Source organism: Xylocopilactobacillus apicola, from assembly GCF_033095985.1.
In the GTDB taxonomy this organism is placed as follows: domain Bacteria; phylum Bacillota; class Bacilli; order Lactobacillales; family Lactobacillaceae; genus Xylocopilactobacillus; species Xylocopilactobacillus apicola.
In genome coordinates, this window is the sequence record NZ_AP026802.1 from 168585 (window position 1) to 283927 (window position 115343).

A 115343-nucleotide genomic window follows, 5' to 3' on the forward strand; every position below is an offset into this window, starting at 1 on the left:
AAAACTACTAAAACTGAATAAATTTAAAATTAATGACTATTGAAGTTTATTAATGTTCGCTGATGGTTCGAGTTTTATAATTATAACTATAATAATTTATATAAAGGTCTCATAATGGAAAAACAAACGACAACTAAAAGTAATTTTGAATTTTTACAAAATAATTTATATACCCAAGCTTACTATGATACAGCTCACGACGCAGAGGATTTATATGCTGATGGTAAATTCAGCAATGAATTTGAATCGATTCGTAAAGTAGCCGAAAATGTTGCTTCAGAAATACTAGATCAAGAATTTGTTGAAGTGGATGACCGAAGCACCTTCAATGACCGTTTAAGACAAATAAAAGAACGAAATCTCGCAAGTAAAGAGGTATTAGATGATTTTTATTATTTAAAACAATCTGGTAACGAGGCTGCTCATACCCTGAAAAAAGCGTCAAAAGAGGATGGGTATAAGGGATTACAGAAGATGTACCATATTTTAGTTTGGTTTGTCCGTACCTATTATGATCCTGAATTAAAAGTAAATAAATTTGTCGAACCGCATCAGAGTGTTACATATCAAACCGCTGAAAGAAAACTAATCTATGTTCAAACGGCTGATAATGAAGATGGAGAATGGCCTCAATACCGAGGTTTGGAAAAAATCGGCGATGCTTCGATTCCTAGCTTTGAAATGGATAGTAGACCAAACAGTGAAGATTTAAGAAGTGCTGCTGATAAGCGAGTGGGCAGTTATATGAAGACTGCAGGGGTTCCTTACAATTTGCAGTGGGCAGAACTAGCTTATCGTCAATCTGACCATTATTGGTTTCGTGATTACGATGTACATGATGTTCTTCTTCGTTCTGGAATTGAGAAAAAAGAAGTTGGCGAAGGTAATGAATGGTTTAAAACCGACTTAGATACTGCCAAAAAAGCAATTAAGGCAGTTAAAGAAGGTCGTAGTTCAATTGAGGCGCCAAACTTAAACACACCAATTAAAATAGTTTTGAGACCAGAACAATCAGACGCTGTTAAGAAAACTGAGCAAACTTTCAAAAAACACCACAAAATGCTCTGGAATGCGAAAATGCGTTTTGGTAAAACTCTAACTGCACTTCAATTAATTAAAGATGAAAAATACAAACATGTCTTAATTATGACCCATCGACCAGTCGTAGATCAGGGTTGGTTTGATGACTTCACCAAAATCGGAATGGGTGAAGCAGGCTATATCTATGGTTCTAAAAAAGAAGGAGAAGACTTTTCTTATTTAGCCAATACAGATAAACCGTTTGTATACTTTGCAAGTTTGCAAGATCTTCGAGGTTCTGAGCTTGTTGGTGGCACCATCGATAAGAATCGTGAATTGTTCAACACGGATTGGGATTTAGTAATTATTGATGAGGCTCATGAAGGAACGCAAACTGAATTAGCCCAGCAGGTTTTAGATCAAGTGGTCCAAAAAGATCATACCAAGTTGCTGGAACTATCGGGAACACCATTTAATCTCATGGATCAGTATGAAGAAGATCAAGTTTATACTTGGGATTATGTGATGGAGCAAAAGGCAAAGTATGACTGGTCAAATGATCACCCGGATGAAAAGAATCCATATGATGGTTTGCCTAAGGTATCAATGTATACCTTTGAAATGCAGAAAAAATTTGACGATTCCCGATTTGTTACTGATGAAAGACAATCTTTTAATTTTAAAGAGTTTTTTAGAGTAGATAAGCATGATCAATTCGTTTATGAAGCAAAAGTGAAACAATTTTTAGATAATATTTCAACTCCTGATAAGAAGACCAATTATCCTTTTTCAACTGAGGATTTTCGAAATCAATTAAGACACACGTTGTGGATTATGCCAGGAGTTAAGGAAGCTAATGCTTTAGAAGATTTGATGAATAGACATCCGGTTTTTGGCATGGACTACAATATTGTGAATGTTGTCCGTAACGGTGATAATGGGATCACTTCTGAAAGTGATATTAAAAGAGTGAACGAAGCGATGAAGCCAGATCCCGCAAATACTAAGACGATTACCTTAACAGTTCGTAAACTTACAACGGGAGTGACAATTAAGCCATGGACAGGAGTTCTGTTCTTGTCTAATACTAACAGTGCAATGCAGTATTTGCAGGCAGCATTTCGAGCACAAACTCCGTATTCATCACCAACTTTTGGTCAGAAAACCAATTGTTATATTTTTGATTTTGCCCCTGATCGAGCATTGACGATTATGGCAGAATCAACGCAGTTAAAAACAGGTGTTGGAAAAGTCACTAGTTCGGTTCAAAAAGAAAAAATGAGCGAACTGATGAATTTTTTGCCGATCATCGGGGAAACTGGTCAGGGAATGAAGGCTTTCAAGGTTGATTCTCTTTTGGCAAAAATTAAAAGAGTCTATGCTGAGAAAGCGGTTCGTTCAGGGTTTGATGATGATTCTCTTTATAGCGATGAACTTTTGAAAATCCAAGATGCGGATCTTAAAGACTTTGATAATTTGAAGGCTATTGTGGGGACAACTCAAGCTGACAAGAAACCACTTAAAGTAGATATCAATCATCAAGGGCTTTCCGATGAAGAGTATGAAGCAGCAGTTCGAGCTGAAAAGAAGCCAAAAAAAGAGCGTTCTTTGGAAGAACAGGCTGCAATCGACAAAATGAATTCGTTAAAGAAACAACGTAAAACTTTGATTTCGATTTTGCGGTCAATTTCAATCCGAATTCCGTTGATGATTTATGGAATGGATGTAGAGCTCGAAGAAGATGTTGATATTAAGAAGTTTATAAAAAATGTTGATGATCAGTCTTGGATTGAATTTATGCCAAAAGGTGTGACGAAAGAACTCTTTAAGCAATTTACTAAATATTTTGATCAAGATGTATTTATTGAAGCAGGGAAAATCATCCGACGGCGGGTTAAAGCACTTGATAAATTAGATCCAATTGAACGAGTTGAACAGTTGACGGCAATATTTAGTACCTTTAAAAACCCTGATAAAGAAACAGTTTTAACCCCTTGGCGAGTTGTTAATATGCAATTAGGGATGACACTTGGAGGATATTCTTTCTTTGACGAACATTATCAGTATGAGACAATTGAGGGTAAAAGAGCTAATCATTGGATTGAAACAGAGTATACAAATCAAATTTTTAACCCTGAAAGCCATATTTTAGAAATTAATTCCAAGACCGGACTTTATCCACTCTATGCAACGATGTCGATCTATTGGCAAGAATATCAAAAGTTAAATAATGAACATGCTGGCAAGTTTGATTTTGGAGATCAACTCGATCTATGGGCAAAAATTTTAAAGAATAATATTTTTGTAATTGCTAAAACTCCGATGGCAAAGGCAATTACCCAAAGAACTTTATCTGGTTTTCGTGGATTAGATACGAATATTGAGTTCGTTAAGAATATTGTTGAAGATTCTAAAAAAGATGTTGATGAAGAAGCTAAGAAGATTAAGGGGATGCTTAATAATATGAAGTTTGACGTAGTGATCGGAAATCCGCCGTATCAGGATGAAAGTAGAGGAGATAATGATAAGTTTGCCCCACCTATTTATAATGAATTTATGGAATTATCCTATAAATTATCGGATTTAGTTATTTTAATCACTCCGGCAAGGTTTTTGTTTGGAACAGGAAGCACTCCAAAAAATTGGAATAGAAAAATGCTTTCAGATAATCATTTTAAAATTATTAAATATGTATCGGATAGTTCTTCAGTTTTTCCCAAAACTGATATAAAAGGTGGTGTAGTAATAACACTATATGATAAGGAGCATTTTTTCTCTTCTATACATGATTTATATAATCCAGCAGGAATTTTTGTGCCATATACTTCATTGGTTTCAATCATGAAAAAAGTACTAAATAAAACGACAAATATGGGGTTAGATAAAATTGTTTATGCAGCTGAAACTTATAAATTTACGGATTTAATGCATAAAGAACACCCTTCAGTAGTTAATCGTCTTAGCAATGGACATAAGTATGATTTAAAATCTAATGTATTTGATAATTTGAATGACATTTTCTTTGAATTTATTCCAAATGATAATAAAAGTTATATAAAAATTTATGGAATAGGAAATAAACATAGAACTTATAGGTACATTAGAAAAGACTATATATTAAGTGGCCCCAATTTTAACAACTGGAAAGTATATCTTCCTAATGCAAATGGAAGTGGATCTTTAGGAGAAGTCATAAGTAGTCCTTTTATAGGTAAACCAGGAACAGGGAATACACAAACATTTATTAGTATAGGCAATTTCAATTCAGAATACGAGGCAAATTCTACGCTAAAATATATAAAAACAAAATTTGCAAGAACAATGCTTGGTATCCTGAAAGTAACACAAAACGGCAATAAGGATGCTTGGAGACTTATTCCACTTCAAGATTTCACTCCTAATTCTGATATTGATTGGTCAAAATCTATAACAGAAATAGATCAGCAATTGTATAGAAAATATGATCTATCAGAAGATGAAATCAACTTTATTGAAACGAAAGTACAGGCAATGGATTAGTGGAAGAGAGGCTTATTAAATCTGCTGAACGAGTTAAGAATCATGGTGAAATATTTACACCCAAAAAAACCGTGAAGTATATGCTTGATCAGCCTGAAATAAAAGAAAAGTTGCATTCTTTAACGGCAACTTTTTTGGAACCTTCCGCAGGAGAAGGTGCTTTTTTGGTTGAAATATTGAAGCGTAAAATGATTTATGCGATTGGACAAAGTCATTCAGATAAAGAGTACGGCGAAAATTGTCTAATTTCACTTTCTAGTTTATACGGAATTGAGATTCTTGAAGATAACATTGAAATTTTGATTATGAACATGATTATGACTTTCTCTGACATTTACACGACCCATGTGAGGTCAAATTTTGATGTGAAGGCTGCTGATAAGCATGTTTTAGAAAGTGCTAAAGTTATTATTCGAGCAAATATGGTTCAAGGAGATGCACTTAAAAGAGTAAAATCTGATGGGAGTCCCATTATTTTTAGTGAGTGGAAATTAATCTCTGGGAAAATAAGGAAGGTTCAAAGAACAGAATATACTTTTGATTCGATTATCGAAGATGGTGATCCAACAGGAACTGTTAATGGATATAGCGAACAAACTAGTTTATTTGGAATTCCAGAACCTGAAGAGAAGCCAAAGAAACAATACACAGTTGTTAAATGGACTGATATTTATAAACAGAAGGTTGTTTAGATTCAAAATGTAAATTTTAGTTCAAGCTAGTTATCAATCTTACTTAATTCCTTTTTCACATCTTTAATTGACTCTTTATATCTAGATATATAGCTGTTGCTGATCCGATTATCAGTCAGAATTAATTTTTGAAATTCATTTGATTCGAATGTTTTTTCAAGTTTAGAGATATATTTCTGAGATAGGGGACGATTTTTAAGTATTGGAAGTGATTTTATTGCAACTTTCATACTTTCCAATTCTTGAATATTTTTTTGGCTTATATAATATTTTTCGAATTCCTCATTGCTGCCAGATTTTCCAATGATACTTCTTTCAATGTAACCAAAAGTAAGAGGACAACTAAGTTCTTCAAACAAGTATTCGCTCCAGTCTGTGTCAAAAGGGGGATGATATTTTATGTTAAAGAGTTTGGATAAGATACCAAAATTAATTGGGTCTGCATTGGAAGTTATATTAATAAACAAATAATCTAGTTTTAATCCTAAGGATAACCTATCTTCTGAATTTTTGGATTCTACTTCATTTACTTTGTTTAAGAAAGCGCTAATTAAATAAGATTGCGAAATTCCATTTTTGTTTGGTTCAAATAATGATTCACTATCTATTCTCCATTGTTTGTTTATAAGGTTATAATCCTGTCCTTCTCTATCTCTAAACCATAACAAATTGCAGAGGTTATTTGCTAACTCGTCGAATATGGGATTGTTTTCTGCAGTAAGACTATTCGGGGTTATTGAATAGATAGCTTTTAAAAATTCATGGGAACGAAAGTCATTATTACTAACGTTATTACATTCTTTTCTTATGATACTAAGCCACGTGTAATAAAGTTCAATATCATCACTAGATTTTATTAATTTGAACAACTCATTAAAACCAAATATGAGAAAATCGCTCTCTTTAATCCGATTAGATAAAAATAAATCATTTAAATATTCCTTAGTTAAAGTTAAGAAATATAGTTTTAAATTGCTTGAACCTTGAGCATAAATAGTTTTAAAAAAATCTAAAAATTGATTTCCATTATAGGTATCCTCATAATGGTACTTATTTTGTTGAGAAAACAAATCGAGGTATTTTTCCCAAATCTGTAAACGCTGTTTATCATCCAAAGATTTATCAAGAAGTGTCTTTATTCTCCAACTATATCGAACTCCATTTGGATATGACTCACTCCAATCAGACAGCCATCTAACTGAACGGAATATAATTACGCTAAGAATTATTAAACCGCCACCGAAAACTATTAACGATAAAATACGAAAGAATGGGATTGCCCAAAGTAGGAATGGTAATACTAAACATATCAGTCCTATAAGAAATAGTTTAAAGTTAACAACTTTTTTGAGGATAACCGCTTGATCCCAGGGATTTCCCTTTACAGTATCAATTAGCCAAAATGTAATTGTCACAATTATTGTAGAAATTAGTGAGGCCACAATGCCAAGATTATTGATTGGGAAAAGTTTTTCTATTAAATCATTCATTCATTAAAACTTTCTATACTACGAGTACTAATTAAAATTTATTTTAGATTCTACTTATTATCTTTTTTAAGACGGTAGATTGGTAGGATTTTTTTAATTTCTTTTGCTAATTTTTGTTGTCTTAAAAGAATGGCAAACACTTCTTTTGGTGGTTTTAAACTTTGATTTCTACAATTGTTAATGACTGCGTCTGGTATAATTTTTAATTCTTCTTTTGTAGGTTCTATTTCTTTAGAAATACTATCCCAATTTTTTGAAACAATATGCTCTATATTTTTCATTTCGGATTCAGACTCGAAAAAAACTACACTTTCATAAAATTCTGCTAGAGGGGCTGCACCTAAACTTTTGTTTGAATAGTTGTAAAACTCAAAAAGTTTTTGAATCAGGCCCTTCATTGTTCCAGCTATAAAGTAATAGTAAAATGAATCATCATTAGAGAATTTCATTTGGCTAACCTCTGGAGATACTGAAATAACACGACCGCCATCAAGCCAAACAACACTTAGTTCTTTGATCGTAATCTGTCGATAGTTTACTTTCAACATGCTCCAACTAATTGTACAATCTATATAATTAAGCGAGAAAGGCTTAATATCAGCCCTGTTTTCATCATCACGTACTAAATTCATATTAAAATCCGGATTTAAATTATATAAGAAACCGTATCCCTCTTTATTTTCATAGTAGGACCAATTTTCCACGTCTTGTAGTACGTAACTATATCTTTCCAGAATTGGTACATCGAATCTAAAATGTTTTTGCCAAAGTTTTTCTACTTTGGGATATTCGGCAGTTCCATCTATGGAAACATTTCGATCACCCTCACGCATAAATATTTGGCCAGGAGTGAGGTAGTTCTTGGATCCTTTTTTCGGCCATTTTTGATTTAAATAAATCGGGACGGCATTTGTATTGATAATTCTAAGAACATCAATTTCGTGTTCAGCGTATTTAAGTGTTTCAATTCTAATTTTAGGTTTATGATCACCAGAGATTGGTAATTTATTAATCATGTCTATCAAATCGGCTTGGTTACGACGATTTTCATCATTTTCGATCCCAATAACTTCCTGGTTGTCAGACACACCAAAAATAAGAAAGCAGTCGTCGTGATGTGTCGTATTTACAAAACTAAAGATATCTTTTACTAGTTCGTAATTTTTTTCTTTAGAGTGCCACACCTGTTTGAAATCGTGGTGGTCGTCTTCCTTAAGATCAACCCACCGGCGTAATTCCATTGTATCCATTTTTACTCCTTTTAATCCCATAGTATTAACAATAATTATTAATTTGATTTAATTTAATATTGATGACATCCAAAGCTCAGTCAAGACAACGTCATCACTTTTTGGACGCATTACTTCTTCTTTTTCGATCTTAACAAAAACCGGTACTTGCATTGAATTACCAGTTATTATTGCTTCACCTTGTCCAAGACTTGGAATCATTTGATAAGAACTTCTGTCCAAGGTTGGCATGGTGTTTTCCAGCATTTTTAAATCCTTCTCGTTAACCAATCTGTGGATAATGTAATTATGCAATTGCGACATGATTGTCGGAGATATATCTGCAGGTCGCTGGCTTGATAAAGTAAGGAAAAAACCGAACTTTCGTCCTTCTTTAATGATTTCTTCGAATACCGATAATCGATAGTCCTGCCAACTGTCTCCGTTATTATGATATTCGGAGTTTAAAATGTTATGTGCTTCATCGATTATTAGGTGCTTCGTTTGGGTGACAGTATTTCCGGCGACCATTGATTTTTGCTCATCGTAAATCATCTTAGACAGCAACATTGGGATTAGTCTTTTTATTTCTTGATTTGCGTGAACTAGCGATATTATATTAATTCCGCCGAATTTATCAGCAGTTTGTTCTCTAATCTCTATGACTTTTTCTAGACTTTCAAATGCTGATTTGATCCTGTGAAACAGAGGGTTAATGAATTCAATATTTGTTGATTTCCAAGCAGAAACATAAACTTTCTGAAACTCAAGAAAAAATGATAATTTGTAGATTTCAGAAGCCTCATCAAAGTTTTCCGCTAGTTTTGTTTTTAAGGCATCTATGTTGAAATATTTGTATCCATGTGTAGTAATTTGTCCGTCTTCTAACACGGGTACTTTATCAGGAGAAAACATGTCCATGACCCCAAACTTGTTTTTAACAAGTATATATTTTAGATTTTCCAATGTTGTTGGATTAATCCCGATGGATTCAGCTGCTTTTATCCAATTATCAAGCGCTTCTGCACTAACGCTTTTATAACTTTTTAATATTGAAATTAGTAATCCAATTTCAGTATCCGCAAAACTTTCCCCATCTTTAATTTTCTTTTTATATTCCCTTAAAGCATTGCGTATAAAAGGCACCTGAGTCGCTGGTCTTGCGTCAAAAAGGATTGCCAAAATATCAGCATCGAATAAGTAGTCCTTTTTAATTGGTAGTTTACGACCTTCCTTCTCGTTTCTAGTGTTGATTTCAAAAATTTCTTTGTTATTGGTAACACCAAACATATTTTCTGCAACGTACTCTCCATTAAAATCGATTACGAAAAATTGAGATGTATCAAAGATGACACCAAATAAATCATATTTAATTAGTTCAAGATATAGCTTATGTAGAGTATTAGATTTCCCACTTCCAGTGTTTCCAAAAATGCCTATATGAGAGGCGAAAAACTTGTTAATTGGTAGTCTTATATCTTGACCTTCTAGAATGGATTTTCCGATATAAATTGAATCTTCTCCTTTTTCGAGTCCAAAAATCAGATTAAGCTCTTCTTTTGTGGTCAAGGTAACTTCGTTTCCGACCATGGGCACGTATTGACTAGTGACTTGAAATTTTTTATCTTCAATTACACCCTTGGTTTTTAGGGTGACGATTCGATTAATCGAGTCTTTATGAAAACGATTATCGAATTCAACACTTTTTACGGTATTTTGCTGATCGATGATTTTTTCACGGGAAACAGTTGCAATAATTTTGACATCGTTTTGGTTAATGGTTAAAAAGGCTCCAATTTTGGGACCAGTTAAGATTTCGCCATACCAAAGAAATTGCGAATCATTTGACATGGAATACATCCCAACTTGTGATAAGTCACCGTCTACACCAACAATCACGCCTAATTTCTTACTTGGATTTGGCATCTTTCAAATCCTCCTCCGAAGCTCCATTTATAATGTTGGTTAAATTTGGTAATTGAAAAGTTAACTTTTTTCCATCTTTTGTGCAATGACAAGGAGCAAAATCTTTAGGAGTTAAAATTCTCAAATTATTAGGGACAACATCGATACCCAAATTATCCAAATAGGTCTTCTCATCAGCATCATTATAGCCAAACACAAAGATTATCAATTCTGGATTTTGTAAAGCCCGTCTGATCATTTTTCCAATATGCTTATCTTGAAAAGAAAAACCCATAACAAATAAAACTGATTGCGGTTTGTCTAGTTCCAATTGAAATACACGAAGCATTTCATAAAAATGGTTATTGACAAATGTATCTTTTTCTTCGTTACCTGTGGGTTTTACAACATTGGGATTTTCGCTAATTTTCGTAGAGATTATTATTTTGTCGTCTTCTTTTGACCAGTTTACTGAGCCGTGGGGTTTTATCAAAGAAATTGATGGAATTTCACTAATATAGTTGTCATTCAGGCCTTTGTATGACACAACCTGATTGTAGTTTGAACTGTCTAAAGTACGTTTGAAATACCCTCTGGCGCCATCATTAAATACAAAACGGCTCGTGTTGTGCAATTCATCAATAGATTTTTCAAAAAATAAGTCATAGTTAGTTGTGAAAATATTAACTGACTTGGGTGTTTGCCTAGAATTAGACAGGTTTATGACATCAATAATTGATTTGATAAAATCTTTGTATTCGTTTAGGTTCTCTTTGATAGTTTCTTCGTCATCAGATGAGAGATCGTTTTCCAAAAGTACTTTGCTTACGCCTATAACTTTCTTTACAAGTTCATTGTCATCAGGAGCGTCATCCATTAATCCGATCGATTTTGCAGAAGTACCTGAACCAATCAGAAAATTCAATCGTTTAGTTATCATTAATTTTCTTAATAACTTTATTTGATCACTGTCGTCAATGATATTTGCTTTATCTTGATCGTTTTTAAGTTCCATTTTTGCTCCGATTTGTTTTTTTTAGCAGTATAGGAGTATTAATTATTAAAGTTTGCAATTCACTCAATCTACCACTTAATCATTTTACCTAATTATTGGGTGTTTTTTAAAGCTAAATAAAAAATACTACTATATATAGTAATATGATCAATTTTTATAATAATTATGGCGGAATTTATTTCAAGCTAGATATATGTTGGGGGGGATTTTCAAGATAGGAACTAAAAATAAAAAGCAGCCGACATCAAAAGACATCAACTGCTGTGCAAACAGAAAATCCAGTAACAACCCGGAAGTTCCGTTTTGGAACTTCCGCTCGTGGCAAGGGTTCATCCCTCTAAAACTAAAAAAGCGGTCAATCTCTCAAAGAGAAAATCGACCACTTCAAGTGCCCTCCGCAGAGGAACACCCCAATTAATACACTCATTATATTAGATATATTTGGACAAAACAAGAGCAATTGCTAAAAATTTTTAGCAGCTTCAAGTTTTAACTGTGGATTGGTAAATAAAACTCGGTCAACGATTTCGGTATTATTGATATTTTTGGAAAAGCTATCAATGATGTCTGAAAAGTCTTTGATGAGCTTTTTTTGTTTAGATCGAGTTATCCCAAACAATTTTAAGTAGTATAGGATGAGTAAAAAGTAATCTGTAATCGTATCAAAAGAGATATCAGGCACCCCATACTGTCTAACTAGATGTTCTTTGACGGAATGTCTAATATCGAAATCTTGAAAACGACAATCAAAAATAATCTGGTTATGAGCAACACTGTTACGCAACGGCTTCAAGATAAATACGTGTTTAATCAATAGTTCAGCTTGTTGATCGATACTATTGTTGTACATTCCGATGCTATTCTCAAGTTTTATTCGCAAACTTTTGTTCATCAGCTCTAAAAACTTCCCAACATTTCCTAGACTGAAAAGCTCCATTATTGACCACAAAGGTAGAGGTTCGTCTTTATGCAGATAGTGACTTACAAAAATCGAGTTGTACCTGTTGCATATCAGACTATCAACGCTTCTCCTAAAATTAGTTTTATCTCGTAAAAATTTCTTCTGTTTTGATTCAGTTTCATTATCGTCTTTATTTCTGGTTAAAACTTGGTCGAATATTTGATAAATTGTAGGATCATTTCCTTGCGTTGCAACCTCAATAGTTCTATTTTTAATTGATGTTTCAACTGACATGATCAATGGATAAAAAAATGCTTTCAATTGATTATCGAATTCAAACAACGTGTTAATCTGGCTAAAATCTTTTATCTCGAAAGGTCTGTTTTTGGTTCGATAAAACTTATATGCCTTGTATCCGTGATAATAGCCCATATTTTGAAGATTGAGTTTATCCTTTCTTCCGTTGACATTTATATTGTGTTCTTTTCTAATATGGCGAAGTAATCCGTCAGTCGATTTTCCTTTATTCATTTGCTGATCCTTAGATTTGAATGTAATAAATATACCACAAAAAAGAACGTTTGATCTATAAAAAGTCTTAGTCATGAGCATCACTCTAAATTGAAAAACCCACAAACCAAAAAAGATAACCCCAGGCACATAGGAATGCTCAGTACAATTGTACTTACCCCATTCTGGGACCCAGTGTTTATCCTTCACAAGTTATCTTATTTACAGTACATTTTACCAGTTTAAAGTGATTTATGAAATCACTTTAAATCGAAGATCGGTTTTTCAAAACGAGCTTTACGCTATCACTTCTAGTGATGTAGATCGGCTCAGGGAGACCAGCGGCATTCATTTCAGAGAAAATCCGACTCACGCCTTTGCCAGTCCCACCAAAACTGGCGATCCCGGCTCCAATTGCTGGATTGCGCCCAAGTTCGTTTTTGCAAATATTTTCTGTCGTAATTCCCTCGGGAAAACTGCCGGGGCTGAGGATCTTTAAATGATCGTCAAAAATATCAATAGTAATCGGATCCTTTATACGATATGACCGGTGGATTACTGCATTAAGGAGTCCTTCAAACCAAGCATCTGTTGGATAATGCTCTTCGCCGCTAAATTTGCAGCGGTCAGGATCAAAGCTCCGAAGTTGATTTGTCAGGGTTTTCTTTGCGCTATTTAAAATACGGGGTAGGGGGCCAATCAGTTTGGTCTCTTGAATCACGTTCGCTCCTGATCCAGGATTCAAACCCGAATATCTGGTGATCTTGATCCCAGGGTTAAATTGGAATTCGGATGATTGCTTGGCGAACATAACGATTCCAGCATTGGTCAATCTATATGCACCCAACTCTGGCTCATTAAGGTAAATTTCAGCGGCAAATCCGTGAGCACAGAAAGTTTTCCAAAGATTCTTACATTTACGTTCATCGCCAGCCAAGGATAGCAGGTATTGATGTACTAACTTTTCCTTCAAGTCGCTTAAATCGGCAAGGCTTACAATTTTTTCTTCAAATGATTTGATCTTTTACGCTCCAGTTTACAATTAATTTCAGTAACAACCCGGAAGTCCCGTTTTGGAACTTCCGCTCGTAGCAAGGGTTCATCCCTCTAAAACTAAAAAAGCGGTCAATCTCTCAAAGAGAAAATCGACCACTTCAAGTGCCCTCCGCAGAGGAACACCCCAATTCTTTTCTATTGTAATTGAAAAAACGCTACAAAACAATAGTATGCCATTCCTGAACAGATCAATGTAAAGCCTGTTATATGGCGCCAACGTACGATATACTATTAAACAAATATTACATTAAGGACAAAAATAGATGAGCAAATTATGTGCAATTGATAACGCTGAAATTGGGATGATGAGCGGCAAAGTTCAGGTCGACGGAATGTGGGTTTGTGAGGATCATTTAAAGCAAGCTGGTTTCAAAAATGCGACTGAAGCGTTGAAGAAGATCGATCGTTTCTCGCTGGAGGATCTGCAGCAGGCGCTTGCAAGAAATGTCAATTTAAAAGAGGCGATCGATGGGGATAAAAGTTCCCGGATGGCTGAAATCAAAGCACAGTTTGAGGCTGCTAAAGTTGTTGATCTTGTTGGAACCAAAAAAGAGGTCAAAGCGCTGCCTGAAATTTTGCAGCCCAACGAGGTCGTTAAATATGCTACAAGCGGTGTGATTAAGGGTACGGTTCTAATGGTGCTGACAGATAGCAGGATCTTGTTTATCGACAAAGGTCTGGTTTACGGCTTCAAGTCGACCGAAATCCCGCTAAACATGGTCAATAGCGTTTCGTATTCAACCGGAATGCTGTTTGGAAAAATCAGCATTACTAACGGAGCGATCACTACTACCATCGAAAGTGTTGGCAAGGAAAGCGCACCAATTATGGTCGATCGCATCAAAACCGAAATTGCTAATTCGCACCAAGCAGCCATTCATCACGATGACGATCAGGATTTGATCTCCAAATTAAGAGAGTTGAAATCTTTAGTCGATGAAGGAATCCTCACGGAAGAAGAGTTTACTGCTAAAAAGAAACAATTGTTAAATTTAAAATAGATCATTGAAAAAGCGGTATTCCGTTCATTTCAATGGGTTTTTAATTGAATATAATATTAATTTTATAAGCTTGGATCTAGCCAGGCATTTTTTTTGACTTCTAAAAAGATGAATTTAACTGATGGGAGGTCATCTGAATCACAAATTTCTCTTAAAACCTCATCGTCAACAGTTGCGACCCGAAATGGAGTCGAATCATTTTCAAAGAGGTTAAAACTTACAACATTAATTTGATAGATTGGGTAGAATTCACCGTTTTCTTTTTGACCACCATTTTCTAAAATATCTTTAACGGTCCTTGCCAAATAGGTCGGGAGGTATCCTTCGTCTGGGATATTGTATCGAAAGATCGATTGAATCCTGATGAGGCATTTCTCCCCATTATCGAGTTCGGCAATTGCTTGGATGTATTCGTGTTTTAAGCAAGGTTTGCTTTGATCGTAAGGATCTTCAAATTCAGCATTAACAACATTTAGGCCAGCCATGTCTTTTACAAATCCGGCAAAAATATTGGGATGTTCACGATTGGCGAAAACCTTTTTCATTATGTAGGGGTTGAGTCTGGAATATTTTTGTTCTGTCATTTTTTAAAACTCCTTTTTATTTTTGGGAGCCCTTTTTTAGCCCCCTATAATAAATTACGCAAAAAAATTAAAAATTGATCATATCGGAGCTAAAAAAATTAATTTTAAAAATCAGGTTCTTCAAATGGCAATAGGGGAATTGCAATCATCCATGTTAACTCATAACTATTTAAAAATGGGATCCTCCAAGTTTTATTATTTAGTTAAAGCCTAATCATGCTTTTTATTTAAGCCTCTTTTTGGGTTTCAAAAAATAAACGTCACTGGTTTGTTGCTTTTCAATTGCGCTTACTTCGGGTTTTATCCCAGATTAAGATAAAGGGATGGCTTGACTTAATATAACCCCGATTTTTCTTCCGTGGTGCATAACTCGTGCTACTACTTTTATAAGTTTTGCGGTAGGAGCGGCATTGATCGCTGCTTTTAAATTTTTGATGAATAAACAGGGTTAAAGGTTCTTCCTTAGAAGATTTCAATAATTTAGAATTTACGTTTATTCTTTTGTTTTTATATCTTGGTTGAATCTTTCGCCTAAAAACATTTATCTAGCAAAAGAAACAAAATTCCTACTTAATCTTCCTTTTTTGGTAATTGAAAAGTATTTTCTAATTTAAATTTCAATCATGGTTTGCTCGTATCGATACACTTATCCCAATATTTAACGTGCATCTGGTCAATCGGATTTGAACTTTGTGCAACGTTCGGGCCGGTTTCCGTTTGATTGGAGTACCAACAGAGATAGAACTGTTTGTTAATGGTAATTGAAAAAATATGTTCTAGTTGCATATGTTCGGCGAATAAAGTTTGGTCGACCTCTGCTTGATGATTTTTCAAAAACTGCATCCATTCTTTGGCCTTTTCAATTTTAGCGGCATAGACAGGAAATCCTTCAAGTTCGACAATCATGATTATTTGCTCCTTTAAAAACTCCTTTTTATTTTTGGGAGCCCTTTTTTAGCTCTCTATAATAAATTACGCCAAAAAATTAAAATTTGATCACAACGGATCTAAAAAAATAATTTTAAAAAACTATAATTATTCACGTTTCTTTATTTCATAATTTTATTTAAAAAATCGTTAAAGTCAGTATCGTTTTCCTCACTCGCATCTTCCCAGTCTCTAGTGTCAGGCAATTTGCCGTTGTGTCAGAAATTGAGAAACATTTGTTGGACTTGCGCTTCTTCAGCAAATTCACCTAAGACTTGCAGGAGTCCACAGTTACTGGCTCATGGATTAGGAAAGGTGAGCGAATGGATGTTTCTTTCAATTAATTCGGTAGGACGGCCCAGGTGAGGGTAAAAGGAGTTTTTGTTTTAGTATTTTCCATTCTATCATTGCAAACATCTAAACACCAAAAAGCCGACTCAACGGTCAGCTTTTTAAACTATTTGTCTAATGATAAATGTAAAATTGTATATATTTTTTTATCGGTGTCTTGAGGTCGATTTTCAAAAAATGAGAAGGTTGCGTATTTCCATTTATCTGGATTGTAGATCGTTACTTGTCCTAACATATCATCATAGCTTTCAGCCTTAAATTCAAAGCCATTCAATGCTGCAGCTTCAGGAATATCATGATATTCTTCCAGAACGTATTTACTCTTAGGAAACGATTCGCTTAAATTAACAGTTTGAGTTACGCCAATTTCAATATTTTGCCAACCGAATGATCCGATGATATTGTCGAAGAAGCCGTCGAAAATGAATTTATTCATTCCCTCAGTCTGTTTCCAAACATATAGAGGCGAGTAACTGTTTTGTAAATCTCCTGAAGATTTGTCAGTTATTAAATATGCCTTGAAAAGTAGGTCAGTAAAACCGTCGGTCTTACTTCCATTATTTAGGACGCGATCTCTGATAATTCCCATCTCGTAGTCAGCGGGTAAGCCCACTTTATATTGCATTGCTTGCATTTGTTGTTCTCCTTTATTTGGTATGACACTAGTATAGATTCGTGTACACGCTTGGCATAATCCTGGTTTGTGATATGCTTATCATTATTAATGATAAGGTAGGTCACAAATGAACTTTAACGATCTAATCGTATTCAAGACTATTTATGAAGAAAAAACCATTAACAAAGCTGCAAAAAAATTGGGCTATACCCAATCTAATTTGACTGCTCGCCTGCATGCTCTAGAAAACGAATGCAATACAAGCCTTTTTGTCCGCAGTTACAATGGCGTTTTGGCTACTGAAAACGGGGAGAAGTTTTACTCTTTCGTGCTTCAAACTTTATCCCAATTTGATGAATTAAAAAATTCATTTTCAAAACATTTACCAGAATTATTGACGTCAGAGCTGTTATTTAAGTACATTGTCGTTGATGACCAAGAATTCTCGATTGCTTCAACTAAAATTACCTGCAAAAAAACCAGCAAAATTGCCCTTGAATTAAATAAAAGACATTACGATTATGTTGTTACCTTCAACAAGTTAAACCGAAATGATTTTAAACTGGTTGCAACCAAAGACCTTCCGGTCAGTTTTCTTTCGGGCAAAGAAAACATCAATGACGTACCAGTGCTGATTAACAGCGATCATTTATGTCCGCTTCGAAAACTCACAATTAAATTAGTAGAAAATCCTGAACGCTTGGTCGAAATTGATTCCCTGGAGAACATCTCACAGTTAGTTTTAGATGGTCAAGCCACTGCACTTTTGCCTAATTACTTGATCAAAGATGGATATCAGACAATTGATGATCGTTCGTTTAGCGTTAACTATTATCGGTACAAATATTGTACTTAATGCAACATAATGCATTTTGCTGACAAATTCCGTTCAAAATGCAGTATAATACATTTTAAGGAAATATTCAGGAGAAACCAATGGCACAATTTGAAGTAATTGAGCGACCAGCGCTTCTTAAACAGCTAATTGAATTTAAAGATCATGATTTAATCAAAATTATCACGGGTGTTCGTCGATCGGGTAAATCGGTTCTTTTGATGATGTATCGCGATTGGCTTATCGATCAGGGGATATCTGCTGATAACATCATTTATCTTAATTTTGAAGATTATGAGCTGCAGACAGTTAAAGATGAGGAGCAGTTAAGAGCGATTTTTGATCAAAAATTAAATGATATTAAAGGTCGTTTTTACATTTTACTCGATGAAATTCAAAATGTAGCAGGTTGGCAGCGAGTAGTTAACGGCCTGCGGGTTAGTTTTGATTGCGATCTCACAATTACTGGATCAAACGCTCAAATGCTTTCGGGTGAGCTGGCGACTCTTTTGGCTGGTCGATATGTAGAGATACCAATCTATCCTTTGTCGTTTAGTGAATTTTTAACTGCCAAAAAAATCAGCGCTGATTCGCGCCAGGTTGATCAAGCTTTTATTGAGTATGAAAAATATGGTGGATTTCCTGCAGTAGTAATTGCAAATGAGCAGGTTAAAGATCAAATTCTTAAAGGAATCTATGATACAGTCCTCCTTAATGACGTTTCGATGCGGGGAAATATTCGGGATCTGACCGTTTTAAGGGCGTTAACCGGATTTTTGAGTGATAATACCGGTCAGCTAATTCAGCCAACGCGAATTGCCAATACGATGAAATCAGAGGGGCTTGATGTCAGTCCGCACACAATCACTCGTTATCTAACGTTGTTGGAAAATGCATTTTTGTTTTATCGTTCGCGGCAATATGATCTTCGTGGACGTGAGTATCTAAGAACAGCTGGTAAGTATTATGTTGTTGATCCTGGCTTAAGGCGCAGTGCGGTGGATCGAAGACCAGGTAATTATTCGAATCAACTGGAAAATATCGTTTATGTGGAACTGCTGAGGAGAAATTATATCGTCGACGTTGGGAAATTTGATTCTAAAGAGATTGATTTTATTGCTCGCAGGTCTGATGAATTAATGTATGTTCAAGTATCTTATGAATTGCCAGAAAACAAACACGAAACGGACAACCTGCTAAAGATTAAAGATAACTATCAAAAGATTGTGATCACTCAGCACTACTATGAATTTAAGGAGATCGATGGGATTCCGGTGATTAATGTTGTTGATTGGCTCACCAAAGAACCAAATATTCAGTTCAAATAATTTTTAAACAAATTTTTCTTTTGCGCCGTTGAAGTTCTAAATACCTATTATGTAAAATGATACTCTTAAAAAGAGTTAATTTCATCGAAAATCTCCTGACGATTTTAAAGTTTATTTCATAAATTTCATTGACACGGTGTATTTTTGTTCGTTATAATTATTAGCTAAAAGATCCACAAAGGAGAGATTATGAAAATAAAGCAAACGATTGCTAGTATTTTATTGGCATTTACCCTTACGGGTGCTACTACAGTGCAAGCAAAATCCGACCCAAAGCAGGTTCTAAACTGGACTGAAAGTGTTGAAATAGCATCTTTAGATAACGCACAAGGAACCGATCTTTTGAGTTTCAACGTGATGTTAAATACGCAGGAGTCATTGTATCGTTTAGATGAAAAAGGGAAGCCACAACCGGCTTTAGCTCAGAAAACGACGATTTCAGACGATGGTAAAACTTACACTTTTAAAATTCGACCTAACGTCAAATGGTCCAACGGTGATCCAGTTCGGGCACAAGATTTTGTTTATGCTTGGAAGCGAATCGTCGACCCTAAAACGGCCGCGCAAAATGCATATAACTTTTTCCAAATCAAAAATGCAAAAGAAATCAATAGCCAAAAAGCGGAACCCGATACTTTAGGAGTTGAAGCGAAAGATGATCATACTTTTGTAGTTCATTTAACACGCCCCGTTTCTTATTTTAAAACTCTTGTGTCGTGGCCTTTGTTTGCGCCGGTCAATCAAAAGGTCGTTGAGAAATACGGCAAGGAATACGGAACGAGTGCAGATAAAACTGTTTCAAGTGGCCCTTTTATGATTAAGGACTGGACTGGCACTAATAGTAAGTGGTCTTTGGTCAAGAATCCGAAGTATTGGGATAAGAAGCATGTTAAGCTAGACCAAATTAACGAAAGTGTCGTTAAAGACGCTCAGACGGGGATCAATCTTTATCAGAATCATAAGGTTGATGAGACCGTTCTTATTGGTGAACAGGTTCCTCAGTTCAAAGGTCAAGATGATCTGGTTCTTCGCAAAGCTTCATCCGGCGTCAGAATCGATTTGAACCAAAAAAATGTCAAAGCTTTCAAAAATCGTGACATTAGACGTGCGCTTTCCCTCACAATCAATCGAAAACAGTTAACTAAAAATATTTTGCAGGACGGTTCTTTAGAGCCGAAGGGATTTGTGCCGATTGGATTGGGCAAGGATCCATCTAATGGTAAAGACTTTGCACGTCAGACCGAAGTGAAGTCAGCAGTAACTAAAGATTTATCGCAAGCCAAAAAACTTTTAGCTAAAGGGATGAAGGCAACTGGCACTAAAAAATTAGACGTTAATATGGTTGTGGATGATTCGCCTAACATGAAGAAAACGGGCGAGTTTGTGCAGGGCGAATTGGAAAAATTACCTAATGTTAAAGTTAATATTAGAAGTCTGCCGAAGGTTCAGCGTCTTGCAAGCCAGAAAAAAGGCGACTACGATTTAATCATTACTCAGTGGACTTCAACTTATTCAGATCCAATCATCTTTTTGACCGTTTGGCAATCTGATTCATCATATAACGATTCTAAATGGAAGAACTCCAAATATGATAAATACATTGAACAAGCCGAGAATGAATACGCAAATAATCCATCAAAACGATGGACTCAGTTGCAAAAAGCAGAACGGGAATTAATGGATGATCAGGGAACAATTCCGCTCTATCAAGTCGGTCAGGCCCAATTGTTGAATCCAAAAGTTAAGGGTATTGTCTACAATGGCTCAGGAATCCCTTACGACTGGAAAACGGCATATATCAAAAAATGAGGATAGAAGATGAAATATAACATTGATAACGAGGAATTACTTCAAAACTTTATAACTTATGCCAAGGTTAACACTCGATCTGACGAAGAAGCTCCGGTTGATCAAGTTCCATCAACGCTTGGTCAACTTGAATTGGCTCAATTAATCAAAAAACAGCTTGAAGAATTGGAGCTCCAAGATGTGAAGATTAATCCTGATAATGGCTTTGTCACAGGCTTACTCCCAGGGAACACCGACGAAGACGTGCCGACTATTGGTTTTATCGCCCACCTTGATACGGCAGATTTTGCTGCTGAAAACGTAAAACCGCAAGTCCATCCCAATTACGACGGCAAACCGATCGATTTTGTGAATGGGTTGAAGCTTACGACAAGCGAATTTCCTAATTTAAAAAGATTTATCGGTCAAACGCTGATTACAGGCGATGGCACGACGTTGCTTGGAGTTGATGATAAAGCTGGCATCGCTGGCGCCATTAGTGCAGTGAGCTATTTTGTTCATCATCCAGAAGTTGTCCATGGCCCGATCAAGCTTGGATTTGGTCCGGACGAAGAAATTGGTCGCGGCGCAAAATTGTTTGATGTGGAGGACTTTAATGCTGATTTTGCCTACACATTGGATAATGGGGATCTCGGTGACATCGAATATGAAACTTTCAATGCAGCGCAAGCGGTTATTGATATTCAAGGCCGAAGTGTTCATCCGGGCCAGGCTAAAGATGGTCAATTGGTGAATGCGATCACAATTGGCGAGCAATTAGATCAGTTAATTCCAACTGATGAACGAGCGGAATTAACCGAAGGACGGGAAGGCTATTACCTGATGTTGATTTTTGATGCCAAAATCGAGCATGCTCGGCTCGTGTATATTATTCGAGATTTCGAAAAAGATAATTTTGAGCATCGGAAAAAAGTTGTTCAAGATGCAGTGGATCAACTTAACTCAAAACTTGACAAACCGCGGATCACGTTAAAGATGACGGACCAATACTACAACATGGCAAATATTATTCAAAAGAATCCTTATCCAGTTGATTTAGCTAAACAGGCCCTTAAAAATGTTGGTTTAACGCCGAAAACAAAAGCTTTTCGGGGTGGAACGGATGGTTCATTTATTACGTACCTGGGGCTGCCAACGCCAAACTTATTTAATGGCGGGGATAACTTCCACGGACCTTATGAATTTGTCACCGTTGAGGCAATGGCGAAACTTGCCGAAACAATCGTTGAGATTAGCTGTATCGCGAAAAACTAAAAAAGAGGACTTGAACTCCTCTTTTTTTTGCGCTCGACCGGGAGATAACCGGGAGGTAGAATGCTGCTATTACAGATGCTTCTATAGTTTGCTACCACTTGGACCGGGAGATAGAATGCCGCTATTGTAAATAATCCTATAGTTTGCTACCAATGGATGTGGTAGCAAACTGGTAGCAAAATCATCAATCTGGATTTTTTAACCGATAGGTAGTTGCACGATTTGCTCCAAGTTTCTCAATTACATTATTTTCCAATAATTTTTTTAAGTAATTACCCGCCTGGCTTCTGCTTACTTGGAGTAGATTTTCTACTTCGGATCGCGTAACGTTTTCGTGTTCAGATAAATATTCGATAATTTTGATTTTCGGATTGTCATTTTTATACAACATCGGATCTACTAGTTCCTGTACGTAGTTCAAATTGGGCAAAGTAATTTTGACAAAATCTTCGGTGGCTATGATTTCGGGAGTTACATTTTCTTGTTCATAGCTGCTAAGAATTCTCCGCATGCCAGTCCCATGGTTTTCGATATAACCTAGACGGTGCAAAATCGAAACTACATTGGGATTTCTGGGCCGAGTTTGACCGTCGATGATGGCTTTAATCTCTAGACCGTCCGGGATTGGCCCTGGAGACATCACCGACATGCGGTCATCAAAGAATTCCACCTGGACAGGAGATTTGCTGAAATAAGAACGATGAGAAATTGCATTGATAAAAGTTTCTCGAATCGCCGCAACAGGGTAAGATGGATATTCGTCACGCTGAGGCTTGCCTGTAATAACCATCCGAACCGAATTATTTAAATCCATATACTCTAGCGCAACATCTAATTGCCTTAACAGCGATCCGCTGACCTCTTTTCGATCCTTAAATTCCATGACATTGGTGCCGTAAAAGACCGCCATCTTTACGCTAAATGGATTTTGATCACTCATTAACAGCGCAGTATTGGTAAAGTTTTGCTCGCTATTCAAAAATCCCAAAGCTTTGGGTTTGAACTCAATTTCTTTCTGCCGAAAAATGCTTTTTACATATTCAAATGTAAGCGCCTGTTTCTCCGCAACCGATTGATCAAAAAGATCCAATTGCTGAAGATTGATCATTTTCTGGATTCGATCGCTAGACGCTTTAATTGACTCTGAACCATTACGAACGTAAACATGGTTCTCAAGCCAATAGGGCTGATGTTTTCCAGGCAGAATCTCGATATTTAAAATCTCATCATCTGGATGGACTTGAATCAAGCCGGTTGGACTAGGATAAAAGACGTTAGTAGAAACCCAGCGACTTATAGTTTCTTCGATTTCGTGGCGATCTTTAGGGCTGAGATCTTGGACAATTTTTCGGCTTTCATCATTAACGCCAAAAAAATTTTGGCAATTTCAGTGCCATTCAAAAAAGCACAAATCTCTTTTTTAACCTTATTATTAAAAAACTCTTTGTATTCAATTACTTCGTTTTCAGCAGGCAAAATATCGTTAGTCATGTTTATATAGTATCAAAAAAAGTTAGAAATAAGAAGGGATCATCGATGACCTTAATAGCTGCACATGTATCGTGTATAATAAATAAAAAAGAACAACTTAAATAGAAGTTCTTTATACTCCCAGAAATGAATAAGGAGACAAGATGCATAATCAACAAGTGCGACAAAAAGGAAGAAGCTGTCTGGAGTTTGCTGAGAACTACACTTTAATTGATCTAGAGACTACCGGAATGGTGCCAAATCGCGATCGAATTATTGAAGTTGGTGGACTCAAGGTCAAAAATAATGAGGTAATTTCGGAATTTTCTTCATTGGTGAAATATCCAGGGGATAATTCGGTATCCGACGAAGTTATTCAAATCCATGGAATTACTCAGGCGATGCTTGAGGAATCGGGGGAGCCGTATGAAAAAGTGTTTCGGGAATTTAAAGATTTTATCGGTCGTGATTTGATCGTTGGATTTAATGTAAATTTTGATCTGAATTTTCTTTATGATGGATTTTTGGCTCTGTTCAACGAAAAATTAACCAATGATTTTGTTGATGTACTCAGAATTGCGCGCCGTTTTTATCCAAACGAGCGGCATAATCGCTTGGCCGACTGCATTGTTCGCCTTGATCCCGATCATTTTCAAACCCATCGTAGTTTAGATGATTGCTACGACACCAAGCGCATTTTTGACTACTATCGATCTCATGACGATGGCAGTTTGTTGGTAAACAAATTGGCAAAAGGGCGAGTTCACCTAGATTTGAGCACATTATCACCCAATGAAGATGAAATTGACGAGGAGAATCCTTTTTATGGCCGCAATATTTGTTTTACTGGAAAGCTCGATAATTTTACGCGCAAGGAGGCAGCGCAGGCAATTGTAAACATTGGCGGTCGTGCCCAAAACAAGGTGACGAGCACCACAGATTACCTTATTTTAGGAGATACGGCGTATGCGCTCCATGGACAGGGCAATGTTACCAGCAAATTAAAAAAGGCCAGAGAATATTTGACGAAGGGGCAAGATCTTACTATCATCACAGAAACAGTGTTTATTGATATGTTAAACGATCGCTTAAATGAATTGAACAACACCCTCAGCAAACATAATAGTGATTAATGGCAGGTTGCGATCGTTAAATAAAAGCTCATCAGTTATTTGAGAGCCAACTTGAAAAACATGAAAAATATCGGAAGTATTTTGAAATAATTTAAAGTTTAAAATATTTAATAGATAGATTGGGCGTTCGAGCGCTATACATTCTTCGCTATTATGCACTGAAAAATTTTCGCACTGCTTTATAAAATACTTATCAAGTGAATCTTCTGGCGGGAGTTCGTTTTGCGGTTTGAATTGAATTCGAAAAGTGATTTCGGATCCGTCTACTAAACGAACGTTTGCTTGAACGTAATCATGCGCCATATTTTCGATCGTTGGTTCCTCGAATTCGACGTACTTAACTTTTACATTGGCTGTTTCTTCGACGAGGGACGCGAAGAGCGCGTGATGATTGATCAGCTTTCTTTTGAGCCTTTTTTTATAAATTGCATTATTCATGATAGAAACTCCTTAATTTTTATTGAGGTCATTTTTAGGCCGTCAATATAAATTACGCGAAAATTTCAAAAAAACGAAAAAAAAAACCAAAATTCGTTTGAACTTTGGTTAATCAAAAATTTTATCTATAACATTGCGATAGGTTCGTGGAAAGTGTCTGGTTATCGAGACTAAAGCATGATCTCTAAATTGATTGTAATAGCGATATTTTGGATGTTTATCTGTCGACGCTCGATAAAAGACTTTGGCAAGGTCTTCAGCGGTTGCATTGCTCTCTTTACTTAGAAGCGAGAAAACCTTCATGAATTTTTTGGCGGTGTCCCCATAAGGAGAATTTTCGCTTAAATTGTCAAATCCATTTTTAAAAGCAATCTCTGACCACTGTGATTGTGTTGGTCCAGGTTGGACAATAACTGAACGAATCCCAAAGCGTCTGGATTCGCTGTCAAGGACGTCACTCCATTGGTTGAGAGCAGCTTTTGAACTGTAATACCAGCCGCCAAAAGGAGTGTAGACATCACTGGCAATTGACGAGGTATTGATAATTCTTCCGGCGTGCTGCCTGCGCATGATGGGAAGGGCAAAATGAGTTAGCTGCGAAAGTCCAAAAAGGTTAACATCGAACTGGGCTCTAGCTTTTTCTGAAGAGACTTCTTCAAGTGCTCCAAATTCGCCGTATCCAGCATTATTGATTAGAACATCAATTCGCTGCTGTTCAGTTTTGGCAGTATTTACAAAAATGCGACTCGATTCTTTGTTAGTTACGTCAAGCGCTAGCACGTTTACTCCGTAATCCTCAAGTTCTTCCATTCTTTCAACTCGGCGAGCACCAGCATAAACAATCCATCCGCGCTGAGCAAATAGTTTGGCCGTAGCAAATCCGATGCCGGATGATGCTCCGGTAATGAGTACAACTTTTTGTTTGTCTGAAGTATCCATAATTAGTCACTCATTGCGAATTTATTGGTCATTTCATTTGAAGCAATAAAGACCAATTCGCCTAAAAGTTTGTGGGATTCTTCCATAACTTCGTCAGCCATTTTTTTGTTTGCAGCTGCGAGAATCTCTGTGACCTTCTTGTCGCTCGTTTTAACCAATTCATCAGTTTCTTTGATTACTTGGTGCGCAAAACCCATTGTTTTTTCTTGGTAAGCGGCGATGGTTTGGGCTGTTTGTTTAAAATGTGGGTCAGCAATTGTTGCCATGATTCGGTTAATCCAATAGAAGCTTTCAGTCGTTGGAGTTTTTGGCGTGTGGGAAAAAGCTTCTGGCTGAGTGTCAACGTTGGTATAGATTGGCATCATTGTATTAAATGGCATTGAACCATACGCTAGCCACTGAATCGCCCGATGAGATTCTTCAACGTCGGGGCGAATTTGAAGCAAGCTAGTTTCGTTGGTGCGGTTAATTCCGATTGGTCTAAATTCGTGTTTCAAATCTGATGATCCAAAAGTTCCGTATGGGTCATAAGCGGTGTCTTGATAGTGGCTGCTGAGCACGTATTTGATATCTTCAACCGTAATTTTTCGAAATGGTCGAGTGCAAAAAGGAATGGTATCGCTCATCGGATATTGTTGAACGCTTGGCGTCAAAAAGCGCTGAATGAACCATGCACGCGGCGTGTTGTAGTGATGATCGATATCAGAATGAGATCCAAAAGCCAAACGAGCATTGAGTTTACCGTCAAGGCTTAAATCTAAATGATTCTCTTCGACCCATTCTTTTAGATCAGCACTATACATGAAATTATCAGGGTCATCGAAATTGATAACTTGGATTCCTAGTTGATTAGGAATTGTTGCATAAGCATCATCTGGCACCCTTTGAGCAACCCAGTGATGACCGCCGACAGTTTCTAAAAACCAAACTTCATCAACATCGGAAAATGCAATTCCATTGTGTTCGTAAGTTCCAAATTCTTCAAGGAGCTTGCCAGTTCTTTCAACACCCTCACGAGCAGAGTGAATATACGGTAAGACGATTGTTAAGAAATCTTCTTCTCCCAGCCCATCTTTGACCATTGGATCAGCGCCAAGCACTCGTTCGTTTGTCGTGATAGTTTCAGTAGCACTCATTGCGACGTTTTCGGAATTAATCCCAGCTTCGCCCCAAATTCCGTCTTCGTCAGTGTCGGCGTTAGGAACGCTAGTGTAGCGCATCGGATTGTCTGGCAAATCAAATTCGACTGCAGAATTTTTGGCGGTATAATGCCGTGGTTGTTTGTCTGGTGTTACTACGATAAATTTCTTGTCAGTAAAAGTTCCGGGACCACTATCCTCAGTCCGTGCGATCATAGTTGAGCCGTCGTAGCTTGCATTTTTGCCTACGAGAATCGTGGTACAAGATGTATGTTGTTTCATGAAAAAACTCCTCTTTATAATTTAATTAAGCTTTGGAGCATATTTTTGCTCCGAAAAAAATGATTATTGTGACGATTCTTAAGAACTCATGTATTTTCTAAAGAATTCTATTTCCTCGCTGGTACATTTAGTGGCAATAGGGTCGTCGAGATGAAGTTGAAAGTCGTGGAGACGCGGGGCATCGCTGTCGCCATAGGAATGAAGTTCGTGATAAATTCCTTTTGCTCTTAGGTAACCTGAGAGCAAAAACGTGCTGTCCCGTAGAAAGTCTTCAGTTGCAGTCATCAAAAAAAGCGGCGGCATCTTTGAAGTTAAATATTTCTCGGCGTTTAATTGATCATGATTTTTGATTCGAACTTCGGGTGTGAAATAAATTTCTGATGGTCCGGCCATGTAATCAGTTTGCGCCAACAAGTATGCTCCACAATTCAAAACTGCCGCTTTAATATTGAGCTTAGGAACTTGATAGCCAAAATGCTTGCGATATTCACTATTTGTATAAGCGACTAATAATTGTTCTGCCATTTGGGCTCCAGCGCTGTCGCCAATTACAAAAATATTTTTTAAATCCAGCTGATATCTTTCGGCGTGCTCGGGTTTGCAAATCCATTGAAAGACTTGGTTCAAATCTTCAAGCTCTGCTGGAAATTGCACGCTTGGTGCTAAGCGATAGCTAGCATTTACCACGGCAAAACCATATTTTGCAAGGCTTAAACAATAGATTTGATAGGTTTCTTTGGTCCCGTAAATCCAACCGCCACCATGGATATTAATAATGACGGGGATTGGACTGCCAGCTTGCCGCTCGGAAGGGAGATAAACATCGAGTAGGTTATATTTAGGATCCAGTCCGTAGAGAAGATCATTGAATTGGTCGACCTCAGGAATTTCATGAGGCAGTCCAGCTTCTCTTTTTTCATCAGTTGCTTTGAATAACGCGCGGGCAGCTTCAACTTGTTTTAAAAGTTCTTCACGAGTCAAGGATTTTCCTTCGTTGTTTTGACTTAAAAACTTTTTGATTTCTTCTGGTCCTTCCATGTTGCTCTCCTTTAGCTAAAAAACAAATTTTTCAAAAGCTTCGGCGATTCCATCATGATCATTATCGCTCGTAACAAAAGTTGCAGCTTCTTTGACTGCCGCATGAGCGTTACCCATTGCAATTGATGTGCCAGCGACTTCAAACATCGATAGATCGTTGCGCTCATCGCCAATTGCCATTATCTCGTCTTTTTGCAAATCCAGATATTGCGCTAGATCGCTGGTTGCCTGACCTTTGCTTGCTTTAGCGTTTAACACTTCGAGGAAAACAGGAGACGAACGCACGATGTAATAACCTTCGCCAAACTGGGCTTTTAATGGAGTTTCAATTTGGTCCAGTAGTTCAACTGGGCCAGTAAAAAGTGATTTAACAAGGGTGAAGTTTACAGGTAGATCTGTAGGATCTAGAACTGTTAAACCAGCTTCGTTTTCGTTGGCCTGAACAACAGTAAACCAATTAATTTGATGGTTTGTGGTGTAAATTTGGCTGTGATCATCAAGAACGTTAAAATTAACTTGGTATTTGTTACTAAATTGGCTAAATTTTTCAAAATCACTAGTTGGCAAAACGTGTTTTTGGACGATATTGCCAGAGATAGTCTCGATTACTCCGCCGTTATAAGTAATCACATATTGGTCATTGCCAGAAAGACCTAGCTGTTCTAAAAATGGTGCGACGCCAGCAGGCGGCCGACCAGAGCAAATTACAACTTTGACCCCCTGTTCAGCGGCCTTTTTAACTGCGGTAATTGTTGAAGGGACGATTTGGTGTTGTGAATTGAGTAAAGTTTCGTCCACATCAATTGTAACTAGTTTAATTTTTTTCATTTTTTTACCTTTATCTTTATAGAGTCATATTTAATAATAGGAAAAAAGAGAGTTTTATGCAACGAATAAATTCATCATTTTTTACTGGTCGGAGTACTTCCGAAATTACGCGAGATCTTTTGGGAAAAAAATTAGTTTATCTTACTCCCAGAGGTTTGATCGCTGTCTGGATTGTTGAAGTCGAGAGTTACCTGGGTGTTAACGATTCCGCAGCGCATGCCTACAATGGGCGCCGCTCACATTTTGTTAGTGGCATCAAAAAATCGCAACAGGATTTGATAAATTATGGATGGAAAAGATAAGGTTACTATTTGGTTACAAATAAAAAAAACAGGACAAAACTTGGTAGAATGGATTCAACCAATTTAAGAAACTAGGAGAAAAATTTTTACATGCATAAAAAAACCATTGCTAAAATTGCAGGAGTCCTTGTGGCTCTATGCTTTTTAGCCGTATCAGTGATCCCACTGACTCAAAATCGTCAGCCAGTTGTTACTAAAGCATATGCTGATGTCAATACTTATATTCTTCAAAATAATTTTCCTAACCCGAATATTCAAACCCGCAAAACCCCTTTTTGGGGCGTGGGAGCCGCTTATCGTAACGGGGTTGGTCGTCCTGAGGGAATCGTTGTTCATGAGACAGCTAATAACAACGATGCTATCGAAAACGAGATCGCTTACGAGTCTAACAATTGGAACGTGCCAGGTCGAGAATCCTACGTCCACGCATTTGTTGATCGCTCACAAATTATTAACACAGCGAGCACTGATTTAACTTGCTGGGGTGCAGGACCGGTTGCAAATGCTCGTTATATCTCGATTGAACTTTGTCGGGAAAAGACGTTTGATAATTTTGCCCGTTCAGTGAATAATGACGCATATTATGTGGCTTATTTATTAAAGAAGTACAACTTACCAGTAACTAATGCTACTCATACTGGCTCTGGGACAGTTTGGTCGCATCACGCAGTTTCTAACTTTTTAGGCGGAACTAACCATACTGATCCAACGGGATATTTCAGTTCTTGGGGATATTCGATGGACCAATTCTTCCAGTTAGTTCAGTATAAATACAACAATCTTGGAGTTGAGCCAGCAGAGAAAGTTGCAAGTAAAGCTAACATTTCTGAAAGTGAAGTCGTGAGTGGTAAAGCTAGTAATCAGCCATTCTATTATTTAACAGATGCTGGAATCGTTAAAGGCGGTAGCGCAAATCAATTTATCGGCAACACTTATCAAGCAACTTCAATTGTAAAAACTAAAAATAACGGAATTTATACGTTGTTAACAAATGGAGGGGCACCACTTGCTTGGGTTCGCACTGGCCAGCTTTCACTAGGCGGTAATGATCCAATTGCTTCACAGATTTCTGTTAAGAATATTGCCTATCTAACCGATAACTCGCCACTCTATTACTCGTTAGGTAATGGTTTTCAGGCAAATGACATCAGTGGACCATATTCTTATAGTATTAAATCAGTCGCTAAAACTGAAAGCGGCCGGATTTTCTATCTTTTAGTTGACAATTGGACTGCTGAACCGTTTATGTGGGTCGAGAATAAAAACGCTAGCTTAAAGGATAGTTTGGGCTCTGAGATTGTTTCGACAATTAAAGGTTCGCCTGCTTTGCCTGATAAGAAAGGGAGCAAACTTCCGGCGGCAGTTTCTGTCTTACAAGCTGCTCCGACTTCTTGGCTGTTAGAAGATGGTCTTCATCCGACTAACGATACTACAAGAGTTGGCACGCAAGTGTACGTATTAGGGAATCGTGATATTAATCAGATCAATTATACGAGCGTTAGTGTCGACGGTTTTGATTCCATCGGTTATGTTCCAACATCAACTTTGAAGTATCAAACTGAGAATTTAACTAGTATCATCTCAAAACAGTCTGGAAACGGGATTGTTAATAATGCAGCCGGAGCACAAGTTTACTCATGGCCTGGCGGCACCCCGATTTCAGGTTCGATTTTGCCGCAAGGCAGCGCTTGGAAGTTCACGACCGTGGTAACTACAACTGATAACGTTGAATGGTATCAGGTTGGCGGTTATCAATGGATTAAAGGAAGTAACATCAATATTCAGTACTAGATTCAAAGGCATTGCTGAGGCAGTGCTTTTTTGTTTGCCGACAGTTGAATCTTGTTGAAATGATTGTTATAACTAAGTAAGGAATTTAGTTTTTGCTTTTGAAAATCCACTTAGAGAAAACGTAATTGATCAACACGATTAGAATTTGGCTGATCAACTTGACCAGAAGTTTGTTTTGCTGCATGAGGTCAATTCCGAGATACACAATTAGATCATCAGCAAATAAAGAAAAAGTTCGGGCAGCTAGAAACCACCAAAATTCGAGGATTCTGGCTTTGAAACCTTGAGCTTTACTGTTGAAAACCCATTTACGATTGGTGAAAAAAGCAAATAGGAAAGAAATGAACCAGGCGATTGTATTTGCCCAGACCGTCTTCATTTCAGGCATCGCAAATGTTAAGGCAAAGAAAACGATGTAGTTAACTGCCGTGGTCAGAATTCCAAATATCAAATAGGTGATAATTTCTTTCTTCTTGGGTTCTAAATTTTTAAATTTATCCATTATTTTATTCTAAACGATTAAATCTAAAATCGCCTTAATTTTAAGAGAAAAATGAACAATAATAAAAAAATTAAATTATCCCGGCGCGAAGTGTTTGAACTTATTGCCGAGGGATTCATCACAATCGGGATCATGGTTTTGGTAAGTTTTGCCCTGATCATCATCACGATTCAATTTGGGGGCGACGGCCCTTTTGTGCAACGAAGTGGCTCGATATTTTATCGCGGGATGCCGGTTCCGTCATTTGGTAATGACTTTTGGAGCTTCGAAACTTTTTTGTATCTATTTTTTGGACTGTTCGATATTTCGGTGGTAGTTTGGCGCTTGCTTCGGCGCTATCACCTGATGGAAATGCGCCATGTGATTGCCGCAATGCAAGAAATCGCGGACGGTCATTTGGAAAAAAGAATTGATTATCAAGTAAATCGAGAGCTTCAAGGCGTTGTTGATTCGATTAATGCGCTAGTCGATAGTGCCGTTCATTCAATGAAAGAGGAACGGAGAATTGAACAAAGCAAAGACGAGCTGATCACCAACGTATCTCATGATCTAAGAACGCCGTTAACGAGCATTATTGGCTATCTTAATTTAATTGAGGACGACCAGACGCTTGATCTGGCAACAATTCGCAAGTACGTTCACATCGCTTTTGCCAAGGCAGGACAAATGAAGTACTTGACCGACGATCTGTTTGCCTACACCAAACTAAACTCGCAAAAAGTGAGTTACAATTACACAGTTTTTAACATGAACGAATTAATCGAACAGTTATCTGCTGATTTTGAGCTAGAGGCTGAAAAGTCCGGTCTTCGCATTGATAGCGTGGTACCAGCTAATCCGATTACAGTTGAGCTCGATTCTGAGAAATTAGGGCGGGCGCTGTCTAATTTGGTCAGTAATGCCTTAAAATATGCCAAAAAAGGTACTTTTATTCGGATCGTTCTGTCTGATTTAGGCGATCAAATTGCGATTCGAGTCGAGAACGACGGGCCCAAAATTCCGACAACGTCGCTTAATAAAATCTTTGAGCGCTTTTACCGGGTTGATGCAGCTCGTTCAGGCTCAAGTGGCAGCGGGCTAGGGCTTGCGATTGTCCAAAATATTGTTGAAGGTTTGGGCGGAACAGTTAAAGTAACATCTAATCGGGAGCTCACAAGTTTTATTATTGAGCTGCCAAAAAATGGGAGAGACGTAAAATAAATGGCTCAAATACGACGCCAGCCTCGTAAACATCGTTCAATTTGGCTGATTTTATTTAAGATATTCGGAGTCTTATTGATTCCGTTGGTTTTAATAGCTTTTGAAATTCGTCCGACCGCTGATCGGTCTTTTCAAATTAAGCAAACAAATAAACAAATTCCCTCAATCACTGAAAGTGCTGATCTCAATGCGCAAGCTTTTATTCTAACGGATAGCCAGACGGGGCAAATTATCTATGAAAAAAATATTCAGCAAAGTTTGCCAATCGCTTCTATTTCTAAAATTATTCCCGTTTATTTGATTTATCAAGCACTCAAAGAGGGAAAAATAAAACTTACTGATCAGGTGAAAATTAGGCCGGAAATTGCTGATTTGAGCACCGTTAGTGGGCTTTCTAATGTTAAATTGAACGCTAATTCGACTTATAGCGTCGAAGATCTTTTGTATGCGACCCTTTTAAGCTCGGCAAATGCAGGTGTGATGGCACTTTCTGAACATTTGGCGCCCTTAGATCAAATCAATCAAGCAGAACAGGATTTTCTGAAAAGCCTGAAAATTGAAGATTTTCTGATCGTTAATGTTAATGGTCTTCCCAATGACATGTTAGGGAGTTTGCGCAATCCAGGAACAGCCGTCGATGCAGATAACAAAATGTCAGCGAGTGCCGTTAGTCAAGTTGCAGCTAAATTGGTGACGGACTTTCCAGCAGTCTTAGATGTCAGTAAAAATTCTACTTATAAATTTAAAGCGGGAACAGCTGAGGCCCAAGATCTAAAAAGTACTAATCAACTTTTGCCTGGCGGGAATTTCGCCGACCCTAAGTTGGAGGTCGTGGGATTAAAGACGGGAACCAATGATGATGGGTATAGTTTTGTCGCAACTTTAAAGAAAGATCAGCGCTTGATGACAGCAGTGATTTTAAATGCGCCATCTGATCAAGCACGGTTTGGGCAAACCAGAGATTTTTTGCGCCGTTTTCAGCAAAATTATCACCTGATCACTATCAACTCTGATACCAATCCAAACGTCAAAAAAGCAGCTAATTTGTTTAAAAATCAATATGATTTAAAGAGTGTTGAAAGTAAAGATTTAACTCTTTGGGTTCCCAATGAAGTTAAAGCAGAAGATTTTCATTTCAAACTTGAGTTTGATCGTGCTTATTTTCAGCAAACAAAAAAGCCAGGGTTAACCCTGACTCTCGATTTACCAGAAAATTCAGCGAAATTTATGACTGATTCGCCATTGGTTCTTAATCTACGCTGATTCTTCTTGCATCGCTAAATTTAAAAATTTGTTGTATGATTTTTTGAACATCAGGTTGACAGTTCCAAGGGCGCCAGCCCGGTTTTTGCTGACGATTACTTCGGTTTTGACCACATCTTGCTGGTTAAATGCAACATTATCGGGATTTTCTTCGCCATCCTCTGAATCTTCGCTGCCATAATAATCATCACGATACAAAAACGCAACAATATCGGCGTCCTGTTCGATCGAACCAGATTCACGGATATCAGAGAGAATCGGACGCTTATCTTGGCGCTGTTCAACACTTCTTGATAACTGGGAAAGAGCAATTACCGGCACGGCAAGCTCTTTAGCCAGTTTTTTTAGTTGTCTAGAAATTTGGGAGATTTCTTGTTGGCGATTTTCTCCTTTACCTTCAATCAGTTGAAGATAATCAACAACAATCAACCCAATATCATCAACTTCTTGCGCCAGTTTTTTGCATTTACTGCGAATTTCGGCGATCCGATTACCAGGCGTATCGTCGATATAAACATTGGTCTGACCCAAAATATTCATCGCAACGGTCAACTTCTCCCATTCCTCAGCCGTTAGGTTTCCGGTCTGCAGATTATTAGCGCTGATGTTACCTTCAGCACAAATCATTCGGTTTACAAGAGATTCTGCTGACATTTCCAAGCTAAAAATTGCGACGACTGATTTGGTTTGAACTGCGACATTTTGGGCAATGTTAAGAGCAAAAGCAGTTTTACCCATACTGGGACGGGCGGCGAGGATAATCAATTCGTCGGGGTGAAGTCCGTTTGTGAGCTGGTCTAAATAATGATATCCCGTCGTCAATCCGGTAATTCGGCTATCATTTTTGGACATTTCCTCAATGTGTTCGAATGAGGTTTTTAAAATGTCGCTGATTTTTTGAAAACCTGCGCCATTGCGCTTGCCGTCGATTTCTAAGATTTGATTCTGAGCATCTTCAATTACTTGTTCAACTTGATCGCTGTCTTGAAAAGCTTGCGAAATAATATCACGGGCAGTTTGAATCAAGCGCCGCAATTTTGATTTCTCGCTAACAATATTGGCGTAATATTGCACATTTCTAGCAATTGGAGTTCTCTCGGCCAGCTGAGCCAGATAAGCCGTGCCGCCAATGTTTTCCAGTTGATGTTGATCAGCTAAGCGGTCGCTAATAACCAAAACGTCAATCGTCTGATCTTCTTCGACCAAGTCAATCATCGTTTGGAAAATAATTTGGTTTTTGCGATCGTAAAAATCGCTTGGTTCGATGATCGAAAGGGCATCGCTATACCGATTAGGGTCAATAAAAATACCCCCGAGGACGCCTTGTTCAGCTTCGGGACTATTTGGTAGAGATGTTAAATTATCATTCATTATAGTTTATAAATCTGAACTCGTACGCGCGAGTTAACGCCAGGGAAAAGCTCGATCGGAACATTGTGAAATCCTAGCGTTCTAAGAGAATCGTTCATTTCCAATTTTCGGCGATCAATTTTAATTTGAAATTGCTTTTCGAGGTTATCGCCAATTTGTTTGCTGGTAACAGAGCCAAAAAGCCGTGAATCCGTTCCGGCTTTGGAACCGATCTTTACAATTGTTTCATCAGCTTCAAGCTGTTTCTTGAGTTCTTCAGCAGCTTCTTTCATCTTCTCATGTTCAGCTGCCAGATTTTTTTTGCGTGCTTCTTCTTGTTTTAACGCTTGCGGAGTTGCCTGTTTAGCCAGGTTCTTTTTGATCAGGAAATTTTGTGCATAGCCATCAGAAACATCTTTAACGTCACCAATTTTGCCTTTTCCTGGCACGTTTTGAGTAAAAATTATTTTCATCCTTAAATCCTTTCACTTCTTCTTAGGGTCTTCAGCTTGATCGAGAATTTCAATTAGCTGCTCTTTAGCTTCAGCAATTGTTGAATCGACGATTTGAGTCGCAGCATTGCCTAAATGACCGCCACCGCCCATTTTCTCCATGACGAGCTGGACATTAAAATCTCCCATGCTGCGGGCTGATATTCCTATTGTACCATCTTCTCTTTTGATGATAACAAAAGAAGCAGAAATCCCATCGAGTGAGATCATCGTATCCGCTGCTTGCGCCCCAATTACCGGGTCATAAACAAGATCGTCTTCCCCGTGAGCAATTGCAATTCCGTCGTCTCTAAGATCCATCGTACTAATAAGTTTGCTCATTGCCAGATAATTACTGACTTTTTCTTTCAAAAGATTGTGAATTAGCTTCTCATCGGCACCGTTTGAACGTAAGTAACTTGCGGCGTCAAAGGTTCTGGTTCCGGTATGAAATTTAAATGATTGAGTATCCACCGAAATCCCAGCGAGCATTGCCGTGGCATCTAGTTTACTGATCGTCGCCAAATTAGTCGGCTGATATTCAAATAATTCTGTCACCAACTCACACGTTGAAGAAGCGTAAGGTTCAATATAAATCAAAAGTGGGTCGGCAGGGAAATCTTCACCCTGACGATGATGATCGATAATAACAACGTTTTGACTTAATCTTTGATATAAATCAGGACTGACACTCATACTTGGCTTTGAATGGTCCACTAAGATCAAAAGATCATCAGGGCTGGAAATTTTTAAAGCCTTTTCTGGTGGAATAATATCTTCTTTAATTTCATCATAATCATCAGCGACATTTAAAAGCCTTTTGACATCAGTATGAACTTTACTTGAATCAACAACGATGTAGCAGCGAACCCCGTTCATCGCAGCAATTTTACGAATTCCAAGGGAGGCGCCCAGAACATCAAGGTCAGGTCTGGCATGCCCCATGACGAAAACCTGTTGATGACGAGTAATTTGCTCTTGGACAGCAAAAGAAATCGAACGAGCTCGGACATGAGTTCGCTTGCCAAGAGGATCAGTTTTACCGCCAAAATATTCGGTTGGAGAGTCACTAGCTTTAAAGACAACCTGATCTCCTCCTCGATTTTGGGCGACATCAAGATTATTTTGAGCCTGTTTAGCTAAAGCGTTGATGTTATCTTCGCCGTAATAAATCCCCATACTTAGAGTCAAAGGAGCATTTAGCTGAGAACTTTGAATTCGTATTAAATCCAGAATTTTAAAATTGTTCTTTTTTGCCTCGTTGATATCACGAGCGAAGCACATAAAAATATAGTGATCTTCGGAAGTTTTCTTCATGTAAATGTTGTAGCGATTAGCCCAGTTGTTTAGCTCACGAGTCAACAAATTGTTAACGTTAGAAAGGGTCAGATCGTCCATCGAATCACTAATCTCATCATAATTGTTAACAGCAATTTGCCCAAAGGCCAGTTGGCGATCATTGGCATTGATTTCGATTTTTGCATAGCGGGTTACTTCAAGCATGTAAAAAGCATTGAGACTCTTCTGATTAACAACTTCGAAATAGTGATTGCCCCATTTGATATACGGTAGGGCACCGGCGTGTTTCTTTTCGGAAACGATATCTTCAATTACACTGGAGATTTCAGAAATAGGATGGCCTAGAATATCAGGTTGATCAAGATAATGAGCAAGATATGGATTGATCCACTCGATTTTGTGATCATCGGTGTATAGCAAAATACCAATTGGCATTTTGATTAGAGCTTCTTGCTCAGCATCCCCAATGCGTTCGGTCAGATCGGCTACGTATTCGTTAGAGTCAGCATTAAAAATTGAAAAAGTATAAAATGCAATCCCAAAAAGGACCACCAAAATAATAAATAAGGCGAATCCAAGGTATGCATTAATCGCAAAGTTAACGATCAATGCAATTATAGAGATTACGAGGGCACTGATTAAAGAGAGCCGAATTCTGAGGTCACGCCATAGCGTGCTTTTGATAAAATAGTTAAATAAAGATTTCATTTTCTTAGATTATTATAAGCTACTCCTTAATTGCAATTATGACGAAGTTTGCTCCAAGATGCAAATGTCAATGAGAGAAATGTTCAAAAAAGTCAGACGGCGTCTAAACAAAAAACGTCCCCGTTGAGGAACGTTTCCAAAATTATTCGTCTTTATTAACAAAAGGCAAAATAGCCATAATGCGAGCTCGTTTGATAGCCCGGGTTAGTTTGCGCTGATTTAACGCACTTGCTCCGGTTACCCGACGAGGCAAAATCTTACCACGTTCAGAAATAAAGCGGCGAAGTAATTCTTCGTCTTTATAATCGATGTATTTAATGTGGTTTGCTGCGATATAGTCAACTTTACGTCGACGGCGGAAACCACCACGTTGATTTTGCATGGACTCTCCTTTCAAAAATTAATTAAAATGGTAAATCATCATCAGAAATGTCTAAAGGTGCATCTGGATCAAAACCGTTTTTGTTGTCGTTGTCTGCAAAAGGATTTTCTGCTTTATCAGTAACGTCAGTACCATTGAAGGTTGGCGCGCTGGTGTTTGGTTGCGGAGGATTAGAAGAGTCGGAATTATTGTTACCGCCTCCTGATCCTTTAGGTTCCAGAAATGAAAAGTTGTTGACTAGAACCTCGGTCACATAAACTCTTTTGCCATCATTACCTTCATAGTTTCGAGTCTGAAGTCGACCTTCAACGCCGACAAGGGATCCTTTGTGCATGTAATTAGCAAAAGTTTCTGCTTGTTTGCGCCAAACTACGCAATTGATAAAGTCAGTTTCCCGATTGCCTTGAGTATTAGTAAAATTCCGATCCACAGCTACTGTAAAAGATGCAACCGCAGTTCCATTACCAGTATATCTGAGATCAGGGTCTTTAGTTAGACGACCAACTAAAACTACATTATTGATCATTTGGGCCTCCTTTATCCTTCACTGCTAGGTTGACCGGCATGATCTTCACTAGCATTTGCAGCTTGACGTGCTTCGCTTTCACGCTTAGCTCTAGCTTCTGCTTTTGCTTTAGCAGCAGCTTCGGCAAGGTGACTTGGAAAATCAATTTTATCATCCATGCGAATTACCATTGAACGCAAAATTCCATCATTAATTCGTGCAAGCCGTTCAAATTCATCAACAGCTTCAGACGATGCATTAGCGTTAATAATATGATACATACCTTCCAGATAGCCGCTAATTTCATAGGCTAGACGACGTTTCTTCCAGTCTTTGGAATCGACGATTTCAGCACCACGATCTGTAAGAATCGCATCGAAGCGTTCTACAAGCTCTTTTTTGGTAGCTTCATCTAAATCTGGGCGGATGATATAAGTAATCTCGTACTTACTTAAGCTCATTGTTTACCTCCTTTTGGTCTTTTGGCTCTTTTTTTGAAATCAAAGAGCAAGGAGTCACTTTTTCGTTTGACTCAATTACAAATTCTAACATAAAAATCTCCTTTTGGAACATATTTTTTGTACGCGTTTTTCCGTACACAAATAAATTACGCAAAAAGTTCTAAAAATGTCGAATTTATTTTACATTTATTTTAAAATCTTCGGGTTTCATAAAATGTAAAACGTCAATAAAGATGATTTTACTGATGATGCCGAGGATAAGAGGTAAAACAATAAAAATCACAAAAAGAATAATTAAAGACATCGCTCCAGGTTTCATAAATTTGTAAGCTGCTAAATAACTAACGCCGCCCGAAACTCCAAAACCAGCGGAAATGGGGGTGCCTTTGACATTAAAAAGAGCTGCAACGATTCCCATGATCCCAGCGTTAATACAGGGCGGAATCAAGAGTTTGGGTTTAGACATTATGTTAGCCATTTGGATCTTCGGAGAACCTAAGAAGTGCGCCAGACTGGTTCCAACTCCGTTGACCCTCCAACCATAAAAACATAGAGCGAATCCAAGACTTGTGATTCCCACGCCTGCAGCGCCAGCTCCGATTCCGGCAAGACCAATTGCAGTTGAGATACCGACCGTCGAAATTGGAGTAACAATCATTGCCGCAAAGATTATTGCCAAAAGCAAGGCCATCGGCAAAGGCTGCAATTTTGTTATGTCGTTTACTAAATTGCCAATCCAAGTTGTGATGTAACTCACATAAGGTAAGATTAAATAACCAATCCCGCCGGGAATTAAGACTGAAAGAGATGGCAAGAGTAAGATGGTGAAACTTCCCAAATGAGATCCAATAAAATAGACAAATAGTACTGCGATGGAAATAACTATTATAAGATTGATGACATCTCCGACCCCTTTTGCGACGAAAACCCCGTTTTTAAATTTCCAATTACCGGCGCCAACGGCAGCAGCTAAGGCAACACCGGAGCTTTGAATGGGCGTAAATTCGAAAATATGTCCCACAATATAGCCAGAAACCGCTGGCATTAAGATCATAACGAAATTGGTCATTTCATAGATTACTTTGAAAAATGGAACGTTCATAAAAAGACTGGAGAAAGTTCCTAAAATTGCTGAAGGAATTAACATCGCAACAATTCCAATACTCACTCCATTTAAAACATTAAGGATAAAATCCTTAACTGGTGTACTTTCTGAATACTTCATAAATATTCCTCCCTAAACTTTCTCTATCCTACCAGATTTTGTAATGAGTTGGAATAATCGGGAGTACAAAAAAAAGACCGATTCGGTCTTGTTATAAACTCAAAAACGCCTTTATTTATCTTCAGCAGCAAGTTTGGCTAAAGTTGCCCGAACTTGATCGATATTCTTTTGGCTCTTCTTGAGATTTGCTTGATTGACGGGACGACGGTTGTCGTTAACCGATTTATGGATATTATGAGACATTATTACTCCTCTTTGAAATATATTCGCCCTGAAATTATATCATAAAAATCGAAAAAGAGTGAAGTTTCTTTTGATTCTGTGTATAATTGGAACTAAATTTAAAAAAATGGGGTGAAATAATGACAAATTCATTGTTAGGTAAGATGAATAAACGACTAGCTGATATTAAACCATCAGATATTCGGGCGTTCGATGAAAAAGTTTCGACTGTACCAGGAATGTTAAAATTAACATTGGGAGAACCAGATTTTCATACGCCAGAGCACGTTAAGGCGGCGGGAATTAAAGCAATTGAGAATAATGAAACCCAGTATGCTCCTTCTAATGGAACTCAAGGCTTAAAAGAAGCAGCAGCTGATTTTATAGATCGGCACTACAATCTGCATTATTCAGCAGATGAAACAATTATTACAGTCGGAGCAACAGAATCTCTGTATACAGTTTTTGCTTCGATTCTTAACGAGGGCGACGAAGTTTTAGTTCCGACGCCAACTTTTCCTTTATATTTTGCAGATATCTCAGTTAACGGCGGAATTCCAGTTTTCATTAATACTGCCAGCAATGGTTTTGTCTTGACGCCAGAGATGCTTGATGAAGCATTTAAGGCTCACTCAAACGTTAAAGCAATCATGCTTAATTATCCAAGCAATCCAACTGGAGTTACGTATTCACGCGACGAGGTCAAGGCTTTGGCCGATTATTTGGCAGACAAAGATATTTTTGTGGTCGCAGATGAGATTTATTCGGAAATTACTTATGATCAACGCCACACGTCGATTGCAGAATTTCTTCCAGAGAAGACGATTCTAATCAACGGTGCATCGAAGTCGCATGCGATGACCGGTTGGCGGATTGGAACAATTAATGCGCCGCTAGAAATTACTCGCGAATTAGGAAAAATTCATCAGTTCACCGTAACTGCTGCGGGCACCATGAATATGGCAGCAGCCGAAGAAGCATTTAAGAACGGCTATGACGACGGCACTGAAATGAAAAAAGAGTACCAAAAGCGCCGAGATTATTTGGTAGATTCCTTAAGTGAACTTGGTTTTACCTGCGCAAAACCGACCGGTGCTTTCTATTTATTTGTAAGAATTCCGGCCGAGATGCAACAAGATAGTTTCAAATTCTGCTATGATCTAGCTGATCGTGTGAAGCTGGCTTTAATCGCAGGGGCAGCCTTTGGTCCTGGCGGAGAAGGGTACGTCAGACTAAGCTATGCTGCAAGTATGGCCGATCTAAAAGAAGCAGTGAAGCGTTTAGCTGAATATAAAAAAATGATTTTAGGTTAACAAAAAAGAACCTTTTGGGGTTCTTTTTTTGGCTAAACTTCTTTTAGCGCTTCACCGATTGGCGTGGATCCAGCGTGCATTGAAATAACTTTCTTGATCGTATTTTCGTGTTCTGGAATTGCTGCGAGGACTGCAGCAACGTCGCTAATTGAGTTTTCACCTGTTTCTGAAACATTAAGTGAGACTTTTCCTGTTGACGGAGTTTCGGTTAAACTACCGGGCTGCAAAATGGTGTAGTCGAGCTTGGTATTAGAAATCAGCCAGTTGTCGGCAAAATATTTTGCTGTGTAATATTCTTTCAATGAAGTCTGTTCCCAGAAATCGGGGTCGAGAGATCCGTAACCACTGAGCATCACGAAACGTTTGACGTGATTAAGCTCGGCAGCTTGCATTGATTTTACTGCACCATAAGCATCGATATTAAGCAGATCGTTACCGCGCGATCCAGCAACAAAGTAGATGACATCAGGTGTGCCAATTTTTTGGGCAAGGGTTTGAGCGTTGTCGTTTAGGTCCAGCTCAACTTTTTTAAGCCCTTTGAGACCATCAAGTTGTTCAAAGTGGCGCGCGGCCGCCCAGATGTTGTGATTTTGTTGCAATAAATTAGCACATAAATCAGCGCCAATTCTGCCATTAGCCCCAATGATAAAAAAATTCATAAAAAACCTCCTAAAAACCCTCGTCAAAACGAGTTTTTTCAACTAATATTAAACCTAGACAAAAATGATGAGGAAAATATGGTAAAAGACGTAGACAAGATTATCGTACTCGATTTCGGGAGCCAATACAATCAATTGATTACGCGCCGAATTCGAGAAATGGGCATTTATTCAGAATTATTAGATCACACGGTTTCAGCTGATCAAATCCGCGAACTGCAACCGAAAGGGATTATTTTTTCGGGTGGACCGATGAGCGTTTATGATGAAAATGCATATTCGGTCGACCGTGAAATTTATGAAATGGGTATTCCAATTTTAGGGATTTGTTATGGAATGCAGTTGATGGTTTATAACCTCGGCGGTTCGGTGATTCCAAGCGAGGATCGAGAATATGGGCATGCAGACATTAAGGTTTTAAATCCAGATTCTTTACTTTTTGAAGGGTTACCGGAAGAAGAGCCAGTTTGGATGAGTCATGGTGATTTGGTTCGGGAGCTTCCAGCAGGTTTTAGTAAATTGGCTGAGAGCGCCAATACGCCATTTGCGGCGATGGAAAATCCTCGTAAGAAATTTTATGGCGTTCAGTTCCATGCAGAAGTTCGTCATACAAAATACGGAATGGATATGCTGCGTCATTTTGCTTTTGATATTTGTCAGGCAAAAGCTAATTGGACAATGGAAGATTTTATCGATACACAGGTAGAAAAAATCCGTCAGGAAGTAGGCAGTGAGAAAGTTCTTCTCGGCTTATCTGGCGGCGTTGATTCAAGTGTAGTTGCAATGCTTTTGCATCGGGCAATCGGGGATCAGCTAACTTGTATTTTTGTCGATCATGGTCTTTTAAGACAAGGCGAAGCGGAACAAGTCATGGCAAGTTTAAGCGATCGATTCGGGCTTAATGTTATTAAAGTTGATGCGTCAAAAACATTTTTAGATAAGTTAAAAGGGGTCACTGATCCCGAACAAAAGCGCAAGATTATTGGAAAAGAATTTATTGATACCTTTGATGCTGAAGCTTCAAAACTTAAAGGAATTAAGTTCTTAGCGCAAGGGACGCTTTACACTGACGTGATTGAATCAGGCACAAGTAACGCTCAGACGATTAAGTCACATCATAACGTTGGCGGGCTGCCAGAAGATATGCAGTTTAAGTTAATTGAACCATTGCGGACACTATTTAAAGATGAAGCCCGTGAGCTTGGTGAAAAATTAGGCTTACCACATGATCTCGTTTGGCGCCAACCATTCCCTGGTCCAGGACTCGCAATTCGAATTTTAGGTGAGATCACCGCTGACAAACTTGAGATTGTTCGAGTTAGTGATGCAATTTTGAGAGAAGAAGTGAAAAATGCGGGATTAGAAAGTGAAATCTGGCAATACTTTACCGTTTTAACAGGTGTGCGCAGCGTTGGGGTGATGGGCGACGGCAGAACGTTTGATTATACTATTGCCGTGCGTGCCATTACTTCAATTGATGGCATGACCGCTGACTTTTACCGCATGGATTGGGATCTGATGCAAAAGATTTCAACTAGAATTGTTAATGAAACACCGCGAGTCAATCGCGTAGTTTACGATGTAACGAGTAAACCGCCAGCGACAATTGAATGGGAATAGTGAGAAGAGCTCAGTTGAGCTTTTTTTTATTGCCCACTCAAGCTAAAAAAGCCAATAACAAGGTCCGAGTCATTGGCTCTCTTATGAGAGTTTTTTGTATGAACTGATTCCGAATAATTTCTAAACTAGAAACTAGTTAAGTCATTAATCGGCTGAAAAAGTCAATAATTATTTGTATGAATAGAATCAATGATTTTAATAAATAAGTAACCCCTTAATGCTCATTGTGGGTCGGCTCCAATATTAATGTTTGGGATTTTTTGGTAAAGAAGCAATCTTAACAAATCCAATTTGCAACATAGAGGCCATATGTGCTTATTGTTGGAGCCGTCCTTTAAGAATGTTTTTGTTACTTAAAACACAAACTTCTCCAGGCACGATAGTTTTAGCAGTTTCAAGTGTGACTTTATGAAGGTTTAAATTCTTGGAAAGTGCTCTTACTCAGTTGATAAAAAACAGTTCAATATTGCCGCTTTGATTTTCTATTGTTAATGTCTCTTTATTCTGAAGTATCATTGCTTAGAATATCAAATAATTAACTAGAATGAGTCCCATTTGACTTACAAAATGGGCGCAGATGTTACTAACTAAGGAATCGCAATCCTAAGGTCTGACATAATTTTCAAATTATGTTGGATTTTTTTTCAAATTCAAAAAAATTACAGAACCTATTTTTGCTATAATAAATTAAACTACTTACCCCTAGGGTATTCCAGGAGGAAGCAATTGTTAAAAAAATTAGGATATCTCTTGACGATACTGAGTGGCATTTGGGCGTTATCATTTGCCATGAGTTTTAAAGAGGATGATAAAGCGGCAAACTTCCCTGAACATGTTGCACAGCCAACTGATGCAAGCGATTTCAGGGGGGGGGCCGTTAGATAATAGCGATAAATCCGATTCTTCAAAGGATGTTTCAAGTAAAGTTGTTGAAGCTCCTAAGCTCACGCGGGGAATCGAAACTCAGACTGAATGGTGGGAGTATGACTACACTTCAAGAGTGCTCACAATTCATGCGCACGAACTGAATGCAGCTGTTGATGTGACTGCAAACGATAGATGGCCTTGGCATTACGACTATAATATAAAACCGACGAAAGTGGTCTTAGAACCAGGAGTTACGGCTAAAGGTTCGCTAAGAGGTTTGTTCAATGGGTTCGGTTATCTTCAAACTATTGTTGGACTTGAAGGTTTAAATACCAGTGCTGTAACCGATATGTCTTATATGTTTAGTGGTTGCGGGAGTCTGACCAGTTTTAATTTGAGCAGCTTTAATACAAGTAACGTTGTCGATATGACTTATATGTTCAATGGTTGCGGGAGTTTGACTAGCCTTGATTTGAGTAATTGTGATACAAGTGCGGTCACTAATATGAGTTTGATGTTTGCGGGTTGTGGAAGCTTAACTAGTCTCAATCTGAGGGGACAGTTTAATACCAGCGCAGTTAAAGATATGAGTTACATGTTCCAATGGTTCAATTTACAGAATTTGGATCTAGGCAACTTTAATGTCGAAAACGTTGAAAACATGTCAGGTATGTTTGAAAGAAGCTCGATCAAAAATCTTAATTTGTCGATGTTTAAACCAAGCAAGGTGACCAACATGTCTTCAATGTTTTATAGATGTTCATCAGAACAGATAAATTTCGGCTCTAATTTTGACACGGGTTCTGTAACAAATATGCAAAGCATGTTTGCTGAGTGTGGCGTTAAATCACTTAATATCAAAGATTGGAACGTCAGTAAGGTTCAGAACTTTCAAGAAACGTTTAATAGTTGCTACAACTTACAACAGCTCGATTTGAGTAATTGGCACACAAGCGAAGCTACAACAATGTACTTGATGTTTAACAATTGCCGAGTGCTCACAAGTTTAAATCTCCTTAATTTCGATACCAGAAAAGTTACAGACATGAGGTCTATGTTCAGTACGTGCTGGTCTTTACTGGCACTAGATCTATCAATGTTTCGAACCTCTGAAGTCACAAATATGACCTCAATGTTTTATTCATGTGGAGCACTTAGAGAACTTGACATAAGTAATTTCGATACGAGTAAAGTAACCACGATGGCAAGTATGTTTCAAAGTTGTGGTAACTTAACTAGCCTAAATGTTAATGGATTATTTAATACGAGTGCAGTTACTAATATGAATAGTATGTTTGCGGGATGTGGGAATTTACTAGAACTAAATGTGTCGAACTTTAATACCGCAAATGTAACCGACATGGGTGGCATGTTTTATTCATGTGGAAGTTTATCTAACCTGGATTTGTCGAACTTCAATACCGCAAATGTAACCAATATGGGTGGCATGTTTGAAGATTGTCGAACTATCACTGATATTGATGTGACAAGCTTTGACGTCAGAAATGTTGTTTATTTTAACAAAATGTTTTGGAATTGTTGGGCATTGCCAGGCGTTGATGTATCTAATTTTGTGACTTCATCTGCGCAAGACATGTCATACATGTTTTCAAATTGCCGCCAGCTTTCAAGTATCGACGTCAGCAATTTCGTTACTTCATCTGTACAAACTATGCGTGAAATGTTTAATCAGTGCTGGGTGCTAACCGATTTTGATCTGAGTAATTTTGATACTAGAAACGTAAATGACATGGCTTTTATGTTTAGCGGCTGTAATAAAATTTCAATCCTTGATTTAACGAGCTTTGATAGTAGTTCTTTAATTAATATGTCAAACATGTTTGCACAAAATAAAGGCAGTAATCTACTTACGGAAGTGAAGTTTGGAAGTAATTTTACAGCAAGTAAAGTTACTGATATGACTAAATTGTTTAGCGGCTGTGATAAAGCGACCAATCTTGACTTTGTGGGTTCGTTGAATACTAGCCAAGTTACCAGTATGTCTGGTATGTTTTCGGGTTGTGAAAATCTTGAATCATTAGACGTATCTAGCTTTGATACGTCTAATGTAGGAAGCATGGATGATATGTTTAACGGTTGTAAAAAAATTAAAACGTTGAATGTAAGAAATTTCAATACAAGCAAGGTTGGTGGTGTTAACTACATGTTTGCGTACTGCAGTAGTTTAACAGAATTGGACTTGAGTAATTTTGATTTTCGGCAGATAAACAGAAATTGGAGTGCTATGCTTTGGATGTTCGCTGGTGCCTCATCGTTATGGCGCCTAACGTTAGGTCCCAATACTTGGTTTGCACCATCTCAGGTTGGTACAATAGATAACAATCCTGTAGGTTTGGCAAATCCAACTGTGAGAACACCAATTATTGATGTTAACGAACCCAATGAGAATTATTACTGTACCGATCCTAAATGGGTGGAAGTAGATTTTGATAATGGTGGCAGCGTTCATGATCCCAAAGGTCAGCCGTTAAATGCGAACGAAATTGTTGATGGAAGTGTTAACCTAACGAGACCTACGACGTATGTGTGGGATCAAAAAGGTAAGGTAACCTTTGAGGTGCCAGAGTCAATTGACTTTGGAGTGTACAAGGATAAGTCTTATCGCGGAGAGCGGGTCACTAGTGGTAAGCAGAAATTCAAGATTATTGACAGTCGTAATATGCCACGGCAGAAAACTTGGCAAGTTAGTGCTTCTGCTACACCATTTACCTCGGCAAGCGGGGCAAGTGTTGCTGGCAATCCGCTGTATTACAAGGATTCTGGTGGAACCAAACAATTGACTTCAACTTCTACTTTAATGGCTGAGAAAGTAATGCCAGCCCAAGCCTACGAAGATATTTGGGAGAACATGTGGCATCTACAGTTTGAGCCGATCGGCAAGAATATCCCAGAAGCAGGGACATATGGCTCAACGATCACGTGGACGTTAGTTGACGCAGATGGACTGTAATGTTTTTGACGCAACAAGAGAATTAAATAGATTGAATTTAAGATCTAACATGATTTTCAAATTATGTTAGATTTTTTTCCTATAATAAAAATTATTATAGAATTCCTTCTGTTATAATGAATAATCTAAATGACGCTTGTTCTAGGAGGATCTTGTTGTATAAGAAATTAGGATATCTATTTATATTGTTTAGCGGTATTTTCACAGTAGCTTTTGCCTTAAGTTTTAAAGAGGACGATAAAGCAGCAGATTTCCCTGAACATGTTGCGCAACCAACTGATGTAAGCGATTCTAATTCTTCTGATGATGTGTCAAATAACGTTGCCAAAGAACCGAAGTTCACGCGGGGAGCTGAAACTCAGGCTGAATGGTGGGAGTATGACAATACTTTGAAAGTGCTCACAATTCACCCACATGAGTTAAACGCCGAAGTTGATGCGATGGCAACCGTAACTGGGTATAGATGGCCTTGGAGGTCATTAACCAATTTCTCTCCACGAAAAATTGTTTTAGAACCAGGAGTTACGGCTAAAGGGTCGCTTAGAAACCTGTTTAGTAATTGCTTGGGACTTCAAACTATTGTTGGGCTTGAAAGCTTGAATACCAGTGAAGTTACGGATATGGCTTATATGTTTACTGAGGATAAAAGTTTGACAAGTTTAGATCTGAGTAATTGGGATACCAGTGCCGTAACCGATATGTCTTATATGTTTAGTGGGTGTGTGGGTCTGACCAGTCTTAATTTGAGTAATTTCAACACCAGTCTTGTTACCAATATGAGCTATACATTTAACAATTGTAGCAGCTTGACGAGTTTAGATCTGAGTAATTGGGACACGAGTGCTGTCACTAACATGTCTTATATGTTTGGCGGTTGTAGTCTCCTTACCAATCTTAATTTAAAAGGGCAGTTTAATACGAGTGAAGTCACTGATATGAGCCGGATGTTTTCTGGTATTGGTAGAGTTCCTTCACTTGATCTTTCAAACTTTGATACTAGAAAAGTTACTAATATGAAGGAGATGTTTTCAAGGAATTTACTTACAACCCTTGATATCAGTACTTTTGATACGAGTGCAGTTACGGATATGAGCAGCATGTTTCAAGGCGCTTACTATTCTAATTTAACTCAAATCAATTTTGGAAATAGTTTTAATACTAGCCAAGTTAAAACTATGAATTCGATGTTTTATGATTCAACAAAATTAACCAGTCTTCAAATTGCAAATTGGGATGTTAGTCAAGTTACTGATATGGCACGTATGTTTCAAAATTGTTCGGGCTTGACGCAGTTGGACTTAAGTGGTTGGCAGACAAGTGAAGTTATTGCAATGAATTCGATGTTTTATAATTGCAAGAAACTCGCGAATCTGAACCTACTTAATTTCGATACCAGAAAAATTACTGATATGACTACTATGTTTTACGGATGTGAAGCTTTACCTGAACTTGATTTATCAATGTTTCGAACCTCCGAAGTAACAAAAATGACTTCAATGTTTGGAGATTGTTATTCACTACAGCGACTTGATATTTCTAATTTCGACACCAGTAAAATTAATGTGATGTCGAAAATGTTTCAAAACTGCAGGAGTTTAGTTAGTTTAAATATTAATGGATTATTTGATACGAGCGCCGTTACGGATATGAGTTATATGTTTTCGGGCTGCAGAAGTTTACCAGAACTGGATTTATCAAATTTCAACACGTCAAATGTTATAAACATGAGTTCGATGTTTAATGGGTGTTTCAATTTAATTAGCTTGGATCCCAGTGGTTTTAATACATCAAAAGTAACAAATATGAGATCTATGTTTCAAGATTGTCGAAGTATTGTTGACCTTGACGTTACGGGATTTGATGTCAGTCAGGTTGTTTCTCTGGATTCTATGTTTGCCAATTGTTGGAGTCTCAGTGGCCTTGACGTTAGTCATTTTATTACTTCATCTGCACAAGGCATGTCCTACATGTTTAATCAATGTCAATCGCTAGAAGATATCGATTTCAGTGCATTTGATACCAAAAAAGTTACAGATATGAGTTATATGATTAGCAATTGCGATAAATTAGCAAGTATTGATCTAACTAGTTTTGATACTAGCTCTCTGACTAACATGACCGGGATGTTTTTTCAGAATAAAGGTGCAAATATTCTCACGGAAATTAAGATTAGTAGTAGTTTTACGACTAGTAAGGTTACCCGGATGCCGAATCTTTTTAGAGGTTGTGATAAACTTGCTAATTTTAATTTCATTAGTTCTTTTGATACTAGCAATGTAATAAGTATGGATTATATGTTTTCTGGCTGCGAAGAAGTGGAATCATTAGATTTATCTAACTTTGTTACAAGTAAAGTCGAAAGTATGGGTTATGTTTTTGAATACTGTAAGAAAGTTAAAACGATAAATTTGAGTAGCTTTGATACTAGTAACGTTAGTAACATGAATTGGCTGTTTTATGGGTGTTCCAGCTTAACTGAACTAGACTTAAGTAATCTTGATTTTCGAAAAAGCTACCAAAGTGTGGGGAATAATCTAGGGGGAATGTTTATTAACACTAAATCCCTTTGGCGCTTAACGTTAGGAGCGAATAACTGGCTCCCAGCACCAACGTTGGGATCTAGAGTTGGGTTAGTTGATCCTACGGTTAGAACTCCGATCCTTGACCTTAATGAGCCAGGGGAGAACTATTACTGTACTGATCCTAACTGGGTGGAAGTAGATTTTGCCAATGGTGGCAGTGTTCATGATCCTAAAGGTGCCAAAAAAACTGCAGAAGATATCATTGCAGAATCACTAACTCGTACTGATGTTAGAACGTATGTGTGGGATCAAACGGGGAAGGTGACTTTTGAGGTGCCAGAGGCAATTGATTTTGGAGTGTACAAAGATAAGTCTTATCGTGGAGAGAGGCTCAGCAGCAGTAAGCAGACTTTCAAGATTACTGACAGCCGTAATATGCCACGCCAGAAAACTTGGCAAGTTAGTGCTTCTGCTACACCATTTACTTCAGCAAACGGCGCAAGCATTGCTGGCAATCCGCTTTATTACAAGGATTCCAAGGGGCAGCATAACATCGGTTCAGTGGCTACTTTAATGGTTGAGAAAGTAATGCCAGCCCAAGCCTATGAAGATATTTGGGAGAACATGTGGCATCTACAGTTTGAGCCGATCGGCAAGAATATCCCAGAAGCGGGGACATATGGCTCGACGATCACGTGGACGCTAGTTGACGCAGACGGACTGTAGTTGCTTTTTATCCGCAGCGGTACAAAAATCGATTATAGTCTATTAATTGTTTTGTTAAGTGTATCATAAAATTTAGTTATGAACTTCTTCTCTTTAAAATAATTAATATCACTGAGTGAACGAATTACAGTATGACCTAATGGATTACCACTTTTCAAACAGTGAGCCTTTTTTAATAATTAAAGCATTTAAGCGCATATACAACAATAATAGAAGATTTAATGTTTTGATTCCTATAAATGAAAAAAGAATTCCTCGTCATTGCCGATTGCCTCCTTACATACCGCTAGATAGGTTTTTAATCCCCAATAATTATTGATTGTCTCGTAATAAAATTGCTTTTGATTATCTATTTCTAAGATGCCTTTTTGGTCTAAAAGTCCAAAATATGGATTTTCGGCAAGTACTTTTTTAAATAAGTAAATCGCCTTACGATAGTTCCCTTCAAAAAAGTAGGTTAGGCCTAAATTTATGTTTAAATGAGTGCCGATCGGAAAAACAGCTATTGCGTGCTCGAAATATTCCCTGGCTGCGGCATACTCTCCTTTGGATAGATAAACCACCCCAAGAGCATTGAGGGCCCGATAGTTGCCAGAATTAATTTCAAGAACCTTCCGGTATTGCTTTATCGCTAAATCCAGCTTATTTGAACTTTCATAAACATAGCCCAAAAATAATTGAGCCAGCTCACTATTTGGATTAGCCGCTGCTCCTTCGAGTGCATTCGCGGTGGCGTTTGGTAAATCGCCTGAATTTCGTTGAATTATCGCTAAGGCTGATTTTGCTAGCGTATCTTCGGGATTGGCCAATATCTGATCTTGCATAATAGAGATGTACTGATTATTTTTCTTGTTTCGGTCCTCGAAAGATCTTACATATCCAAAGTGATTTAATGTTATTGGCGCATCAGCTACTTTAAATCCTTTTTTGATAATTGAAGGTTCAATTCTTTCTGTTGCCTTTTTCTGATACTTGAAGCCTTCATTGTTTTTAAAAACTTTGACCATCATATCGCTGTACCATCCGCCGGTAGCAAAAAAATTGTATCTTAAAAACCGATATCCCCCAACTTCCGGGTCTTCGTCAATTAACCTTCTTAATTTCTTCCATTCTGCTTGCAGCAATATTTCATCGGCATCTAAAAATAAAATCCAATCTTCTTTCACAAGCCCAATCAAATAATTTCTCAATGAAGAAAAATTATTATTAAATTCTTTTTTGAAAATATTCTTTGTATATTTCTGGGCGATTGCAACGGAATCATCGTCGGATCCCGTGTCTAGCACATAAATATTATCTGCAAATGAGTTAGAGAAAAATGGTTCTAAAAACTTAGATTCATTTTTCATTATTAAACATAACGCTAATGACATTTTTTACCTCGCTAAAAATAGTAGATCCCTTTGTCGAAACCACCTCGTTCTTTGAATTTGCGATCTTGAATGGTCCTAGTCGCTTTCTCATCAAAGAAATCGAGTTCAAAATAGGTGCCAATAACTTCTAAGATATCGGCCAATTCTTCGTTCTTATTTTCATAATTAGTTGCGCTAACAAATTCATTGACTTCTTCAACTAATTTTTTATCTAGCTCAATCGATAAATCATTTTTACTTAGAGTAGAAAATTTAGCGGTTGGATTACGCTGTTTTAATTTTTCTTTTAGTTTAGTTCGGATCAACTTTCCCATTTTTACACCCACTCTATTTTAATGATTTCAAAAATTGAATTATGAGCACTTCTAAAATAATCTTTTTTTAAGACTATCACTTATCGTTAGCGCTTACAACAAAAATCTTGAACTTTTAATGTGCAAAAATTTTAGCGATTTAAATCGTTTAAAATGGACAAGTTACCACAACTATTTACAATTATTTGGGGAGTTTTTCTCATCGTGGTAATATTACATTTCCTTTTAACTTAACTGAAATCAGAGTTTTGAGTCTAATTTGCTTTTATCCGCCAAAGTAGGTAAAATGGCGGTGAAAAAATTCAATTATCAGAATTTAAATAAGTTGGATTTGGATTATGATCTATTAAATAGTTTAACTAAAATTCATGAATTTAAGGGCAAAGAGGAGTTATATTTGGCTGATAAGTCTTATGAATTTGATCGTTTGAAAAATTTAGCCATGATTCAAAGTACAGAAGCCTCTAATAGAATTGAGGGAATTAGTACGACAGACGCTCGATTGAAACAACTTATCGCAGACAAAACGACGCCGATTAATCGAGACGAAGAAGAAATTGCTGGATATCGTGACGTATTGAAGCTAATTCATGAAGATTATCAGTACCTTGAGCTAAATCGAAATAATATTTTGGCGTTGCATAAAAAGCTATATGAATATTCGCCCCAAAATTTTCGAGGAAAGTTTAAAGCGAATGACAATGTTATCACCGAAAATGAAAAGATTCGTTTCAGACCGGCACCCGCATACTTAACACCAATGCTAATTGATGATCTGTGCAACGAGTATAAGCAAGCGATTCAGCAGGAAAAAGTTGATCCGCTGATCCTGATTCCTTGTTTTATACTCGATTTTTTGTCCATTCATCCGTTTACTGATGGCAACGGCCGGATGTCAAGACTATTAACAATGCTGCTGATGTATCAATCAGGATATGTGATTGGCAAGTACATCAGTATTGAACATTTGATTGAGAAAACGAAGTCGACGTATTATGAATCTTTGGATGCAAGTTCAGTTGGTTGGTTTGATAATGTTCAAGATTATACCCCTTTTGTTCGGTATTTTTTGGGAGTGATCTTGCGTGCTAATGAAGAATTGATCGAACGATTTGAGTTGATGAGACACTCAATTAGTTCCGCTGATCGTGTTATTTCGGAGCTTCATAAAGCACTTCAGCCGCTAAGTAGAGCTGAGCTTGAAATGAGTTTACCAGCAATTAGTCAGCGAACGATTGAGCGAGCGCTTGCGAAACTTCAAAAAGAAAATAAAATCGAAAAAGTCGGTCAGGGACGGTCAACGAGGTATCGGGGGAAGTGATATATGGTTTTATTCATTAATTTAAAATTTAAGAAGACTGATTTCTTTTTCAAGTTCTTTTAATTCGTCTAAAATATCTTTCAAGTCTGGTATTTTACCAAAAAACATGTTTTTCATTATATTATAGTCTTCTTGAACGTTATCTAATTGTTTCTCGTTAGGTAAAAGTTTGATTTTTCCTAGTTTTGCATCTTCATATTTGGCAGAATTATCAGGGTAAAATTTAGTTTTAAAATCAATGACCTCCTGTAGCAATTCAATATCATCGAAAGCGTTGTTTTTTACCTCAGATTGTGCAAGCTTATAAACGTCATAGTAATGTCTAGAGTATCTCTTCGGTGTAGAATTATTGATTCGATTTGCTTCCTTGTGTAAAATGGTAACTTTTTCCCAAAAGGTTCGCTTGGATTCTATTGTCGGGACGGATACAATCGATTTTTCGAATGAATCTGGAAGAAAATTCGTCACAAATGCTGAAATGTCTTTTAATGCTGTGGGAGTCATGGCAGCTAGAGGTCCAATTTCTAACCTGATTTCTTGCAAAATACTGGAGTCTTTGAAAGCATTTGGATAAATAATTTGTACCGTTTGAGAATCATCTTTGGATATAGTTGCTGAAAAATTTTCAATATTAAATGTTTTGATAATTTTTGATAGATCGGGAACAAAAATATTTTCGATCCAATCAGATGCTTTTTTGTTAGCTTCCTTATTAAATTTAATTTGTTGGGTTTTGCTTCTTTCCTTCCAGGGTTCATTACTCTGGTATCCTAGTACTCGCCAATCTAAAATTAAATCGATATCTTCTGAAAAACGGTCTATTTTGTGATAGGCCTTGGATAGTGAGGTTCCACCCTTAAATGCGAAAACATCTTTAAATTGAGAACTGCTAAATAAAATGTCTAACATTGAAACGATCCAGTAATCTTTTTCGATAATAGCTTCATTAATCAAAAGTTCGTTTGCAGTTAACCGATAGATATCTTTTCGATTTTTTTCACTTAATTCAAATAGTTCTAGCATTAAGATACCTCGTCCAACCGATTGATGGTATTTTGGATCCAAATCCTTGAAGATACGCTATCTTTCTTTAGTTGTTTTAAATCGCTATCAGTCAATTTGTTTTTTATAATCTTTAGGTCATTTTCTTCAATATTTTGTTCCCCAATAGTTTTAAGAGCCTCAATAACTAAGGCAGATGTTGGACAAACAGCAATTTCTCTTGGTAAAACTTTTTTGAATTCAATTTTTTGGCCGTTGTTTAAAGTGATCTCTCGGTTGGGTCCAATGCTTTTGTAGGTGTATGAGTTAGGAACTTGAGTTGTTAGTCCAAGTAAATTGAGAGCAGTGTCACCAGCTGGAATACTTAACCATTTATTTTTTCGGATGTATGCTTGAGCAACTTCGTTTGGCGTTGCCGGGATGTCTCTTTTTAAAAATGAATTAAAGTTAGGTTTTTGGTAGATCCCTCTAAACACAAGGTTGAGGTCACCCGCTTTTACAAGCCGTCGAACCAACTCTTTTAATGTGTTATATGTGATATTTAACTGTGCAAAATCTGCCAAAATAAATAAAGTCCCTTTTGGGGCTCTTTTTATTTTGGCTTTTATTCTTTCAAAGTCAGTCATTTGTTGCTCCGTAGTAAATATATTGATTATCTAATGACCCTATTATACCAATGCTTTGTGAGCTTTTCCAGTGCCTAAACGTTATTTTTTCTAGGCACTGCTATAAGGATTGCTGATTTATCAAAATATTATGAATCTTTAGCGGCAAATTCAGTTGTCTGGGCTGACAATGAGCAAGATTATACTCCTTTTGTCCGGTATTTCTTGGGAGTGACTTTGCGGGCTAGCGAACGATTGAGCGAGCGCTTGCGAAACTTCAAAAAGAAAATAAAATCGAAAAAATCGGTCAGGGACGTTCAACGAGGTATCGGGTGAAGAGTTGACGCCTTTTTTGTATAATAAAGTTGAAAATTCGAACTTTTTACTTTAAAAAAATCTAAAAAATAATGCATTTGCTTAATTAATGTTATAATTTTGAAAACGATTAAATAAGGAGATGTCGATGAAAGATTTTGAGCTGAGCGAAGAGATTAATCAAGCAATTGTGGATGGAATTCAAAAAGGTTATTTGAATTATCTAGAAGAACGAGGTGAAAAAAAGGAGAAGATGGCAGTCAGTGGGGCATACGCATGGACTAAAGGAAATCATATCGATGATCAAGTAGCCAAAGTTGCCGAAAAAAATGATATTGACTTTTATATCACAAAAGCAGGCAACTCCTGGGAATATTTGCAGTTTAACCTTAACAGCGGCACTGACAAGTATTTGCTAATTATTAAAAACTCGGTCTTTAAGAAACAGGGACCCCCGAAGAATTTCAAGAATACTAATTACTTAATGCAACTTGCTGAAATTAATCATTCTTTGTTTAAAGATGATGAAGGTTCTTTCATCAACACTCCTAAAAAAGTAAAGCTAGAACTTGGATCAGCAGAAGTTAAAGAAATTTTGGATGACATTCCTTTGAAACGGTATTCTCGTTTTTATATCATTACTTATACCATTGATAAAAATAAACTCATTCAGTCAATTAAATTGACGATTCCAAATAACGAAAATGGCAAATTGATTTTAAAAGAGATCGCAGACTTAACCAATTATATGCAAACAAGCAAGTATGAAATAACGCTAGATAGTGTTGAGCCAATCAAAGATGAGTTGGCTTTTGATGATACAATGTTCTCAGGAGCTGAAACCGAATACGGATTTTCAGTGGCAAAAGAAAATACAGAAGAACAGCAGTAAAAGGATGGGTCGTTGTGTTTTTTGGAGAGAAGTTAAAGAGCGTTCGAGAGTTGAACGGGATCTCTAGAAAAGAATTAGCAGAATTAATAAACGTCAGCGAACAAGCTGTTTGGCAGTACGAAAATCAGCATACAGTTCCTGCGTTTATGATTATTAACAAATTAAAGAAATTGTTTTTGGTTAAGCCGCAATTTTTTTATACAAAACCGTTCATAAAAAAAGTAAGTGATATTGAGCATATTGCTTATCGTTCCCCTGACCGGGAGGCACGGAAAAAGGCAAAAATGGAGACCACTTATCTGAATTTTGTTGATTACGTGATTTCAGATTTTGAGCAATATTTGGCGCCTTCATCAAATGCGATTGCTTTTATGAGTGAATCGGCGTATCGCAAAAGCATTCAAGAGGTTGCTCAAGAAGCCAGAAAAGAGTTGGCACTGAGTAACAACAAAGATTTGATGTACCGCCTAGAGCTGGCAGGGATTTATATCTTAGAAAAAAATATTGGTCCGAACATTGACGCTTACAGTACTTGGACTAAAGATGATCGGGCTTTTATTATTCTGGGGAATATCAAAAAATCAGCGGTTAGAAGAAATTTTGATTTAGCGCACGAACTGGGGCACTTGTTGCTTCACAAATCAATTGAAATGGATAGCCTTTCACGAGATGAATATCGGCAAATTGAGAAAGAGGCGAATGACTTTGCTTCGTACTTTTTGATGCCAGAAGATGAATTTATGCAAGACTTTCAGGCAATTTCTAAGAGATCTAATCCATATTCATACTTGGAAATGAAAACAAAATATATGGTTTCAATCATGGCGTTAGAATACCGAGCTTACAATTTGGGATTGTTGACCTTCGAGGAAAATCGATACTTTTACTCGTATCTTAATCGGCATCATTTACGCGCTAAAGAGCCGTTGGACGAGGATATTTCAGTGATCAAACCAGGAAAAGTCCGTGCCTTGTTGAGCTTTGTTTTTGATAATAAACTAACCACGTTAAATAAAGTATTGGACGATTACAATGTCGATGTCGCTTTTTTGGAAAATTTATTGGATATTGATGACGACTTTTTTCATAAATTTCAAGCGGATTCTGCGGCCAATTATTTTCAGTTATTTTCGAATGTTAACTAGCTTATCGTAAGTTGAAATTGAATTATTGTCCTTATTCATTTGGTCGCACCTCGTAGCCTGTTTCAGTTACCCAATCATCAGGATTAGAGCTTTGAGCGGGTGAAACGTGAAAAATATTAATCATTGGACCCGAAATTGAATAGCCATTATTTTCAGTCCATAAAGCAAGCGCTGTTGTAACTTGCGGCATTTGTTCATAACTGCCGCTAAAAGTTACTGTCGGCATCATAAAATTAGGGATTGTTTTAAAGTCGGAAGAATTTCCGATGACGTTCATTTGAACTTCAAGATCAACATCAGTTTGGCGATATTCTGGATCGTGATAAATGGTCATTGCTAGAGGAGAATCAGCTATTTTGGCATTTTGTTTTTCAATCTTGCGCATTAACTCATTCCACAATTGAAATTCTTGATCTTCAGACGCAACAATTTTTCTAATTGAAACTACTTTTCTTGCAGGAATCTCTTTTAATTCAACATGATATTCTGCCGTCAGCGGGTTTTGCTGCAACAAGTTCAGCATCATCTGCCTTTTTTTGACCTTTTCTCGTTCAGCTTTTAACTCCATCTCCAGCGTTGAGTAGTAATCTTCCATTAAGTCTGGATTCTCGAGCATCTTTTTGATCTCTTTTAGCGAAAAACCAACTTGTTGAAATACCTTGATCTGATTAGCTGTTATAATCTGGCGAGCTGAGTAGTAGCGATAATTGGTTAGCGCGTCGATTGATTCAGGCGTTAAAAGCTCCAGCTTCTCATAATGATGAAGGGCTCGAACCGTCAAATTTGTTAGCTTAGAAAAATCACCAATTTTAAACATTAATTCCCCTTTACTCTCACCTAAGGTTAGTCTATATAATAATATAAAAAAGGAGGTCTAACAAATGGCGAGACCAACAACGAAAGAAGATTTAATTGCAGCCAGCACCCAAAATTTTGACAAATTAATGAAATTACTTGATCCTTTAACTGAAGAAGAAAAGAATGGCAAATTTCATTTTGATCTTGAAAAGGAAAAGGGGGCACACTGGAAAAGAGATCAGAATATCAGAGATGTCCTAATTCACTTGTATGAGTGGCAAGTTCTATTGTTAAATTGGGTAAAGAGTAATCAAAAAGGAGTTGCAAAAGATTTCTTGCCCGACGGATATAATTGGCGCAACTATGGCGAAATGAATGTTGAATTGTGGAAGAAGCACCAAAGTACTCCTTACGATGAAGCTCTTGAGAATCTAAAAGATACCCACCAGAAAGTAATGAAGCTGATTGATGCGTTTAGCAATGAAGAACTTTTTTCTAAAGGAGCGTTTCCTTGGACTGGCAACAATACTCTTGGTGCCTACGTTGTATCAAGTACTTCCAGTCACTATGATTGGGCGTTAAAGAAAATAAGAAAGTATTTGAAAGGCTTGAATTGATTCAGGCTTTTTTTAGTTCATGGATCATTATAAATTCTTCTTCGTTTTCGTCGATGATAGTAAAACCGACTTTCTGGTACATTCTAAGAGCATAATTATCTTTTTGCACAGCTAGGCTTGTTTTTTGGTAAATGTTTTGAGCTTGCAAATATTTTAACATCGCCCGCATCAAAAGAGTTCCAATTCCTTTATTTCTATTTTCTGGTCGGACGGAGATGGCAAATTCAGGGGTATCGCCATCGACACTGCCAAATCCGTTAATGATTCTAACCCAACAAGCTCCTACGATCTGTCCACCTTCTTCATCGACCAAGCAATAATCATCTTTGTAATTACCAAAGTCTTTGATATAAACCGCAAGATCTGGTTCTTCAATGATGCTTTTGGGAAGAAGTTCAGCTCCTTCACGCTGAAATATTGCATAGTATAGGAAATCTTTTAGTATTGAGATTTCTTCTGTTTTAAGAGGTCTTATTGTAATTTTATGGCTACCTTTTTTGTTTGAAATGGGCAATGATAATTACGATATTATAGCCTATTTCATACAAAATAACCACTTGTCTTCGTCCATCGACCGATTAGCTGAAACACTTTATTTTAAATTCCAACTCCCTTAAATTAGATTTAAGGAGGTAAGATGTTAGTCAAAACTGAAATAAATGAGGTCTATCAAGAGGCGTTTATCAGCGTAAATGCGCAAAAAGACAGTGTTGAACTGCATGTGCTCGCAGATGCAATTCGGGAGTTTGTCAACGAACAAAATTTAACGGGATCCGGTCGAGGTGTGCAAAAAATTATTCCGATTTATCAGATTATCAGCGTCCATACTCTCGGTAAACATGTTGTCTGTGAAACGATCAGCGGGACTTTTCAACTAAAAGAGCGGATCTATGAATTACGTAGTTTGCTATCTGAAAAGTTATTTCTACAGATTTCAAGCAGTGAAATTGTCAACATCAGTCAAATTGCCAATTTTTCGCTGACCAAGAATGGGATTTATCAGGTTAATTTTAAAAATGGCAAATTTACCTACGCATCAAGACGTTACATGCAAAAAATAAAAAAGGAGTACTTCTCATGAAAAGAATAATTAAATCTTCGCTCGCCGGAGTAGCTGTCGGATTTTTAATCGCACTTTTGTTTTCTTGGGTGAATTCGGGTGGCAAATTTCTAGCATCGAAACCCCAATTTAATGCAAGATTTTCTTCAAATTTAACGGCAGTTACTGTCTCGGCAGGAATCTGGGCGTTAATGGGAGCAATATTTGGCGCTAGCTATTTAATTTTCGAGCAAGAAAAGTGGAGCATTACTCGTCAGACGGTAATCCATTTCTTAGTTACGATTGTATTTTTCTTGCCGCTGGCAATTTTTGCCGGTTGGTTTCCTTTCACAGCAGGCGGAATTATTAGCGCAGTCGTTGAATTCGTTATTATTTATTCCTTGATCTGGTGGTGGCAAATGGAGCGTGCCAAAAAGAAAATCAAGATGTTAAACGATGCTATTTCAGCTTCTTGAGATTGACTTTAATTTCTCTAGAGAGCCGCACAAGCTGGGCGATGTTCGAATAAGTAAAATAAAATGAACCGAAAGTTGTTGCAGTTAAAACTAGGACTGCAAAGGTTCCTGCAAGTGGATTTTTTGAAAAATGACTTTTAAAATTGTTAACATCGATATTAACAATAAGTAGCACGCATGGAACGAAAATACACAATGCAAGCAACAAATAAAAAAGAGAATCGTTACGTTTTGAGCGCACCAATTTTAATTTATCTTTGTACTTAGGCGGATTTTCAATTTTGTTGAACTTGAGATAGTTGCCTTCTTGATAATCAATCGAAACCACTCCAAAGAGATCGATGAACCCTTCAAGGTTGCGAGGTTCTTCAAGGTCAAAGGCGATTATTTGTTTCAAAAGGTCAAGATTGCTGAGTTCACCTGAATATGCTTTATCTCCTGCAATATTGTCGCCAATATCATAGCGCTGTTCATAAAACATTGTTTTAAGTCCAAAAATTGTGATGTCGACCGGAAATTTACGGAGCCAGATCAGAAAATCTTTAAATCCAGTGTCACTGAACTTGGTCAATAGGTAATCAATGTCACTGACTTCTGTTGTAGTAGATAAAGAATCTTCAGCAGATTTAAAAGTGAAATCCCCTGCCTGTAAAATCTTTTCCCAATACAACGGCAAGAAATTTTCGGCATAAGCCAAAGTCTTGCCGTTTTCTTTTAATTTAACAATAATTCCTGAATTCATGGACGCCCTCGTAAACGTTTAACCGCTATTATAGCAAAATTAAAAAAAAATAAAATTAGCCTGAAAGACTGGAGGATTCCTTTTTTTCGTCTTATGATCTATTCAAGCTCAAAATCAAAATATTAGTAGGAGGAAAAGATGAGTTTATTAGTTTTAGGTGGTGCAGGATACATTGGCTCTCACATGGTTGATCTATTAGTTCAAAAAAATGAAAGAGTTGTAGTTGTCGACAATTTAAGTCGCGGTCATCGAGCAGCAGTCAATGACAAGGCTGTGTTTTATCAAGGTGATGTACGCGATGAAGAATTTATGAATCGGGTGTTTTCTGAAGAAGATATCGAAGCAGTTTTCCATTTTTGTGCTTATATTCAGATTCCTGAATCACTGAAAAAACCAAACGATTATTTTGATAACAATGTAGGTGGACTCATTACTTTAATTGAGGTCATGGCAAAGCATCATACTAGTAAATTAATTTTTTCTTCTTCCGCAGCTGTTTATGGCAATCCAGAAATTGTTCCGATTAAAGAAGATTCTGCGAAAAATCCGATCAATCCATATGGCTTAACTAAGCTCATGATGGAACAGATGATGGCTTGGAATGGACCGGCATACGACATTAATTGGATTGCTTTTCGTTACTTCAACGTGGCTGGAGCAAAAGCAGATGGCAGCATCGGTGAAGATCATCGACCAGAATCGCATTTGATTCCACTCGTTTTGCAGGCTGCAACTGGTGAACGAGATCATGTTGATATTTGTGGTGAAGATTATAATACGCCGGATGGCACTAACATTAGAGATTACGTTCACGTGGTCGACCTAGTTGAAGCTCACTATTTGGGACTTGAATATCTAAGAAACGGCGGCAAGAGTGATGCGTTTAATTTAGGATCCAAAAAAGGTTATTCAGTTAAAGAGATTGTTGAGGCAACCAGAGAGGTAACTGGTAAGCCAATTCCTGCTGTTTCTGCTCCAAGGCGTGGAGGGGATCCAGATTCCTTAGTTGCTGATAGCAGCAAAGTTAGAAGCGTTTTGCATTGGGCACCAAAGTATGATGATATTAATGAAATTATCGCTAGCGCTTGGAATTGGGTACAAAAACATCCAGAAGGCTACAAAGACTAAAAGAGACACCCTTTAGGGGGTGCCTTTTTTATTTTGCAGATTGAACTGTAAATTGATTTCCCTCAACCAAGATTACTTGCTGATTGGTAATTGATCTGAGGTTAATCTTTGAGGAGTATTCGTTCACAATATTTTTTGTAACTTTCTTAAATGGGCTGCTTTTATAGTGCGGTAAGGTATAAATATCGATTAAATTTAAGGCGTCGAAATTAGTTAATTCGGGCGCTTTTTTGACGCTGTCCATTAAGCTGATGTATTCAATATTGGGCGCTGTAATTACCGATCCTGCTGATTCGCCGATATAAAGTTTTCCCGAATTTACCGCATCGATGATAATCCGATCAGCTCCTGTGCGTTTTAGTTCTTGCAGTAAATAAAATGTATTGCCGCCACTGATATAAATCAAATCATTGTTGTTGATTTTTGTTTCAATCTCTTCAGTTGAGGATTTTGAAAGATCTAATTCATCAACGATAAGTCCGAGTTTTTTGAAAGTCCGTTTTTCTAATCCGACTAAAAAGCCAATAAATTCAACTTTGCTGGCGGTTGGAATAAAAGTAACTTTTTTGCCAACAAGATTTGGCTCAAAGTCAGGGAGCAGGGTTGCAACATCGCTAAAAGCGGATGCGAGAAACATTTTTTTGTTCATCTAATTGTCTCCATTTTTTCTTCATTATAACATTTATGCTATTTTTTATGATATCTTAAATCAATAGAGGAAAAGATGTTGATTAAGAAGTGGTAATATTGCAGTTTGTTGTTTTTGGAGGATAAAAAGTATTTGCGATGCCAGATGTGCCGCAGAATTTTTATTACAATGGAACGGGCACGCTCGATCTGGTTACTAAGAAGTTAGTTGAAGAAGAAAAATCGCTGCAAATCATAGTTGCGGCTAGGGGGAACGAGTATTTAGGATGGATAAATGAAAACAGAAATTAATAAGAAGTATTTGATCATTTTGCTGGTGCTTATCAGCGTGCTTTTTGGCCGCAAACAGGTTTTGGCGGCCGATTCGCCCGATCATTTTTACTACGACGAGATTAATATTTTAAACGATGCGACCAAAAATTTAGTGGAAGAAAAGAATTCTTATTACCAAGGCAAGAAGGATGCGCCCCAAATTGTTGTGGCAGTGATTAGCTCGACAAATGATGAAGACATCGACAGTTATGCTCCAGAATTATTTCAAAAATGGCAAATTGGCAGCAAAAATAAAGATAACGGAGTCTTGATTTTGTATGCCTTGAATAATGGAAAGCGCAATGTTCGAATTGAAGTTGGTTACGGCTTAGAAGGAGAATTAACCGATAAACTTGCTGCTCAAATTCTGAGTGACAATAAAAGTGATTTAAAATCTGACGACAATAAAAGAGTCAATCGTGGTTTAGAGCGAGTTTTTAAGGATGTTTCGGGCGTGGTAGATCGCTCAAATGGCTATCAAACGGCTGACAGTAAAAAGATGATCGTGAAGCCCAGAGTTAGTTCAAAGTTTATTTTGCTGATGATTTTACTTCTAATTTACTTGGGTCTGGTGGCTTTTGATAATTTTAAATATGATTCAAAACGTCATTCAGTCCTCACTGGTCTTTCATACTTATTTTTTTTCTTTACATTTATTAGTTCCAAGGTTCTCTGGATAGTTCCTTTGATCTATCTATTTTTTAATCAAAATGGCGGCAGTAGCGGAGGCGGTTACTCCGGTGGAGGTTTTTCGGGCGGTGGTTCGTCTGGTGGCAGTTCATCAGGCGGCGGAGGCTTTTCCGGCGGTGGTGGTTCGTCAGGCGGCGGAGGAGCAAGTATTTAATTTAGGAGGTCACGGAAATTAATATTCAAGAATGTGCTAAGAAAACCAATTGTTCGAAGGATACTCTGCGTTTTTACGACAAAAAGGGACTCGTTAGTCCGCGACGAGGAGATAACGGATATCGAGATTACGGCGAAGAAGAAGTGGAGCTCATTGAACTTATTCAGACTTTGAAATTTGCGGGCTTAAATTTAAATGAAGTTCAAAAAGTGCTGAAGTTGATTCAAGCCCCGATCTCACCGAGCTGTCGAGATGAAACGATTGATTTTTTGCAGCAGAAAAAAAGCCATTTTCAAAAGTCTGCCAATTTTTATTTGAAAATGGAACAAACAACTGAAGATATTTTAAAGGCGGTGGAAAAAGAGGAAGCGCAGAAGATCGACAGCTTAATCTGGGAACTTAGAGAAGACAAAGCCCTAGATGTAAACGGGTGAATCGCCGTCGGTACCAGCTTTGGCAATTCCTAGACTGCTATAACTATGAATAGAAGGATCTTTAATTATTTTAACAATCAAATCGGCGATGCTTTGTCTGGAAACGGTGGTTCCTTTAAAAGTTTCGCCTTTTTCTGTTAGTTCGTAGTCGATTTCTGCGGCGTCGGTCATGTAACCCGCCCGGATGATGGTGTAGTTAAGATCTGAGTTTTCGATCAAACTAGCGGCTCTCCTAGTGTCTTCCATCGTTTCGTGCCCGATACTCGCTTCCAACCACTGATCAAATTTTGCTGGCAACTCATGATAAAGTCCGAGACCAGTCACGTAAATTAGTCGTTTAACGTTGGCGGCGTCCATGGCTTTGACAATGTTTTTTGCCATTGGTTCAAAAACGCCCCCAAGGTTAGCGTAGACGAGATCCTGACCTTTCAGGGATTTAACTAAAAGATCATAATCGTTAACATCACCCTCCACGATTTTTTCCCGGTCATTTAGCGGTACTCCTAGCCTCTTAGCGTTACGCAGATAGCTAGTAACGTTGATCTGAGTTTCTGCGAGAATTCTTTGACGGACAATTTTGGCAATTTGACCATTTGCTCCGAGTGTAATTAGATTCATTTTGCACACTCCTTTCGATCTTTAATATACAACTTAGAGGGCACTCTAAGGCAAGGGTAAAAACTGTCCCTTTTTTTAACGATCGTGGATATGTGGGGGTTAATCTTCTTTGTGCCAGTGGTAAAGCAGCGGGTCAATCGGTAAATCATCTGCATTTTCATTTAATTTTGCGCCAAGATCATGACGGTATTGATGCATGGCCGCACTTTGAAGAGAAGAATCAACTTGATCGAGATGAAGTATATAGAAAAATAAAAAACTGGAGCAATTTTTAACTCCAGTTTTTTATTTTTAATATTTGCCGCCGAAAACAGGATACTTGCCAGATGCACCATAATCGATTGATTTAATGCTTTCTAAAGTCAACATATCTTCATCTGAGATTACAAAATCGATTTCAGCATTTGATTTCATGTGTTCAGGATTAGCAGCTTTTGGTAAAACAACAGTGTTTAACTGCCAGTCATAGCGGATTGCAAGCTGCGGTACGCTGACGTTGTATTTGTCAGCCATTTGTTTAATTTGTTCGTTTTGCATCATCGCGCCGTGTGCGATTGGGGAGAAAGCCTCGACCACAATCCCTTGATCTTGGGAATACTTGATTAAATCAATTGGGGTAGCACCAATGTGACAAAGAATTTGGTTTACTGCCGGTTTAGTACTGCTATTGTTCATAATGTTTTCAAGATCAATCTTTTGGAAGCTTGAAACTCCGATCGCTCGAAGTTTGCCTTCTTTCATTGCATCTTCAAGTGCTCGCCAAGCTTCAAGGTTGCCCTCAAAGTGACGATCATCGGACTGATTAACCTCTCTCCAAGGCTGTGGATTATGGATAATCATCATATCAAGATAATCCAGATTCATTTTGCTTAGGGATTCGTCAATTGATTTTTTGGCCTCATCATAGGTTTTTAGTTCTGCTTCAACCTTGGAGTTAACGAAAATTTGATCCCGGGGAACGCTAGAGTTCTTTAGTCCAACGCTGATACCGTGTTCATTTCCATAAGCTTGCGCTGTATCAATATGGCGATAACCAAGATCTATTGCTCTCTCGACCGCTTTAGCGACTTCGTTGTCAGGGATTTCCCATACCCCGAGGGCAAAACGAGGAATTTTCACTCCGTTATTTAAAGTATCTGTTTCATCAAAAATAGTCATAGTACACCTCCGAATATATTCTAGTACTTAAAGCTAACTTTAAGTCAAATGTGAAATTAGAAAAAAACACCCTATTTAAGAGTGCTAGTCCTTTAAGCTTGGAATTTCTTTAGAAAATAACTAAAAGGTTTCAGAGCTTGAGCTTGGTATTTTTCAACGAATTCGTCGACCTTATCTTTTGGCTGAGTTTCAGGATCTAAGAACATATGAATTGTTGTAAAAGGCATTTCATGGGTATATTTAACGTCAATAACAACTGGACCGCTGGCCTCTTTGGCAGCAGCCATTGCAGCTTTTAAATCTTCTAATGTTTTGACAGTGTAAGCCTCAGCTCCCATTCCACGGGCGATTGCAGCCCAATCGGTTGGAATAATATCAACTCCAGAGAGTGGCTGATTGGAATCATCGCGCTGTTCAGCTTCAATAAAACCAAGAGTTTCGTTACTAAAAACAATATTAATGATATGAAGATTGTATTTAACCTGGGTTAAAATTTCTTCGATCAGCATCGCAAAAGCGCCATCACCATTTAAGCTGAATACATCTCGATGTGGATAGGTGATTTTAGCAGCAATAGCAGCAGGTAAGCCGTAGCCCATCGTAGCGTATTGCCCAGATGTAGTCCACTTTTGTTCGCCGTGCATTCTAATCAGTCGTTCAAAATCGATATTAACGTTTCCAACGTCAACTGCAAAAATGGCTTTGTCGCTGGCGTTTTGGTTAATAACATTAAATACGGGTTCGGGACGCAATGGAACTTCAGGGTCGTCTTTAAAACTCTCTTGCCATTCTCGCCAATTTTCTCGGTCAGCCAAAGCTGCTTGATAAAACGGCGTTGGTGCTAATTCTTCGCCTTTTGCAACAAGGGCTGCTAAAGCTTTCTTGGCATCAGCTAAAATAGGAACTTCTACATGATGACGTTTGCCAATTTTCTCAGAATCGACGTCAATTTGAATTGATTTAGCCATTGGATTGAAAAGATCACGGGAGAACGGAGAGTCGCTGCCGACCCAAAGAATTAGATCAGCATTAAAGCCGACTTCAACGGCAGGTTTATTAGCAACTCTGCCGGTAACCCCTAAGTAAGAAGGATAATTGTCTTCAAGGACACCTTTGCCTAAATAGGTTGAAATTAATGGCATCTTGAATTTCTCTGAAACAGCTTTTAATTCGGCAGCTGCTTTTTTCGTTCCGCGCCCGAAATAGATAATTGGTCTTTTTGCGTCCTTAATTAATTGGACCGCTTCATCAATTTTTGCAAGGTCGGGATCGGGATAAATAGGATCGTTATAGTCAGCAGCACTTGAAATATAAGTGTCGTCAATTTCAGCCCAGCCCAAATCTTTTGGCAATACTAAAACCGAAACGCCATGATATTTGTAAGCATGTCTGATTCCTTCGTCAACAAGTTCAGGGATATTTTGCGCATTGACGGCAGTTTTAGTCCACGCAGCAACGTCTAAAAATGCTGGCTCTTCATCCATGGCTTGAAACATATCACGGTTCATACTAGCTAATGGTACTTGACCAACGATTGCAAGGACTGGTGCATGATCGTGACGAGCGTCATATAGTCCATTTAATAAGTGAATTGCTCCAGGTCCAGCAGATCCAAAGCAAACTCCGATTTTGCCGGTTAACTTGGCTTCTGCGGAGGCAGCTAAAGCTCCTGCTTCTTCATGACGCACTTGAATAAATTTAATTTTGTTGCTTTGATTGTACAAGGCGTTCATTGTTGAATCAAAAGATCCACCAGGATAGCCAAAAATATGGTCGACCCCCCATGATTCAATTACCTTTAACATTGCATCTGAGCCACTAATTTTATTAACCATTTTGTAACCTCTTTTTCTTTGAAACGTTTACACAAGGTAAGTATAGGAGCGTTATGATTATTTGTCAAAAAAAAAGCTCTTTTGAAAATTCAAAAGAGTCTTCATTTTTAACTAAGGCATCGTTTCGGAATTTCCTAAGATATCTCGATGAGTAGTCCAGAAGCCATCTTTTGGACGATAAACATCTTCTGGATTTGCAAATCCAGCTTCTTTTAGGAAATGAGTAAATGGTTTCAAGTCTTGAGCTTGGTATTTTTTGATGAATTCGTCTACCTTGGCTTGTGGTTGAGTTTCAGGATCAAGGAACATATAAACTGTCGTAAATGGCATTTCGTGAGTAAATTTAACGTCGATTACAACTGGTCCATCGTCGTTTTTAGCCGCAGCCATTGCATTTTTGAACTCATCTAACGTTTTTGCAGTATAAGATTTGGCACCAAGTCCCTCGCAAGACATTGCCCAATTGGTTGGGATAATATCAATTCCAGACATTGCTTGGTTTGTGTCATCGCGTTGTTCGGCTTCAATAAATCCAAGAGTTTCGTTGCTGAAAATAATATTAACGATGTGCAGATGATATTTAACTTGAACTAAAATTTCTTCCATTAACATTGCAAATGCACCGTCGCCGTTTAAACTGTACACATCACGGTCAGGATAAGCAACTTTAGCTGCAATTGCTGCTGGCAGTCCATATCCCATTGTTGCGTATTGCCCGGATGTGGTCCACTTTTGATCACCGTGGAGATTAACCAAACGTTCGAAATCAATGTTCACATTACCAACGTCAACGGCAAAAATTGCTTTGTCGCTTACGGTTTGATTGATGACATTAAAGACTGGTTCGGGACGCAACGGAACGCTTTGATCTTCATTAAAGCTTGCTTCCCATTTGCGCCAGTTTTCGTTATCTAAAAGAGCTGCATCGTAAAATGCCGAAGATTTAGTTTCTTCTCCCTTTGCGGCGATTGCAGCTAAAGTTTTTTTGGCATCGGCGAGCAGTGCTACTTCAACTGGGTGGCGCTTGCCGATTTTTTCTGAATCAATATCAATTTGAATAACTTTAGCAGCGGGATTAAATAGTGCTCGTGAGAATGGAGAATCATTTCCCACCCAAAGGAGCAGATCAGCGCCAAAAGCTACATCAAAGGCTGATTTATTGGCAACTCTCCCTGTTGTTCCCATGTACGCAGGATAAGAATCAGGAAGGATTCCTTTGCCCAAGTATGAGGAAACAAGAGGCATTTTGAATTTCTCAGAAACAGTTTTTAGCTCAGCTGCTGCCTTTTTGGCACCAAGTCCAAAGTAAATGATCGGGGATTTTGCTTTTTTGATCATCTCGATTGCTTCTTCGACCTTGGTTGGATCAGGATTTGGATAAATCGGCTCAGAGTAATCACGAGCACTTGACGTATAAGTGTCGTCAATTAAATCCCAACCCAAGTCTTTTGGCAAAACTAAAACAGCAACGCCATGATATTTGTAGGCATGACGAATTCCTTCATCAACTAATTCGGGGAGGTTTTGCGCATTCGTTGCGGTTTTTGCCCAGCAAGCAACGTCTAAAAATGCGGGTTCTTCGTCCATCGCCTGGAACATATCGCGGTTAATACTAGCTGTCGGTACTTGACCAACAATCGCAAGTACGGGAGCATGATCATGGCGGGCATCATATAATCCATTTAGCAGGTGAATTCCGCCAGGTCCAGCTGAACCGAAGCAAACTCCAATTCTTCCGGTTAATTTGGCTTCAGCAGAGGCAGCCAGCGCGCCAGCTTCTTCGTGTCGAACCTGAATAAACTTCATTTTATCTTTTTGGTTGTGTAAAGCATTCATCGTTGAGTCAAAAGAGCCGCCAGGATAACCATAGATGTGATCAACTCCCCATGATTCAATTACTTTTAATATTGCATCAGAACCGCTAATTTTATTAACCATTTTAATAACCTCTTTAAAAACAATTTTTCGTAACCGCTTACAATAAATAAGTTTATCATAACTTATAGCTCCTGTCAAAATAAAAGTTTTTCCTTATGAGGTATTAAAATCATTTAATTAAGGATGTTGATGAAAAGCTTTTAACTTTCCTAAAAATCAACCGACTGCGAATTTATCTGTTAGTTTTAAGCAAAAAAGATTTCGGCCCAATACTTATTTTTTAAATTTTACAAAAATTGAATTATACTAAAGAATAAAATTAATAGAGAAAAGAGAGACATTTTGCTGAATTCCTCAATGAATCTTACATTTCAGGCTTATACTACGATTTTGCAGAAGATAATTAATACAACTTATCAACCAGGGCAGAAATTATCCGAAAAAGATTTAATTCAAGAATTACAAATTGGACGGACTCCCGTGCGTGAAGCAATTTTGCGTTTAAGACAAAATGGATTGGTCGAAGCTATTCCACAGTCGGGCACTTATATAACAAAGATTGATATAGAAGTTGCTGAAAATGCGCGTTTCATTAGAGAAAGTATTGAGACCCAGGTAATTAAAGAAGCCGCAGCAATGAATAATGAATTGGAATTTGTGAGACTAAATGCAATTATTACCAATCAAAAATCCTTTATGAAGAAAAAACAGTTTGAAAATTTTTTCAAAGAGGATGAAGCTTTTCATCAAGCATTTTATCAGATGACTGGAAAGGAACAGGCTTGGGATTGGTTACAAACTATTAATATGCAGTTAAATCGTTTTCGGATGTTGAGGCTTAAAGCCGATAATTTGCCTTGGGATGCTTTAACCAATGAGCATGAAAAAATTCTTGCTGCGGTGAAAAAACATGAAGCAGAAGAAGCCGTTCAATTGGTTAAAAATCATTTACATTTAATGCTGGGTGAAAAGGAAGCGTTGATTAATAGATTTCCAGAATTTTTTACAAATATTTCTGAGCAATAAAATAGCCTTCAGTTTAATCGCTGATGGCCATTTTAAAAAACTAATTAATTATTTGATTGATCGCTTTATTAACCGCCTTTTCTTCGGCTTCGATCAACTTGACACGGGCTTCTATTAATCGAGTGTCCATGTTGATTTCACGGGTTAAGCCAGGTGTGTTGAGTTTGGGATTAAAGAATTCGCTAAATTCTTCAAATCTTTGTCTAGTCTTTAAGACCATTGCAGTCACCGTAATATATGTTGTAAATTCCATGTCACCACCAACAGTATCTGATAACCATTGCCAGTTTGTTCTCAGCCAATCCCAAGCAGCTTGTTCGCCTTTTGGATTAGCTAAAACATTACGGTACCAGCCTCTTAAATCTTGGGGTTTGATTATGTCAGGGTCTTTAAATTTGGTAATAATTTCTTTGATTAAATCGGGATTATCAGTCATTGTAATTGCTGCTTCTAAGTCGCTTTTAAATCCAGCGTCGCTAGTTTCTTGATAAGCTTTGAAAAATCTTTGGAATAATTCGGGTGAGCCATAATTTTCCATTTCGTTGATTAAAACAAAAGATCTAACTGAGGCAGGTAGCTCAGTCAATTGATTCTGGTGCTCTAAGTATAATTTATGAGCTTTTGAGATGGTCTGAGGATTTTTGGCGTACAAGGAAGCGTTCAAAACGCTAGGACGCATGAGTTGGTCATCAATCGATTCGTTGACCTTAGCTTGCCAACCCAAGCGTTTAACTTGCTCAGCACTCATTTGATCCATCAAAGCTTTGAAAGATGTCTCTTCCGAAGTTTCAGGCTTCACAAATTGTTTAAGTTGCGTCATCACCCGATAAAGCGCAGTACTGACAATGTTAGATTTGCTTGAAGAAAACTGTGGCAGCAGTGGGACAATTTCAGCATAGGAAATTTGTTGTCCTTCTGCTAAAAGGCGCAGGTCTTGCAAAATCTGGAGTTTGGAGATTGAATCTAATTGTTTGACATCTTTTAAAATATCATCTAATAGCTGCTGATCATATTTGACGATAAAATGAGAATTATTTCCGATATTTAGTCTAAATGGCACTCCGAATTCTGTCCGCAGCTTGTTGTAGTTTCCTAAATTTATTTCTTTTTCACTCATGATTTTTGGTACAACAGAATAATTACTGTTCAGAGGAATCTGCCACAGACGCCCAGCGTCCTTGCCTTCTCCGATAAAGAATTGTTGCTGCGTTAAGATCAGATCGCCGTTAACAACATTAGCTTTAACTACAGGATATCCCGGTTGTTCAAGCCAAGAATTCATGATTTCTCCAACATCAAGGCCAGATGCATCGGCAAGTGCTGCCCAAAGATCTTTTCCAGTGGCGTTATTAAATTTATGGGCACTAAAATATTTCTTCAAACCTGCTCTAAGCGCTTCATCTCCAATAAGCGAGCGAACCATTACTAACATTCGAGCACCTTTTGCGTAGACGATTGCACCGTCAAAAATTGAATCTATTTCAGCAGGGTCCTCAACTTGTACGTGCACTGCTTGGACGCCATCAATTGCATCACGCTGTAAGGAGGCTGGAACCTCGGCAGTTTGAAATAATTCCCAGGTTTGCCAATCGGGCTTTAAAGCGTCGACAGCAACGTATTCCATCATGTTTGCAAAACTTTCATTGAGCCATAGATCATCCCACCATTTCATTGTCACTAAATCACCAAACCATTGGTGAGCTAATTCGTGAGCAATTACGGTCGCGACTTGGAGTTTCGTACGCAATGAAGTGTTGTCGGGATCTATTAAAAGATAAGCTTCTCGGTAAGTTACAAGTCCCCAATTTTCCATGGCACCTGCGGAGAAGTCAGGTAGTGCGAGTTGCCAAGAGTGTGGCAGCGGATAAGGAGTTTCATAAAAATCCTCAAAAAATTCGATTGAGCTCTTTGCGATATCAAGGGCGAAATCCAACTCTTTTGGCTGGTGAGCTTTGGTGCTATACACCCCAATCTTCACGCCACTTTTGGTAGTAGTTTCTGCCTTTTGAAGATCGCCAAAAGCGAAGGCGACAAGATAAGTCGACATTTGTTTTGTTTCATCGAAATAGTGAATGCCGTTTTCGACCCGATTTTCAGGCATATTAGCAATAATTGTTTCGCCTGGTTGCTCGTCGAACTTGATCGCAAGCGAAAAAGTAGCTTTTGCTTCTGGTTCATCGACGCCAGGGAAAGCTTGTCGTGCCGCTGTTGTTTCAAATTGCGTGCCAATTAGCTGCTTTTTAACCCCGTCAACTTGATAGTACGAAGGATAAATCCCCATCATCGTATCAGTCAATGGAGCGCTGTACTTAATAGCGATTGTCTGCTGGCCAGCTGCTAGTTCAAGCTCGACGGCCTCAATGGCGTCATTTACCTTGAAATTAACGGCTTGGTGGTTGGCTTCGATCGAATCGATATCTAAGTTTTTTTGGTGAAGTTTAATTTTAGGGGTTTTCGCCATACCAGTAATTGTAGTCGTTCCGGTGATTTTCTTAGTGCTTCGATTAATATCTAAAAAAATATCGTAATGTTGAGGTTGAAAGTCGTCGTAAAAACGTGTTGTTTCGGTCATGAGAACTCCTTTTTAGTTTAAAAATTGATTATACCTAATCATAACAGAAAACATCGCATAATTATAAATAATATTTTTGATGCATAAATGCAAAATATTGAAGAAATTTATACATGTAACGATTAAATTTAGCGAAAAGCTTGACAATGGTTGTATAATTATACTTAAAAATGCATCGAAAAAGATTGGTGCTTAGGAATGGTGGAAAATGAAAAAAATAAGCAGGCAAATATTGCGAGGGATTGTCTTAATCGGCATGATCTTGTTGGGTTTCAGTCAGCCGGTTAAGGCCTCTGATGATAGTTTAAGTCGGATTAAAGAAAAAGGCGTTTTGGTGATGGGAACAAGTCCAGATTACCCACCTTACGAATTTTTGGCAACCCAAAATGGTCAAGAGCAGATCGTCGGAATGGATGTAGAAATTGGCAAAAAAATTGCCCGTGATTTGGGAGTAAAGCTTAAGATCGAAAAAATGGATTTCGATTCACTTTTAGTTGGATTAGAGACCGGGAAAATTGACATGGTCATTTCGGGGATGAATCCATCGCCTGAACGCAAGAAATCGGTCGATTTTTCAAATGTTTATTATCACGCGGTTCAAGATATTATTATTAATAAAGCTGATAGTAAAATTTATCACAACAAAGAAGATTTTAAAGGCAAAACGGTCGGTGCTCAGACTGGTAGTTTGCAACAAGATTTAATTAAAGCTCAAATGACTGACAGCTCAGGGCGCTATTTAACCAAGATCACGGATTTAATTTTGGCGTTAAAATCTCATAAGGTTGAAGGAATTGTTGTCGAATCTGCCGTTGCATCGGCGTATGCCAAAAATGATCCAGCAATTACTTACATTAAGGGAGGATTTACAGGCGGCAGTGATCAAAAAGGATCGGCAATTGCTTTTCCTAAGAACTCTAAGAGTTTGGTCGATGCAGCAAATAAAAGCTTAAATGAGATTGATAAGAAAAATTTAGTCGATGATTATTTGTCAGATGCTGGCAAGTTGATGGCTGGTAACACTAAAAATAATACGATGCTTCACTATTGGAGTTATTTTGCCAAAGGGCTTGGTTATACTTTACTAATTTCTGCAATTTCAGCGGTCTTTGGGGTTCTTATTGGAATGTTGCTTGCGTTAATGCGTTTAGGACGGAATAAAGTTTTACACGATTTAGCAGTAGCTTATATCGAATTTATTCGAGGTTCGCCATTGATGGTCCAAATCATGTTCGTTTATTTCGGTCTTGGTTTGTTAGTAAATATTCCAGCTCTTTTGGCAGGAATTATTGCAGTATCGCTCAATTCAGCCGCTTATGTGGCAGAAATTATTCGGGCTGGGATCACGAGCATTCCCGTTGGGCAAACAGAGGCTGCCCGCAGTTTAGGACTTTCGCAAAAACAAACAATGCTGAGTGTTATTATGCCTCAAGCTCTCAAAAACATTTGGCCGTCGCTTGGAAATGAGTTCATTTCGTTGATTAAAGAAAGCTCGATTGTTTCAATTATTGGAGTTACCGATTTAATTTACGAATTAAGAGCAGTGCAAACCGCAACTTATAAAGGTGTGGCGCCAATTTTGGTGGCAATGGTTCTGTACTTTGTTGTGACCTTTGGCCTCTCTAAATTTTTACTACACTTCGAAAGGAAGATGAAACATGATGCATAATGACAAAAAAATATTAGAAGTTCAACATCTGACCAAAAAATTTGGAGATAATCTTGTTTTAGATGATTTAAACGAAACCATTAATCAAGGCGATGTGATTGTCGTGATTGGTGCTTCAGGCGGCGGCAAGAGTACATTTTTACGCTCATTAAATCTTTTGAATCAGCCGACTTCTGGCAAAATTCTCTTTGAAGGAACGGATCTTACTAATTTATCGGAAAAAGAACTTGATCAAATTCGGGAAAAGATGGGGATGGTTTTTCAAAGTTATAATGTTTTCCCTCATCTTACGGTCAAAGAGAATCTAAAGTTAGCACCATTAAAAGTCAAAAAAATGAGCGAAGATGAAGCTGATCAGATCGCCGTTGAGCTTTTAGAACAAGTTGGGTTAGCTGAGAAGGCCGATGTTTATCCGAATTCGCTTTCTGGCGGGCAACAACAGCGGGTGGCGATCGCGCGCGCTCTTGCAATGAAACCGGACGTGATGCTTTTTGATGAACCTACTAGCGCACTTGATCCGGAAATGGTAGGCGAGGTACTTAAAGTTATGCAGGACTTGGCTAAAAGTGGCATGACGATGGTGGTAGTTACTCACGAAATGGGATTCGCCCAAGAGGTTGCCGATCAAGTTTGGTTTATGGATGGCGGCAAAATTTTAGAAAAAGGAGAGCCCGAACAAATTTTTAATCGGCCAAAAGAAGAACGAACGAAAGATTTTCTGGCCCGAATTTTGGGCAAATCCTAAAAAAAAACCAGAGCGACGCTTGCTCTGGTTTTCTAATTTTTAGGGGAGATATTATAAAATTTGATGTTAAGGGAGAAAATTCAAACAAAATGTATAATATGTAGGGGGAATTTCTAAGTTGTTAACTCTCAACCTACGTTTATTATAATAACGAAGCTTTATGAAAAAATATTGAACAAAGATCGACCATTTTACGTAAAATTATGTTCAAAAAAGTGAAAATCAATTTAAAAGTTAATGCAAGGAGTCAAAAATGCGTTTTATTCATACGGCTGATTGGCATATTGGGCGCAAGCTTAATGGCTTTGACCTGCTAGCCGACCAAGAAGCCGTTTTTCAAAAACTAGTTGAAGTAATTAAAAGTCAACATGTTGATGCAGTAGTAATCGCGGGAGATCTTTATGATCGATCTCTTGCGAGTGAAGAAAGTGTGGCTTCGCTCAATCAAATGTTATTTTGCCTGAATCGTGAATTAGATTTGCCTTTGCTTGTAATTAGTGGCAATCACGACAGTGCGACGCGCCTTTCCACCGGACGCCAATGGTTTAATCAAACTCAATTTTTCTTAAATACGCAGCTTAAGGACGCGTTTGAACCTGTAGAATTGGGTCAGACTCAATTTTTTTTGCTACCTTATTTTGAACCAGCACAGGCGCGCGAATTTTTTAAAGATGAAAGTTTGCGAACTTTAAATCAAGCGATGCCCAAAGTTATGAAAATGTTGACAAAAAATTTTGACCCAACAAAACATCATGTTTTAGTAGGGCACTTTTTTGCGGCGGGTTCAACTCATACTGACTCAGAAATTATGGTTAATGTTGGCGGATTAGATGCAGTGAGTTTAGCCGATTTGGCTGATTTTGATTATGTTGCTTTGGGACATTTGCATAACCGCAAGGCGATTAATGAAGAAAAAGTGCAGTATGCAGGAAGTTTGTTGAAATTTAGTGTAAGTGAAGCAACTCAAGCAAAAGGCGTTTATTTGGTAAACACCGAAACTTTTGAGCGTAAATTTATTGAACTAGAGCCTAAGCATGACCTTGTGCATTTAACGAAGAGTTTTGCTGAGCTAACAGATCCTAATTTTTACCATCAAATTAATCGTGATGACTTCTTGGCGTTAACTTTAACTGATCGAGATGTAATTACTGATGCAATGGCGAAATTACGAGATATTTATCCGCACATCATTGGAGTAGATCGACAACACGGCGTCAAGTTGGCCCATGCTCTAAATCCTCAGACGGTCAAATTAGAACCACTTAATTTGTTAAATCGTTATTATGAAGAAACTACGGGCAATAAATTAAGTAAGCAACAATTAAATTGGGCACAGGAAACCCTTGATTCAGTTAAGGAGGAAAATGATGCGGCCAATTAAATTGACGATGAAATATTTTGGACCTTATGTTTTTGAAACGGTCGATTTCCAAACCTTTGATACCAGCCCGTTGTTCTTGATCAGTGGACCGACGGGAGCTGGTAAAACGACGATTTTTGATGCTTTGACGTTTGCTTTATATGGCAAAACATCTTGTAACGACGAGCGTTCAGGCAGTGACTTACGTTCTAAATTCGCTAAACCAGATCAAATTACTTCTGTTGAACTAGTTTTCAGTCATCAAAATCAAGTTTATACAATTTATCGGCGTCCGCAGCAGCTTTTAGCGAAAAAAAGGGGCGATGGTTTAACGAGTATGCCAGCTAAGGCGATGTTGACGATCGAAAAAAATGGCTCAAAGCAAGAAATCGAAAAGTTAAGAGAAGTAGATCAGCGAATCGCCGATCTTTTGCAATTAGATAGTGCTCAATTTCGCCAAGTTGTTTTGCTCCCACAAGGAGATTTTCGCCAGTTCCTCGGAGCAGATAGTGATAATAAAGAAGTTTTATTGCGCAAGCTGTTTGGCACCCAGCTCTATGATCGCTGGGCAAATGCTTTAAAAGTTAAACAATCTGCTCATAAAAAACAAATTGATGAAAAAATGCTTGAACTTAAAATGCTAAAAGATCAGTTTGATTGGCAAAGTTGCCCGAAAAAAGATTTGCCTTTAGGAGAAATCTTGACGGCGATGGAAAATGATAATGAACAGGTCAAAATCAAAGCTAATACCCTTCAAGAAGCATCTGATGATGCCAAAAATCAAGTTAAAAAGCTAACAGAGGAGCTTGCTAAATTGAAGGCTTTGCAAGAAGATTTTGAAATGATTGCTAAAGCACAGATTGATTTATCGAGTTTAAAGCTTAAAGAAGCTGAGATGAACAAATTAGCTAAGGAAGTTTCTATTGACGAATGGGTTCAACAGCACCAAGATCAATATCGAAATTGGCAAGCTTCCTTAAAAGAAATCAGCAAAATTGATCAGAAATTGGCTGCAGCTACGGTCGAATTACCCGCTAAAATAAAACAACAGAATGATTTTGAAGCAGAAAAAGTAAAAATTGATCAAAAAGTACCAGCAATTGATCAAGCAAAAAACGAGCTTCATGATCTTTTATCAGCACAAGTCAAAATCAGCGAGTTAAATCAAGCCCAGTCACGAGTAAAATCTTTAACCAAACAATTGGAAAATGCTGAATCGGCTGTGGCTAGTAGCAACTGTGAGGTCTTAAAGCTAGAAGCGGCATTGAAAGAACTGCGCAATAAAGAAGCAACAGAACAACTAAATGAAGAAATCATTAGCACCAACGACTTAAACATTCGATTGACTGCCCTTGAACAAGATTTTAAAGAATACCAAGAATTAAAGCATCAAGTCGATCAAGTTAAGGGACAATTGGTCATCCAAAAAGATCAACTGGCAGTCAAGGCTAAATTGGCAGATGAGGCTCAAGCCAAATATGATGGACTAAACGATCAAGCCTTGGTTTCACAGATTACAATTCTTGCAAGCAAGTTATCTGATCATACACCTTGTCCCGTTTGCGGCAGTAAGGATCATCCAGCACCTGCGAATCTACAAACAAAATCGAAATTTGATCCAAAAGCTTTGGCTCAGGCTGATCAGGCGCGTCAGTTAGCCCAAACCCAATTGGTTAAGGCGGAAAAAGACGTTGTGCAAACCAAAGAAAACATTGTCGAACTCGAAAATAAAATTGCAGCAATTTTAACCAAGCTTTTTAAACAGTTGCCAATCCCGCCAGATAGTAACTTGGAAGCAGAATTAGTGAAATTTAGATCGCAAGTTCAACAAGCAGAAAATAAATTAAAATCTGATCAGAAAGTACATGATTTAAGGCAAAAGGAGCTTACAGCTAAAGAAGACGAGCTAGAATCCAAGCGTGAAGAATTAACTAAGCTTAAAGAGCAATTGAATGATTTCAAAAATCAGCGAACAGAAAATCTTACGACTGCTCAAATCTTAAAGAAAAGCCTACCTACGGCCGCCCTTGATCAGGATTTGTTAGAAATCAACATTAAGGAATTGCGGCAGCGACTAGAGGAATTTACTAGAAATCAAAAATCTAATCAAGAGACTTTAGCTCGGTTAAATGAACAGGTAACGGCGTTGAAGGCACAAATCAGCGCATTGACTACCCAAAAAAGTGATCGTCAAGTCGAAACTGCACAACAAGAAGCTGCTTTTCAAGCTGCATTGACCAAATTCTCAGAAATTGAGGATTCAGCTGATTTTCTTATGCACCTCGATCATTTGGCTAGTTTGTCTCAGCACAAAAAAGATCTAGAAGACTTTAAAAATAAAAAATTAAGACTGAATATTGAGCTAACAAATGCTAAAAAGCGGACTTCTGGTAAGTCAGAGCCCGATTTAGAGCCAGTAACTAAGAAATTAGCAGCAGCTCAAGATCATGCAAATCAAGCGCAAGAACAAGCGACTATTTTTGAACAGCGACTCAAAAAAAATCAGCAACTAATGGAGAAAGTTAAAAAACTTTGGCAAAGTAATCAAGTTGCTTTACAAGATGCAGCAGAATTAAATAGTTTAGTTGAAATTATGACCGGCTCTGGTCCGCATAAAATATCGTTAGAACGCTATGTTTTGCAGGCTTATTTATCGCAGGTACTTAACGTTGCAAACAATCAATTAATAAAAATGACTAACGGACGCTATCAATTTGTTCTAGATCACGATCAGGGCAGCTACAAGAAGAATTCGGGCCTTGAGATCAATGTCTATGATGATCAGGTGGGAGCAGTGAGGTCGGTACATACTCTCTCAGGCGGAGAAAGTTTTTTGGCGGCTTTAAGTCTAGCATTAGCTCTGGCGGAAGTGATTCAAGCAAAGAGCGGCGGAATTAGAATTGATGCGCTATTTATTGATGAGGGATTTGGTTCGCTTGATAGCGAAAGTCTTAACGATGCACTAAGTGCGCTTAGGGATTTGAGGGGAAGTTCTCGTTTAGTTGGCATTATAAGCCATGTCCAGTCCCTTCTTACTCAAATACCCGATCAGCTTCAAGTAAGGCCAAATGGAACGGGGATTTCTCGTCTTTTAGAGACTCATTTGGGGGAATAAAAAAGAAGATCATTGATCTTCTGAAAATGTTAAAGTATTGACAAAGGTCGCTTGGTTGTGGGCTTTGGATATGCCTGATCCAGCTGAGCAAGATCTTCAGAACTTAAAGAAATCTCACCAGCGGCAATATTTTCCTTCATATGCTCAGGAATGTTTGACTGAGGAATTGCGATAGTTTGACCATCACGAATTGCCCAAGCTAACATAATTTGGTAACTACTGGCATTATGACGCTTAGCAATTTCTTGAACAACGGGATTTTTGGCAATCTGAGTTCCGTGGTTGGCAGTTCCAGCCCCAACAGGGCTATAAGCAATTAAAGTTATCTGACGTTCAATCTGCCAAGAAATCAAATCATATTCAATGTTGCGGCTTCCGAGGTTATAAAGAACTTCGTTGGCCTGAGCATTTTCCCCTCCTGGCGTATGATTAAGTTCTTCAAGATCTGGAGTATCAAAATTAGAAACACCCCATGCTTTGATTTTCCCTTTTTCTTTCAATCGCTCTAATTCTTTGACAGTTTCACTAAGTGGGGTCATGCCGCGCCAGTGATAAAGGTAAAGGTCAAGATAATCAGTTTGGAGCCTTTTGAGGCTTGCATCAAGACTTTTTTCCATTCGTGCTTGGTTGGCGTTACTTGGTAAAACTTTTGAAATTAAAAATAAATCGTCACGAGAATAAGGCTGGATCGCTTCTCCTACCAGGATTTCTGCATCACCAGACCCATACATTTCTGCAGTATCAATTATGCGTGCTCCAGCATCCAGTCCAGCTCTTAAAGCCGAAAGATGCAGAGCATGAGTATCTCGTGAACTACCCATGTGCCAGGTGCCGATCCCAATTGCTGGCATCATTTTCCCTGCAATTTTCACTTTTTTCAATCGTTTTACCTCCGAGTCATATTATAACTTAAATTTTGTGTGATGGAATCTAGAAAGTTGGTCGCGATTAATAGCATCGATAGATTATAATACAACAGAGGTTAATAAATTTAAATGAAAAACAAAGTAAGCGAAGATGGGATTAGTCCAGCTGAGTGGGAAGTTATGCGGATAATCTGGACTTTAGGGCCGGTTAAAACTAATACCGTAATTCAAGTTATGAACGATAAAATGAACTGGCAGGCATCAACGACCAAAACTTTTCTGGCCAGGTTAAAGAAAAAAGGATTTTTAACGTCAAAAAAAGAAGGCCGGGAGTTTTGCTATCAGGCTAGTATTGATGAAAATAAGGCAATTAATGAGGCAGTTTCCCGGTTGTTTTCCAACATTTGTGAGATGTGTGTTGGAAATACTGTCAATCAGCTTTTAGAAAATCTTGAGCTTTCGCGCCGTGATATTGAGAAAATGCAGGATACGTTGGCAGAAAAATTAAAGACCGCACCGGAGAAAATCGATTGTAATTGTCTGCCGGATGAATATTGTCACCACTGTTAGGAATGAAGGAGCACAAATGAATTACAATTTTGATGAAATTATTGATCGCAGAGGAACTGATTCTAGTAAATGGCAAGTTTCTGCCAATGAGTTGCCTCTGACCATTGCAGATATGGATTTTAAGACCGCACCAGAAATTATTAGTGATCTTAAAGATAAAGTGGCAACAGGAGTATTTGGCTATGAAAACCCGCCGGAAGAATATTTTGCAGCGGTGATTGATTGGTATCAGAAAATGCATCATGCCAAAATTCAGCGGGAATGGATGATTTTTGCAACGGGAGTCATTCCAGCATTGTCTTCTTTGGTGCGTCGCTTAAGCCGTCCTGCCGAAAATGTTGTAGTCCAAAGTCCTGTTTATAATATTTTCTACAATTCAATTGAGAACAACGGGCGCAAAGTTTTGGAAAATCAGCTGGCGTATGATAAAAAAACACGAACTTACCGAATTGACTTTTTGGATCTAGCAGCCAAATTGGAAGATCCTCAAACTACGATGATGATTCTTTGCAATCCCCATAATCCGACTGGTCAGGTTTGGTCGCCAGACACATTGGAGCGAATCGTGAAACTCTGCTGTGATAATCACGTTGTTTTAATAAGCGACGAAATTCATGGTGATCTGGTGCTTGATGGTCCAGACTATACGCCGATTTTTTCATTGGAACCAGAGTTAAGAAATCATACGGTTGCGCTTGTTTCGCCGAGTAAAACCTTTAATGTTGCTGCCTTACATGCCGCGACAGTTATTGTGCCTGAGCCGTTTTTGCGTCACGCTGTTGATCGGGGGTTAAACAATGAAGAATTGGCTGAGCCTAATTTGGCAGCGATTCCTGGCACCATTGCCGCTTATCGTTATGGCAGCCCGTGGTTGGCAGAATTGAAAAGTTATCTGCTCGATAACCGGCAGTTGGTAGAAGATGCTCTGACCGATCAGATGAAATTGGTGAAAGGCAGCGCTACTTATCTGCTTTGGTTGGATTGCAGCGCCTTTGAGGTTAGTTCAGGTCAGTTAGCAGCTGAAATTAGACAGCAAACTGGCTTAATTCTCTCGCCGGGTAAGATTTTCCGCGGCAATGGCGATCAATTTCTGCGCATGAATATTGCGTATCCACGTAAGGTTTTAAAAGATGCTCTGAAGCGCCTAACTAGTTTTTCAATATAAAAAAAGCACACCTTTTTTGGTGTACCTTAATCGTCTTGCGAGTGGCGAGCGCCAATTTGAAAATCGTCTGCATGTTCGAACATGTATTTAACCGTTAGCGGCTCGTCACCGGTCAATTTCTTGAAGTCATCAGTCCAGATACTCATCTTGTCTTCCCGGATGGCTTGAGCAAAAGTTACCATTCCGTCGGAAGAAAATGGCGCCGTTGAATCTTTTTTGAAATCGCCGTCTGTCGTCCGCGGAACGCCCATTGCGTCGAAAATTTGGTAGTTCTCTTCGTCAGTAATAGCTTCATACTTGAAGTTCTTGCCAGTAACTTCGTTGCCAATTTCTACAAATTTAGTTAAAGTCATCGCTTCGGCGCCATTGATGTTCAGCGCCTTGTGATGCAAATCTTCGTTACTCAAGGCGTATGCCGCCGCTTTGGCACAATCACGCCTTGAAATATATGCCATTAGTCCGTCGCCTTGCGAATTTTTGAGCACGCAACCTGTTTGTTCAGCGGCAAAATAACTTGTAATCATCGCCTCAGCGTACTGCGAGTTGCGCAGAAAAACATAATCAAGCCCACTTGCTTTAATGTAGTCTTCTGTGAAAATGTGATCTTTTTTTTCAACACTTGGGTTTGTTGGGTCGTCAGCGTTAACTAACGAAGTGTAAACGATTTGTTTCACACCCGCTTCTTTGGCAGCATCAACGACATTTTTGTGTGCCGCTTGTCGTTTAGCGCCAACGAAGGGCATCGAAATAAGCAGTAAACGTGAATTGGCAGGGAAAATATCTGCTAACCCTTCGGGGTGATTGAAATTAGTTTGATAAGTTTTAAAGCCTTCGCTTTCGAATTTGTTTAAAACTTCCTGGTTATACCCGCAGAAAATTAAGCGGTCTTTTGAAACAAGGTTTTGAATATATTTGGCAGCTTGTCCGCCAAAATTACCATCAACACCTGTGACAATTAATTGATCCATTATTTGACTCCTTATTTTTTGCGTTCATTTTAGCTCAATTAAGATGTTCGATCCAACATCGTTTTGTTGACGGGTATTAGGATTTGGTTATATCTTCGACAAAAGAACGTGCTGCGAGGTTTTGCTTTTTCCAGGCGAGACAAATGTTGAATTGATGGTGGGTGTTAATAATTTTAAGCCGATGAAGCTTGGAAAATTCGTTAGTTAGTGGGTAATAATCGGGCATGAAAGTCACGCCTTGGTTCAGCTTGACGAGAATTAGGGCAGTTTCGGTGTCTTTAACAGTCGTTGAGATTTGGAGCGGAAATCCGTCTTGCTTTGCGTGTTCAAACATTAACTTGGTAGTGTTGGAATTTGTTTTGCTTGTAATTCCGATGATATTTTGCCTTGCGAGATCTGCCAGTCGAATCTCCTGTTTTTGATACAATTCATGTTCGGGACCGACGATTAATTCGAAATTTCCGTGCATAATTGTGAGCGTTTCGATTTCGGTGGTAGCTGTAATTTCCGAATCAAAGCAGATTGCGACATCTACTAAATGTTGGAGAAGGCTGTTTTGGATTTCGTCCAGATCGGTTTTTACCAAAACACATTCAGGCGGCTCATTTTTTTGAACAAAAGGAAGCACAAATTTCTCAAGTGGTTCACCAAATCCCTCGGGGTAAGCTAAGCGAATAACTTTTGGTTGTTCGATGTTTTGTAAATCGCTTTTGATCATTTGGACTTGGTTGAGAATAATCAGCGCTCGCTCGTAAACTATTTTACCCGCGGGAGTCAACTGAATCGGCAAAATTGAGCGATCAAAAAGTTTGGTGTTTAATTCACGTTCTAAGTTGGCGATTTGTTGGCTAACGGCGGTTTGCGAAATATTGTTGTTGGCCGCAGTTTGCGAAAAACTATGGTTCTTAGCGATCTCCACGAAATAGTTTAAGTGGTTAATGTTCATCGGTTTCCCCCTTTATTAGTTAATCTTGAAGCTAAAAAACAAATTATGCAAGTGTATAATAGAAGCATTGATGGGGGAATATTATGACTGAAAACGGCAAAAAGCAACTTTCTAAGCTTTATACTATTTTGATGGCACTTTTGGCAATCGTATCGATCGTCTTAGTTATTATGGATTATGCGTCGCTAATTAATATTGAAATTAGCCCGTATTCTTATCTAGACAGTGGAATCTTAATCGTTTTTGCGATCGATTATTTTGCGCGATTGCTGCTATCAAAAAACAAGTGGCAATTTTTTAAGAGTAACATCTTTGACCTTTTGGCGATTATTCCCTTTAACTCGCTTTTTTCAGTTTTTCGCCTGACGAGACTTTTTCGCTTGGCACGCCTGACCAAAGCCCTGCGATTTATCAGATTAGTTGGCTTGACTGGCAAATTGCAAGAGTCGGCAAAGCGCTTCTTAAAAACTAACGGACTCATTTATTTGATTATCATATGCGGGATTATTTTGATTATTTCATCGGTTCTTTATTCGCTTGCTGAAAATGTTTCGCTTGAGAACGCATTTTGGTGGGCGATTGCAACTGCCACGACGGTCGGCTACGGGGATATTTCGCCGCAAACGCCGGTCGGTCGGTTCGCCGCCATCATGCTGATGTTTGTTGGAATCGGGTTAATTGGCTCAATCACTAGTGCGATTACAACTTTCTTTACTCAGAATAAAGAGGATAACAATACCGAAATTATTCTGCGCAAGCTGGACGAAATCGAGCGGGAGAACCAGCAACTTCATGCTGAAATTTCAAAGCTCAACCGGGAAAAATAATTATTTTACACCGACGTATCCAGTGTCATTGAGCATTTTCTGACCAGCGGGACTTAATAACCACTGAACGATTTTTTGAGGATTTTCTTTGCCGTCACTGCGAGTTACTGCATAAATTGGGATCACGAACGGATATTTGTTTGATTTAATATTTTCGGCAGTCGGGGCAATTTCGTTGACGTCTAAAATTTTGGTCTCAGAATCGGAATTGATTTTGGTAGCATCAATCCGAGTCGCGTAACCCAAGGCTTTTCGATTGTTGTCATAGTTGGCACGTTTGACATAAGTCTGAATCCCGAAAGTTCCTTGATATTGTAAAGGATCACGCAACGACTTGCCCTTCATCACTAGTTCTTTCATTACTATTTGACTGTTAGAAGCAGGATCGTTTTGAAATGCTTGAATTAATCCTTTTTCATCGCAGACTTGTTGCCAACGCATGAATTTTCCTTGGTATATTTTTCGCATCTGATTAGGAGTCAAGCTCATAATTGTGTTGTTGTGATTTACGAGAAAGACCAGCGCTTCTTTGGCAATTGGGACTTTATTTAGCTTCAAACCGGCTTTTTTGGCTGCCTGCTCCTGGGCGGGAGTGGGTTTAGGCATTAAGACGAGATCGGTTTTTTGCTTCAACAGTTTCTTGAAGGCTCCATCTGTCGTATCAACTTGCCACGATTCTTGCGCTTTAGTGGGGGCAATTCCTTCGTAACCCAGCTCGATCAGTCCAACCGCCAAGGGCGAAAATTCAGCAGCCCCAGTAATTTGCGGATAGTCGCTGGTAATTTGGAGGTTTGAGGATTTCGGAATCTGAGCTAACTCAGCGCTCGCTGCATAATTTTCGTCGTTTAAACTACCCTTAGGTTCGTGATAATCAATCTCATCTTTGGATGTATCGTGATAATCTGAGCCGACAAATAACTCGTTATGCTTTGAATTTAAGAAAAATGGGATTATCGCTAAACTCGCCACTAATAAAATTGGAGCGATGATTTTAGGCGTTAAACGTGGGAGCCGTCGTTGAGTTTTCCACCAGTAAAACCCGATACCCAATAAACTTGAAATAAATGTGATAAAAATTAAGACCGGGATTGCACCTGCTCCATTATAAATTAAAAAAATTCCAAGAAATCCATACGGCAGAAGGACAATCCAGTACCAACCTGGGAGTTGAATATACTTAAAGTTATTACCAGTTATTACTAAGAAATATAAGATCATATGTACACTCAAAAATATAAACTGAACAATGAATTGTTGACGTAAATCATGATGCTTTTTACTATAGAAATATCGATAACAAGAATTAGCTAATGAGATCACAATGCCCACTGTTGGCATTCTTACTATTAGACCTACAACGCCAATCACAAGCGGTGAAATAATAAAAGTGCTGATCCATAAGTTGAGTTTAATTTTCAAAAGATGCGCCTTTCTTTTTTGCGTTTTAATATATAATGAAGAAAAAACATCATAAAGGCAAGAATAATGCAAAAAAATAAGCGATTCGATCAAAATTGGAAATTTTGGTTTGTCATAGTTGCGCTTCTAATAGTTAGTATAAACGCAGTTCTGAGTGAGCCTGCACCGCACCCTCACGCCACTCATTTGAAGCCAAAAAAGAAAAAGCCGACGCCCATTAACCAAGAAGCTTTGAAGGAAGCTAAGATCTACTCTGGGGTCTTATATTTGTCTGAGACGCAAATTTATGAGAAATTAACTTACGAATACGGAGACAATTTCTCGCCAGAGACCGCACAAGCAGTGATCAAGCACTTAAAGATTGATTTCAACACAAACGCCTTAGCTCGAGCAAAGGATTATTCAAACAAGGAGCATTTATCGAAAAATAAGATTTATGATTATCTGATCACAGACAAGTTCACCGCAGCTCAGGCGAATTATGCGGTCGAGCATTTAAAAGTCGACTATAACGAAAACGCTTTATTAATAGGAAAGTCATACTCAGAGACGGATCATTTGTCGAAAAATAAGATTTACAAGCAACTTATTGATAAACTCGATGGAAGTTTTTCGGTCAAAAATGCTAAATACGCAGTTAAACATCTTGAGGTCAACTATAACGAAAATGCTCTATTCAGGGCAAAATCATTCTTGGAGGAGGAGCCGTTGTCGAAAAAAGGAATTTACGACAAATTGGCTGGTAATTTCGGTGAAGAGTTTACGGCCGAGAATGCGCAATACGCAGTCGCTCATCTTGAGGTTGACTACAATAGTAATGCACTCGCAAAGGCTAAAACTTACCGTGAAGACTCGGATATATCAGATGGAGATCTTCGTGAGCAATTGGACGCTCGCGGCTTTACTCCTGAAGAAATTCGGTATGCGATTAATCATTTAGCTCAGTAATCTTTATTTAATTCTTTAACATAAGAAAAGTCAGTTAATACCGCTTTAAATGCCGTTGAAATCCCGAAAACAACTGTGCGGCTGAGGGTGGCAAACAGTTGATCAATAATAGACTGATTGATGGTTGGTCCGCGGTTACCTACGTAAATTCCGAGGCGGATTAAGGACGTTAGTAAAAACATTGATGCGATTAATACCGGTTATAAGTAGAAAATCAGTGTCGATTTCTTGGATTTTTAAATATTCAAGGATGTAATTAAGTGTAAATCCAGCACCGATTCCAAGCGCCTGATTGTCAAAACCCGACATTTTTAAAACTAATGAGACATTGACTCCTTTCTAGTTATCCTGAATTTCTGCCTTCCTCGACCGATTGACAATTAATGGCATAAGGTAAGATGTTTCAATAAATAAGTCTATCGGGTGGGGGGTCAGGGTTAAAGTGTAAATCATTTTTCTTTCCAGATGAATATTTTTCTTTTATTGACGACCCTTTCAGCAGCCATGATTTTGACAATCAGCTTGCTATTTTTCGTGCCCAGTTACCACTAGACTGGTTTTATATTTCTGTTTTTATGGTATAAATATTTTTTAAATATTAAATCGGATTTAATTTTAAAAATCAAATCTATCTTTTGAGTAAAAAAAGTGATCTTAGCGAGGATTTTGATTTTTCAATTAACGAAGAGCAACAGAGCTTATCTTATCGTTCCATGAAATCATGCACCAATTTACTCAGTATAATTTGAGCTTTTTGTTTTTCCTGTTGGCTTTAAGTTATGTGCTCTACGAAATCCGCAAAAATCGTAAACTACAAAGAATCACGAAAGAAAAGCTGATGATTGAAAGTTATGTGAGTACTTTGGATGAAATTCAGTTAAATATTAGGAAATAATACCAAGATATAATAATTATCCATCTTGAACAATTAACGTTTAGAATAAAACGTTTTATTCTAAAGATGTCGAATCTTAGATAAAATTTTTGCAAAAAGCCTCATAATATTAATTTTTAAAAAAACTTTTGTATTCAACTTTTTTAAAAAACGCTAATTATATTTATTTGTAAATGTTATAATATTCTTTTTGTTATGTTGATACATCTTTGAAAAAGATTTTTTGTATCATAATTGAAATTATGAGCTATAAATATCACTGTTGCTGAACATTTCATTAGATTCTTTAGGATTTTAAATGTACTTTCAGTATCTATTGCTGAAGTTCCTTCATCGATAAATAATATATTTTTTTTATGAATGAGTGCTCGAGCTAATATTATTTTCTGTTGTTGTCCCCCAGAGTAGTTTGGATTATCTAAATCAAGTTTTGTGTCAATACCTTTGGGAAAGTAGGAAATATCATTGTTTAAATCAACTAAATCAATTGTGTTGGAAAGATCTTTTCTTAAATTGATGTTAAACATAGTAATATTATCCTCAATAGAAGCAGGAAAAATTGTAGCTCTTTGAGGAATATAACCGATTTCACTATAATCAGGAATAATTATCTTATTGTGATTATCTTTGAAAATTATGTTTCCCTGAGTTGGTTTTAAATCTCCAAGTAGTAATTTAAGCAAAGTGGACTTACCAGATCCACTATCGCCCGTTAAAAGAATTTTTTCTCCTGCTGAAATATGTATATCCGGGAAAAAAAGTTTTTCGCCATTTTTATATTCTATAGATAAATCTTCTGTAATAATTTCATAAATATCATCAGAATTTGTTCGAATTAAATTCCCGCATTTTGGTCGGTTCATATAAGTTTGTAATTCACTGTTTAAAGATTTTGTTGAAATAATTGATCCATATGAATTTGAAATTTCTCCAACGCCACTAAAAATAAAACTTGCAAATTGAGATGCCGTAAATATAACTCCAAAACTGACTATTCCATTTAAAATTAAAATTCCAGATAAAATTAAAACAGAACCTTGAGAAAAAATGCTGAAAACCAAATTAATCAAATTTAAAGAATACTGGATGTTATATCGATGCATTGAACTTTTTTCTAAATCTAGAGAGGATGTATCCAAAACACGATCCAATTTACTAAAACTTTTGTATCTTTTGATTTCAGAAATTCCTCCCAGCCATTTTTCCATACCATTTAGGTAGCTTTTAGTATTTTCTGATACTTTTAATGTTGCTTCCTGGAGGGGTTTAGATAATAGTTTTGGAATGGAAATCATAATAGTAACTAAGACAAATACTAATAACAATAAAGTCCAGTGCATACTAACTAAAGCAACACACGAAAATAAAATTGATAATATCTGATTAAAAATAGATAAAACGCTACTTAAAAAGTCATTAGATAAAATATTAAGATCATTCGTTAGTTTATTTTGAATTTTATAAACAGGGCTAGGGAAATAGCTTTCATAGTTACACCTAATTACTTCAGAACGGATTGAATGCAAATAAACTTGTGTCTGTTTTGCAAACAAATATTTGCTAAATATCGAACATAAATATCCCAAAAACATAGCTAATATAAATTCTATACTAATAAAAACAAAAGACTTAAAATAACCTTTTTTGAGATAATTAATTGCAAAAGTTAATATGTAACTCCCACCAGTCGTTCCTAATGCTCCAATAATAGAAAGAAAAAAAATATTAAAAATTCTGACAGGATTTCTTTGTATGAACTCTTTTATTGACATTCTCTTAATCTCTTTCTTTGTTATGTCAAAATTATTTTCTAAATTCCGTCTTAATACATACAACTAAATGTTTCGTTACACACGACACTGTCCTGAGATACATTGTTCTTAGGATCTTGGGATACTTCATATTCGTTCGTAGGAAGCGAATTTAATGATTCTTCTGACATTAGCTTTCTCCTTTTTTATATTTGAAGATTTTTTATCTCGCGAGTAATCTCCTAAGTAGTTTATAACTCAAAAAAAAATCAATGTCAATTTTTTTCAAATTAGGAATCAAAAAAACTGTTTATTTTTTTTAAAAAAAATATAAAATTTTAATTAAAGATATTCAATTTTCAAAAAAAGAAAATGATGAAAGGATTTTTTGAATCATGAAATGTATAAATGTTTTCGATGGATCTTATGATATTAAAGTTAAAGGAGAGTTTAGTGTCATTGATGATCGTTCCTTTAATGATGTTCTTTTTCATAATCGAATTTGTCTCAAGGATTTTTGGAAAATACATGTATCTCCTAAAATTGAAGATTATGTTGAGGTTCTTGACATAACGTCAGAATTATTAATATCAGAGAATATTAATTTTAAATTTGTTAAAAATAGGAAATTGGCCCTATCTTTTGTAAGTTCAGATTGTAGCATGGGATCTTCTGGAAAATTAATAACTATATATCCAAATTCAATTAGTTAAGCCAACAGTGTTATGGAGAAGTTATCTAAAAAGCTTATAAATTATGAAGGTTCTGAAGTTTTAACTGATCGTCTTTATAAATTATCTAAAATTTTTTTTTAGATATGGTCGACATTTTGTTGAAGATATATCAAACTTTGAAATTAAAGGTCCTGAAGATTTATCATTTAAGGATGATAGGAGACCTTTTTATGTTATACCCTCATGGGTTTATGGTCCATTTCCTAAAGAACAACGTATTACCGGAAGTGTTGTAAGGGAAAAGTATAAAATAGAAAATATCTTAAAAAAATTTAATGGGGTAATGTATATTTTGGCAAAAGAATTCATGATAATATTCCTGTTGTTATAAAAGAAGCAAGAAAAAATATATTAGTTAACAGAAGTGTTTTGAAGACCAAATTTATAAATAATGAGTTTTAAGCTACAAAACAGTTATATGATGGCAATAGTGGTTTTGTACCTAAATCGATTGAAAAAATAGAAGAAGTATTTTCAATTTTTTATATTTATGAATATGTTGATTTTCCAAAGTTAAGTAGTTTATCCGGAAAGAAATCACCCATGTTATTAGGAAATTCAATAAATAATTTAAAAGAAATTCTGAATATTGTAATTTCACTTATTGATCAGGTTTCTATTATTCATGGATTTGGATTTGAAAATATTGATATTTCTGCCAATAATATAGTTTGGGATGGAAAAAAAACGTATTTAATTGATCTGGACTCGTTACATCCGAAGGGGCAAATCTCTTATAATAAAACTATTGGTTTTTGGATAAATAATATGAAAAAAAATTCAAACTATATTAGAGATTATCAGAGGATTTTCTTTGTTTTTTCTTTTTTATTTGCAAATCAAAACATGTTTTTTTTGTAAAACAAGTGATCAGCAGATGATTTTTTCAAACTTTTGGAGATGGACGCTTAAAAAGCATCTCTCGCCCAGATATCTAATTTATTTACAGAGACTTATCAATATTAAAAATATTGATGAAGTAAAGGAAATTAAAAAAGGCCTCCAAAATTATATCGATATTTTTTTAAATAAAAAAAGAACAAACACAAAGACACCTACATGTTTTGATATTCTAACGAAAATTATAGAGGAATCTAATGTAAAGATATTTAATACTGATATATCGATATTAGAACCATTGAGCAGAGAAAATTGAACAAATCAAAATTGAGAAATTACCTACGGGGTTGTCAGGGTTATCAGGATTGCTGTTAATGATTTTTTCTAAAACAAAAGGTATGGACGAATTAAAATCAATAAAACTATTTAATTTAATTAAAAAAGAATTAAATAAAAGGATAATTAAATCGAAGGGTTTTATACTTTAAAGGTTAATTATTCTTCGACAATAATATCTCCGTATGTTTATGACGGAGTCGCAGGTTTTTTATTGGTCGCATTAGAAAACGGAAAATTTGATTCAACATATTTAGAAAAATATAATTTTTATAAATATATTTCACATCCCTTTTCGAAAGTTGGAGGAATTTTAAATGGATTGTCTGGAGAGACACTATGTCTTATTGCGAGCGATATCAAATATGGAAAAAAACATATAAATTAAAAGTTTTTGATCAATTATTTACGGTAATTGATCAAATTTACTTTAGGTCAACTTTTCCCATGATGTTCAATTACAAAAATGGAAAATTGGATAATACCTATTCAAATGGAGTGTCGGGTATTTTGGATATAATAGATTTAGCTTTATTATATTATTGGCAGGACATTAAAATCATAGATAAATAGAAATATTAAAAAAGAATAGTAACAACTTTTTGAATTTTATTTTTTTGATACACGTTTTTTCAGAGTTTTAGAAGAATTCACAAAAAATGTTTTAATCATTAAGTAGGCTAGTACGGTATCATACTTTTAGGAGTGTGAAGAGGTCAAGATTTCAAATGTGGTACCTTTTGATTTGGCGTGCGCTTTGGAGAAATTCCCGACGGTTTTTTGACACAAATATCAAGTCAGCTGATAATATCCATATTTCATATAATTTAAGATTGAAAGCAATCCTGGCCCTCGCTTGAAAAAAGTAATTTTCTTGCCAGTCTAAAATTGATTTTGTTTTAAAGAGTAATTTTGATATAATCTTTATAAACATTTCAAATTATAATCTAGGGAGGATATGATGAGAGGGAGATTAGCGAGTAGTATTAGTGTAAACGTTTTCAGGAGGGGGAGGGCATTTATTAAATTGCCTTAAAAGAGCTTTTCAGGTAATGATTTTGATTTTGTTGGGGCTGGTACTTAAGAGCGAGTCAGTCAATGCGACTCAAGGTCCATTACCAACATTTCCTAATGTAAGTACAGATCTAACAACTTTGATATCGGATAAGTATAAATTTAATCCGATTAAGTTTATTAATTTATATGATACACAATATATGGAGATAAACCCAACTGTCAGTGATACGATAAATTGTGCGATTAAACCATATACATATGATCTCAGCGCTAATATAGATAATGGTACATCAAATCCTTCAGATCCGACGTATCCGGGGAATCCGATGAATCCCATGGGACCATCGTACTATATGATGGAGCGTGATCAAAACTCGCATGAATCAATTCCAGAGTTGGGAAATACGGGAGGCATGAAGGCTGTATTTACCTATGATGTTTCGTTTGATGATGGTGCAGGACACTTATCTCATGAAAATGTAACAGCTGAGGTTGTGGCACCCGATATGACAGATTGGATCGTAGTGGGACCTTATGGTTCAGTTTATTGCCATACTAGTACGGCTTATAGTGCTGGAGCAATGGTTAAACTTACATTTAGGGGAATTCCCAAAACCGGGCACCTTACTTTTGGCGGTTTGGTTATGGGACATAGTGCAAATATTCATTGGATAGAATCTAATCCACTTGGATTTACTAAAATTTATACGCGTAGTGATACAGTTCTTCAAAACGATGATTCTATGGCGAATTCTGATCTGAATTTATCAGTACCAATTGGTGCATATGTAGGGAATCCTCAACAAAGTCAATTAACTGGTATTTATGAGATTCCGGGAGATGTTTTGGAAGTTAATCTATGGGTTAGTGATGACTTAGGAGGTAATAATGGTCAACGTTTATTACATGGTTTTATGCCGAATTCTTTGGTTAAGTTCGGCAAACAGCAAGGGTCAGATTTTGAAAAAGTCGGGAACTATGAAACGGCGATTAATCAAAATCCTTTAAGTCCTTTACTGGTGCCGCTTGATTCTCCGCAACCTTTCGCTAATCCAGTCATTCAGCCACTTGGTTCTCTACAACCCTTCGGTAATTCAGTTATCGAGCCACGTAAAGTCCGCTCTCTTTATACAATCAAAAACAAAGTTGCGACTCCAAGCAGTTCGAGCGATTATCTATCGAAGTATCAGATTGATGACGATCTTTCTTCTGCTTGGAAAGTTGATGCCAGTACGATTTCCATTACTGATGAACAGGGGACCGATGCTACTGGGAAGTTCTCAGTGACAGTGGATTCTAATAATCATTTACTAATTGCAGCTAAGGCTGCGAGTCTCAGTTCTGCAAGCTTCTACGGACACACTTACACGTATGAGATCAATGGTCCTCTTAATCCTGAGACTGCCGACACGTGGCAGAATGATCTGCAGCAAACAAATGGTTATCAGTTTTCTTTAGGATATCCCAATATCGCAAAACTGACTAAGCAAGTTGGAACCAATCCTCCTGAAATTAGCGAATCAGAAAAAGTAAACAATCGAGTATTTGTTTTTAAGCCTTCATTGCATATCCCGCAAAGAACTTTTTCTAGACTGGATTTACCATATAATGGAGGTGCTGCGACATTTTATGCAGAAACACTTACTGATCCTGACTACCTAGATATCTATTTGACCTATCGTGATACTAATGGAGTGATGAAAACTCAGCCGTGGAATTTACAAAATCCGACTACGATGGTTCAAAATCGGTTGAAGCTTACGGACTCAGGGATCTTGTTTAATTGGTCAGCAAAATTTCCCGCAGATTTTGATGGCAGTATAAATCAAACGGCTATTGTGACACTTAAAGATCAAGAAGGTGTCAAGGTAACTGACTATCTTTATTATAATTTGTGGTGGCAAATAGAAGGTGATGCGTTAGCCATTTATCCGCATGAATTAAACGCAGAAGTTGATGCACCAAATGGTCAGTGGCCTTGGGAAGACCAGTATAGAAAAATTAAATCAATTAAAATCAAGCCAGGGGTAACTGCTAAGAAATCATTAAGTCACTTGTTTTCCGGATTACTTTATGCAGAATCGATTCAGGGGCTGGAGAATTTGGATACTTCCAACGTTGAAAACTTTAATACGATGTTTAGTTTAGGTTTGCGCATGGAGACACTCGATTTATCAAGTCTGAATACGACCAAGGCAACAAGCATGGTTGGTTTTATGAATCTTTGTGGAGCTAAAAACGTAATTTTCGGTCCAAATTTTGATACAACAAACGTAACCGACTTCAGGAGATTCTTTGCTAATGTAGGCTTAAATGAAATTGATTTGTCGAAGTTCAAGATTAGTAACAGCGCAAGCACGACTGGCATGCTTAGTGATAATAAACAAATTTGGAAGTTAACTCTTGGACCTAATTCCAAATTATCAGCAGATGCGGGCTTACATTCACCGACCGAAGGAGAGCTATTTACCGATCAAGCTGATCCGACAGTTAAATGGTATCCAACGAGTACCAACTGGCGGGAAGTAAAAGAATCAGAAGGCGGCAGTGCTCACAAGCCAAAAGGTGATTTAATTACCGCCGCGCAGATTCTTGCTGATTCAAAGACTAGAACCGATCGCAGAACTTATGTATTTGATCAGACAGGGAAGCAATCATTAACGATTACGGGTAATCCAGACTTCGGCACGTATACCAGAGGTCAGAAGGAAAGTTCGCAGATGGAATTACAAATGACAAACAATAAGAACGGGAAGAACGGCAAGAATTGGGAAATATCGGCAGCAATGACGAAACCATTCCATCTTACCGATGATCCGACCAAAGTTGTTACGGGAGATCCGTTGTCGATCAATGTCATCAATCGAAATAAAGTCACTAAGCTTAGTTCAGCAGTTCAGAAGGTTTACGACGGAACTTCAACTGATTTGTATCGAGATGAAGAGACAATTCCATTTACGTTAATCTTTGAAACAGATCCAGCCAATTTTCCTGCCAGAGGAATTTATACATCTGAACTTACATTTACGATTGTTAATGAAACGCCATAACTACAATACCGTTGGGGAATTCCTGACGGTATTTTTTCACGCAAATATCAAGTCAGCTGATAATATGGTAAACTACAATAAAAAAAGGATTACAAATTTTTGATGCTGATTCAAATTATTGCGCTGGAAATTTTGGTTCTTGCGCTTGAATTGAATGTTTTTCTATTCTTCACGCAAGTTTTTAACCGAAAATCACGAATTTTAATTGTCGTTGCTAACGCATTGACCTGCTTGGTTTTTTTGTTCTTTTCACGCCCAGGGCATAATCAATATATGATCAATGAAGATCAATATTTTGTAATCGCTGCGGTGGTTATTTACGGTTTTTATTTGATTTTAGGTCAAAGAAATCCAGCATTTACCCCGCTTCTTTTGTTTTTTATCATCGAAAATATTTTTGTTTTAAATCTAATTCATGGAGTAATTCGTAGTTTGCCAATTCGTTTTTTCTCGTACGCCTCAGCGTTAAACTTGCTAATCCAGCTGGGACTTACTTTATTGATGCGCTCGAAACTCCAAAGAATAGAATTATTTGATACGAGAAAGAAAAGATTATTTTCAATTATTTTGCTGGTGGCAGTAGTTGTTCTACAACTATTTCCAGTGTTTTTCGTTCAAAATAAAGTAATCGATCGAACAATTGAGGTCAATTCGAGCAGTAAACCAGCAGATATGCCGCCGCTTAAGACGAAAAACGTTTCGCAGTTCAATCAGTCATTCCTCGTTTTTGTGCTTTTTATCCTTTTGGTCGTGGGGTACGTGAGTTATGAGGTTAGCAAAACTCGCCGCAATAAACGGCTGGAGCTGGAGAAGTCAATGATGGAAAACTATGTGGGAACTTTGGAGAAAATGCAGCTCGATATCAAGAAAGTTCAACACGATTACAAGAATATGCTGCTGGGAATTAACGGATTCGTTGATGAAGATGAGATCAATCGGGAGGCGCTGAAAGATTTTCTGGCTGAAAATCAGCTGCGTCAAAATGCGGTTCAGCTTAAAACGAGCAATCTTGATGACTTGAAGAACATCAATCTTCCAATTATTAAAGGCCTAATTTCGACCAAGATCGTTCAAGCGGGGCAAAAGGGAATTCGGGTGATTGTCGAGTGCCTTGAAGCAATTCAAATTCAGAAAGTTGATCCCTTTGATTTGGCTAGAGCTTTAGGGATTATTTTAGATAATGCAATTGAAGAAAGCGAGAAGCAAGAGCAAGGCGAGATTCGGATTGTCCTGCTCGACGATGAGGCAAAAACGACCTTCATAATTAGTAATACTTGCTTAAAAAAAGTTTCAAACTTTGGAGTCTCGACTAAGGGTCAAAATCGCGGTTTGGGATTGAAAAATTTGAAAGAAATTGTAGAAAACAATCATCATTTACAATTAGAAACCACTTGGGCAAATTATTTGTTCACCCAGAAATTGACGATTAGGAAATAAACTAATGACGAAAATTTTTATTTGTGACGACCAGCCCACGCACTTGGGAGCGGTCAAGAAAATTGTGGAAAATGGGATTCTTTTTGCGGAGCATCCTTTTAACATTGAATTGGCAACGACCGACCCCAATGAAATTGTTCAACATCTAGGAAATAACGAGATGGCAGTCTATTTTCTAGACATTGATCTTAACCATGAAGAATATGATGGCTTGAAGTTGGCAATGAAAATCAGGGAAAAGGATCCGTTCGGTTTTCTAATTTTTATTACATCACACCTGGAATTCGGAATGGTAACTTTCGAATACAAGCTGGGAGCTTTTGATTACATTATGAAAACTCCTGACCTCGAGTTGTTTAAAGAACGAATTCTAGCAGCCCTCAGAGCAGTTGTTGAGCGGACTACAACAAATTCTGAAGTTAATCGCATCAAACTTAAGACAGATTACGAGGATCGCTACCTTAGCGTCGAAGATTTAATTATGTTAGAGATCGTCGGCAATCACCGTCTGCAGATCACCACGAAAGATCAGGTCACCGAGTGTAATGGAACGCTTAAGAAAGTGAAAAGCGAGCTGCCGAATTATTTTTTTAGCTGTAATCGTGGGATTGTGATCAATCTTAAAGAAGTAGCTGCTCAGAAATTAGAAACGGTGGTCATGACCAATGGATCGATCGTTCAGTGCAGCGGTCGTCAAATGAAGGAACTAAAGAAACGTTTAGGTAAAACTTAAACGCTTCTTTTTTTTGCAAAAAGCGGAAAATCCTGCACTTAAGTAAGTATTTCTACATTTGGGGGCGCAGCCAGTAAGCTAATAGAGGAGGTAAGTGATGAAATTAAAAAAAATTTGGAAGATCGTTTTAGCGATTTGTCTCGCAGTATCAGTATTGGTCATTTGGCTTTGGCATGAATCTGGCATGAAGAAGTTGCCAAATAGCGTTGACGTTCAGCAGGTTTCTGACGCAGATGCCAAGAAAGAAATCGAAGAGTATAAGAAAAAAGGTTACAAAGTTGAAGAAAAGAACGGCAGAGTGAAAGTAACTCCGCCGAATGAATAGAGGTATGAAAATGAGAAAAAGTATTTTATTAATTGCAGGAGCGGCGCTTCTTTTTACAGGTTGTCAAAATACTCAGAAAACCAGCGAGCAGCCGCAGACGAAAGTTGAAACTAAGGGTGAAATCACTGCGGCGAACTTTGAAGAAAAAATACAAAAAATTGACAAAGCGTTGGTCATAGCTGGGGATCCGAAAAACGATGAGTTCAAAAAAGCTTACGATGAGCTAAAACCGATTGCCAAAGAATTGAAAGTTGACTTGCACACTGTTGATGTGTCGGGCAAAGATAACGCTGAGCTGCGCAAGAAATACGCACTTGACGGACCATCCGATGTGATGATTGTTAAAGAAGGAACCGTTAGCAAACTCGGTGGCGGCAAGGGCTTACCACCGAAATCAACTCTCAAACAAATTTTGGATCAAGAGATTCCTCAAGAAGTCAAAGATCAAATGAAAAAAGCAAGGGAAAGTTCAAAAAAATGAAAAAAAGAATTTTAATCGCAGCAGTGGCAGTGATCTTGTGTGTAGTTGGTTTTGTCGTGTTTAATATCAGCCGAAATGGAAGCGCCAAATTAGGCAACAGTGAAATTGTAACTGAAAAAGGCTTAGATAAAATGAAGGAAGACGCCAAGAAGAATGGTCAAAGAGTAGAAGAAAAGGGCGATCAAATTATTTTTTATAATGATAATTAAGTTTACCTAAACGGGAATCTTGTAACGTTTAAGTTGCTGATCCGACATTTGGGGTAAGAACGCAGTTGATTCAAAGTTCCGCTGTTAAAATCATTTTAGGAGGACGAAAATGAAAAAACAGTGGATTTTAATTGCAACACTTCTAGGAATCGTGCTTTTGGCAAGTGGGTGCCAGGCTAAAAATAGTGCTAGCAACGTTGAAGAACTTACAGTTAACGAATTCGGCAAGAGACTGCCGAAGCTGGAAGGGTCTGTCGTTTTTTTCGGAGACCCAAGTGGCGAAGGTTACGATCAAGCATTGGAAGACATGAATCAGCTAGCAAAAGAATATTCTGCCAAAATGTATAAGGTTAATATCGACAACGAAGATGGCAGAAAGCTCCTGGAGAGGCAACAGAACCTTACTACTCCTTATGATGCTGCGGTTGTGATGCCGGATGGAAAATATATCTTGTTAGAGCTAAAGAAAAAAGGATTACCATCAAAGGAAAATTTCAAAAAATTGCTTGCGGGCGATTTAAATGCACTACAATAAAGGAAAACAAAATGAAAAAATATTGGATCGCAATTTCGGTTGCAGTAATTGCAATCGTGGTTGGTGTCATCTTTATTAAGCGAGGCAGCAATAATCGCAAGCCTCCCGAAATATCAATCCAAACAGTTCAGGTCAAGAAAAGTGATCCACTGAGTTTTAACGGGATCGCAAAATCCAAGAACACTCAAAGTATCACGCTTAACCAAGCGCTTGGCGAAAACATTCATCTAGAAAAGCAGAGTGGTGAAGCAGTTACGCAGGGCGATTTAGTTGCCACTTACTACAGTTTGAAAGACTACAATACGCTTTTGAATAAACAGCGCCAGGTGCGCCAGAAGAATGATGAGATTGATCAGCTGAAGAAAGATGTTCAGAATAATTCGGCGAAAATCACGACCCTCACAAATGATGTGAACCAGCTGAATAAAGAGCTTAACAAAATGAGAGATGACGCACCTAACAAGATTTATGCCCAGTTTGATGGGGTTGTGACAGTTCCAACAAGCAGCAGCGATGGAATGAAACCGGTAGCTGAGATCTCAAGCAATGACGCAAGTGTGGTGATTTCAGTCAGTGAATACGATCTCAGTCATCTTTTCTGGGATCAAGAAGTGAAACTTGCACCTGTGGATTCAGGAACGAAGATTAAAGGTAAGATCACTAATATTGCTGATCGCCCAGACAACACTACCAGTAAGATTTCTACTTATACTGCGCAGATTAAGCCAGATGAGGAACTAAAAAACGGCAGTCATGTCCAGGTTACAATTCCACTTAAGGAAATTAAGATTCCGAAATCTGCTGTTAAAGAAGAAGACAAGAAGTTCTTTGTGTATAAGGCAAATGGCTCGAAGTATACCAAGAAAGAAATTCAAGGTACCAAGAAAGATAATTATTTCGTTGTAACGAGCGGTCTCAAGAGCAACGAATCAATCGTGAAGAATTACAAAGAAGCGGATTAAATCATGATTAAGATGAATAAAATTAATAAATCTTACGTCGTAAACGAAGATGAGCCGCTCTATGTCTTAAAAGATATCGATCTTAATATCGAAGAAAAAGAGTTCACGGCAATCATGGGACCGAGTGGCTCGGGAAAATCGACTTTAATTAACATTATTAGTTTTCTCGATCGAGATTTTGAAGGAGAATATTATTTCTCTGACCAAGATGTTAAAGAATTTAAAGATAATGAGCTTTCGGCGATGCGAAATCAGAACGTAGGATTTGTTTTTCAGTCATTTAATTTGATCGAAACAGACACAATTTATGAAAATGTTGAGCTGCCTTTGTTGTATCGAGGCGCCACTCATCGGAGTGCTAAACCCGTAGTTCTAAGTCAATTAGAAAAAGTGGGGCTTCTTTCAAAGAAAGATCAGCTGCCTAGTCAACTTTCAGGTGGTCAGAAGCAGCGAGTTGCAATCGCCAGAGCGCTTGCCAATAAACCGAAGTTTTTGGTAGCTGATGAACCGACTGGTGCGCTTGATAGTAAAACATCTGATGAAATTATGACGCTTTTTAAAGATCTAAACGCTCAACATGGCGTCACGATCTTAATGGTGACGCACGATCCAGAGGCTGCAAGATATTGTAAGCGAGTAATTGAAGTTAAAGATGGGCAGGTGATCGGATGAGAATTTCAATTAGCATTGAAACGGCAATTAAAGCGATCCTGAAAAACAAACGGCGTAGCTTTTTGACCATTATCGGTATTATTGTAGGAATTGCAGCCGTGATCACGATTGTGACTGTTGGTCGGGGTTATGAACGATATTCTCTTAAACAATTACTAGATAGTGATGACATGAAGAATAATCGGACCACGATTAGTTTCTCGCCCGAAGACAGTGATAATTTCGCCAAAAGTGGCTTTGTTTACTTTAACCAACACGATTTGGATTTGGTGCGTTCGGTTCCTGGCGTCAGTGAGGCTCAGTATGAAGTGGAGAAGCCCGACAAAATCTATCGTCAGCAGCCGGTCACTTTAAATAGTGGCTCTCAGAGTCAGAAGATTCATCTCGTCGATGGCGCTGGGGATCAAATCATTGCTGGGAAAAATTTGAGTTCATCTGACATTGGCAACAAAGTAGTTACGGTTTCTGACAAAATAGTTAAGGATTTGGATCCCAAGGCTACTAACAATGATATCGTGGGCAAAACGGTAGAAATTGGCGGCGAGTCTTTTTTGATTAAAGGAGTTTTTGATCCCGGGCTTGCGAGTTCAACGAGAGTGGAAATGAATAAATCTACTTATGAAAATTATTTTCGGGATTCGAACCAAAAGAATATTCAGATTACGGTTCCAAGTAAGGATAATCTCACTAAAGTTGCTAGCGAAGTCGTGAAAAAGCTAAACGGGCAGGGCAGCATGCATAATCAAGGCAACTACGATTTCTCTAATAACGCAGCAATGACAGACGTTATCAGCTCAACTCTGCAAATGTTGACGTTGATCGTTTCATTTATTGCCGGAATCTCGCTTTTCATCTCAGGCGTTGGGGTCATGAACATGGTTTACACTTCAATTTCAGAACGAATTAAAGAAATTGGGATTCGTCGGGCGCTTGGAGCAACGGGCAAGGCAATCCAGCGTCAATTCTTACTAGAAGGACTTCTCTTAACCTTGTTTGGCGGGATTATTGGCTACCTCCTCGGCGAACTTTTCGCCTTCTTGATTAGTCGAGCGATGAAATTTGATTTCACATTTGATCCTTTTGTGGCAGGGCTTGCGATGGGAATTTCAGTTTTAGTTGGCTTGGTGTTTAGCTATATTCCGTCAAAGAACGCTGCCCAAAAGAACGTTGTTGAGCTGATTAAGTAGATGCCAGTAAGCGCTCAATTGTTTTGAGCACAGCTTTGTCATTATTATTGCCAATCACTGCACTGGCAATTTTTTTGACTTCGGGAATTGCGTTTTCCATCGCAAAACTGTAGTGAGCGTGAGCTAACATTTCTCTATCGTTACCATTATCACCGAATGCCGCAACTTCCTCGGTGGGGATATTTAATCGCTCCTGAACTTTTTTAATTCCGGCCGCTTTGTGAACACCGGGCAAAATTAAATCAATCCCGCTGCCACCAGTGGGCACTGCAATTAATTCACCATCAAAATCGTTTTTAAAGGTGCTTTTTTCTTTAACCTCTACCGAATATTTAATGATGTCGTCGTTCAAGTTTTCAAGACTTTCAACTTTTTCAATTTGAGGAAAATATGATGAAGCAACTTTGAATTGTTCATCAGTGATCGTATCAAGAACGTAAGCACTTTTAAATCCGCAAGCAATCACAAAGTCAGGGTTTAATTGCTTTATAGCATTTAGCGCTTTGTTTTGCACCGCATTCGATATTCTGGCATGGTAAATCGGTTCTTGATGGAGCCAAATGTTCCCGCCATTTTCTGAAACAAATGTAATTTTCTCTCGGTAAGGCGCGAAAAAATTAGCAAGCTGAGCATATTGATTCCCGCTGGCAACAACAAATTCGACGTTTTGATCTTGCATCCGTTGAAATAGTTCTGCGAAATATTGGCGATCATATTCCTTATTATCATCTAAAAAAGTGCCATCCATATCGACAGCGATTAAACTAACAGTCATTTCAAAACTCCTTTTCTACTCGGGGGTTAACCCTTTAATTGTGAAATTAATGATCCGGGTAATTTCACTGAAATCGTCCCAGTCGGTTTCAAGAAACAAAAAATAGTGTTGGAGGACGTACCCCATTAACTCTGCTAAAAGAAAGCGAATGATTTCAGAATCGGGCCAATTTACCAACTGACCTTGCGCTTTTAATAAATCGAGGATTTGATTGAGCTCTTCAATTCTAACAGTTGGAATCCAGGAAATAAACGTGTCAGCCATTTTTCGATTGTAAGTGACTTCTTTAACTAATACTTGAACGGGTAGAATATTTTGCTTGATAAACCGGATTTGGTTGGTAAAAAAAGTGAAAACAAAATCATTTAGTTTGATTTGGTCATCATTAAAAAAATTTAACGGATGAGTTGGAAGCAATTCTTCTGCAAGGGGTTTAATAATCATGATTAATAACTCTTTTTTATTGCCGAACTTTTTGAAAAGGGTGCCCTCAGAAACTTTAGCAACTGTTGCAATTTCTTGTGTGCTAGTTGTGGCAAACCCGTTTTGAGCAAATAAATGAAGTGCAGCCTTAAAAATTAAACGCTGTTTCTCGCTCAAATTCTCTAACTCTTTGGTCTTACAGTAAATTGCGGGCAATTCTTTATTCATCTTGTTCACCTCCGTCTCATTTAAGTGAGTACTTGCTTCCTAAATTATAACGGAAAATCTTCATAAAATCTAATAAGATTCTTCCTGTGTTGACTTTGTTATGACTGCAATCTATAATTAATTATAGAAACAAGAAAGTAAGTAATCACTATCTGTGAGAGGTGGATTAATGTTGAATAATCAATACGAAGGTACAAGAAAGAAATTTCGTTGGGTCAGTTTAGTTTTTGGTTTAATTATGGCGGTTCTGGGACTGGTAGTTTTTATGCATCCCTATAAATTTGCTTTAACAATTACGTGGCTGTTCTCGCTGGCTATTTTGCTCAACGGGATTATCAGTTTTATCTTCTGGTATGATATTGGCCGCGATGGGTATCCGCGTCCGGGAGTGCTGTTGATTGATGCAATCCTTGATATTATTCTAGCGGTGCTGGTGTTGACATCATCAGGGCCAGATAAGTTTGTCATGCTGGGTTATATGTTTGCCTTTTGGTTTATCTTTGATTCGGCAACTTCGCTTTCAATGGCTTCGCTGTCATTTCACCCTGGGTTTAACATGGTCTTAGGGGTTCTAGGATTGATCATGGGTGTGATCATGTTATTTACGCCAATGATTGGTGCCGTAACGGTTGCATACTTGGCCGGAGCGTATTTATTAGTGTTTGGAATTTTGTTAGTTAGTCGAGCTTTTTGATCAATTAGGAGGTCAAAATGGAAAATGTGGTTTCAGTTTCATTTAATGATAACGCCAAAGCTTACCAGGCGTTGTCCGATTTAAAAAATAGTGTCTCGTCCTTTACAGTTTTAAGTGCTCGCTTGATCGAAAAAGTTGGCAATACCTACGTTCAAAAAGACGGCTTCGATGCCGACGCATACGGCGAAAACTTTGCTGAAGGCGGGATGATTGGGGCCTTGATTGGGATTTTAGGTGGTCCGCTGGGAGTTATTTTAGGCGGGAGTATCGGAATGCTGATCGGAAGTGCCAATGATGCTAGTTCAGAAACTAAAAAGCAAGACACGATGATGGAAATCGCGCAAGATTCAGAAAATGGTCTGGTATTGGTTTTAATCACCCAAGAATCCAGTTCTGATGATCTTGATGAATTCCTTCAAAAATACGACGTCAAGGCAATTATTCGTGAAGATTTCTCAGAAGTTCATCGCAAAATCTTGGCAGCAGAAAAAGCTCAAAAGCAACTTCAAAAGGATGCCCATGATGAGGTCATCGCTCAAAAGAAGAAAGCTTTTAAGAAAAAAGTTGCTGCAAGTCGTAATGAAATAAAAGCCCGGTTTGCTAAAATCACTGACGGCAAAAATTAATTTTTAAAGAAATGGCTTGGTGCTGTTTCTTTTTTTGATCGGGTAAAATTCCACCAGAATAGAGTTAAGAAGATTCCGCCCAGAATATCGCTAGGGTAGTGGACAAAAAGATAAACGCGGCTAAAAATAATAAATAAAAAGAATACAACCAGAAATGCTGTCAATGACCGCTTGAAGCGGGGCAACAGCGGGATAATGAAATAGAAGATCGACAGTACTAACAATAAAGACCCAAAAGTGTGCCCGCTTGGGAAGCTAAAAGAGCTTTCAGCAACTAATCGGGCGCTTGGACGCGGTCGAGCGATCAGTCTTTTAACTAACGTCAGCAAAATACCGCCGCTAATAAAGATTAGGGGTAAATCAATGGCAGAGCGCTTCTGCTGTTTGATAAATAAAAATAGGACTAAGAAAACCACCCACAGGGCAGTTGCTGGAGGACTGGCAAGTTTTGTGAGCTGGCTAATGATCGCGGTGCGCGCGGGAGTATGGAGCAGTTTTACTGCTGCCTGAATTGGTCGGTCTAAACCGCCAGTGAGCTTTAGTTTTACTAGGATTGTTAGTCCGATGAATGCTATAAGATTTGAAATGGCGTAAAGAAGATTTTTTTTAATTTTTCTACCTCAACTTTAATCATGAGTTATAATTAGTAAAACATTTTTCGAGGGTTTAAATTATTTGATCAAGAAAATTATCAAACTTAGTCAGAAAACTGATAAGGTTAAGTATAGCATAATCATCGCTTATTTATTTCTAGTGATCCCTGAATGCGTCTCAATGAGTTTGCCACATGCAGGGCTTATTTATAATTGGGTTTTTCGAGGGCTCAATATCGCAGGTTTACTGTTTTTTTGGGTCTGTTCGGTTCTTCTTGGAAGGCTTTCGGGGGTTACCCAAGGCTTTGGCGGCTACTTAGTTATTTTAAGTGTCCTTGTTGAGCAATTTTTTTCGTTTTTGTTTGGCAATCAAATTCTTTTTATTGTTCTCTTTGTTCTGGGCACCTTCTGGCTCATTTACGATTTGCTGCGGGCGTTTTTGTATTCTTCTACATTAGCTCGCCTTGATCCAAAAGCTTTGGGGTACAACGTCTGGGGGAACCTGGTCTTCTTTGTGACTGGCTTCTTGCTGGGCTTAACGCCGACGGTCAGCCTAGCTTATTTAAACGATACTGTTCGAAATGCGCGAGCGGCTCTAAACTTTTTTTACTATTTTCTGCACGTTATTTCCTTAGCGGCAATAATTCTTAGTGTTTTATTTTATCTCTATAATTTCAAAAAAAGAGTTAATCGCACCACCATTTGGGGGAATAGTTTTCTTATCATCGCAAGTTTTATCGTAGCTTTTTCGCTTTATTATTTCGACCATTTGGTGTGGAGCCCGCTTTTCTATTACATGGTGGCGCTAATGCTCTTGGGAGCAGTTCTCGTGATTCCGATCAATATTAATAAAGAATCGCTTAAGAATCACGATTTGGCTAAAGAAAATTAGGGAACGATATTGCAAAAATTTAAATTCATAAGAGAACTTCCATATATTTCATTAATTCATCTTTAACTTTAAATATTGCTGCATACTCCATTAGCAAACCTAAATTCTTCTTTTTGAGGTGAACGTAACTATTCATCGCTTGTTTAATAGTTTCTGCATGAGCCAGACGGAGAGGTGAAGACAGCAGACGAGATTATGAGTGAATCGGCTACGGCTAATCGCAAGCAGACGTAAGTTTGGGATCAAATTGGGAAGCAAACTTTAGAAGCAACAATTGATCTGGGAACCCATCTTGGAGCACTTAGAAATCAAGAATATAAAAGTTTAGCGCAGAATTTGAAGTTGACCGATAATCGCAACGAACGAACGGGCAAGAATTGGCGCATTGAAGCAGCGGTAACGAGACCATTTAAGCACACAACAGATCCAACAAAAGTGATTAGTGGCGATCCGCTTTATTATCATGACACGACTTTGGGGACGAAGACTCATTTAACCTCTACGGCACAAGTGCTGTATAACGGTACTGCGACAAGTGACTATCAAGAGGTCAAGAATTATCCTTGGAATTTGAGCTTTAAAGCAAATCCTATTGATATCCCGACAGAAGGAAGATATAATGTAATAGTGATATTTATCTTGGTAAATGTTGCACCTTAAGTTTTAGTCTCTATAATATTGAGTGTTGATCAGTAATGATCGGCGCTCTTTATTTTGCAATTAAATCGACTAGACGCTAGTAAAGATTTATCTTAAATCCTCAATAATCGAAAGTATCAATAATAGAAAACAAATTAAAAAAGCAAACGATTTTCTCGCTTGCTTTTTTCTTAAAGCTTAGTTACATAGGTGCCGTCAATCCATTGATTGTTACCGACGTTGTACCACGTAACTCCGTTAACATAATATTTGGAAAAGTACTGCCAATCGGTACCATGGAGCAACTTCTGACCAGTAAAATTACGATCGGTAGTCGCACGATCCCAAACGGCGATGCTGTAGTTAGGCACGTAATTAACTCTAACTACTCCTTGTTCACTAACTGCTTCTTCTGAATTTGCGAGTTGAACATATTGACTTAACACCCATTGTTTAGTTCCAACTTGATAAAAAGTTGAACCGTCATGTAAGGTGATCTTCTTGCTCACATTTACTGCCGCACCATGAGGCAGGTACTGACCAGTCTCTTGTCTAATTCCCGCAAAGGAATCATAAGTCTTGACCCCATATCCTGGCACGTAATTAATTGTTCCAGTTGCCAATAAGTTCTCAACTTGCGGATCAAGTTGTTGTAAGTTATATCTTTGAATTGCTGAAATTAAAGTGTTTGCGTAAGTCGGACTTGTTGCATAGCGACCTTGGAGCCAATTTGCAGAATCTTGGTAGCTAGAAGTGTTCTCTAACCAAGTTCCCTTATAATACAAAGCATCCCAACTTAAGCCATAACGAAGCTTTTGGGCGTTGTCTTCAAAACTTTCACCATAATTGTTGTAAGCTCTGAATTTGGCGTCAATTGTGATGTATTGGCCGCTGTTTTTGTCCCATTCTTTAGTGGGATAAGTAACGCTTTTGCCAGGCCAAGAATCGTTTGCTTTCATCCCGAACAAATTGTAGTTAGGCGCACTTCCTAATTGAGATTTACCCCAATTACTTTCAATAATTGCTTGAGCCATCATAATTGATGCCCACAAGCCATATTTATCTGACATCTGAAGCACATAAGGCTTAGTTGAATTGATAAAGTCTTGTTGACTGGCGTTCAGATTTGGAATCGAACCAGCGTCGTAAGTTTGCGGCGCTGTGTCTACAGCAGCCCCAACGGGTGCGATCGGTAAACTAATTAATGCTAATGCTGTGATACATATTTTTTTCTTATTAAACACAATCTACTCCTGAAAAATTATCTATCTAGAATATCATAAATTTTTTTTTCTGCAAATCCCATTTTAATTTGCGAGTGAAATATCTTTTTTACTGAAAATAAAATCTCCAATTAGATAGAAAATGAAAGCATAAGCAAGGTTAGTGATTATTGTGATTAATAAATTGCCATCGAAACTTATTTTATCAGCGTTCATTAGGCCCAGAAGGTACGAGTTTGATTGAAGAGGGCACAATTTGAAAATCCACCCATTTCGATCAATTTTTAGGAATTGGGCAGCTAAACTCCAGACTGGCGATCCCATCGTAAAATAAATAAAGGTGACGGCGGTAGTAAAGGCAGAGCTATCAACTAAAGCTGAAATCATCAAGGCAAAAGAACAGAAAAATACGCTGACTACTAAAATCTTTGCAATTGTGACCACCAGCTGGCTCATCGCAAAACTGAAAGGTGGCAGTTCACCAAGAAATATAAATTGAAGAAAATAGTTCAAAAGTTCTGAAATACTTCCATAAACTACCATCAAGATAATTATCGAACTAAATTTTGCCAACATAATTTTGTGACGGTTGTAAGGCCGTGTCAGCAGGAATTTGATTGTACCACTAGAAGCTTCCTTGGTAATGGTAGTTGCTGCGCAGACCATTCCAAAAAAGATCAGATAAATAAAAGTAATTTGAGAAGTTCCTAAAAAATAGCTATCAGGCTCAGAGGCACTACTAGTATTTTCAAAGATTCGAACGATACTTAAAAATCCAACTGTGGTAATTAATTGAAAAACAGGGAAAATGATTGAAATTCTTTTTTGGTGGAAAAATTTGCGCCATTCATTGATTATAAGTTTCATGAGTTTAACCCTTTCTTTTCATTATCAGCGGTAATGGAATCTAAAAATGAATCTTCAAGTGAACTATGCGAAAGGTTAAGCCCGAGAAGTGCAATTTCATTATTAACGAGCAAGCGCGCAATTTCTGGTCTTTGATCGGTTTCGTTAGCATTTACTGTAATTTCTAGTCGATTAAGATTGTTGGTCACTTGATAACCATTTCTGGTTAAGATTTCTTCGGCACGGGTAATGTCATCGGCAACTTCGACGTAGATAATCGAGTTGCTACGATTTAGAAATTCGCTCATTGTGCCTTCATAGATTTTCTCACCTTTATTAATGATAAAAAGGTCGTTAACAATGTCTTGAATCTCTGAAAGAATGTGACTGGAGATGATAATGCTGTTTCCCTGTTTGACGAATTTTTTCATTAATTCGCGGAAGTCTTTCATTCCTTTAGGATCAAGTCCATTCATTGGCTCATCTAAAATCAAGATTTTGGGATGATGTAGAGTGGCGTTAGCCACTCCTAAGCGTTGTCGCATCCCCAACGAATAACCTTTAACTTTTTTGTCTTGAGCATCGGCGAGGCCGGTTTCGATTAAATCTTGTTTTAATTCGTCATTGGTAATGTTCTTGCGACTCATATCGGCAAAAATACGAAGATTTTCAAGCCCAGTAAGATAATTATAAAATTCAGGGCTTTCGATGATGGTGCCGACATTAAAAACAGCTTTTTCGAAATCTCTAATCGTATCATAGCCGCAAATTTCGACATTTCCATCGCTTTGGTGCATTAAACCAGTGATAATTCTTAAGAGCGTCGTTTTGCCCGCTCCGTTGGGGCCAAGAAAACCCATTACCCGTCCGGGAGCAACCTTGAAGGAAAGATCTTTAAGAATTTGATGTCCTTGAATTTGCTTCGAGACGTGATTTACCTCAACTAAATAGTTGGTATTTTCCAAACTTTCTCACTTTCTAATCTAAATAAAGATTAACTAAATTTTGTTTTTGAACTAGATACATTGCAACCCCTGTGATGGTCAAAACAAAACCTTCCCACAAAACAAGCCCTACGTAAGTGTTCATTAAGGCGCTCGATTTAACAAGGCCTTGAAACCAGAGCTCCCAAGCGATGATAAACATCGAAAGAGAGAATACAACGTCGAGAGTAATGTATTTAGCTAAGAGACTTTTCATTTTTTTGGTTATGAAATAGATGAAAAGCAGCACAAGGACAGTTTGAGCAGTACCCACAATTACATCAAGGAACATCGGCGAACTGATATTGGCAATTGCACAACCTACCCCCAAGGCATAAGCATACCGATAATCGTAGAAAATCAAAAAATCTAAAGCCTCGGCTAACCGAAATTGAACGGGTCCAAACTGATTTGGTAAAAATAAAGTTAGGACCGCGTATAAGGCCGCGACCACTGCAAGTTTTGCAATATTTTTAACAGACAAAATAATTTTCCTCCTTTGATAACAATACTAAATTTAGGCGAAATCTTAGCACTTGTCAAACGAGCGGCGCAGCTGTGGTATACTTTTAGTCATCGAGGATAAACATGAATAAAGAGATTAAAGAATCTAGTAAGATTACTTTTTTGCGGCGCTTTTATGAGCCACGTGAAATGTTTCTAAAGCGTAAGTATAAGTGGTGGCAGAATTTAATGTTTCTGCTGCTGTTTGCTTTTGTTGCAACTATGGCGACGTTTTCCTTTTTGGCGCGACCTGAGATTTACAATGAAACAATTAGCTCGTCTTTGTCCTATTACACCAATAAAATCAAGGACCCAGAGTTTAAAAAGGCACTGGACACAGCGAAATTTAAAGATGGACAGTTAATTTATCAAGGCAAGAAGCGCATTCGTAAAAGTAAACAGTTTGATTTGGGAATTAATTTAACCGCTGCTGATTTGAAAAAAAGTAAGGCGAAATCAGGCTTGGTTTTCATGAAAAATAAGATTGTTCTTTATGCGCAAAATGGTAGCGACAAATCGCACAAGTTAGAAAGTATTGATTTCTCTTACGATCAGGATTTTAATCCCCACAGCAGCAATTTAAAAGGCGAACTGGAGCGAGCCTGGTCTAAAGAAAATAAGCGAGCTTATCTGCAGATGAGCCTCTCGACTTGGTTTATTGGCTTTGTCTATCGAATTCTTCTGATTTGGTTAATTTTGATTCTGATAATTAGAGCGATCATTAGAAAAGTCAATCACCGAGAGGAGTCGATGGTCAATCTTTTTGGCTTTTTGTCAAATGCCTCTGCAATTCCAACTATTTTGATGAGTATTGTTATCGCTATTTATTTTAATGCGTTGTTAGTGACAATTATTTTCTTAATTGCTCTGGTAATTATTGTTGCTATTGCATGGCATCAGACGAGATTTTTAGATGAAGAGAAAAAATGAAATTAAAACCGGAAACAAGTCGTAAATTTATTAGCATCTTCTCTGTCGTAGCCATTTTGCTGACAATAGTTTTGACAATTTGGGCTTTGAAGACCGGAATTTTTACCGATAAGAAAAAAATGATTGCGCTTTTGGGACACCATGAAGTGGTCAAAGTGCTGGTATTTATTTTTCTGCAAATCTTTCAAGTGGTTGTGCCAATTATTCCTGGTGGCATTACCCTGGGAGTTGGCGTTTTGGTTTTTGGACCTTTTTGGGGGTTTGTCTACAACTACCTTAGTATTTGCCTGGGTTCACTAATTAATTTTTATTTGGCCCGCCGTTTTGGTAAAAGGTTTATTCAATATGTGGCTAAGCCTGAAACTTATGAGAAGTACGAGAATATGGCAAATAAGAATAATCGTTTTCTTTGGTTTTTTGCTGCCATGATTGCTGCGCCGTTTGCCCCTGATGATATTTTGTGCCTTGTTGCGGGTTTAACGGAGATGACTTACCGTCAGTTCATTATTGTAATTCTGATTTGTAAGATTCCATCAATTATCTCATATAGTTTTGTTTTGGTTTTTGGTGGAGATTTCTTGGGGAAAATATTGCGAAGTTGGCATCATTAAATTGGATCAAAATCAATATTGATAAAAAATTTACTCGTAGAATGCAAATTTTTTGGAAAAATATCCTCTATACTAGGGATAGTGAAAAGTTAAGTTAAAAAGAGGGAGTAATAATTTTGAGAGGGGAGCAGGAAAATATAATACGGGCCAAACACTTGTTTTCTATTTATCAGAAATTAAAACGTGCCATTGATCGTATTAAACTAAATAGCCCAGGAATTAAATTAGATCAGGTGATGCCCGATTTACTAATGGCAGAACAAGAAATTATAAAAGAGTACGATGAAATTTATTTGCTTTTACAAGTTAGGTTCCTAATGAATTGTGAAGACTTTGAAGAACTTGATTTGCAGTATATCGATCTTGATGACTTAGGGGATAATAAATAGAAGATATAATGGTTATTTATGAAACCGGTTCATATTAATGAACGGGCTTTTTTGCTGTCTAAAATATCAAAATTTTAATTATGATTTTTTTGAATGAAAAAATTCATCTGTTAGGAAAACTTTCATTGACATGTATAAGGCATTTCCATACAATTAACCCTAACATTTTTTAACCTGGGAGGGTAATATGATGAAAAAGAATGAAAAACAAGTAATTATCATTATTGGATTTTGGGCGTTGTCAATGTTTTTTCTAGTCGGATGTGCGTCAAAGCCTAAATCTACAGGCAATTCGGCTCACGGCTCTAATGTATCGATTGGAGTTAACTTAGAGTTAAGCGGCAATGCGGCAGCTTATGGCCAAGCAGCGCTTAAAGGAATCAATTACGCAAGTGAACAGATCAATGACGCGGGTGGGATCAAAATTAATGGTCAGCGATTGCGT

General features: G+C 37.7%; 109 protein-coding genes and 1 pseudogene (2 of these 110 cut by a window edge). 58 read left to right on the plus strand and 52 right to left on the minus strand.

Going from position 1 to position 115343, the window contains the following annotated elements; translation table 11 throughout:
• The 3 genes from R8495_RS01035 to R8495_RS01045 all read left to right on the plus strand — a co-directional run.
• On the plus strand, positions 1-21 hold the final stretch of the coding sequence (locus tag R8495_RS01035; RefSeq protein WP_317635712.1) for a hypothetical protein. It extends 987 nt beyond the left edge of the window; only the last 21 of its 1008 coding nucleotides appear in the window; the start codon falls outside the window, past its left edge; its stop codon occupies positions 19-21.
• Positions 22-114: 93 nt separating this feature from the next.
• Entirely contained in the window at positions 115-4539 is a 4425-nt protein-coding gene (locus tag R8495_RS01040; RefSeq protein ID WP_317635713.1) for an Eco57I restriction-modification methylase domain-containing protein, read from the plus strand.
• Positions 4539-5231, plus strand: coding sequence for an N-6 DNA methylase (locus R8495_RS01045; RefSeq protein ID WP_317635714.1), 693 nt, complete (start codon positions 4539-4541; stop codon positions 5229-5231). The genes R8495_RS01040 and R8495_RS01045 overlap by 1 nt, the downstream gene beginning before the upstream one ends.
• 26 nt (positions 5232-5257) lie before the next feature.
• On the opposite strand, the gene R8495_RS01050 is transcribed toward R8495_RS01045, so the two are convergent.
• The 6 genes from R8495_RS01050 to R8495_RS01075 all read right to left on the minus strand — a co-directional run bounded on the left by R8495_RS01050 (position 5258) and on the right by R8495_RS01075 (position 13254).
• On the minus strand, positions 5258-6721 hold the full coding sequence (locus tag R8495_RS01050; RefSeq protein ID WP_317635715.1) for a hypothetical protein: 1464 nt from the start codon (positions 6719-6721) through the stop codon (positions 5258-5260).
• Between the two features lie 50 nt (positions 6722-6771).
• A complete protein-coding gene (locus tag R8495_RS01055; RefSeq protein ID WP_317635716.1) occupies positions 6772-7971 on the minus strand; it encodes an ATP-binding protein in 1200 nt (399 codons plus the stop codon).
• 48 nt (positions 7972-8019) lie between these two features.
• Positions 8020-9876, minus strand: coding sequence for an ATP-binding protein (locus tag R8495_RS01060; protein ID WP_317635717.1), 1857 nt, complete (start codon positions 9874-9876; stop codon positions 8020-8022).
• Entirely contained in the window at positions 9860-10870 is a 1011-nt protein-coding gene (locus R8495_RS01065; RefSeq protein WP_317635718.1) for an SIR2 family protein, read from the minus strand. Before R8495_RS01065 ends, R8495_RS01060 begins: the two co-directional genes overlap by 17 nt.
• 463 nt (positions 10871-11333) lie before the next feature.
• Entirely contained in the window at positions 11334-12302 is a 969-nt protein-coding gene (locus tag R8495_RS01070; RefSeq protein WP_317635719.1) for an Abi family protein, read from the minus strand.
• 244 nt (positions 12303-12546) lie between these two features.
• On the minus strand, positions 12547-13254 hold the full coding sequence (locus tag R8495_RS01075; RefSeq protein WP_317635720.1) for an ATP-binding protein: 708 nt from the start codon (positions 13252-13254) through the stop codon (positions 12547-12549).
• Positions 13255-13600: 346 nt separating this feature from the next.
• Here R8495_RS01075 and R8495_RS01080 point away from each other — a divergent pair, with 346 nt between their 5' ends.
• Positions 13601-14338 (plus strand): PH domain-containing protein, encoded by a 738-nt coding sequence (locus R8495_RS01080; RefSeq protein ID WP_317635721.1) that lies wholly within the window; start codon positions 13601-13603, stop codon positions 14336-14338.
• 62 nt (positions 14339-14400) lie between these two features.
• Here R8495_RS01080 and R8495_RS01085 read toward each other — a convergent pair whose 3' ends face one another.
• The 3 genes from R8495_RS01085 to R8495_RS01095 form a co-directional block, all read right to left on the minus strand.
• Positions 14401-14922 carry a hypothetical protein gene (locus R8495_RS01085; protein ID WP_317635722.1) on the minus strand — a complete coding sequence of 174 codons (522 nt, stop codon included), beginning with the start codon at positions 14920-14922 and terminating at the stop codon, positions 14401-14403.
• Positions 14923-15543: 621 nt separating this feature from the next.
• Complete coding sequence (locus tag R8495_RS01090) at positions 15544-15828, minus strand: DUF6176 family protein (protein ID WP_317635723.1); 285 nt, start codon at positions 15826-15828, stop codon at positions 15544-15546.
• Positions 15829-16306: 478 nt separating this feature from the next.
• Entirely contained in the window at positions 16307-16834 is a 528-nt protein-coding gene (locus tag R8495_RS01095) for a DUF4865 family protein (RefSeq protein WP_317635724.1), read from the minus strand.
• 109 nt (positions 16835-16943) lie between these two features.
• Between R8495_RS01095 and R8495_RS01100 the strand changes: the two genes are divergently transcribed.
• The 4 genes from R8495_RS01100 to pepT all read left to right on the plus strand — a co-directional run bounded on the left by R8495_RS01100 (position 16944) and on the right by pepT (position 22042).
• A complete protein-coding gene (locus R8495_RS01100; RefSeq protein ID WP_317635725.1) occupies positions 16944-17672 on the plus strand; it encodes a LysR family transcriptional regulator in 729 nt (242 codons plus the stop codon).
• 80 nt (positions 17673-17752) lie between these two features.
• A complete protein-coding gene (locus R8495_RS01105; protein WP_317635726.1) occupies positions 17753-18979 on the plus strand; it encodes an ATP-binding protein in 1227 nt (408 codons plus the stop codon).
• 189 nt (positions 18980-19168) lie between these two features.
• Positions 19169-20788 carry a peptide ABC transporter substrate-binding protein gene (locus R8495_RS01110; RefSeq protein WP_317635727.1) on the plus strand — a complete coding sequence of 540 codons (1620 nt, stop codon included), beginning with the start codon at positions 19169-19171 and terminating at the stop codon, positions 20786-20788.
• 9 nt (positions 20789-20797) lie between these two features.
• A complete protein-coding gene (gene pepT / locus R8495_RS01115) occupies positions 20798-22042 on the plus strand; it encodes a peptidase T (protein WP_317635728.1) in 1245 nt (414 codons plus the stop codon).
• A gap of 184 nt (positions 22043-22226) precedes the next feature.
• Here pepT and R8495_RS01120 read toward each other — a convergent pair whose 3' ends face one another.
• Positions 22227-23291 carry an ATP-binding protein gene (locus R8495_RS01120; RefSeq protein ID WP_317635729.1) on the minus strand — a complete coding sequence of 355 codons (1065 nt, stop codon included), beginning with the start codon at positions 23289-23291 and terminating at the stop codon, positions 22227-22229.
• A 44-nt stretch (positions 23292-23335) separates the two neighbouring features.
• On the minus strand, positions 23336-23533 hold the full coding sequence (locus tag R8495_RS01125) for a hypothetical protein (protein WP_317635730.1): 198 nt from the start codon (positions 23531-23533) through the stop codon (positions 23336-23338).
• A 143-nt stretch (positions 23534-23676) separates the two neighbouring features.
• Between R8495_RS01125 and R8495_RS01130 the strand changes: the two genes are divergently transcribed.
• Positions 23677-24645 (plus strand): exonuclease domain-containing protein, encoded by a 969-nt coding sequence (locus R8495_RS01130; RefSeq protein ID WP_317635731.1) that lies wholly within the window; start codon positions 23677-23679, stop codon positions 24643-24645.
• Here R8495_RS01130 and R8495_RS01135 read toward each other — a convergent pair.
• The 5 genes from R8495_RS01135 to R8495_RS01155 all read right to left on the minus strand — a co-directional run bounded on the left by R8495_RS01135 (position 24601) and on the right by R8495_RS01155 (position 29309).
• Positions 24601-25083 (minus strand): hypothetical protein, encoded by a 483-nt coding sequence (locus tag R8495_RS01135; RefSeq protein WP_317635732.1) that lies wholly within the window; start codon positions 25081-25083, stop codon positions 24601-24603. The two genes, R8495_RS01130 and R8495_RS01135, sit on opposite strands and share 45 nt — an antisense overlap.
• Positions 25084-25191: 108 nt before the next feature.
• A complete protein-coding gene (locus R8495_RS01140; protein WP_425613278.1) occupies positions 25192-26025 on the minus strand; it encodes an SDR family NAD(P)-dependent oxidoreductase in 834 nt (277 codons plus the stop codon).
• Positions 26025-27443, minus strand: a complete 1419-nt coding sequence (locus R8495_RS01145; RefSeq protein ID WP_317635734.1) for a C69 family dipeptidase — start codon at positions 27441-27443, stop codon at positions 26025-26027. Before R8495_RS01145 ends, R8495_RS01140 begins: the two co-directional genes overlap by 1 nt.
• A gap of 78 nt (positions 27444-27521) precedes the next feature.
• Positions 27522-28481: an alpha/beta hydrolase gene (locus tag R8495_RS01150; protein ID WP_317635735.1), complete on the minus strand. Its 960-nt coding sequence runs from the start codon at positions 28479-28481 to the stop codon at positions 27522-27524.
• 15 nt (positions 28482-28496) lie between these two features.
• Positions 28497-29309 carry a Cof-type HAD-IIB family hydrolase gene (locus R8495_RS01155; protein ID WP_317635736.1) on the minus strand — a complete coding sequence of 271 codons (813 nt, stop codon included), beginning with the start codon at positions 29307-29309 and terminating at the stop codon, positions 28497-28499.
• A gap of 56 nt (positions 29310-29365) precedes the next feature.
• Here R8495_RS01155 and R8495_RS01160 point away from each other — a divergent pair, with 56 nt between their 5' ends.
• Both R8495_RS01160 and R8495_RS01165 read left to right on the plus strand, forming a co-directional pair.
• Positions 29366-29611 carry a DNA-3-methyladenine glycosylase gene (locus R8495_RS01160; protein ID WP_317635737.1) on the plus strand — a complete coding sequence of 82 codons (246 nt, stop codon included), beginning with the start codon at positions 29366-29368 and terminating at the stop codon, positions 29609-29611.
• 90 nt (positions 29612-29701) lie between these two features.
• On the plus strand, positions 29702-31402 hold the full coding sequence (locus R8495_RS01165; protein WP_317635738.1) for a peptidoglycan recognition protein family protein: 1701 nt from the start codon (positions 29702-29704) through the stop codon (positions 31400-31402).
• An 85-nt stretch (positions 31403-31487) separates the two neighbouring features.
• Here R8495_RS01165 and R8495_RS01170 read toward each other — a convergent pair whose 3' ends face one another.
• Positions 31488-31904, minus strand: coding sequence for a GtrA family protein (locus R8495_RS01170; protein ID WP_317635739.1), 417 nt, complete (start codon positions 31902-31904; stop codon positions 31488-31490).
• A 51-nt stretch (positions 31905-31955) separates the two neighbouring features.
• Between R8495_RS01170 and R8495_RS01175 the strand changes: the two genes are divergently transcribed.
• Together R8495_RS01175 and R8495_RS01180 are read left to right on the plus strand one after the other, a co-directional pair.
• A complete protein-coding gene (locus tag R8495_RS01175) occupies positions 31956-33104 on the plus strand; it encodes a sensor histidine kinase (RefSeq protein WP_317635740.1) in 1149 nt (382 codons plus the stop codon).
• The gene (locus R8495_RS01180; protein ID WP_317635741.1) at positions 33105-34367 is read left to right on the plus strand and encodes a D-alanyl-D-alanine carboxypeptidase family protein; all 1263 of its coding nucleotides are present in this window, start codon (positions 33105-33107) and stop codon (positions 34365-34367) included.
• On the opposite strand, the gene dnaB is transcribed toward R8495_RS01180, so the two are convergent.
• The 8 genes and pseudogenes from dnaB to R8495_RS01220 form a co-directional block, all read right to left on the minus strand.
• Positions 34359-35738 (minus strand): replicative DNA helicase, encoded by a 1380-nt coding sequence (gene dnaB / locus R8495_RS01185; RefSeq protein ID WP_317635742.1) that lies wholly within the window; start codon positions 35736-35738, stop codon positions 34359-34361. The genes R8495_RS01180 and dnaB overlap by 9 nt on opposite strands.
• Positions 35738-36190: a 50S ribosomal protein L9 gene (rplI, locus tag R8495_RS01190; RefSeq protein WP_317635743.1), complete on the minus strand. Its 453-nt coding sequence runs from the start codon at positions 36188-36190 to the stop codon at positions 35738-35740. The genes dnaB and rplI overlap by 1 nt, the downstream gene beginning before the upstream one ends.
• Positions 36191-36202: 12 nt before the next feature.
• The gene (locus tag R8495_RS01195) at positions 36203-38215 is read right to left on the minus strand and encodes a DHH family phosphoesterase (protein WP_317635744.1); all 2013 of its coding nucleotides are present in this window, start codon (positions 38213-38215) and stop codon (positions 36203-36205) included.
• A 142-nt stretch (positions 38216-38357) separates the two neighbouring features.
• Positions 38358-38597, minus strand: a complete 240-nt coding sequence (gene rpsR, locus R8495_RS01200) for a 30S ribosomal protein S18 (protein WP_317635745.1) — start codon at positions 38595-38597, stop codon at positions 38358-38360.
• A 22-nt stretch (positions 38598-38619) separates the two neighbouring features.
• The gene (gene ssb, locus R8495_RS01205) at positions 38620-39123 is read right to left on the minus strand and encodes a single-stranded DNA-binding protein (protein ID WP_317635746.1); all 504 of its coding nucleotides are present in this window, start codon (positions 39121-39123) and stop codon (positions 38620-38622) included.
• A 149-nt stretch (positions 39124-39272) separates the two neighbouring features.
• Positions 39273-39563 (minus strand): annotated as a pseudogene (gene rpsF / locus R8495_RS01210) (30S ribosomal protein S6); the annotation flags it as partial.
• A 175-nt stretch (positions 39564-39738) separates the two neighbouring features.
• Complete coding sequence (locus tag R8495_RS01215; protein ID WP_317635747.1) at positions 39739-40788, minus strand: PTS sugar transporter subunit IIC; 1050 nt, start codon at positions 40786-40788, stop codon at positions 39739-39741.
• 111 nt (positions 40789-40899) lie between these two features.
• Positions 40900-41031, minus strand: coding sequence for a hypothetical protein (locus tag R8495_RS01220; protein WP_317635748.1), 132 nt, complete (start codon positions 41029-41031; stop codon positions 40900-40902).
• A 119-nt stretch (positions 41032-41150) separates the two neighbouring features.
• Here R8495_RS01220 and R8495_RS01225 point away from each other — a divergent pair, with 119 nt between their 5' ends.
• Positions 41151-42323 (plus strand): aminotransferase class I/II-fold pyridoxal phosphate-dependent enzyme, encoded by a 1173-nt coding sequence (locus R8495_RS01225; RefSeq protein WP_317635749.1) that lies wholly within the window; start codon positions 41151-41153, stop codon positions 42321-42323.
• A gap of 32 nt (positions 42324-42355) precedes the next feature.
• Here R8495_RS01225 and R8495_RS01230 read toward each other — a convergent pair whose 3' ends face one another.
• Positions 42356-42982 (minus strand): NAD(P)H-binding protein, encoded by a 627-nt coding sequence (locus R8495_RS01230; protein WP_317635750.1) that lies wholly within the window; start codon positions 42980-42982, stop codon positions 42356-42358.
• Positions 42983-43060: 78 nt separating this feature from the next.
• Between R8495_RS01230 and guaA the strand changes: the two genes are divergently transcribed.
• The 3 genes from guaA (at position 43061) to R8495_RS01245 (ending at position 51688) form a co-directional block, all read left to right on the plus strand.
• Entirely contained in the window at positions 43061-44602 is a 1542-nt protein-coding gene (gene guaA, locus R8495_RS01235) for a glutamine-hydrolyzing GMP synthase (RefSeq protein WP_317635751.1), read from the plus strand.
• 805 nt (positions 44603-45407) lie between these two features.
• Positions 45408-48440, plus strand: coding sequence for a BspA family leucine-rich repeat surface protein (locus tag R8495_RS01240; protein ID WP_317635752.1), 3033 nt, complete (start codon positions 45408-45410; stop codon positions 48438-48440).
• A 155-nt stretch (positions 48441-48595) separates the two neighbouring features.
• Entirely contained in the window at positions 48596-51688 is a 3093-nt protein-coding gene (locus tag R8495_RS01245) for a BspA family leucine-rich repeat surface protein (protein WP_317635753.1), read from the plus strand.
• 233 nt (positions 51689-51921) lie between these two features.
• Here the strand turns inward: R8495_RS01245 and R8495_RS01250 are convergent, their stop codons facing one another.
• A complete protein-coding gene (locus R8495_RS01250) occupies positions 51922-53061 on the minus strand; it encodes a tetratricopeptide repeat protein (protein WP_317635754.1) in 1140 nt (379 codons plus the stop codon).
• 11 nt (positions 53062-53072) lie between these two features.
• Complete coding sequence (locus R8495_RS01255) at positions 53073-53375, minus strand: nucleoside triphosphate pyrophosphohydrolase (RefSeq protein ID WP_317635755.1); 303 nt, start codon at positions 53373-53375, stop codon at positions 53073-53075.
• A 286-nt stretch (positions 53376-53661) separates the two neighbouring features.
• Here R8495_RS01255 and R8495_RS01260 point away from each other — a divergent pair, with 286 nt between their 5' ends.
• On the plus strand, positions 53662-54696 hold the full coding sequence (locus R8495_RS01260; RefSeq protein WP_317635756.1) for a Fic family protein: 1035 nt from the start codon (positions 53662-53664) through the stop codon (positions 54694-54696).
• A gap of 21 nt (positions 54697-54717) precedes the next feature.
• Here the strand turns inward: R8495_RS01260 and R8495_RS01265 are convergent, their stop codons facing one another.
• Positions 54718-55605 (minus strand): nucleotidyl transferase AbiEii/AbiGii toxin family protein, encoded by an 888-nt coding sequence (locus R8495_RS01265; protein ID WP_317635757.1) that lies wholly within the window; start codon positions 55603-55605, stop codon positions 54718-54720.
• A 113-nt stretch (positions 55606-55718) separates the two neighbouring features.
• Positions 55719-56324: a DUF6088 family protein gene (locus R8495_RS01270; protein WP_317635758.1), complete on the minus strand. Its 606-nt coding sequence runs from the start codon at positions 56322-56324 to the stop codon at positions 55719-55721.
• 233 nt (positions 56325-56557) lie between these two features.
• On the opposite strand from R8495_RS01270, the gene R8495_RS11120 reads away from it, so the two are divergent.
• The 3 genes from R8495_RS11120 (at position 56558) to R8495_RS01280 (ending at position 58655) form a co-directional block, all read left to right on the plus strand.
• Positions 56558-56647, plus strand: a complete 90-nt coding sequence (locus tag R8495_RS11120; RefSeq protein ID WP_425613279.1) for a hypothetical protein — start codon at positions 56558-56560, stop codon at positions 56645-56647.
• A 119-nt stretch (positions 56648-56766) separates the two neighbouring features.
• Positions 56767-57510 carry a spr1630 family ClpXP-sensitive toxin gene (locus R8495_RS01275; RefSeq protein WP_317635759.1) on the plus strand — a complete coding sequence of 248 codons (744 nt, stop codon included), beginning with the start codon at positions 56767-56769 and terminating at the stop codon, positions 57508-57510.
• Between the two features lie 14 nt (positions 57511-57524).
• On the plus strand, positions 57525-58655 hold the full coding sequence (locus tag R8495_RS01280; RefSeq protein ID WP_317635760.1) for a spr1629 family repressor/antitoxin: 1131 nt from the start codon (positions 57525-57527) through the stop codon (positions 58653-58655).
• 31 nt (positions 58656-58686) lie between these two features.
• On the opposite strand, the gene R8495_RS01285 is transcribed toward R8495_RS01280, so the two are convergent.
• Positions 58687-59472 carry a MerR family transcriptional regulator gene (locus tag R8495_RS01285; RefSeq protein WP_317635761.1) on the minus strand — a complete coding sequence of 262 codons (786 nt, stop codon included), beginning with the start codon at positions 59470-59472 and terminating at the stop codon, positions 58687-58689.
• Positions 59473-59536: 64 nt separating this feature from the next.
• Between R8495_RS01285 and R8495_RS01290 the strand changes: the two genes are divergently transcribed.
• On the plus strand, positions 59537-60070 hold the full coding sequence (locus R8495_RS01290; protein ID WP_317635762.1) for a ClbS/DfsB family four-helix bundle protein: 534 nt from the start codon (positions 59537-59539) through the stop codon (positions 60068-60070).
• 1 nt (position 60071) lies between these two features.
• On the opposite strand, the gene R8495_RS01295 is transcribed toward R8495_RS01290, so the two are convergent.
• A complete protein-coding gene (locus R8495_RS01295; RefSeq protein ID WP_317635763.1) occupies positions 60072-60584 on the minus strand; it encodes a GNAT family N-acetyltransferase in 513 nt (170 codons plus the stop codon).
• 123 nt (positions 60585-60707) lie between these two features.
• On the opposite strand from R8495_RS01295, the gene R8495_RS01300 reads away from it, so the two are divergent.
• Together R8495_RS01300 and R8495_RS01305 are read left to right on the plus strand one after the other, a co-directional pair.
• Positions 60708-61151 carry a LytTR family DNA-binding domain-containing protein gene (locus tag R8495_RS01300; protein ID WP_317635764.1) on the plus strand — a complete coding sequence of 148 codons (444 nt, stop codon included), beginning with the start codon at positions 60708-60710 and terminating at the stop codon, positions 61149-61151.
• A complete protein-coding gene (locus R8495_RS01305) occupies positions 61148-61585 on the plus strand; it encodes a DUF3021 domain-containing protein (RefSeq protein WP_317635765.1) in 438 nt (145 codons plus the stop codon). Before R8495_RS01300 ends, R8495_RS01305 begins: the two co-directional genes overlap by 4 nt.
• On the opposite strand, the gene R8495_RS01310 is transcribed toward R8495_RS01305, so the two are convergent.
• Complete coding sequence (locus R8495_RS01310) at positions 61569-62327, minus strand: hypothetical protein (RefSeq protein WP_317635766.1); 759 nt, start codon at positions 62325-62327, stop codon at positions 61569-61571. The genes R8495_RS01305 and R8495_RS01310 overlap by 17 nt on opposite strands.
• A 138-nt stretch (positions 62328-62465) precedes the next feature.
• Between R8495_RS01310 and galE the strand changes: the two genes are divergently transcribed.
• Entirely contained in the window at positions 62466-63455 is a 990-nt protein-coding gene (galE, locus tag R8495_RS01315; RefSeq protein WP_317635767.1) for a UDP-glucose 4-epimerase GalE, read from the plus strand.
• Positions 63456-63483: 28 nt separating this feature from the next.
• On the opposite strand, the gene R8495_RS01320 is transcribed toward galE, so the two are convergent.
• Positions 63484-64104 carry a Type 1 glutamine amidotransferase-like domain-containing protein gene (locus R8495_RS01320; protein ID WP_317635768.1) on the minus strand — a complete coding sequence of 207 codons (621 nt, stop codon included), beginning with the start codon at positions 64102-64104 and terminating at the stop codon, positions 63484-63486.
• A gap of 273 nt (positions 64105-64377) precedes the next feature.
• Here R8495_RS01320 and R8495_RS01325 point away from each other — a divergent pair, with 273 nt between their 5' ends.
• Entirely contained in the window at positions 64378-65259 is an 882-nt protein-coding gene (locus tag R8495_RS01325) for a TPM domain-containing protein (RefSeq protein ID WP_317635769.1), read from the plus strand.
• 23 nt (positions 65260-65282) lie between these two features.
• Entirely contained in the window at positions 65283-65693 is a 411-nt protein-coding gene (locus R8495_RS01330; protein WP_317636644.1) for a MerR family transcriptional regulator, read from the plus strand.
• Here R8495_RS01330 and R8495_RS01335 read toward each other — a convergent pair.
• On the minus strand, positions 65676-66311 hold the full coding sequence (locus R8495_RS01335; protein ID WP_317635770.1) for an NAD(P)H-binding protein: 636 nt from the start codon (positions 66309-66311) through the stop codon (positions 65676-65678). The genes R8495_RS01330 and R8495_RS01335 overlap by 18 nt on opposite strands.
• A 92-nt stretch (positions 66312-66403) precedes the next feature.
• Here R8495_RS01335 and R8495_RS01340 point away from each other — a divergent pair, with 92 nt between their 5' ends.
• Positions 66404-66586 (plus strand): HIT family protein, encoded by a 183-nt coding sequence (locus R8495_RS01340; RefSeq protein ID WP_317635771.1) that lies wholly within the window; start codon positions 66404-66406, stop codon positions 66584-66586.
• Between the two features lie 16 nt (positions 66587-66602).
• Here R8495_RS01340 and R8495_RS01345 read toward each other — a convergent pair whose 3' ends face one another.
• From R8495_RS01345 to spxB (R8495_RS01355), 3 genes are all read right to left on the minus strand, one after another.
• Positions 66603-67469 carry an aldo/keto reductase gene (locus tag R8495_RS01345; RefSeq protein WP_317635772.1) on the minus strand — a complete coding sequence of 289 codons (867 nt, stop codon included), beginning with the start codon at positions 67467-67469 and terminating at the stop codon, positions 66603-66605.
• 92 nt (positions 67470-67561) lie between these two features.
• Positions 67562-69304 carry a pyruvate oxidase gene (spxB, locus tag R8495_RS01350; protein ID WP_317635773.1) on the minus strand — a complete coding sequence of 581 codons (1743 nt, stop codon included), beginning with the start codon at positions 69302-69304 and terminating at the stop codon, positions 67562-67564.
• 111 nt (positions 69305-69415) lie between these two features.
• Positions 69416-71242 carry a pyruvate oxidase gene (gene spxB / locus R8495_RS01355; protein WP_317635774.1) on the minus strand — a complete coding sequence of 609 codons (1827 nt, stop codon included), beginning with the start codon at positions 71240-71242 and terminating at the stop codon, positions 69416-69418.
• 297 nt (positions 71243-71539) lie between these two features.
• Here spxB (R8495_RS01355) and R8495_RS01360 point away from each other — a divergent pair, with 297 nt between their 5' ends.
• Positions 71540-72208 carry a GntR family transcriptional regulator gene (locus tag R8495_RS01360; protein ID WP_317635775.1) on the plus strand — a complete coding sequence of 223 codons (669 nt, stop codon included), beginning with the start codon at positions 71540-71542 and terminating at the stop codon, positions 72206-72208.
• A gap of 40 nt (positions 72209-72248) precedes the next feature.
• On the opposite strand, the gene R8495_RS01365 is transcribed toward R8495_RS01360, so the two are convergent.
• Entirely contained in the window at positions 72249-74780 is a 2532-nt protein-coding gene (locus R8495_RS01365; protein ID WP_317635776.1) for a M1 family metallopeptidase, read from the minus strand.
• A gap of 208 nt (positions 74781-74988) precedes the next feature.
• On the opposite strand from R8495_RS01365, the gene R8495_RS01370 reads away from it, so the two are divergent.
• From R8495_RS01370 to R8495_RS01385, 4 genes are all read left to right on the plus strand, one after another.
• Positions 74989-76449: an ABC transporter substrate-binding protein/permease gene (locus R8495_RS01370; protein ID WP_317635777.1), complete on the plus strand. Its 1461-nt coding sequence runs from the start codon at positions 74989-74991 to the stop codon at positions 76447-76449.
• Positions 76442-77194, plus strand: coding sequence for an amino acid ABC transporter ATP-binding protein (locus R8495_RS01375; RefSeq protein WP_317636645.1), 753 nt, complete (start codon positions 76442-76444; stop codon positions 77192-77194). The genes R8495_RS01370 and R8495_RS01375 overlap by 8 nt, the downstream gene beginning before the upstream one ends.
• 253 nt (positions 77195-77447) lie before the next feature.
• On the plus strand, positions 77448-78575 hold the full coding sequence (locus R8495_RS01380; RefSeq protein ID WP_317635778.1) for an exonuclease SbcCD subunit D: 1128 nt from the start codon (positions 77448-77450) through the stop codon (positions 78573-78575).
• Entirely contained in the window at positions 78559-81669 is a 3111-nt protein-coding gene (locus tag R8495_RS01385; RefSeq protein WP_317635779.1) for an AAA family ATPase, read from the plus strand. Before R8495_RS01380 ends, R8495_RS01385 begins: the two co-directional genes overlap by 17 nt.
• A 29-nt stretch (positions 81670-81698) precedes the next feature.
• Here the strand turns inward: R8495_RS01385 and R8495_RS01390 are convergent, their stop codons facing one another.
• Complete coding sequence (locus R8495_RS01390) at positions 81699-82550, minus strand: aldo/keto reductase (protein ID WP_317635780.1); 852 nt, start codon at positions 82548-82550, stop codon at positions 81699-81701.
• 114 nt (positions 82551-82664) lie between these two features.
• On the opposite strand from R8495_RS01390, the gene R8495_RS01395 reads away from it, so the two are divergent.
• Together R8495_RS01395 and R8495_RS01400 are read left to right on the plus strand one after the other, a co-directional pair.
• Entirely contained in the window at positions 82665-83105 is a 441-nt protein-coding gene (locus tag R8495_RS01395) for a CopY/TcrY family copper transport repressor (RefSeq protein WP_317635781.1), read from the plus strand.
• Between the two features lie 16 nt (positions 83106-83121).
• The gene (locus R8495_RS01400; RefSeq protein WP_317635782.1) at positions 83122-84270 is read left to right on the plus strand and encodes a MalY/PatB family protein; all 1149 of its coding nucleotides are present in this window, start codon (positions 83122-83124) and stop codon (positions 84268-84270) included.
• 26 nt (positions 84271-84296) lie between these two features.
• Here R8495_RS01400 and R8495_RS01405 read toward each other — a convergent pair whose 3' ends face one another.
• Both R8495_RS01405 and R8495_RS01410 read right to left on the minus strand, forming a co-directional pair.
• Entirely contained in the window at positions 84297-85238 is a 942-nt protein-coding gene (locus tag R8495_RS01405; RefSeq protein WP_317635783.1) for an NmrA family NAD(P)-binding protein, read from the minus strand.
• Between the two features lie 76 nt (positions 85239-85314).
• Positions 85315-86184, minus strand: a complete 870-nt coding sequence (locus R8495_RS01410) for a LysR family transcriptional regulator (protein WP_317635784.1) — start codon at positions 86182-86184, stop codon at positions 85315-85317.
• 83 nt (positions 86185-86267) lie between these two features.
• Between R8495_RS01410 and R8495_RS01415 the strand changes: the two genes are divergently transcribed.
• Positions 86268-87011, plus strand: coding sequence for a potassium channel family protein (locus R8495_RS01415; RefSeq protein ID WP_317635785.1), 744 nt, complete (start codon positions 86268-86270; stop codon positions 87009-87011).
• Here R8495_RS01415 and R8495_RS01420 read toward each other — a convergent pair whose 3' ends face one another.
• Positions 87012-88430 carry a PstS family phosphate ABC transporter substrate-binding protein gene (locus R8495_RS01420; protein WP_317635786.1) on the minus strand — a complete coding sequence of 473 codons (1419 nt, stop codon included), beginning with the start codon at positions 88428-88430 and terminating at the stop codon, positions 87012-87014. It abuts the gene before it with no gap.
• A gap of 66 nt (positions 88431-88496) precedes the next feature.
• On the opposite strand from R8495_RS01420, the gene R8495_RS01425 reads away from it, so the two are divergent.
• Positions 88497-89378: an Ltp family lipoprotein gene (locus R8495_RS01425; protein ID WP_317635787.1), complete on the plus strand. Its 882-nt coding sequence runs from the start codon at positions 88497-88499 to the stop codon at positions 89376-89378.
• Here R8495_RS01425 and R8495_RS01430 read toward each other — a convergent pair.
• The gene (locus R8495_RS01430) at positions 89372-89560 is read right to left on the minus strand and encodes a hypothetical protein (RefSeq protein WP_317635788.1); all 189 of its coding nucleotides are present in this window, start codon (positions 89558-89560) and stop codon (positions 89372-89374) included. The two genes, R8495_RS01425 and R8495_RS01430, sit on opposite strands and share 7 nt — an antisense overlap.
• An 889-nt stretch (positions 89561-90449) precedes the next feature.
• Positions 90450-92045 carry an ATP-binding cassette domain-containing protein gene (locus R8495_RS01435; protein ID WP_317635789.1) on the minus strand — a complete coding sequence of 532 codons (1596 nt, stop codon included), beginning with the start codon at positions 92043-92045 and terminating at the stop codon, positions 90450-90452.
• Between the two features lie 374 nt (positions 92046-92419).
• Between R8495_RS01435 and R8495_RS11220 the strand changes: the two genes are divergently transcribed.
• The 12 genes from R8495_RS11220 (at position 92420) to R8495_RS01490 (ending at position 104542) form a co-directional block, all read left to right on the plus strand.
• Entirely contained in the window at positions 92420-92737 is a 318-nt protein-coding gene (locus R8495_RS11220; RefSeq protein ID WP_486684820.1) for a class III lanthionine synthetase LanKC N-terminal domain-containing protein, read from the plus strand.
• A 564-nt stretch (positions 92738-93301) separates the two neighbouring features.
• Complete coding sequence (locus tag R8495_RS01440) at positions 93302-93619, plus strand: hypothetical protein (RefSeq protein ID WP_317635790.1); 318 nt, start codon at positions 93302-93304, stop codon at positions 93617-93619.
• Positions 93620-94986: 1367 nt separating this feature from the next.
• Complete coding sequence (locus R8495_RS01445; RefSeq protein ID WP_317635791.1) at positions 94987-98001, plus strand: BspA family leucine-rich repeat surface protein; 3015 nt, start codon at positions 94987-94989, stop codon at positions 97999-98001.
• 102 nt (positions 98002-98103) lie between these two features.
• The gene (locus R8495_RS01450) at positions 98104-99438 is read left to right on the plus strand and encodes a sensor histidine kinase (protein WP_317636646.1); all 1335 of its coding nucleotides are present in this window, start codon (positions 98104-98106) and stop codon (positions 99436-99438) included.
• A 4-nt stretch (positions 99439-99442) separates the two neighbouring features.
• Positions 99443-100171: a LytR/AlgR family response regulator transcription factor gene (locus R8495_RS01455; protein WP_317635792.1), complete on the plus strand. Its 729-nt coding sequence runs from the start codon at positions 99443-99445 to the stop codon at positions 100169-100171.
• 97 nt (positions 100172-100268) lie between these two features.
• Entirely contained in the window at positions 100269-100496 is a 228-nt protein-coding gene (locus R8495_RS01460; protein WP_317635793.1) for a hypothetical protein, read from the plus strand.
• A gap of 10 nt (positions 100497-100506) precedes the next feature.
• Entirely contained in the window at positions 100507-100977 is a 471-nt protein-coding gene (locus R8495_RS01465) for a hypothetical protein (protein WP_317635794.1), read from the plus strand.
• Positions 100974-101186: a hypothetical protein gene (locus tag R8495_RS01470; protein WP_317635795.1), complete on the plus strand. Its 213-nt coding sequence runs from the start codon at positions 100974-100976 to the stop codon at positions 101184-101186. The genes R8495_RS01465 and R8495_RS01470 overlap by 4 nt, the downstream gene beginning before the upstream one ends.
• Positions 101187-101295: 109 nt before the next feature.
• Positions 101296-101721, plus strand: coding sequence for a hypothetical protein (locus tag R8495_RS01475; RefSeq protein WP_317635796.1), 426 nt, complete (start codon positions 101296-101298; stop codon positions 101719-101721).
• Between the two features lie 11 nt (positions 101722-101732).
• Entirely contained in the window at positions 101733-102683 is a 951-nt protein-coding gene (locus R8495_RS01480) for an efflux RND transporter periplasmic adaptor subunit (RefSeq protein WP_317635797.1), read from the plus strand.
• A gap of 3 nt (positions 102684-102686) precedes the next feature.
• Positions 102687-103355 (plus strand): ABC transporter ATP-binding protein, encoded by a 669-nt coding sequence (locus R8495_RS01485; RefSeq protein WP_317635798.1) that lies wholly within the window; start codon positions 102687-102689, stop codon positions 103353-103355.
• The gene (locus R8495_RS01490; protein WP_317635799.1) at positions 103352-104542 is read left to right on the plus strand and encodes an ABC transporter permease; all 1191 of its coding nucleotides are present in this window, start codon (positions 103352-103354) and stop codon (positions 104540-104542) included. Before R8495_RS01485 ends, R8495_RS01490 begins: the two co-directional genes overlap by 4 nt.
• Here R8495_RS01490 and R8495_RS01495 read toward each other — a convergent pair.
• Entirely contained in the window at positions 104535-105317 is a 783-nt protein-coding gene (locus R8495_RS01495; protein ID WP_317635800.1) for a Cof-type HAD-IIB family hydrolase, read from the minus strand. The genes R8495_RS01490 and R8495_RS01495 overlap by 8 nt on opposite strands.
• A 15-nt stretch (positions 105318-105332) precedes the next feature.
• Entirely contained in the window at positions 105333-105968 is a 636-nt protein-coding gene (locus R8495_RS01500) for a TetR/AcrR family transcriptional regulator (protein ID WP_317635801.1), read from the minus strand.
• Between the two features lie 169 nt (positions 105969-106137).
• Here R8495_RS01500 and R8495_RS01505 point away from each other — a divergent pair, with 169 nt between their 5' ends.
• Both R8495_RS01505 and R8495_RS01510 read left to right on the plus strand, forming a co-directional pair.
• Positions 106138-106662, plus strand: a complete 525-nt coding sequence (locus tag R8495_RS01505) for an HdeD family acid-resistance protein (RefSeq protein ID WP_317635802.1) — start codon at positions 106138-106140, stop codon at positions 106660-106662.
• 17 nt (positions 106663-106679) lie between these two features.
• Positions 106680-107288 carry a DUF4564 domain-containing protein gene (locus R8495_RS01510; protein WP_317635803.1) on the plus strand — a complete coding sequence of 203 codons (609 nt, stop codon included), beginning with the start codon at positions 106680-106682 and terminating at the stop codon, positions 107286-107288.
• On the opposite strand, the gene R8495_RS11125 is transcribed toward R8495_RS01510, so the two are convergent.
• Positions 107285-107617 (minus strand): phosphatase PAP2 family protein, encoded by a 333-nt coding sequence (locus R8495_RS11125; protein WP_425613280.1) that lies wholly within the window; start codon positions 107615-107617, stop codon positions 107285-107287. The two genes, R8495_RS01510 and R8495_RS11125, sit on opposite strands and share 4 nt — an antisense overlap.
• Between R8495_RS11125 and R8495_RS01515 the strand changes: the two genes are divergently transcribed.
• From R8495_RS01515 to R8495_RS01525, 3 genes are all read left to right on the plus strand, one after another.
• Entirely contained in the window at positions 107526-107798 is a 273-nt protein-coding gene (locus R8495_RS01515; protein WP_317635804.1) for a hypothetical protein, read from the plus strand. The two genes, R8495_RS11125 and R8495_RS01515, sit on opposite strands and share 92 nt — an antisense overlap.
• Before the next feature lie 165 nt (positions 107799-107963).
• On the plus strand, positions 107964-108773 hold the full coding sequence (locus tag R8495_RS01520; RefSeq protein ID WP_317635805.1) for a hypothetical protein: 810 nt from the start codon (positions 107964-107966) through the stop codon (positions 108771-108773).
• 342 nt (positions 108774-109115) lie between these two features.
• The gene (locus R8495_RS01525; protein WP_317635806.1) at positions 109116-109433 is read left to right on the plus strand and encodes a hypothetical protein; all 318 of its coding nucleotides are present in this window, start codon (positions 109116-109118) and stop codon (positions 109431-109433) included.
• Between the two features lie 170 nt (positions 109434-109603).
• On the opposite strand, the gene R8495_RS01530 is transcribed toward R8495_RS01525, so the two are convergent.
• The 4 genes from R8495_RS01530 to R8495_RS01545 form a co-directional block, all read right to left on the minus strand.
• Positions 109604-110656 (minus strand): glycoside hydrolase family 73 protein, encoded by a 1053-nt coding sequence (locus tag R8495_RS01530; RefSeq protein ID WP_317635807.1) that lies wholly within the window; start codon positions 110654-110656, stop codon positions 109604-109606.
• A gap of 63 nt (positions 110657-110719) precedes the next feature.
• A complete protein-coding gene (locus R8495_RS01535) occupies positions 110720-111502 on the minus strand; it encodes an ABC transporter permease subunit (protein ID WP_317635808.1) in 783 nt (260 codons plus the stop codon).
• A complete protein-coding gene (locus R8495_RS01540; protein WP_317635809.1) occupies positions 111499-112446 on the minus strand; it encodes an ABC transporter ATP-binding protein in 948 nt (315 codons plus the stop codon). Before R8495_RS01540 ends, R8495_RS01535 begins: the two co-directional genes overlap by 4 nt.
• A 13-nt stretch (positions 112447-112459) precedes the next feature.
• Positions 112460-112948, minus strand: a complete 489-nt coding sequence (locus tag R8495_RS01545) for a QueT transporter family protein (protein ID WP_317635810.1) — start codon at positions 112946-112948, stop codon at positions 112460-112462.
• A gap of 104 nt (positions 112949-113052) precedes the next feature.
• Between R8495_RS01545 and R8495_RS01550 the strand changes: the two genes are divergently transcribed.
• The 4 genes from R8495_RS01550 to R8495_RS01565 all read left to right on the plus strand — a co-directional run.
• Positions 113053-113898, plus strand: a complete 846-nt coding sequence (locus tag R8495_RS01550; RefSeq protein WP_317635811.1) for a DUF1189 family protein — start codon at positions 113053-113055, stop codon at positions 113896-113898.
• The gene (locus tag R8495_RS01555) at positions 113895-114509 is read left to right on the plus strand and encodes a TVP38/TMEM64 family protein (protein ID WP_317635812.1); all 615 of its coding nucleotides are present in this window, start codon (positions 113895-113897) and stop codon (positions 114507-114509) included. The genes R8495_RS01550 and R8495_RS01555 overlap by 4 nt, the downstream gene beginning before the upstream one ends.
• Positions 114510-114625: 116 nt before the next feature.
• Positions 114626-114898: a hypothetical protein gene (locus R8495_RS01560; protein ID WP_317635813.1), complete on the plus strand. Its 273-nt coding sequence runs from the start codon at positions 114626-114628 to the stop codon at positions 114896-114898.
• 187 nt (positions 114899-115085) lie between these two features.
• Positions 115086-115343: the beginning of an ABC transporter substrate-binding protein gene (locus R8495_RS01565; RefSeq protein ID WP_317635814.1), read on the plus strand. It continues 936 nt past the right edge of the window; 258 of the gene's 1194 nt are visible here — the first part of the coding sequence; it begins with the start codon at positions 115086-115088; its stop codon lies off the right edge, out of view.

Coding starts and splice junctions, on each gene's coding strand:
- R8495_RS01040 (WP_317635713.1), top strand. CDS start 115: ATGGAAAAACAAACGACAACTAAAAGTAATTTTGAATTTTTACAAAAT.
- R8495_RS01050 (WP_317635715.1), bottom strand. CDS start 6,721: ATGAATGATTTAATAGAAAAACTTTTCCCAATCAATAATCTTGGCATT.
- R8495_RS01055 (WP_317635716.1), bottom strand. CDS start 7,971: ATGGATACAATGGAATTACGCCGGTGGGTTGATCTTAAGGAAGACGAC.
- R8495_RS01060 (WP_317635717.1), bottom strand. CDS start 9,876: ATGCCAAATCCAAGTAAGAAATTAGGCGTGATTGTTGGTGTAGACGGT.
- R8495_RS01065 (WP_317635718.1), bottom strand. CDS start 10,870: ATGGAACTTAAAAACGATCAAGATAAAGCAAATATCATTGACGACAGT.
- R8495_RS01070 (WP_317635719.1), bottom strand. CDS start 12,302: ATGAATAAAGGAAAATCGACTGACGGATTACTTCGCCATATTAGAAAA.
- R8495_RS01080 (WP_317635721.1), top strand. CDS start 13,601: ATGAGCAAATTATGTGCAATTGATAACGCTGAAATTGGGATGATGAGC.
- R8495_RS01085 (WP_317635722.1), bottom strand. CDS start 14,922: ATGACAGAACAAAAATATTCCAGACTCAACCCCTACATAATGAAAAAG.
- R8495_RS01090 (WP_317635723.1), bottom strand. CDS start 15,828: ATGATTGTCGAACTTGAAGGATTTCCTGTCTATGCCGCTAAAATTGAA.
- R8495_RS01095 (WP_317635724.1), bottom strand. CDS start 16,834: ATGCAAGCAATGCAATATAAAGTGGGCTTACCCGCTGACTACGAGATG.
- R8495_RS01100 (WP_317635725.1), top strand. CDS start 16,944: ATGAACTTTAACGATCTAATCGTATTCAAGACTATTTATGAAGAAAAA.
- R8495_RS01105 (WP_317635726.1), top strand. CDS start 17,753: ATGGCACAATTTGAAGTAATTGAGCGACCAGCGCTTCTTAAACAGCTA.
- R8495_RS01110 (WP_317635727.1), top strand. CDS start 19,169: ATGAAAATAAAGCAAACGATTGCTAGTATTTTATTGGCATTTACCCTT.
- pepT (WP_317635728.1), top strand. CDS start 20,798: ATGAAATATAACATTGATAACGAGGAATTACTTCAAAACTTTATAACT.
- R8495_RS01125 (WP_317635730.1), bottom strand. CDS start 23,533: ATGACTAACGATATTTTGCCTGCTGAAAACGAAGTAATTGAATACAAA.
- R8495_RS01130 (WP_317635731.1), top strand. CDS start 23,677: ATGCATAATCAACAAGTGCGACAAAAAGGAAGAAGCTGTCTGGAGTTT.
- R8495_RS01135 (WP_317635732.1), bottom strand. CDS start 25,083: ATGAATAATGCAATTTATAAAAAAAGGCTCAAAAGAAAGCTGATCAAT.
- R8495_RS01145 (WP_317635734.1), bottom strand. CDS start 27,443: ATGAAACAACATACATCTTGTACCACGATTCTCGTAGGCAAAAATGCA.
- R8495_RS01150 (WP_317635735.1), bottom strand. CDS start 28,481: ATGGAAGGACCAGAAGAAATCAAAAAGTTTTTAAGTCAAAACAACGAA.
- R8495_RS01155 (WP_317635736.1), bottom strand. CDS start 29,309: ATGAAAAAAATTAAACTAGTTACAATTGATGTGGACGAAACTTTACTC.
- R8495_RS01160 (WP_317635737.1), top strand. CDS start 29,366: ATGCAACGAATAAATTCATCATTTTTTACTGGTCGGAGTACTTCCGAA.
- R8495_RS01165 (WP_317635738.1), top strand. CDS start 29,702: ATGCATAAAAAAACCATTGCTAAAATTGCAGGAGTCCTTGTGGCTCTA.
- R8495_RS01170 (WP_317635739.1), bottom strand. CDS start 31,904: ATGGATAAATTTAAAAATTTAGAACCCAAGAAGAAAGAAATTATCACC.
- R8495_RS01175 (WP_317635740.1), top strand. CDS start 31,956: ATGAACAATAATAAAAAAATTAAATTATCCCGGCGCGAAGTGTTTGAA.
- R8495_RS01180 (WP_317635741.1), top strand. CDS start 33,105: ATGGCTCAAATACGACGCCAGCCTCGTAAACATCGTTCAATTTGGCTG.
- dnaB (WP_317635742.1), bottom strand. CDS start 35,738: ATGAATGATAATTTAACATCTCTACCAAATAGTCCCGAAGCTGAACAA.
- rplI (WP_317635743.1), bottom strand. CDS start 36,190: ATGAAAATAATTTTTACTCAAAACGTGCCAGGAAAAGGCAAAATTGGT.
- R8495_RS01195 (WP_317635744.1), bottom strand. CDS start 38,215: ATGAAATCTTTATTTAACTATTTTATCAAAAGCACGCTATGGCGTGAC.
- rpsR (WP_317635745.1), bottom strand. CDS start 38,597: ATGCAAAATCAACGTGGTGGTTTCCGCCGTCGACGTAAAGTTGACTAT.
- ssb (WP_317635746.1), bottom strand. CDS start 39,123: ATGATCAATAATGTAGTTTTAGTTGGTCGTCTAACTAAAGACCCTGAT.
- R8495_RS01215 (WP_317635747.1), bottom strand. CDS start 40,788: ATGAAGTATTCAGAAAGTACACCAGTTAAGGATTTTATCCTTAATGTT.
- R8495_RS01220 (WP_317635748.1), bottom strand. CDS start 41,031: ATGTCTCATAATATCCATAAATCGGTTAACGACAACCGTCGTCCCGTC.
- R8495_RS01225 (WP_317635749.1), top strand. CDS start 41,151: ATGACAAATTCATTGTTAGGTAAGATGAATAAACGACTAGCTGATATT.
- R8495_RS01230 (WP_317635750.1), bottom strand. CDS start 42,982: ATGAATTTTTTTATCATTGGGGCTAATGGCAGAATTGGCGCTGATTTA.
- guaA (WP_317635751.1), top strand. CDS start 43,061: ATGGTAAAAGACGTAGACAAGATTATCGTACTCGATTTCGGGAGCCAA.
- R8495_RS01240 (WP_317635752.1), top strand. CDS start 45,408: ATGATAAAGCGGCAAACTTCCCTGAACATGTTGCACAGCCAACTGATG.
- R8495_RS01250 (WP_317635754.1), bottom strand. CDS start 53,061: ATGTCATTAGCGTTATGTTTAATAATGAAAAATGAATCTAAGTTTTTA.
- R8495_RS01255 (WP_317635755.1), bottom strand. CDS start 53,375: ATGGGAAAGTTGATCCGAACTAAACTAAAAGAAAAATTAAAACAGCGT.
- R8495_RS01260 (WP_317635756.1), top strand. CDS start 53,662: ATGGCGGTGAAAAAATTCAATTATCAGAATTTAAATAAGTTGGATTTG.
- R8495_RS01265 (WP_317635757.1), bottom strand. CDS start 55,605: ATGTTAGACATTTTATTTAGCAGTTCTCAATTTAAAGATGTTTTCGCA.
- R8495_RS01270 (WP_317635758.1), bottom strand. CDS start 56,324: ATGACTGACTTTGAAAGAATAAAAGCCAAAATAAAAAGAGCCCCAAAA.
- R8495_RS01275 (WP_317635759.1), top strand. CDS start 56,767: ATGAAAGATTTTGAGCTGAGCGAAGAGATTAATCAAGCAATTGTGGAT.
- R8495_RS01285 (WP_317635761.1), bottom strand. CDS start 59,472: ATGTTTAAAATTGGTGATTTTTCTAAGCTAACAAATTTGACGGTTCGA.
- R8495_RS01290 (WP_317635762.1), top strand. CDS start 59,537: ATGGCGAGACCAACAACGAAAGAAGATTTAATTGCAGCCAGCACCCAA.
- R8495_RS01300 (WP_317635764.1), top strand. CDS start 60,708: ATGTTAGTCAAAACTGAAATAAATGAGGTCTATCAAGAGGCGTTTATC.
- R8495_RS01305 (WP_317635765.1), top strand. CDS start 61,148: ATGAAAAGAATAATTAAATCTTCGCTCGCCGGAGTAGCTGTCGGATTT.
- R8495_RS01310 (WP_317635766.1), bottom strand. CDS start 62,327: ATGAATTCAGGAATTATTGTTAAATTAAAAGAAAACGGCAAGACTTTG.
- galE (WP_317635767.1), top strand. CDS start 62,466: ATGAGTTTATTAGTTTTAGGTGGTGCAGGATACATTGGCTCTCACATG.
- R8495_RS01320 (WP_317635768.1), bottom strand. CDS start 64,104: ATGAACAAAAAAATGTTTCTCGCATCCGCTTTTAGCGATGTTGCAACC.
- R8495_RS01325 (WP_317635769.1), top strand. CDS start 64,378: ATGAAAACAGAAATTAATAAGAAGTATTTGATCATTTTGCTGGTGCTT.
- R8495_RS01335 (WP_317635770.1), bottom strand. CDS start 66,311: ATGAATCTAATTACACTCGGAGCAAATGGTCAAATTGCCAAAATTGTC.
- R8495_RS01345 (WP_317635772.1), bottom strand. CDS start 67,469: ATGACTATTTTTGATGAAACAGATACTTTAAATAACGGAGTGAAAATT.
- spxB (WP_317635773.1), bottom strand. CDS start 69,304: ATGGTTAATAAAATTAGTGGCTCAGATGCAATGTTAAAGGTAATTGAA.
- spxB (WP_317635774.1), bottom strand. CDS start 71,242: ATGGTTAATAAAATTAGCGGTTCTGATGCAATATTAAAAGTAATTGAA.
- R8495_RS01360 (WP_317635775.1), top strand. CDS start 71,540: ATGAATCTTACATTTCAGGCTTATACTACGATTTTGCAGAAGATAATT.
- R8495_RS01365 (WP_317635776.1), bottom strand. CDS start 74,780: ATGACCGAAACAACACGTTTTTACGACGACTTTCAACCTCAACATTAC.
- R8495_RS01370 (WP_317635777.1), top strand. CDS start 74,989: ATGAAAAAAATAAGCAGGCAAATATTGCGAGGGATTGTCTTAATCGGC.
- R8495_RS01375 (WP_317636645.1), top strand. CDS start 76,442: ATGCATAATGACAAAAAAATATTAGAAGTTCAACATCTGACCAAAAAA.
- R8495_RS01380 (WP_317635778.1), top strand. CDS start 77,448: ATGCGTTTTATTCATACGGCTGATTGGCATATTGGGCGCAAGCTTAAT.
- R8495_RS01385 (WP_317635779.1), top strand. CDS start 78,559: ATGATGCGGCCAATTAAATTGACGATGAAATATTTTGGACCTTATGTT.
- R8495_RS01395 (WP_317635781.1), top strand. CDS start 82,665: ATGAAAAACAAAGTAAGCGAAGATGGGATTAGTCCAGCTGAGTGGGAA.
- R8495_RS01400 (WP_317635782.1), top strand. CDS start 83,122: ATGAATTACAATTTTGATGAAATTATTGATCGCAGAGGAACTGATTCT.
- R8495_RS01405 (WP_317635783.1), bottom strand. CDS start 85,238: ATGGATCAATTAATTGTCACAGGTGTTGATGGTAATTTTGGCGGACAA.
- R8495_RS01410 (WP_317635784.1), bottom strand. CDS start 86,184: ATGAACATTAACCACTTAAACTATTTCGTGGAGATCGCTAAGAACCAT.
- R8495_RS01415 (WP_317635785.1), top strand. CDS start 86,268: ATGACTGAAAACGGCAAAAAGCAACTTTCTAAGCTTTATACTATTTTG.
- R8495_RS01425 (WP_317635787.1), top strand. CDS start 88,497: ATGCAAAAAAATAAGCGATTCGATCAAAATTGGAAATTTTGGTTTGTC.
- R8495_RS01430 (WP_317635788.1), bottom strand. CDS start 89,560: ATGTTTTTACTAACGTCCTTAATCCGCCTCGGAATTTACGTAGGTAAC.
- R8495_RS01435 (WP_317635789.1), bottom strand. CDS start 92,045: ATGTCAATAAAAGAGTTCATACAAAGAAATCCTGTCAGAATTTTTAAT.
- R8495_RS11220 (WP_486684820.1), top strand. CDS start 92,420: ATGAAATGTATAAATGTTTTCGATGGATCTTATGATATTAAAGTTAAA.
- R8495_RS01440 (WP_317635790.1), top strand. CDS start 93,302: ATGTTATTAGGAAATTCAATAAATAATTTAAAAGAAATTCTGAATATT.
- R8495_RS01445 (WP_317635791.1), top strand. CDS start 94,987: ATGATTTTGATTTTGTTGGGGCTGGTACTTAAGAGCGAGTCAGTCAAT.
- R8495_RS01450 (WP_317636646.1), top strand. CDS start 98,104: ATGCTGATTCAAATTATTGCGCTGGAAATTTTGGTTCTTGCGCTTGAA.
- R8495_RS01455 (WP_317635792.1), top strand. CDS start 99,443: ATGACGAAAATTTTTATTTGTGACGACCAGCCCACGCACTTGGGAGCG.
- R8495_RS01460 (WP_317635793.1), top strand. CDS start 100,269: ATGAAATTAAAAAAAATTTGGAAGATCGTTTTAGCGATTTGTCTCGCA.
- R8495_RS01465 (WP_317635794.1), top strand. CDS start 100,507: ATGAGAAAAAGTATTTTATTAATTGCAGGAGCGGCGCTTCTTTTTACA.
- R8495_RS01470 (WP_317635795.1), top strand. CDS start 100,974: ATGAAAAAAAGAATTTTAATCGCAGCAGTGGCAGTGATCTTGTGTGTA.
- R8495_RS01475 (WP_317635796.1), top strand. CDS start 101,296: ATGAAAAAACAGTGGATTTTAATTGCAACACTTCTAGGAATCGTGCTT.
- R8495_RS01480 (WP_317635797.1), top strand. CDS start 101,733: ATGAAAAAATATTGGATCGCAATTTCGGTTGCAGTAATTGCAATCGTG.
- R8495_RS01485 (WP_317635798.1), top strand. CDS start 102,687: ATGATTAAGATGAATAAAATTAATAAATCTTACGTCGTAAACGAAGAT.
- R8495_RS01490 (WP_317635799.1), top strand. CDS start 103,352: ATGAGAATTTCAATTAGCATTGAAACGGCAATTAAAGCGATCCTGAAA.
- R8495_RS01495 (WP_317635800.1), bottom strand. CDS start 105,317: ATGACTGTTAGTTTAATCGCTGTCGATATGGATGGCACTTTTTTAGAT.
- R8495_RS01500 (WP_317635801.1), bottom strand. CDS start 105,968: ATGAATAAAGAATTGCCCGCAATTTACTGTAAGACCAAAGAGTTAGAG.
- R8495_RS01505 (WP_317635802.1), top strand. CDS start 106,138: ATGTTGAATAATCAATACGAAGGTACAAGAAAGAAATTTCGTTGGGTC.
- R8495_RS01510 (WP_317635803.1), top strand. CDS start 106,680: ATGGAAAATGTGGTTTCAGTTTCATTTAATGATAACGCCAAAGCTTAC.
- R8495_RS01535 (WP_317635808.1), bottom strand. CDS start 111,502: ATGAAACTTATAATCAATGAATGGCGCAAATTTTTCCACCAAAAAAGA.
- R8495_RS01550 (WP_317635811.1), top strand. CDS start 113,053: ATGAATAAAGAGATTAAAGAATCTAGTAAGATTACTTTTTTGCGGCGC.
- R8495_RS01555 (WP_317635812.1), top strand. CDS start 113,895: ATGAAATTAAAACCGGAAACAAGTCGTAAATTTATTAGCATCTTCTCT.